Annotated in this window: 111 protein-coding genes and 2 tRNA genes (2 of these 113 only partly in view); 65 read left to right on the forward strand and 48 right to left on the reverse strand. The window is 61.1% G+C overall.

Features of this window, described 5'->3' with window-relative positions; genetic code table 11:
* Both GQB03_RS08310 and GQB03_RS08315 read left to right on the forward strand, forming a co-directional pair.
* Positions 1 to 62, forward strand: a tRNA-Arg gene (locus tag GQB03_RS08310) (it extends 15 nt beyond the left edge of the window).
* 42 nt (positions 63 to 104) lie between these two features.
* A tRNA-His gene (locus GQB03_RS08315) sits at positions 105 to 180 on the forward strand.
* Between the two features lie 93 nt (positions 181 to 273).
* On the opposite strand, the gene GQB03_RS22940 is transcribed toward GQB03_RS08315, so the two are convergent.
* From GQB03_RS22940 to GQB03_RS08335, 5 genes are read right to left on the reverse strand one after another with little or no spacing between them, the layout of a single operon-like run.
* On the reverse strand, positions 274 to 441 hold the full coding sequence (locus GQB03_RS22940) for a site-specific integrase (protein ID WP_200832150.1): 168 nt from the start codon (positions 439 to 441) through the stop codon (positions 274 to 276).
* A gap of 24 nt (positions 442 to 465) precedes the next feature.
* Positions 466 to 756 carry a tyrosine-type recombinase/integrase gene (locus GQB03_RS22945; RefSeq protein WP_327516808.1) on the reverse strand — a complete coding sequence of 97 codons (291 nt, stop codon included), beginning with the start codon at positions 754 to 756 and terminating at the stop codon, positions 466 to 468.
* 42 nt (positions 757 to 798) lie between these two features.
* Positions 799 to 2109, reverse strand: a complete 1311-nt coding sequence (locus tag GQB03_RS08325) for a ferredoxin reductase family protein (RefSeq protein ID WP_159687328.1) — start codon at positions 2107 to 2109, stop codon at positions 799 to 801.
* A 22-nt stretch (positions 2110 to 2131) separates the two neighbouring features.
* On the reverse strand, positions 2132 to 2626 hold the full coding sequence (locus GQB03_RS08330; protein ID WP_159687331.1) for a diheme cytochrome c: 495 nt from the start codon (positions 2624 to 2626) through the stop codon (positions 2132 to 2134).
* A gap of 27 nt (positions 2627 to 2653) precedes the next feature.
* Entirely contained in the window at positions 2654 to 3214 is a 561-nt protein-coding gene (locus GQB03_RS08335; protein ID WP_235026988.1) for a DUF1924 domain-containing protein, read from the reverse strand.
* Positions 3215 to 3245: 31 nt separating this feature from the next.
* On the opposite strand from GQB03_RS08335, the gene GQB03_RS08340 reads away from it, so the two are divergent.
* The 7 genes from GQB03_RS08340 (at position 3246) to pstB (ending at position 9598) form a co-directional block, all read left to right on the forward strand.
* Complete coding sequence (locus tag GQB03_RS08340) at positions 3246 to 3590, forward strand: PepSY domain-containing protein (RefSeq protein WP_159687334.1); 345 nt, start codon at positions 3246 to 3248, stop codon at positions 3588 to 3590.
* Positions 3587 to 4249, forward strand: coding sequence for a response regulator transcription factor (locus tag GQB03_RS08345; RefSeq protein WP_159687337.1), 663 nt, complete (start codon positions 3587 to 3589; stop codon positions 4247 to 4249). The genes GQB03_RS08340 and GQB03_RS08345 overlap by 4 nt, the downstream gene beginning before the upstream one ends.
* Positions 4246 to 5613 carry an ATP-binding protein gene (locus GQB03_RS08350; RefSeq protein WP_159687340.1) on the forward strand — a complete coding sequence of 456 codons (1368 nt, stop codon included), beginning with the start codon at positions 4246 to 4248 and terminating at the stop codon, positions 5611 to 5613. The genes GQB03_RS08345 and GQB03_RS08350 overlap by 4 nt, the downstream gene beginning before the upstream one ends.
* Positions 5614 to 5860: 247 nt before the next feature.
* A complete protein-coding gene (gene pstS / locus GQB03_RS08355; RefSeq protein ID WP_200832152.1) occupies positions 5861 to 6898 on the forward strand; it encodes a phosphate ABC transporter substrate-binding protein PstS in 1038 nt (345 codons plus the stop codon).
* A 109-nt stretch (positions 6899 to 7007) separates the two neighbouring features.
* The gene (gene pstC, locus GQB03_RS08360) at positions 7008 to 7958 is read left to right on the forward strand and encodes a phosphate ABC transporter permease PstC (RefSeq protein WP_200832153.1); all 951 of its coding nucleotides are present in this window, start codon (positions 7008 to 7010) and stop codon (positions 7956 to 7958) included.
* Positions 7959 to 7960: 2 nt separating this feature from the next.
* Positions 7961 to 8803, forward strand: a complete 843-nt coding sequence (pstA, locus tag GQB03_RS08365; RefSeq protein WP_159687346.1) for a phosphate ABC transporter permease PstA — start codon at positions 7961 to 7963, stop codon at positions 8801 to 8803.
* 12 nt (positions 8804 to 8815) lie between these two features.
* Entirely contained in the window at positions 8816 to 9598 is a 783-nt protein-coding gene (gene pstB, locus GQB03_RS08370; protein WP_159687354.1) for a phosphate ABC transporter ATP-binding protein PstB, read from the forward strand.
* 132 nt (positions 9599 to 9730) lie between these two features.
* Here pstB and tnpC read toward each other — a convergent pair whose 3' ends face one another.
* The 11 genes from tnpC to GQB03_RS08425 all read right to left on the reverse strand — a co-directional run bounded on the left by tnpC (position 9731) and on the right by GQB03_RS08425 (position 18794).
* The gene (gene tnpC / locus GQB03_RS08375) at positions 9731 to 11245 is read right to left on the reverse strand and encodes an IS66 family transposase (protein WP_159687357.1); all 1515 of its coding nucleotides are present in this window, start codon (positions 11243 to 11245) and stop codon (positions 9731 to 9733) included.
* Positions 11246 to 11309: 64 nt separating this feature from the next.
* Positions 11310 to 11645 carry an IS66 family insertion sequence element accessory protein TnpB gene (gene tnpB, locus GQB03_RS08380; protein ID WP_159687360.1) on the reverse strand — a complete coding sequence of 112 codons (336 nt, stop codon included), beginning with the start codon at positions 11643 to 11645 and terminating at the stop codon, positions 11310 to 11312.
* Positions 11642 to 12028, reverse strand: coding sequence for an IS66-like element accessory protein TnpA (gene tnpA / locus GQB03_RS08385; RefSeq protein ID WP_159687363.1), 387 nt, complete (start codon positions 12026 to 12028; stop codon positions 11642 to 11644). Before tnpA ends, tnpB begins: the two co-directional genes overlap by 4 nt.
* A 271-nt stretch (positions 12029 to 12299) precedes the next feature.
* Positions 12300 to 12695, reverse strand: a complete 396-nt coding sequence (locus GQB03_RS08390; protein WP_159687367.1) for a CBS domain-containing protein — start codon at positions 12693 to 12695, stop codon at positions 12300 to 12302.
* 2 nt (positions 12696 to 12697) lie between these two features.
* Positions 12698 to 12898, reverse strand: coding sequence for a (Na+)-NQR maturation NqrM (nqrM, locus tag GQB03_RS08395; RefSeq protein WP_159687370.1), 201 nt, complete (start codon positions 12896 to 12898; stop codon positions 12698 to 12700).
* Positions 12899 to 12927: 29 nt separating this feature from the next.
* Positions 12928 to 14154: an NADH:ubiquinone reductase (Na(+)-transporting) subunit F gene (gene nqrF / locus GQB03_RS08400; RefSeq protein ID WP_159687373.1), complete on the reverse strand. Its 1227-nt coding sequence runs from the start codon at positions 14152 to 14154 to the stop codon at positions 12928 to 12930.
* A 15-nt stretch (positions 14155 to 14169) separates the two neighbouring features.
* Positions 14170 to 14778, reverse strand: coding sequence for an NADH:ubiquinone reductase (Na(+)-transporting) subunit E (gene nqrE, locus GQB03_RS08405; protein ID WP_159687376.1), 609 nt, complete (start codon positions 14776 to 14778; stop codon positions 14170 to 14172).
* A gap of 1 nt (position 14779) precedes the next feature.
* The gene (locus tag GQB03_RS08410; protein WP_159687379.1) at positions 14780 to 15448 is read right to left on the reverse strand and encodes an NADH:ubiquinone reductase (Na(+)-transporting) subunit D; all 669 of its coding nucleotides are present in this window, start codon (positions 15446 to 15448) and stop codon (positions 14780 to 14782) included.
* Position 15449: 1 nt separating this feature from the next.
* Positions 15450 to 16235 (reverse strand): Na(+)-translocating NADH-quinone reductase subunit C, encoded by a 786-nt coding sequence (locus GQB03_RS08415; RefSeq protein WP_159687382.1) that lies wholly within the window; start codon positions 16233 to 16235, stop codon positions 15450 to 15452.
* Positions 16228 to 17439 carry an NADH:ubiquinone reductase (Na(+)-transporting) subunit B gene (locus GQB03_RS08420; RefSeq protein ID WP_159687384.1) on the reverse strand — a complete coding sequence of 404 codons (1212 nt, stop codon included), beginning with the start codon at positions 17437 to 17439 and terminating at the stop codon, positions 16228 to 16230. Before GQB03_RS08420 ends, GQB03_RS08415 begins: the two co-directional genes overlap by 8 nt.
* 2 nt (positions 17440 to 17441) lie before the next feature.
* Positions 17442 to 18794: a Na(+)-translocating NADH-quinone reductase subunit A gene (locus GQB03_RS08425; RefSeq protein ID WP_159687387.1), complete on the reverse strand. Its 1353-nt coding sequence runs from the start codon at positions 18792 to 18794 to the stop codon at positions 17442 to 17444.
* A gap of 343 nt (positions 18795 to 19137) precedes the next feature.
* Here GQB03_RS08425 and GQB03_RS08430 point away from each other — a divergent pair, with 343 nt between their 5' ends.
* Both GQB03_RS08430 and GQB03_RS08435 read left to right on the forward strand, forming a co-directional pair.
* The gene (locus tag GQB03_RS08430; protein ID WP_159687389.1) at positions 19138 to 20043 is read left to right on the forward strand and encodes a recombination-associated protein RdgC; all 906 of its coding nucleotides are present in this window, start codon (positions 19138 to 19140) and stop codon (positions 20041 to 20043) included.
* A 235-nt stretch (positions 20044 to 20278) separates the two neighbouring features.
* A complete protein-coding gene (locus tag GQB03_RS08435; protein WP_159687391.1) occupies positions 20279 to 20554 on the forward strand; it encodes an HU family DNA-binding protein in 276 nt (91 codons plus the stop codon).
* A 172-nt stretch (positions 20555 to 20726) separates the two neighbouring features.
* Here the strand turns inward: GQB03_RS08435 and GQB03_RS08440 are convergent, their stop codons facing one another.
* Both GQB03_RS08440 and GQB03_RS08445 read right to left on the reverse strand, forming a co-directional pair.
* Positions 20727 to 21557 (reverse strand): UDP-2,3-diacylglucosamine diphosphatase, encoded by an 831-nt coding sequence (locus GQB03_RS08440; protein WP_159687394.1) that lies wholly within the window; start codon positions 21555 to 21557, stop codon positions 20727 to 20729.
* Between the two features lie 138 nt (positions 21558 to 21695).
* The gene (locus GQB03_RS08445; RefSeq protein ID WP_159687397.1) at positions 21696 to 22898 is read right to left on the reverse strand and encodes a BaiN/RdsA family NAD(P)/FAD-dependent oxidoreductase; all 1203 of its coding nucleotides are present in this window, start codon (positions 22896 to 22898) and stop codon (positions 21696 to 21698) included.
* Between the two features lie 139 nt (positions 22899 to 23037).
* Here GQB03_RS08445 and GQB03_RS08450 point away from each other — a divergent pair, with 139 nt between their 5' ends.
* The 4 genes from GQB03_RS08450 to GQB03_RS08465 all read left to right on the forward strand — a co-directional run bounded on the left by GQB03_RS08450 (position 23038) and on the right by GQB03_RS08465 (position 28582).
* On the forward strand, positions 23038 to 26613 hold the full coding sequence (locus tag GQB03_RS08450; protein WP_159687401.1) for a DUF748 domain-containing protein: 3576 nt from the start codon (positions 23038 to 23040) through the stop codon (positions 26611 to 26613).
* A gap of 58 nt (positions 26614 to 26671) precedes the next feature.
* On the forward strand, positions 26672 to 26959 hold the full coding sequence (locus GQB03_RS08455; protein ID WP_159687402.1) for a 4a-hydroxytetrahydrobiopterin dehydratase: 288 nt from the start codon (positions 26672 to 26674) through the stop codon (positions 26957 to 26959).
* Positions 26960 to 27039: 80 nt separating this feature from the next.
* The gene (locus tag GQB03_RS08460) at positions 27040 to 27687 is read left to right on the forward strand and encodes a TetR/AcrR family transcriptional regulator (protein ID WP_159687405.1); all 648 of its coding nucleotides are present in this window, start codon (positions 27040 to 27042) and stop codon (positions 27685 to 27687) included.
* A 40-nt stretch (positions 27688 to 27727) separates the two neighbouring features.
* Positions 27728 to 28582, forward strand: coding sequence for a tetratricopeptide repeat protein (locus GQB03_RS08465; RefSeq protein WP_159687408.1), 855 nt, complete (start codon positions 27728 to 27730; stop codon positions 28580 to 28582).
* Positions 28583 to 28594: 12 nt separating this feature from the next.
* Here GQB03_RS08465 and cobA read toward each other — a convergent pair whose 3' ends face one another.
* Positions 28595 to 29497: a uroporphyrinogen-III C-methyltransferase gene (gene cobA, locus GQB03_RS08470; RefSeq protein ID WP_159687409.1), complete on the reverse strand. Its 903-nt coding sequence runs from the start codon at positions 29495 to 29497 to the stop codon at positions 28595 to 28597.
* A gap of 155 nt (positions 29498 to 29652) precedes the next feature.
* Here cobA and GQB03_RS08475 point away from each other — a divergent pair, with 155 nt between their 5' ends.
* The 6 genes from GQB03_RS08475 to ahbB (GQB03_RS08500) all read left to right on the forward strand — a co-directional run bounded on the left by GQB03_RS08475 (position 29653) and on the right by ahbB (GQB03_RS08500) (position 35142).
* Complete coding sequence (locus tag GQB03_RS08475) at positions 29653 to 31392, forward strand: cytochrome D1 domain-containing protein (RefSeq protein WP_159687412.1); 1740 nt, start codon at positions 29653 to 29655, stop codon at positions 31390 to 31392.
* Positions 31393 to 31575: 183 nt separating this feature from the next.
* Entirely contained in the window at positions 31576 to 31956 is a 381-nt protein-coding gene (locus tag GQB03_RS08480; RefSeq protein ID WP_159687415.1) for a c-type cytochrome, read from the forward strand.
* Complete coding sequence (locus GQB03_RS08485; protein WP_327516784.1) at positions 31956 to 33146, forward strand: cytochrome D1 domain-containing protein; 1191 nt, start codon at positions 31956 to 31958, stop codon at positions 33144 to 33146. Before GQB03_RS08480 ends, GQB03_RS08485 begins: the two co-directional genes overlap by 1 nt.
* Before the next feature lie 9 nt (positions 33147 to 33155).
* Positions 33156 to 34175 (forward strand): siroheme decarboxylase subunit beta, encoded by a 1020-nt coding sequence (gene ahbB, locus GQB03_RS08490; protein ID WP_159687417.1) that lies wholly within the window; start codon positions 33156 to 33158, stop codon positions 34173 to 34175.
* The gene (locus GQB03_RS08495; RefSeq protein WP_159687420.1) at positions 34172 to 34645 is read left to right on the forward strand and encodes an Lrp/AsnC family transcriptional regulator; all 474 of its coding nucleotides are present in this window, start codon (positions 34172 to 34174) and stop codon (positions 34643 to 34645) included. Before ahbB (GQB03_RS08490) ends, GQB03_RS08495 begins: the two co-directional genes overlap by 4 nt.
* Positions 34642 to 35142 (forward strand): siroheme decarboxylase subunit beta, encoded by a 501-nt coding sequence (gene ahbB / locus GQB03_RS08500; RefSeq protein WP_159687422.1) that lies wholly within the window; start codon positions 34642 to 34644, stop codon positions 35140 to 35142. Before GQB03_RS08495 ends, ahbB (GQB03_RS08500) begins: the two co-directional genes overlap by 4 nt.
* A gap of 19 nt (positions 35143 to 35161) precedes the next feature.
* On the opposite strand, the gene GQB03_RS08505 is transcribed toward ahbB (GQB03_RS08500), so the two are convergent.
* A complete protein-coding gene (locus tag GQB03_RS08505; protein ID WP_235026990.1) occupies positions 35162 to 36328 on the reverse strand; it encodes an HD-GYP domain-containing protein in 1167 nt (388 codons plus the stop codon).
* A 152-nt stretch (positions 36329 to 36480) separates the two neighbouring features.
* Here GQB03_RS08505 and nirJ point away from each other — a divergent pair, with 152 nt between their 5' ends.
* Both nirJ and GQB03_RS08515 read left to right on the forward strand, forming a co-directional pair.
* The gene (gene nirJ / locus GQB03_RS08510) at positions 36481 to 37677 is read left to right on the forward strand and encodes a heme d1 biosynthesis radical SAM protein NirJ (protein WP_159687425.1); all 1197 of its coding nucleotides are present in this window, start codon (positions 36481 to 36483) and stop codon (positions 37675 to 37677) included.
* Positions 37678 to 37679: 2 nt separating this feature from the next.
* Complete coding sequence (locus GQB03_RS08515; protein WP_407644534.1) at positions 37680 to 39263, forward strand: cytochrome D1 domain-containing protein; 1584 nt, start codon at positions 37680 to 37682, stop codon at positions 39261 to 39263.
* A gap of 24 nt (positions 39264 to 39287) precedes the next feature.
* On the opposite strand, the gene GQB03_RS08520 is transcribed toward GQB03_RS08515, so the two are convergent.
* The gene (locus GQB03_RS08520; RefSeq protein ID WP_159687428.1) at positions 39288 to 40763 is read right to left on the reverse strand and encodes a transglycosylase SLT domain-containing protein; all 1476 of its coding nucleotides are present in this window, start codon (positions 40761 to 40763) and stop codon (positions 39288 to 39290) included.
* 215 nt (positions 40764 to 40978) lie between these two features.
* Between GQB03_RS08520 and GQB03_RS08525 the strand changes: the two genes are divergently transcribed.
* Positions 40979 to 41956 carry a GGDEF domain-containing response regulator gene (locus GQB03_RS08525; RefSeq protein ID WP_159687430.1) on the forward strand — a complete coding sequence of 326 codons (978 nt, stop codon included), beginning with the start codon at positions 40979 to 40981 and terminating at the stop codon, positions 41954 to 41956.
* On the opposite strand, the gene gloB is transcribed toward GQB03_RS08525, so the two are convergent.
* A complete protein-coding gene (gene gloB / locus GQB03_RS08530; protein WP_159687433.1) occupies positions 41953 to 42714 on the reverse strand; it encodes a hydroxyacylglutathione hydrolase in 762 nt (253 codons plus the stop codon). The genes GQB03_RS08525 and gloB overlap by 4 nt on opposite strands.
* A gap of 28 nt (positions 42715 to 42742) precedes the next feature.
* On the opposite strand from gloB, the gene GQB03_RS08535 reads away from it, so the two are divergent.
* From GQB03_RS08535 to dnaQ, 3 genes are read left to right on the forward strand one after another with little or no spacing between them, the layout of a single operon-like run.
* Positions 42743 to 43480, forward strand: coding sequence for a class I SAM-dependent methyltransferase (locus GQB03_RS08535; RefSeq protein ID WP_159687435.1), 738 nt, complete (start codon positions 42743 to 42745; stop codon positions 43478 to 43480).
* Entirely contained in the window at positions 43473 to 43940 is a 468-nt protein-coding gene (gene rnhA, locus GQB03_RS08540) for a ribonuclease HI (RefSeq protein ID WP_200832155.1), read from the forward strand. The genes GQB03_RS08535 and rnhA overlap by 8 nt, the downstream gene beginning before the upstream one ends.
* 14 nt (positions 43941 to 43954) lie before the next feature.
* Positions 43955 to 44677, forward strand: coding sequence for a DNA polymerase III subunit epsilon (dnaQ, locus tag GQB03_RS08545; protein ID WP_159687750.1), 723 nt, complete (start codon positions 43955 to 43957; stop codon positions 44675 to 44677).
* Between the two features lie 4 nt (positions 44678 to 44681).
* Here the strand turns inward: dnaQ and GQB03_RS08550 are convergent, their stop codons facing one another.
* Genes GQB03_RS08550 through GQB03_RS08570 form a run of 5 tightly spaced genes read right to left on the reverse strand, consistent with a single transcriptional unit; the run spans position 44682 to position 50943 of the window.
* Positions 44682 to 45791, reverse strand: coding sequence for an NAD(P)/FAD-dependent oxidoreductase (locus tag GQB03_RS08550; RefSeq protein WP_159687438.1), 1110 nt, complete (start codon positions 45789 to 45791; stop codon positions 44682 to 44684).
* Entirely contained in the window at positions 45788 to 46540 is a 753-nt protein-coding gene (locus GQB03_RS08555) for a fused MFS/spermidine synthase (protein WP_159687441.1), read from the reverse strand. Before GQB03_RS08555 ends, GQB03_RS08550 begins: the two co-directional genes overlap by 4 nt.
* The gene (locus GQB03_RS08560) at positions 46537 to 47520 is read right to left on the reverse strand and encodes a metallophosphoesterase (RefSeq protein ID WP_159687443.1); all 984 of its coding nucleotides are present in this window, start codon (positions 47518 to 47520) and stop codon (positions 46537 to 46539) included. Before GQB03_RS08560 ends, GQB03_RS08555 begins: the two co-directional genes overlap by 4 nt.
* Positions 47517 to 50093: a DNA mismatch repair protein MutS gene (gene mutS, locus GQB03_RS08565; RefSeq protein WP_235026991.1), complete on the reverse strand. Its 2577-nt coding sequence runs from the start codon at positions 50091 to 50093 to the stop codon at positions 47517 to 47519. The genes GQB03_RS08560 and mutS overlap by 4 nt, the downstream gene beginning before the upstream one ends.
* Before the next feature lie 49 nt (positions 50094 to 50142).
* Entirely contained in the window at positions 50143 to 50943 is an 801-nt protein-coding gene (locus GQB03_RS08570) for an inositol monophosphatase family protein (protein WP_159687450.1), read from the reverse strand.
* Positions 50944 to 51012: 69 nt separating this feature from the next.
* Here GQB03_RS08570 and GQB03_RS08575 point away from each other — a divergent pair, with 69 nt between their 5' ends.
* From GQB03_RS08575 to iscX, 11 genes are all read left to right on the forward strand, one after another.
* Positions 51013 to 51741 carry an RNA methyltransferase gene (locus GQB03_RS08575; RefSeq protein WP_159687455.1) on the forward strand — a complete coding sequence of 243 codons (729 nt, stop codon included), beginning with the start codon at positions 51013 to 51015 and terminating at the stop codon, positions 51739 to 51741.
* A 59-nt stretch (positions 51742 to 51800) separates the two neighbouring features.
* On the forward strand, positions 51801 to 52556 hold the full coding sequence (gene cysE / locus GQB03_RS08580) for a serine O-acetyltransferase (RefSeq protein ID WP_159687460.1): 756 nt from the start codon (positions 51801 to 51803) through the stop codon (positions 52554 to 52556).
* 68 nt (positions 52557 to 52624) lie between these two features.
* Positions 52625 to 53107: a Fe-S cluster assembly transcriptional regulator IscR gene (iscR, locus tag GQB03_RS08585; RefSeq protein WP_159687463.1), complete on the forward strand. Its 483-nt coding sequence runs from the start codon at positions 52625 to 52627 to the stop codon at positions 53105 to 53107.
* A 13-nt stretch (positions 53108 to 53120) separates the two neighbouring features.
* Complete coding sequence (locus GQB03_RS08590) at positions 53121 to 54269, forward strand: cysteine desulfurase family protein (RefSeq protein WP_159687466.1); 1149 nt, start codon at positions 53121 to 53123, stop codon at positions 54267 to 54269.
* A gap of 39 nt (positions 54270 to 54308) precedes the next feature.
* Positions 54309 to 55520 (forward strand): IscS subfamily cysteine desulfurase, encoded by a 1212-nt coding sequence (locus GQB03_RS08595; RefSeq protein WP_159687468.1) that lies wholly within the window; start codon positions 54309 to 54311, stop codon positions 55518 to 55520.
* A 19-nt stretch (positions 55521 to 55539) separates the two neighbouring features.
* Complete coding sequence (iscU, locus tag GQB03_RS08600; protein WP_159687471.1) at positions 55540 to 55923, forward strand: Fe-S cluster assembly scaffold IscU; 384 nt, start codon at positions 55540 to 55542, stop codon at positions 55921 to 55923.
* An 11-nt stretch (positions 55924 to 55934) separates the two neighbouring features.
* Positions 55935 to 56258: an iron-sulfur cluster assembly protein IscA gene (gene iscA, locus GQB03_RS08605; protein WP_159687472.1), complete on the forward strand. Its 324-nt coding sequence runs from the start codon at positions 55935 to 55937 to the stop codon at positions 56256 to 56258.
* A 28-nt stretch (positions 56259 to 56286) separates the two neighbouring features.
* Positions 56287 to 56820, forward strand: a complete 534-nt coding sequence (gene hscB / locus GQB03_RS08610; protein ID WP_159687475.1) for a Fe-S protein assembly co-chaperone HscB — start codon at positions 56287 to 56289, stop codon at positions 56818 to 56820.
* Positions 56820 to 58685, forward strand: a complete 1866-nt coding sequence (gene hscA / locus GQB03_RS08615; protein ID WP_159687478.1) for a Fe-S protein assembly chaperone HscA — start codon at positions 56820 to 56822, stop codon at positions 58683 to 58685. The genes hscB and hscA overlap by 1 nt, the downstream gene beginning before the upstream one ends.
* A 6-nt stretch (positions 58686 to 58691) precedes the next feature.
* Positions 58692 to 59033 (forward strand): ISC system 2Fe-2S type ferredoxin, encoded by a 342-nt coding sequence (gene fdx, locus GQB03_RS08620; protein WP_159687481.1) that lies wholly within the window; start codon positions 58692 to 58694, stop codon positions 59031 to 59033.
* Positions 59033 to 59227, forward strand: a complete 195-nt coding sequence (gene iscX / locus GQB03_RS08625) for a Fe-S cluster assembly protein IscX (RefSeq protein WP_159687483.1) — start codon at positions 59033 to 59035, stop codon at positions 59225 to 59227. The genes fdx and iscX overlap by 1 nt, the downstream gene beginning before the upstream one ends.
* A gap of 55 nt (positions 59228 to 59282) precedes the next feature.
* On the opposite strand, the gene GQB03_RS08630 is transcribed toward iscX, so the two are convergent.
* The 6 genes from GQB03_RS08630 to dapC all read right to left on the reverse strand — a co-directional run bounded on the left by GQB03_RS08630 (position 59283) and on the right by dapC (position 65312).
* Positions 59283 to 59735: a response regulator gene (locus GQB03_RS08630; RefSeq protein WP_159687486.1), complete on the reverse strand. Its 453-nt coding sequence runs from the start codon at positions 59733 to 59735 to the stop codon at positions 59283 to 59285.
* Between the two features lie 154 nt (positions 59736 to 59889).
* Entirely contained in the window at positions 59890 to 60834 is a 945-nt protein-coding gene (gene prmB, locus GQB03_RS08635) for a 50S ribosomal protein L3 N(5)-glutamine methyltransferase (protein WP_159687488.1), read from the reverse strand.
* Between the two features lie 7 nt (positions 60835 to 60841).
* Positions 60842 to 62011, reverse strand: a complete 1170-nt coding sequence (dapE, locus tag GQB03_RS08640) for a succinyl-diaminopimelate desuccinylase (protein ID WP_159687491.1) — start codon at positions 62009 to 62011, stop codon at positions 60842 to 60844.
* A 21-nt stretch (positions 62012 to 62032) separates the two neighbouring features.
* Positions 62033 to 63217, reverse strand: coding sequence for a PilT/PilU family type 4a pilus ATPase (locus GQB03_RS08645; protein WP_159687494.1), 1185 nt, complete (start codon positions 63215 to 63217; stop codon positions 62033 to 62035).
* Between the two features lie 68 nt (positions 63218 to 63285).
* Positions 63286 to 64104, reverse strand: coding sequence for a 2,3,4,5-tetrahydropyridine-2,6-dicarboxylate N-succinyltransferase (dapD, locus tag GQB03_RS08650; RefSeq protein WP_159687497.1), 819 nt, complete (start codon positions 64102 to 64104; stop codon positions 63286 to 63288).
* A gap of 14 nt (positions 64105 to 64118) precedes the next feature.
* Positions 64119 to 65312 (reverse strand): succinyldiaminopimelate transaminase, encoded by a 1194-nt coding sequence (gene dapC, locus GQB03_RS08655; RefSeq protein ID WP_159687499.1) that lies wholly within the window; start codon positions 65310 to 65312, stop codon positions 64119 to 64121.
* A 170-nt stretch (positions 65313 to 65482) separates the two neighbouring features.
* Between dapC and smc the strand changes: the two genes are divergently transcribed.
* From smc to galU, 4 genes are read left to right on the forward strand one after another with little or no spacing between them, the layout of a single operon-like run.
* On the forward strand, positions 65483 to 69010 hold the full coding sequence (gene smc, locus GQB03_RS08660; RefSeq protein ID WP_235026992.1) for a chromosome segregation protein SMC: 3528 nt from the start codon (positions 65483 to 65485) through the stop codon (positions 69008 to 69010).
* Positions 69011 to 69046: 36 nt separating this feature from the next.
* On the forward strand, positions 69047 to 70117 hold the full coding sequence (locus GQB03_RS08665; protein ID WP_235026993.1) for a cell division protein ZipA C-terminal FtsZ-binding domain-containing protein: 1071 nt from the start codon (positions 69047 to 69049) through the stop codon (positions 70115 to 70117).
* A complete protein-coding gene (ligA, locus tag GQB03_RS08670; RefSeq protein ID WP_159687508.1) occupies positions 70114 to 72195 on the forward strand; it encodes an NAD-dependent DNA ligase LigA in 2082 nt (693 codons plus the stop codon). Before GQB03_RS08665 ends, ligA begins: the two co-directional genes overlap by 4 nt.
* On the forward strand, positions 72192 to 73073 hold the full coding sequence (gene galU, locus GQB03_RS08675) for a UTP--glucose-1-phosphate uridylyltransferase GalU (protein ID WP_159687511.1): 882 nt from the start codon (positions 72192 to 72194) through the stop codon (positions 73071 to 73073). Before ligA ends, galU begins: the two co-directional genes overlap by 4 nt.
* Positions 73074 to 73148: 75 nt before the next feature.
* Here galU and typA read toward each other — a convergent pair whose 3' ends face one another.
* Entirely contained in the window at positions 73149 to 74960 is a 1812-nt protein-coding gene (typA, locus tag GQB03_RS08680) for a translational GTPase TypA (RefSeq protein WP_159687514.1), read from the reverse strand.
* Between the two features lie 123 nt (positions 74961 to 75083).
* On the opposite strand from typA, the gene GQB03_RS08685 reads away from it, so the two are divergent.
* The gene (locus tag GQB03_RS08685; protein WP_159687516.1) at positions 75084 to 75821 is read left to right on the forward strand and encodes an S-methyl-5'-thioinosine phosphorylase; all 738 of its coding nucleotides are present in this window, start codon (positions 75084 to 75086) and stop codon (positions 75819 to 75821) included.
* Complete coding sequence (gene def / locus GQB03_RS08690) at positions 75818 to 76351, forward strand: peptide deformylase (protein ID WP_159687519.1); 534 nt, start codon at positions 75818 to 75820, stop codon at positions 76349 to 76351. Before GQB03_RS08685 ends, def begins: the two co-directional genes overlap by 4 nt.
* A 36-nt stretch (positions 76352 to 76387) precedes the next feature.
* Here the strand turns inward: def and GQB03_RS08695 are convergent, their stop codons facing one another.
* Both GQB03_RS08695 and map read right to left on the reverse strand, forming a co-directional pair.
* On the reverse strand, positions 76388 to 78970 hold the full coding sequence (locus GQB03_RS08695; RefSeq protein WP_159687522.1) for a [protein-PII] uridylyltransferase: 2583 nt from the start codon (positions 78968 to 78970) through the stop codon (positions 76388 to 76390).
* Positions 78971 to 78986: 16 nt separating this feature from the next.
* Positions 78987 to 79802, reverse strand: coding sequence for a type I methionyl aminopeptidase (gene map, locus GQB03_RS08700; RefSeq protein WP_159687524.1), 816 nt, complete (start codon positions 79800 to 79802; stop codon positions 78987 to 78989).
* 252 nt (positions 79803 to 80054) lie between these two features.
* On the opposite strand from map, the gene rpsB reads away from it, so the two are divergent.
* The 17 genes from rpsB (at position 80055) to GQB03_RS08785 (ending at position 95435) form a co-directional block, all read left to right on the forward strand.
* On the forward strand, positions 80055 to 80810 hold the full coding sequence (gene rpsB, locus GQB03_RS08705; protein WP_159687527.1) for a 30S ribosomal protein S2: 756 nt from the start codon (positions 80055 to 80057) through the stop codon (positions 80808 to 80810).
* A gap of 50 nt (positions 80811 to 80860) precedes the next feature.
* Positions 80861 to 81754, forward strand: a complete 894-nt coding sequence (gene tsf / locus GQB03_RS08710; RefSeq protein ID WP_159687530.1) for a translation elongation factor Ts — start codon at positions 80861 to 80863, stop codon at positions 81752 to 81754.
* 16 nt (positions 81755 to 81770) lie between these two features.
* Positions 81771 to 82484 (forward strand): UMP kinase, encoded by a 714-nt coding sequence (pyrH, locus tag GQB03_RS08715; protein WP_159687533.1) that lies wholly within the window; start codon positions 81771 to 81773, stop codon positions 82482 to 82484.
* 10 nt (positions 82485 to 82494) lie between these two features.
* The gene (gene frr / locus GQB03_RS08720) at positions 82495 to 83052 is read left to right on the forward strand and encodes a ribosome recycling factor (protein ID WP_159687753.1); all 558 of its coding nucleotides are present in this window, start codon (positions 82495 to 82497) and stop codon (positions 83050 to 83052) included.
* 33 nt (positions 83053 to 83085) lie between these two features.
* Positions 83086 to 83868: a polyprenyl diphosphate synthase gene (gene uppS, locus GQB03_RS08725; RefSeq protein ID WP_159687535.1), complete on the forward strand. Its 783-nt coding sequence runs from the start codon at positions 83086 to 83088 to the stop codon at positions 83866 to 83868.
* On the forward strand, positions 83861 to 84682 hold the full coding sequence (locus GQB03_RS08730) for a phosphatidate cytidylyltransferase (protein ID WP_159687537.1): 822 nt from the start codon (positions 83861 to 83863) through the stop codon (positions 84680 to 84682). The genes uppS and GQB03_RS08730 overlap by 8 nt, the downstream gene beginning before the upstream one ends.
* A gap of 76 nt (positions 84683 to 84758) precedes the next feature.
* Positions 84759 to 85931 (forward strand): 1-deoxy-D-xylulose-5-phosphate reductoisomerase, encoded by a 1173-nt coding sequence (ispC, locus tag GQB03_RS08735; RefSeq protein WP_159687539.1) that lies wholly within the window; start codon positions 84759 to 84761, stop codon positions 85929 to 85931.
* Positions 85932 to 85943: 12 nt separating this feature from the next.
* Positions 85944 to 87311, forward strand: a complete 1368-nt coding sequence (gene rseP / locus GQB03_RS08740) for an RIP metalloprotease RseP (protein ID WP_159687541.1) — start codon at positions 85944 to 85946, stop codon at positions 87309 to 87311.
* A gap of 7 nt (positions 87312 to 87318) precedes the next feature.
* Positions 87319 to 89646, forward strand: a complete 2328-nt coding sequence (gene bamA, locus GQB03_RS08745; RefSeq protein ID WP_159687543.1) for an outer membrane protein assembly factor BamA — start codon at positions 87319 to 87321, stop codon at positions 89644 to 89646.
* 50 nt (positions 89647 to 89696) lie between these two features.
* Complete coding sequence (locus GQB03_RS08750; protein ID WP_235027000.1) at positions 89697 to 90197, forward strand: OmpH family outer membrane protein; 501 nt, start codon at positions 89697 to 89699, stop codon at positions 90195 to 90197.
* 1 nt (position 90198) lies between these two features.
* A complete protein-coding gene (lpxD, locus tag GQB03_RS08755) occupies positions 90199 to 91239 on the forward strand; it encodes a UDP-3-O-(3-hydroxymyristoyl)glucosamine N-acyltransferase (protein WP_159687758.1) in 1041 nt (346 codons plus the stop codon).
* Positions 91240 to 91244: 5 nt separating this feature from the next.
* Complete coding sequence (fabZ, locus tag GQB03_RS08760; RefSeq protein ID WP_159687757.1) at positions 91245 to 91682, forward strand: 3-hydroxyacyl-ACP dehydratase FabZ; 438 nt, start codon at positions 91245 to 91247, stop codon at positions 91680 to 91682.
* Positions 91679 to 92449: an acyl-ACP--UDP-N-acetylglucosamine O-acyltransferase gene (lpxA, locus tag GQB03_RS08765; protein WP_159687545.1), complete on the forward strand. Its 771-nt coding sequence runs from the start codon at positions 91679 to 91681 to the stop codon at positions 92447 to 92449. Before fabZ ends, lpxA begins: the two co-directional genes overlap by 4 nt.
* A 4-nt stretch (positions 92450 to 92453) precedes the next feature.
* Complete coding sequence (lpxB, locus tag GQB03_RS08770) at positions 92454 to 93605, forward strand: lipid-A-disaccharide synthase (RefSeq protein WP_159687547.1); 1152 nt, start codon at positions 92454 to 92456, stop codon at positions 93603 to 93605.
* Positions 93602 to 94189, forward strand: a complete 588-nt coding sequence (rnhB, locus tag GQB03_RS08775; protein WP_159687549.1) for a ribonuclease HII — start codon at positions 93602 to 93604, stop codon at positions 94187 to 94189. Before lpxB ends, rnhB begins: the two co-directional genes overlap by 4 nt.
* Positions 94189 to 94653, forward strand: a complete 465-nt coding sequence (locus GQB03_RS08780; protein ID WP_159687551.1) for a CopD family protein — start codon at positions 94189 to 94191, stop codon at positions 94651 to 94653. Before rnhB ends, GQB03_RS08780 begins: the two co-directional genes overlap by 1 nt.
* Positions 94653 to 95435, forward strand: coding sequence for a TrmH family RNA methyltransferase (locus GQB03_RS08785; RefSeq protein ID WP_159687553.1), 783 nt, complete (start codon positions 94653 to 94655; stop codon positions 95433 to 95435). Before GQB03_RS08780 ends, GQB03_RS08785 begins: the two co-directional genes overlap by 1 nt.
* Before the next feature lie 80 nt (positions 95436 to 95515).
* Here GQB03_RS08785 and GQB03_RS08790 read toward each other — a convergent pair whose 3' ends face one another.
* Entirely contained in the window at positions 95516 to 95797 is a 282-nt protein-coding gene (locus GQB03_RS08790; protein ID WP_159687555.1) for a hypothetical protein, read from the reverse strand.
* A gap of 192 nt (positions 95798 to 95989) precedes the next feature.
* Between GQB03_RS08790 and gcvA the strand changes: the two genes are divergently transcribed.
* Complete coding sequence (gcvA, locus tag GQB03_RS08795; protein ID WP_159687557.1) at positions 95990 to 96970, forward strand: transcriptional regulator GcvA; 981 nt, start codon at positions 95990 to 95992, stop codon at positions 96968 to 96970.
* Positions 96971 to 97296: 326 nt separating this feature from the next.
* Here the strand turns inward: gcvA and bioD are convergent, their stop codons facing one another.
* Genes bioD through bioA form a run of 5 tightly spaced genes read right to left on the reverse strand, consistent with a single transcriptional unit; the run spans position 97297 to position 101996 of the window.
* Complete coding sequence (gene bioD / locus GQB03_RS08800) at positions 97297 to 97980, reverse strand: dethiobiotin synthase (RefSeq protein ID WP_327516805.1); 684 nt, start codon at positions 97978 to 97980, stop codon at positions 97297 to 97299.
* Positions 97981 to 97985: 5 nt separating this feature from the next.
* Positions 97986 to 98774, reverse strand: coding sequence for a methyltransferase domain-containing protein (locus tag GQB03_RS08805; RefSeq protein ID WP_159687561.1), 789 nt, complete (start codon positions 98772 to 98774; stop codon positions 97986 to 97988).
* Positions 98767 to 99504, reverse strand: coding sequence for an alpha/beta fold hydrolase (locus tag GQB03_RS08810; RefSeq protein ID WP_159687563.1), 738 nt, complete (start codon positions 99502 to 99504; stop codon positions 98767 to 98769). Before GQB03_RS08810 ends, GQB03_RS08805 begins: the two co-directional genes overlap by 8 nt.
* On the reverse strand, positions 99504 to 100658 hold the full coding sequence (gene bioF / locus GQB03_RS08815; RefSeq protein ID WP_159687565.1) for an 8-amino-7-oxononanoate synthase: 1155 nt from the start codon (positions 100656 to 100658) through the stop codon (positions 99504 to 99506). Before bioF ends, GQB03_RS08810 begins: the two co-directional genes overlap by 1 nt.
* Before the next feature lie 6 nt (positions 100659 to 100664).
* On the reverse strand, positions 100665 to 101996 hold the full coding sequence (bioA, locus tag GQB03_RS08820; protein WP_159687567.1) for an adenosylmethionine--8-amino-7-oxononanoate transaminase: 1332 nt from the start codon (positions 101994 to 101996) through the stop codon (positions 100665 to 100667).
* Positions 101997 to 102179: 183 nt separating this feature from the next.
* On the opposite strand from bioA, the gene yaaA reads away from it, so the two are divergent.
* Positions 102180 to 102965, forward strand: coding sequence for a peroxide stress protein YaaA (gene yaaA / locus GQB03_RS08825; protein ID WP_159687569.1), 786 nt, complete (start codon positions 102180 to 102182; stop codon positions 102963 to 102965).
* A gap of 14 nt (positions 102966 to 102979) precedes the next feature.
* Positions 102980 to 104110, forward strand: a complete 1131-nt coding sequence (locus GQB03_RS08830; protein ID WP_159687572.1) for a M14 family metallopeptidase — start codon at positions 102980 to 102982, stop codon at positions 104108 to 104110.
* Between the two features lie 10 nt (positions 104111 to 104120).
* Here GQB03_RS08830 and serB read toward each other — a convergent pair whose 3' ends face one another.
* The 3 genes from serB to GQB03_RS08845 form a co-directional block, all read right to left on the reverse strand.
* Positions 104121 to 104951, reverse strand: coding sequence for a phosphoserine phosphatase SerB (gene serB, locus GQB03_RS08835; RefSeq protein WP_159687575.1), 831 nt, complete (start codon positions 104949 to 104951; stop codon positions 104121 to 104123).
* Entirely contained in the window at positions 104948 to 106027 is a 1080-nt protein-coding gene (locus tag GQB03_RS08840; protein ID WP_159687578.1) for a 3-deoxy-7-phosphoheptulonate synthase, read from the reverse strand. The genes serB and GQB03_RS08840 overlap by 4 nt, the downstream gene beginning before the upstream one ends.
* Before the next feature lie 152 nt (positions 106028 to 106179).
* Positions 106180 to 106716 carry a peroxiredoxin-like family protein gene (locus GQB03_RS08845; protein ID WP_159687581.1) on the reverse strand — a complete coding sequence of 179 codons (537 nt, stop codon included), beginning with the start codon at positions 106714 to 106716 and terminating at the stop codon, positions 106180 to 106182.
* A gap of 96 nt (positions 106717 to 106812) precedes the next feature.
* Here GQB03_RS08845 and GQB03_RS08850 point away from each other — a divergent pair, with 96 nt between their 5' ends.
* Positions 106813 to 107661 carry an AraC family transcriptional regulator gene (locus GQB03_RS08850; protein WP_159687584.1) on the forward strand — a complete coding sequence of 283 codons (849 nt, stop codon included), beginning with the start codon at positions 106813 to 106815 and terminating at the stop codon, positions 107659 to 107661.
* Here GQB03_RS08850 and mfd read toward each other — a convergent pair.
* The 3 genes from mfd to GQB03_RS08865 all read right to left on the reverse strand — a co-directional run.
* Entirely contained in the window at positions 107624 to 111064 is a 3441-nt protein-coding gene (gene mfd / locus GQB03_RS08855; protein ID WP_159687587.1) for a transcription-repair coupling factor, read from the reverse strand. The two genes, GQB03_RS08850 and mfd, sit on opposite strands and share 38 nt — an antisense overlap.
* A gap of 67 nt (positions 111065 to 111131) precedes the next feature.
* A complete protein-coding gene (locus tag GQB03_RS08860; protein WP_235026994.1) occupies positions 111132 to 111563 on the reverse strand; it encodes a putative metalloprotease CJM1_0395 family protein in 432 nt (143 codons plus the stop codon).
* Positions 111564 to 111736: 173 nt separating this feature from the next.
* A protein-coding gene (locus tag GQB03_RS08865; protein WP_159687591.1) for a dienelactone hydrolase family protein crosses the window boundary here: on the reverse strand, positions 111737 to 111738 show a 2-nt sliver of it. The gene runs 706 nt beyond the window's last position; only 2 of the gene's 708 nt are visible here; its start codon lies off the right edge, out of view — the gene reads right to left on this strand; only part of the stop codon is in view: it crosses the right edge, with 2 bases visible at positions 111737 to 111738.

Consider the following 111738-nt stretch of genomic DNA (forward strand, 5'->3'; position numbering starts at 1 on the left):
CTGGATAGAGCACCGGCCTTCTAAGCCGGGGGTTACAGGTTCGATTCCTGTCGGGCAGGCCAAGTTTTTTTAGGGCTCCGGCTTTCCGGAGCCTAGTAGTAGTGGCGGCATTAGCTCAGTTGGTAGAGCACTGGATTGTGGCTCCAGTTGTCACCGGTTCGATCCCGGTATGTCGCCCCAAATATTCAAGCACTTATGTGCTTGTGCGAATATAGGCTGTTCTACAATTCGCAATCTGTTCTACAAAATGGCCAGCTATCTCGCTGGCCATTTTCATTTCACTGGCTGGACTTTCTCGCCGCGGCGCTTCCGGACGTAGTGCTCTGTCATGTCGCGCTTGGTGTGCCCGAGGAGCTTCTGAGCTTTCTCGGGAGCCTCGATATCGGTCGCGGCTTTGGCCCGTAAATCCCGAAACTGGATCGTCCGGAGCTTCTCGGCCATCGCTTTGTTCGATGCAGCCGCGGCCTAGCGCGCCTTCTCGAAGCGGTAGCGTAGGGCGCTCTTGCCGATCGGCTGGCCCGCCTCGTTGCATATGAGCGAGAGGGACCGCACGCCCTTGATCGACGACTTCCTCGCCCAGATGCGGTCGATCAGTGCGGCGAGGGCTCCAACGATCTCGACACGGAGCTTGGCGCCGGTTTTTTCCTGTTCGAGCAGGATGCAGCCATCACGGATGTCTGTCTCGCTGATCTGCCTCAGGTCCCCCGGCCGCCGCCCGGTCAAGTATGCAACTTCGATCGCTTCCGCGCGCCGCAGTTGGCTTTTTGCGCCCCTGTTTCAATCGAAATGTCTCGCTGTTCAGCGCATTTCGAAGGCCTCCTGGTGAAACTGTCCTTTAAATCCGATTGCCTGCCGCTCCGCCTTCAGGGTCTTTGCAAGGGCTTGCGGGCCGCAGAACCAGATGTCGGCCTGTGCCGGATTATGTGTTGCAAGCATTGCGGCATCTAGCGGGGTATCGCGGTCGCTGCTGATGACGCTCAGGGATAGGCCATGTATCCGCTGATGGGCAGCCTCAAGCCGGGGGACGAAGGGATCGGTGTCGCGATTGCTGACGCAATAGTACAGATGCGCCTTGATCGAATTCTCCGGGCCATTTACGAGTTCATCGAGCCAGGCTAGAAACGGTGTAATGCCGATTCCGCCGGCGATCCAGATTTGTGCCCGATCGGACCGTGGCCGAGGGCGTTCGAAGCATCCGTAAGGCCCCTCGATCAGAACGGGTTGACCCAGTCGCAGCCTCTTGGCAAGCCCGGTCGTATAGTCGCCGAGCCCCTTGATCTGAAAGGTCAAAGATCGTTCCGGGCCCGCCGCATTGGCGATTGTGAATGGGTGGGCCCCCTCGTTCGGGCTGAACGTGACGAAGGCGAATTGCCCGGCACGGTGCGGTGGCCATGTGGCGTCAAGGGTACAGATAACTTCGGTGATTTCGGGCGAGATTGCGGTCACCTCGGCTATCCGTCCGACATGCCGTCGCGTGCGCCCAACCCGTCCGGCGAGTATGTGCACGCTGGCGATCGTTCCGGCCGAAATAAGAAGCGCGACGAGTACTCCCACGGGCTGTGACCAGTAGTCGAATGGCATCAAGACTGCCGCGTGAAAGGCGAGAGTCAGATAGACGATTGGCATCAGCTTGTGCAACGTACGCCAGGCGTTGAAGGGGAAGCGTTTCCACAGCGTGATGGCGAGCATCGCGATTGCAACGTAGATTGCCCATTCGCCAAGATCTTTGGCGAAGTCTCTCGCAATTTCAAGGAAACCGTCCGCGTGCTCCTTGGGGAGCCGGCCAGTGCGTCCGATCAGGGTCTTGATCGGATCGCTTGCCATTTCGACGAGCCAATGTGCCACGGCAAAGGCAATTGCGAGGATACCTGCCCGTTTGTGGTTTCGATAGATCTTGTCCATGCCGTTGAAGGCGCGTTCGAGGCAGGTTGGCCGCGTCGCGAGAATCATTGCCAGCGACATCAACGAGATCGACCAGAGGCCGGTAAGATTGAGCGCGTCCTGGCGCAGGGCCCAAAGTGTGTATGGCGCGTCGACCGGGTTTGCACTGGGGGCGATGCCCCAGCACAGCGCGACCAAAGCGGTGAAGGCAGCAAGGAAGGGGGTCATTCGTGTCTATCCTTCGGATTGCTCAGTCGTCCTCGAAATATCCTTTCGAGGCGTCGATATGGCAGGCCGTGCAGTTGGCCTTGGAAGCGACGTCCTTGCGCCTCCATTCCCGTGGCGAAATCTCACGGTGCTCGGATATCCATTTGGGGAGCTCCGTGATTCGCATTGGTGCATTTGTCGTATCGACGCCTCGCATCATTTTCCGGGTGTGGCGGGTACCGGCCGCATCGGCTGCGTTATCGACCAGATAACGGGTGATGTGCGAGGTAGATGCTGGATCGAGGCTCGCATCGTCGCCGAAATGCTGCTCCAGGCCTGACATGATCTTTCGCCACGAGCTTCCCGGCAGAAGGGCTGCAGGGTAGGCCATGTGGCAACTGCCGCATTCGTCCTGCGTGAGCTTGTCGGCGACAGGTGGATAATAGTTTCCGCTGCCCGCTTGGGCCCGTTCGAGCAGCGCTGAAGAAAAGAAGATCACGAAGAGCGCGGTGGCAACAGGGCGAATTGAGATATTCATGGAGGTTCTTCCCGAAGATTGGATCGTTTATTGCGAGATCATGTAGGTCAGCCAGTCACCCTTCTCGCGCGGAGTACATGCGCGGCCCAGAACCTCGGTGCAGTTTCGACGGAACCATTTCTCCACCTTTGCTGCATCGGTGTAACGGGATTGACTGACCGAGACGGCCATCGGATCGATCGATTTGCCCGTCTTGGTTTGACCCGGGCGGCGCGGGTCGTCGCCATGACACGCCGTGCAGCTTGGCGTATCGGGCTTCCCGGTGGCATGGCGCGCGATATGTAGCGCCTCTCCGCTTCGCGAGGAGAATGCCGAAAATGCTGCCTCGCTCGCTTTTGCTTCACGCGCATAGCGATCGAGAAGCTCTTCGCGGGGGCCGGCCTGCACGGCAGAGGCGATGATGGCGCCGCTGATCACGATGAAAATGCGGGAGAGTGCTTTCACGAGCGAATCCTTGTCGGGTGTTCCGTTTTTCGGTTGCCAGGGTTGTATGCTGGCGTCGTTGAGCGTGGCCGGATGATGGGGCAGCGCGACTGAATCGGATCTGAAGACACTGTTCATCGCGCGTTCAGCTTGATCGCGATACAAGGGATTCCGTTGCCCGCTTGATGAGGACCGCATGCTCCGAAAACTGCTGATCTGTGTGCTCGCATTGTCCGCGTCAGCCTTGCCTGCGCCGGCTGCGGCCGATGACGAAGACCATGACCGAGCGCGCAAGGCACTCGAGGCTGGCGAAATCCTGCCGTTGGCGAAAATTCTGGATCGGTTGCGAGCCGTTTATCCGGGTGATGCACTCGAAGTCGAACTTGAGCGGGACGACAACCGCTGGCTCTATGAAGTCAAGCTCCTGCGATCGGACGGAAAGCTGCTCAAGCTGAAAGTTGATGCTAGGGATGGCGAGGTGATCGGAGCCAAGGATCGCTCGAGATCGGACGAACACTCACAGGGCCGGAAGACGAGATGAGAGTATTGGTGGTCGAGGACGAGCCTACCCTCGCGAGACAACTATTCGATGCGTTGAGCGAAGCTGGTTATGCGGTCGATACGGTGGACAACGGGCGGGATGCATTGCATCTGGGCGAGGAAGAGTCGTTTGATGTGGTCGTGCTGGATCTGGGGCTTCCGGTCATGGATGGACTGACCGTGCTCGGCAGGTGGCGATCTGCCGGCCGTAAGATGCCGGTGCTGGTTCTCACGGCGCGCGATGCATGGCACCAGAAGGTGACGGGGATCGACGCCGGAGCGGACGATTACCTGACCAAACCCTTTCATATGGAAGAGCTCCTCGCTCGCGTCAGGGCACTGATCCGGCGCGCAGGGGGACACGCGAGTGCATTGCTCGAATGCGGGCCGCTGGTGCTCGATAGCCGGACAGGGCGCCTCAGTGTGGATGGCCTCACCATACCGCTCACCAGCCACGAGCTTCGGGTCCTCGGTTATCTCATGCACCATCAGGGCAAGGTCGTCTCACGGACCGAACTGACCGAGCATATTTATGCGCAGGATTTCGATCGCGATTCAAACACGATCGAGGTGTTCATCGCGCGTCTGCGCAAGAAGCTGCCTGAAGGCCTCATCGAGACGGTGCGCGGGCTCGGCTATCGCCTCAACGCACACGCATGAGGGGATCATCGATCGGCGGTGGGTCGTTGCGGCTGCGCCTTCTGGCTGGAAGCCTGCTGTGGCTGCTTGTTGCCTTGTGGTCAGCCGGACTAGTGCTCACCGATTTGTTTCGGGATCACGTCACGCGCCGCTTCGAGGCGGAACTCGATGCGCACCTCAACCAGCTTGCCGCAGTGTTCGAGATGCAATCCGGCGGGGCGGGAAAGCTTGCAATGCCACTGAGCGACCCGCGTTTCCAGAAGCCGTACTCGGGTCTTTACTGGCAGGTTGATGCCGCCGGGGCGGCGAAAGCCGGCCTGCTGCGCTCTCGCTCCCTGTGGGACAGTGTACTTATCGTGCCGAAGGACACGCCCGCGGACGGCGAGCTTCACATGCATCGGGTCCGTGGGCCCGACGGGGCGACGCTGTTGATGCTGGAGCGACTGATTCGCCTCGATGACCCTGTCGCTGCCGGCTTTCGACTCATCGTAGCCGCTGATGTGCGGGGTATGAGTGAGCCGGTTCTGGCCTTTTCGAGAATGCTGACCATTGCGCTGGTGGTGATCGGTGTGGGGCTTGCGGCGGGTGCCCTAATGCAGGTGTGGGTCGGACTGGCGCCATTGAGGAGCATGCGCAGCGCGCTGACCGCGGTGCGCGAGGGCGGGGCCAGACGAGTTGTCGGCCGTTTTCCTGTCGAGGTCCAGCCGCTCGTCGATGAACTCAATACCGTTCTCGCGCATGACGAGGAGCGTGTAGCCCGGGCTCGGACGCAGGCCGGAAATCTGGCGCATGCAGTGAAGACGCCGCTTACCGTATTGGCAAATGCCGCGTCGCGTCAGGAAGGGGCGCTGGCCTTGCTGGTCATGGAGCAGGTGTCGGATGCACGTCGACAGGTCGATTATCATCTGGCGCGTACGCGCGCCGCGGTGGCAGCGAAGACCGGCAGTGCGCATACGCGCGTGCGGCCGGCCCTCGAAGGCCTGGTCCGCGTTCTGATCCGCGCTCATGCGGATCGTGAGGTGTCGATCGATGTGAGCGGTGTGTCTCCCGCACTGGTTTTCCGTGGCGAAGAGCAGGATTTTCAGGAGATGCTGGGGAACCTGCTGGACAATGCTTGCAAATGGGCAAGGCGGAATGTCCGTGTTACTGCCTCCCGTTCGCACCGGCGTCTCATCCTGGTGATCGAAGACGATGGTCCCGGTGTTCGTCCCGACATCCGTGACCACGTGCTCAATCGAGGGGCGAGAGCGGACGAGAAGGTGCCCGGATCCGGACTGGGGCTTTCGATCGTATCGGATCTGGCCGAATTGTATGGCGGTGATCTGCAGCTCGGCGAGGCTGCGATTGGAGGGCTCAAGGTGAGCCTCGAGTTGCCCGGCGAATGAGTTCCCTCGATGGTGCCGATAGAGCGAGATGAGGATCGCTCTGCGGCTTGGGGCCGGTCGGCACACCACACTGTTTGCTTCCGATGTCCGGCCTGCGCTGTATGCACGCTCGTGGCAGGTGGGGGCGAATTGTTGCAGTTCGGGGTCGGTTGTCACATTACTGTCACGGACGCGCTTTAAGCTTCGGGCTTCTCGAATCGGCACCGTCGCCGCCTCGATTCTCATCTCTAAGATTCAGGAGAAATCAATGCTGAAAGCCGTGAGTCGCTCCATTTTCGCCGTGACGGCGGGTGTAGCCCTGGCCACTACCGCCTACGCTGCCGACATTACCGGTGCAGGTGCTTCCTTCCCGGCCCCGGTCTACGCCAAATGGGCGGATGCCTATCAGAAGGCGACCGGTAACAAGCTGAACTATCAGTCGATCGGTTCGGGCGGCGGTATCAAGCAGATCACCGCCAAGACCGTGGACTTCGGAGCATCCGACAAGCCGCTCAAGCCGGAAGATCTCGAAAAGGGCGGTATGGTGCAGTTCCCGACCGTGATCGGCGGTGTCGTGCCGGTGGTGAACGTCGAGGGCATCAAGCCGGGCCAGCTGAAACTGACCGGTGACGTCCTTGCCAACATCTATCTCGGCAAGATCAACAAATGGAACGATCCCGCCATCGTGGCCCTGAACCCGGGTCTCAAGCTTCCTGAACAGGACATCGGCGTGGTTCGTCGTGCCGACGGCTCCGGTACCACCTTCATTTTCACCAACTATCTTTCCAAGGTGAGCGGTGAGTGGAAGGAAAAAGTCGGTGAAGGTTCGTCGGTGCAGTGGCCGTTGGGCCTCGGTGGCAAGGGTAACGAAGGCGTGTCCGCTTTCGTTCAGCGCCTGCCGGGTTCGATCGGCTATGTCGAATATTCCTACGCGCTGCAGAACAAGCTGCCGCACACCCAACTGAAGAACAAGGACGGCGTCTTCGTCCAGCCCGATCAGGCCGCGTTCAAGGCCGCCGCTGCTGGCGCTGACTGGTCCCACAGCTTCTACGAAATCATCACCGAGCAGCCGGGCAAGGCTACGTGGCCGATCAGTGGCGCGACCTTCATCCTGATGCACAAGGTGCAGGACAAGCCCACCCAGGGTACCGAAGTCCTCAAGTTCTTCGACTGGGCCTATGCGAACGGCGACGAGATGGCTTCCAAGCTGGACTACGTGCCGCTGCCCAAGGCTACCGTCGATCTGATCAAGGCCTCCTGGGCGCAGATCAAGGACGCTTCGGGCAAGTCGGTCTACGCAAAATAATTCTGCCCGGTTGCATCGCAGGGGCCGGGGCTGACCCCGGCCTTTTTATGTTACATAGAGGCTGACTCCAATGACTGTCGAGGCTACTGCAGCTCACACCCGGGAACCGATGCCAGCTAAGTCGAAACCAAGCCGCAAACTGGGGAGCCTGCTGTTCGAAGGTACCTCCACCGGTTTTGCCATACTTGCCCTGGTGCTTCTTGCCGGCATCATCGTCGCCCTGACGATCGCATCCTGGCCCAGCATTCGTGCCTTCGGGTTCGATTTCCTGACATCGTCGGAATGGAATCCCCCGGCAGAGCGATTCGGCGCCTTGATCCCGATATACGGCACCGTCGTCAGCTCGATCATTGCTTTGGTGATTGCGGTTCCGGTGAGCTTCGGGATCGCCTTGTTTCTCACCGAGCTTTCCCCGACCTGGCTGCGCCGCCCGCTTGGTACGGCAATCGAGTTGCTGGCCGCGGTGCCCAGTATCGTATTTGGCATGTGGGGCCTGTTGGTGTTTGCTCCGATCTTTGCCAAGTACATCCAGCCGGCGCTCTCCGCGACGCTTGGAAAACTCCCATTCGTCGGTGCGCTCTTCAGCGGCCCCCCGCTCGGTATCGGCCTGCTCTGCGCAGGTTTCATTCTGGCCATCATGATCATTCCGTACATCGCTTCGGTCATGCGAGATGTGTTCGAGGTGACGCCGGTAATGCTCAAGGAATCTGCATACGGCCTGGGCTGCACCACCTGGGAAGTGATGTACCGGGTCGTTCTGCCCTTTACAAAGACAGGCGTGGTCGGCGGCGTGATGCTTGGTCTGGGGCGTGCGCTCGGCGAGACGATGGCGGTCACCTTCGTGATCGGCAACAGCAACTTTCTGTCGTCTCCCTCGCTGTTCATGCCGGGTAACAGCATCACGTCGGCGCTCGCCAACGAGTTTGCCGAAGCAGGACCTGGAATGCATACCTCGGCGCTGATGGAACTCGGTCTGGTTCTGTTCGTGATTACGCTGATCGTGCTGGCCTGCTCGAAGCTGCTTCTGGCCAAGCTGTCCAGCCATGAAGGAGGGCGCTGACCGTGGATCTCAAGACAAAACGGAAATTCACCAACAAGGTGGCGCTGACGCTCTCGGTGGGCACCATGGTGTTCGGGCTGTTCTGGCTGGCGTGGATTCTCTGGACGGTACTGGAGCTAGGTGTCGGGGGGCTCAGTCTCAGCTTGTTTACCGAGATGACGCCGCCGCCGGGCGCAGAACACGGTGGTCTGCTGAACGCCATAGTCGGGAGCCTGATTCTGGTCGGCATGGGTACCCTCATCGGCGCTCCGATCGGTGTTCTTGCTGGGGTCTATCTGGCCGAATACGGCCGTACGACCTTGTTCGGCAAGGTGACCCGATTCGTGAACGATCTGCTGTTGTCCGCGCCATCGATCGTCATCGGCCTGTTCGTTTACGCCCTGATCGTTGCCAACACCGGGAAGTTCTCGGCCTTTTCAGGTGCAGTTGCATTGGCTTTGCTGGTTATCCCGATCGTGATCAGGACCACCGAGAACATGCTGATGCTCGTGCCCGGCACCCTGCGGGAAGCTGCGTTCGCATTGGGCGCTCCCAAGCATGTGGTCATTACGAGGGTGACCTTGCGTGCGGCGCGTTCCGGGGTGGTAACAGGCGTGCTGCTTGCCGTTGCCCGGATTGCGGGTGAAACCGCTCCGCTGTTGTTTACCTCGCTGTCGAACCAGTTCTGGAGCGTGTCGATGAGTGAGCCGATCGCCAGTCTGCCGGTCACGATCTTCCAGTTCGCGATGAGCCCGTTCGAAGACTGGCAGCGCCTGGCATGGGCCGGTGTCCTGTTGATCACGCTTGGAGTCCTCGGCTTGAACATCATCGCCCGCGTTGCGTTGCGTGCAGAAAAACTCAGTTAATACGAGTCCGTCATGGAAAATACCGACAAAGTCATCAGTGGTCCCGCCCAGATCGCATTTCGCAATTTCAACTTCTACTACGGGAATTTTCATGCCCTCAAGAATGTGAATTTCGAAATGGAGAAGCACAAGGTCACCGCCTTCATCGGGCCATCCGGTTGTGGCAAATCGACCTTGCTGAGGACCATCAACAGAATGTACGACCTCTATCCGCACCAGCGGGCGGAGGGCGAAATCCTGCTGAACGGCGAGAATCTGCTCGATCCCAAGGTCGACGTGACCAGTTTGCGCGCACGGGTTGGCATGGTCTTCCAGAAGCCGACTCCTTTCCCCATGTCGATCTACGACAACATCGCATTTGGTGTTGGTCTGCACGAAAAGCTCAACCGTACGGAAATGGACGAACGGGTCGAGTGGGCACTGCGAAAGGCGGCGCTTTGGGGCGAGGTCAAGGACAAACTCAGCCAAAGCGGCATGAGCCTGTCCGGCGGGCAGCAGCAGCGGCTTTGTATCGCCCGTGGCATTGCGGTCAAGCCCGAGGTGGTGTTGCTTGACGAGCCGACCTCTGCGCTTGATCCGATCTCGACCGCCCGGATCGAGGAGCTGATCGATGAGCTGAAAGAAGATTTCACCATCGTCATCGTCACTCACAACATGCAGCAGGCGGCCAGGATTTCTGACTACACTGCGTACATGTACCTTGGCGAGCTGATCGAATTCGGCAATACCGACCAGATCTTCATGAAGCCCAAACAGAAGGCGACCGAAGAGTACATTACCGGCCGGTTTGGCTGAGTTAATGCGTTTGTTTGTTGTCGCACGCCGCCCTCTCGGGCGGTTTTCTCATTGGGGCGATGGAATCAGAGTAAGCGTCCGGCGAATCCATCTTGACCATTACGCCGCGACGGTGGGCCGATCGTCAGACGTTCAGACAGTGGGTTCGAGCTTCCAGTTGTGCGGCAGCAATTCGCCGATGCGGCTGGCGGGCTGGGTCGGCAGCCGGGTGAGGACATCCTTCAGGTATGCGAGCGGGTCGTGGCCGTTGAGCCGTGCCGATTGGATCAGGCTCATCACGGCGGCGGCGCGTTGTCCGGCGCGCAAGCTACCGGCAAATAGCCAGTTCGATCGGCCGATGGCAATCGGCCGGATTCGGTTCTCCACCCAGTTGTTGTCCGCGGGGACGGCCGGATCATCGATGTAGCGCGTCAGTGCCGCCCACCGGTTGAGGCTGTAGTCGATGGCCTTCGCGGTTGCACTGCCGTCGGGCACCTGGCCGCGCCGGGCGATCAGCCAGCGATGCAGCACGTCGGCCGCCGGTCGAGCTTTGTGCCGCCGTAGCCTCAACCGCTCTTCGCGGCTCAGTTCCCGTGCTTCGCGCTCCACCTCGTAGAGCGCGCCAAACAGTTCCAGCGCCTCGCCGGCGATCTGGCTCTTGTGATTGGCCCACAGCGCGTGAAACTTGCGTCTGGCGTGAGCGAGACAGCCCGCTTCGGTGATGCCTGAGGCAAGGAGCGCCTTGTAGCCGCTGTAATCGTCGCAGACCAGCGTGCCGCGCCATGCCCCAAGGAAGGCGGCGGCATGACGTCCGGCGCAGCTCTCGGCAAAGTCGAACACGACCGCCGGGATCATTGAGTACGGTGTCGTGCAGTAGCTCCACAGATAGGCCCGATGCGTCTTGCCATTGCCGGGCTTCAACATCGCCACCGGGGTTTCGTCGGCGTGCAGCACGGCCCGATCGAGCATCTGCGCTTTGAGCGCATCGACCAGCGGCTGCAACTGCACGCCACAGGCGCCAACCCACTGTGCCAGCGTCGAGCGCGGCAGTGCCAGGCCCGCCCGCTCGAAGATCCCTTCCTGGCGATACAGCGGCAGGTGATCGGCGTACTTCGCCACGAGCACCTGGGCGAGCAATCCGGTCGTGTACAGTCCCTTGTCGATGATGTGGGCCGGCACCGGCGCCTGGGTGAGCGTCTCGCAGTGCTTGCACACCCACTTGCCGCGCACATGGCGCTCGACCGTGAATACGCCCGGCGTGTAGTCGAGCTTCTCGGCCACATCTTCGCCGATGCGTTTCATCTGGCAGCCGCAACTGCACTGGGTGTCTTGTGGTTCGTGGTGGATTTCGCGGCGCGCCAGCCCAGGCGGCAAGGGCGTGCGCCTGGGCTTCGCCTTCGCTGCCGACTTCTCCCCGGGGGATGCGAGTTGCTCGAGCTCTTCGGCGATCGCCTCCAGGTCTTCTTCGAGGCTCTCTTCGAGCAGGCTGCGTTGCTCGCCCTGGAAGCGCTCCTGGCGGGCGGCGAACTTCAGGCGCTTGAGCACCGCCATCTCGTGCGTGAGCTTGTCAATGGTGGCCTGCTTGTGGCGCACCTCGGCGAGCAGCCGCTGCGCGAGGGCGCGCACTTCGGTGTCGCTGAGGTGGTCCAACGGGCTGTCGTCGAGCATCACTTGATCATGCCCAATGCCGCCGCATACTGCCATCCGCAGATGCCCGGATTGCTTGTGCTCGCTATACCAGTGTGATCACCGCCGCCTCCCCCAATCGCTGCCAGGGCAGGCCCAGCACGAGGGCGTCGAACTGCGTGCGACTGAGCAGCAACTCGCGCTCCTCGCTCATCGCTGCCCAGGCGAAACGCCCCTGGTGTAGCCGGCGCATCGACAGCCACAGCCCGAGTCCGTCGTGCACGAGCACCTTCACGCGGTTGGCCCGCCGGTTGGTGAAGCAGTAGGCGTGGTGCGGATGCACCGCACCGAAGACTTCGACCACCCGCGCCATCAGGCTGTCCATGCCGGCACGCATGTCCACCGGGGCGACCGCCATCCACACCGCTTCGACGCGAATCATTCAAGCAATGCGCGCAGCCACCGGGCGCAATCATCCGAGCCACTGAGCGGCCAGCGCACTTCGACGCTCAGCGCCCGGCCCTGCAGCGCGATGCGAATATCTGCGTGAGCGTCGCTATCCGCGGCAATGCGCACGGGAACAAACTCGCCCTCAGTGGTGCGCGAGGACGTACGTTGGCTCGTCACCGCCGTGCCCGAACCGGAACCTTGCTCGCGCTCGACGACCCAGCGTCGCAGCAGGTTGGCATTCAGGCCGTTGGCAAGGGCAACGCCGGCGATCGAGACGCCGGGTTGACGGCACTGCGCGACCACCCGTGCCTTGAAGTCGTCGCTGTGACGTCGTCGGCGACGACGTCCGGGTACCGCCTCGGGCAAAGTGTCCATGTGTCCACCAAAAAATAAGTGGACGCGATCCTCTCGCCTGATGACGCCTCAGGGAAGATGAGATGGCCGGACGGTTACGAATCAGAGTCGGTCGCGCGGCGTGGTTGCAGGGCTGCGTTGCTGATTGGCGCCGGGGCGTTCTGTTCCTACGCGGAGCGAATGGCGAAACGTGTGATGAGCCAGTCCGTCGAGGTACTGCCGGAAACAGAAACGCCAGCTTCCGATAGCGGATGCTGGCGTTCTCGTCCCGAATGAAAAGATTCTGCAGCGACTACCAGAGGCGTTCAAGCGCCCGCAGCGCGTCGCGACGAGACAGCTGCCCCACGAGGCGACCTTCCGCAACGACGGGGTAGCACCTGTACGGTGTCCCCAGGAAGAGTTCGATCGCGTCGGTCAATGGGGAACTCGCCTTGATGGTCTTGACGTTCCGGCTCATGAACTGGCTGACCGGGCCTCCCCGCTCTTCATAGTAGGACGCGTTCAGGGCGACCTTGAGGCAATCCTTCTCAGACAGGAAGCCAACCACCGTGCCGGCATCGTCGATGACCGGCGCGCCGCTCAGATGGTGCTCGAACAGTTTGTGTACCGCATCGAGAACCTCGGTGTCCGGTTTGAACGCGAGCGGGTCGCGGGTCATGTAGTCCTTGACCACAAGAGATTGCAACATGCTTACTCCTTTGCCTCGGCTGCGGCCTGCATGCGGGCAAGGCGTTTCGGACAGGGCTTGTCGCAGCCCGCTTCGCATTCAAGGCCCACGGCCCCAAGACCACCGCAACTGCCGCCGATGGGCTTTCGGCCGGCGATGACACCAATGGCCATGCCGAGTACGACGAGGCCGAAAACGGCAAACGTTATCAGAAAGGTACTCACGTCGATCCTCCCAGGGAATGCGCGTGTGTTCAGCCGCCGAAGTCGTCCAGCAGGATGTTCTCCCGCTCGACACCAAGGTCCAGGAGCATGTTGATCACCGCTGAGTTCATCATCGGTGGTCCGCACATGTAGAACTCGCAGTCCTCGGGCGCCGGATGGTCCTTGAGGTAGTTCTCGTAGAGAACGTTGTGGATGAAGCCGGTATAGCCAGTCCAGTTGTCCTCGGGGAGCGGATCGGAGAGCGCCAGGTGCCACTTGAAGTTCGGGTTCTCTGCCTGAAGCTTGTCGTATTCGTCGACATAGAAGGCCTCGCGCATCGAACGGGCGCCGTACCAGAAGCTGATCTTGCGCTTGCTGTGGAGGCGCTTGAGCTGGTCGAAGATGTGCGAACGCATCGGGGCCATGCCGGCGCCGCCACCGATGAAGACCATTTCGGCATCGGTATCACGCGCGAAGAATTCGCCAAACGGCCCGTAGACCGTAACCTTGTCACCCGGCTTGAGATTGAAGACCCAGGAAGACATCTTGCCGGCCGGAATGTCGTCGCGCGAGGGTGGTGGCGAGGCAATCCGGATGTTGAATTTGACAATGCCTTCCTCTTCGGGATAGTTGGCCATCGAGTAGGCACGGATCACCGTCTCGTCGACCTTGGAAACGAAACGCCACATGTTGAACTTGTCCCAGTCCCCATGGAACTTGGGATCGATCTCGAAATCCTTGTAGTTCACAACGTGCGGCGGGCATTCGAGCTGGACATAGCCGCCGGCCCGGAAATCGACCGACTCGCCCTCCGGCAGGCGCAGCGTGAGTTCCTTGATGAAGGTCGCGACATTGGGATTCGATTCGACCGTGCATTCCCATTTGCGAACACCGAAGACCTCCTCCGGGACTTCGATCTTCATGTCCTGTTTCACCGGCGTCTGACACGAGAGGCGCCAGCCCTGCCGTGCCTGCCGTTTGGTGAAATGTGATTCCTCGGTGGGCAGCATCTCTCCGCCGCCGGACTCGACGACGCATTTGCACTGGGCGCAGGTGCCACCGCCGCCGCAGGCCGAGGACAGGAATATGTCGTTGGCAGCCAGCGTTTGCAGCAGCTTGCCACCGGCAGGAACGGTGATGTTCCGTTCATTGTTGATATTGATCGTAACGTCGCCACTCGAGACGAGACGGGCGCGGGCCATGAGGATGAATACCACCAGTGAAAGCACGATGGCGGTGAACATGCCGATGGCGAGGATGATTTCCTGACTGTTCATGTTCGTTTTCCGTCCTTAGAGCTGGACGCCCGAGAAGGACATGAAGCCCAGCGACATCAGCCCGATGGTGATGAAGGTGATGCCCAGGCCCTGAAGACCCTCGGGCACGTCACTGTATTTGAGCTTTTCGCGAATGCCCGCAAGCAAAGCGATCGCGAGCGCCCAGGAAGCGCCCGAGCCAATGCCGTAGACCGTGCTTTCTGCAAGGTTGTAGTCGCGTTCGACCATGAAAAGCGATCCGGCCATGATCGCGCAGTTCACCGTGATGAGCGGCAGGAACACGCCTAGCGCGTTGTAGAGGCTTGGGACGAACTTGTCGAGCAGCATCTCGAGGATCTGTACGATGGCGGCAATGACGCCGATGTACGAAAGCAGCCCGAGGAACGACAGGTCGACATCCGGCAAACCCGCCCAGGCGAGCGCGCCGTCGCGCAGCAGCCAGGTGTAGATCAGGTTGTTTGCCGGTACGGTAATGGTCTGCACGACGATCACTGCGATGCCGAGGCCGATCGCAGTCTCTACCTTCTTCGAGATGGCGATGAAGGTGCACATGCCCAGGAAAAATGCCAGCGCCATGTTCTCGATGAACACGGAGCGGACGAAGAGGCTGATGTAGTGTTCCATGTCAGTAGGCCTCTTGCTCGGAAACCTGCGGCGCCATTTTGAAGGCAGGCTCTTCGACCTGCTCGGTACGCCAGCTGCGCAGCCCCCATATGATCAGGCCGATCAGGAAGAATGCGGACGGCGGCAGCAGCAGCAGGCCATTCGGGACATACCAGCCGCCGTCTTTCGCGAGTTGAAAGATTTCGATGCCAAAGAGCTTGCCGGCACCGAAGAGTTCGCGAATCACGCCAAGAGTCAGCAGCATCGCACTGTAGCCCAGGCCGTTTCCGATGCCGTCGAAGAAGGACAGCATGGGCGGGTTCTGCATTGCGAAGGCTTCCGCGCGTCCCATCACGATGCAGTTGGTGATGATGAGACCGACGAAGACCGATAGCTGTTTGGCCAGTGTGAAGGCATAGGCCTTGAGGATCTGGTCCACCACGATCACCAGCGAGGCGATGATCACCATCTGCACGATCATGCGGATCGAGCTCGGGATCTGATGACGGATCATCGAAATGAAGAGATTCGAGCAGGCCGTCACCAGGGTGAGGGCAATCGACATCACGACCGCCGTCTTGAGGTTGGACGTCACCGCAAGGGCCGAGCAGATGCCGAGGATTTGCAGGCCGATCGGATTGTTCTTGAAGACCGGGTTGAAAAGGACTTCTTTCACTGTGGGCGCGGACATGTCAGACCCCCTGTGTACGTAGTTTCGCGAGATAGTGGCCGAAGCCCTGTTCGCCGAGCCAGAACTGCACGAGGCGGTCGACACCCTTGCTGGTCAGGGTGGCGCCGGCGAGCGCGTCCACCTGATGGATGGCTGATGGGCTGGCTGGATCGACACCGCCTTTGACAATGTGGATCGCGGGTTTGCCGTTGTCATCGAAGAGGGTCTTGCCCGGCCACTGAGCCTTCCACTTCGGGTTATCGACTTCGCCACCGAGGCCGGGGGTCTCGGCATGCTGGTAGAACCCGAGGCCCACCACGGTGTTCAGGTCGCTCTTGATGGCGATGAATCCATGCAGCGTCGACCATAATCCGTAGCCACGGATCGGCAGGATCAGCGAATCGAGTTTGCCGTCCTTCTCAACGGTATAGACCGTGGTGTAACGCTCGCGGCGCTTTATCAGCGCCGGATCCTCTTCACCCGGCAGGGCCTCGGAAAGTTTGGGGTCCTTGGAGGCCTTCAGCGGATCGAAGGTGGCCGGGTTGAATTTGTCGGTGTATTCGCCAGTGTCAAGATCGACGACCTTGGCGGAGATGCGCGAGGCAAAGAGCTCCTTGACCTCGCGCGCGCTCAGCTGGCCGCTGCCAAGGCCGGCAATCGAGAGGATGCTGCGTTGCTTGTCGAGCTGGCGGTTCTCGATCTGTACGGGCTTGAGCGAGACTGCCGCGCCGGCAACGAATACCGAGCTGACAAGGCTGACCGTCAAGGCGACGAGGAGCGTCCGCGTGGTTGATTCCTTCTTAGACATTTCTTGCCAGCCTCCGCTTGATGTTTGCCTGCACCACGAAGTGGTCGATCAGGGGCGCACAGAGGTTGCCGAACAGGATTGCCAGCATCATGCCTTCCGGGAACGCTGGGTTAACGACCCGGATCAGCACGACCATGATTCCAATGAAGGCACCGAATATCCATTTCCCGGTATTTGTCATCGACGCGGAAACCGGGTCGGTGGCCATGAACATCATGCCGAAGGCGAAGCCGCCGACTACCAGGTGCCAGTACCAGGGCATGGCGAACATGGGATTGGTGTCGGAGCCGATGGCATTGAAGAGCAGGCTCATCGCGATCATGCCGATCATCACGCCGAGGACGATCCGCCACGACGCGATCTTCATGATGAGCAGGACCCCGCCGCCGATCAGGATCGCCAGTGCGCTGGTTTCGCCAACCGAGCCGTGGATGGTGCCGAGGAAGGCACTCATCCAGCTGACTCCGCCGCTCACGATCTGATCGACGCCACCAGCCGCCGCGTTGGCGAGCGGTGTTGCACCGGTGTAGCCATCCACGGCGGTCCATACTGCGTCACCCGACATTTGCGCAGGGTAGGCGAAGAACATGAACGCGCGTCCGGTAAGGGCCGGATTGAGGAAGTTCTTGCCGGTGCCGCCGAAGACCTCCTTGCCAATCACCACGCCGAAACTGATGCCGAGCGCGACTTGCCAAAGCGGTACCGAAGGAGGGCAGGTCAGCGCGAAGAGCACCGAGGTCACGAAGAAGCCTTCGTTGACCTCGTGGCGTCGTATCGATGCGAAGAGTACTTCCCAGGCACCCCCGACGACAAAAGTCACGAGATAGATCGGTAGAAAGTAGGCCGCGCCGTGTACGAAGTTGTCCCACACGCTCCCCGGATCGAAGCCGGCCAGCATGCCGATCAGGCCGATCTGCCAGTCCTGCTGGGCGGCCATCAGTTCGGAACTGCCGGCGAGAATCGTGTTGGCCTGGTATCCGACATTCCACATGCCGAAGAACATGGCAGGGAAGGTGCACAGCCAGACGGTGATCATCATCCGCTTGAGGTCCAGGCCATCGCGCACGTGGGCGGTGGTTCGGGTGACCAGGCGGGGGCGGTAGAAGAAAGTATCGACGGCCTCGTAGAGGGCATACCACTTTTCGTGCTTGCCGCCCTTTTCGAAATGATGCTCCAGGCTGTCCAGATATGAACGAAGTGTCATGCTCAACCTTCCTTCTCGATGCGGGCCAGGTTTTCCCGCAGGATGGGGCCGTATTCGTACTTGCCGGCACACACGTAGGTGCACAGCGCGAGATCCTCCTCGTCCAGTTCGAGTGCTCCAAGCTTCTGAGCCATCTCGGTGTCGCCGACGATCAGGTAGCGCAGCAACTGCGTAGGCAGGATATCCAGCGGCATGACCTCTTCGTAATTTCCGACAGGCACCATCGCACGAGGGCTGCCGTTGGTGCTGGTCGTGAAATCGAGCAATCGACCCGAAGCGAGTTTCGATGTGAAGATGTTCATGACCGAATGCTTGTTGGCGCCGGCTCGGAGGTAATGCATGAATTCGCGCTCGTCGCCCTCGAGAAGGCAGGAGACCTGAACGTGGTAGCGACCGAGATAGCCGAAGACGTCGCGGGCAGTACGGCCTCCGAAGACCGACCCCGAAATGACTCTGGTGTTGCCCGGTCTGAGCTCACCGTCAGTCAGTTGACCGAGATGCGCCCCGACACGTGTGCGGATCAGCCTGGGTTTCACGACCTGGGGGCCAGCCAGTGAAATCACGCGTTCGGTCCACAATTTTCCGGTGGTGAACAGCTTGCCGATCGCGATGACGTCCTGGCTGTTGAGGTACCAGACCTGTCGATGCGCGCCGACCGGTTCGAGAAAGTGAATATGGGTGCCTGCCAGCCCAGCGGGGTGGGGGCCGTCGAACTGCGCATGTGCAATACGCGCATCCGCCGCATCCGACGGCAGGTTTACGCCCGGGCGGCTGCATACCCAGACCTTCCCTTCGGTCAGTCTCGACAGAACGGTGAGGCCGTGACCGAAATCGCTCGGGTGTTCTGCGACCAGGATGGTGGGGTCCGCTGCTAGCGGATTCGTGTCGACCGCGGTGACAAAGATGGCGGATGGCCGTACTTGCGGATCCGGCAGCTTGCTGAAGGGCCGGGTCCGTAGCGCGGTCCACATGCCGGACAGACAAAGCTGTTCAATGACCTTCTCGGTGGACAGGGATTTCAACGTCGCCGGATCATGGGCCTCGAACTGCTCGGCCTCCTCGGTTTCGTCAAGTCGAATGACAACCGACTGAAGGACTCGGCGTGCCCCTCTGTTTATTGCGACGATCTCCCCGGCCCCGGGCGCAGTGACCGTAACGCCCGGCAATTTCTTGTGCTCGAAGAGCGCCTGACCGAGTCGGACCCGGTCGCCTTCGGCAACACGCATCGTCGGTTTCAGGTCTATGTAGTCCACCCCCATGACGGCAACATGCTGTACGGACGGCGCATCATGAATGCGCTGTTCCGGCATGCCGTTGATGGGTAGATCGAGTCCTTTCTTAAGCTTTATTAGCATGGAAGCGATGACCTATCCGAACAGACAATCACTCGCGGGAACCCCTTCCGCCTCCCCAGCAGTCGAGTTGATCCCGCGGCAGCGGCGGATTCTACCGGCGAAAGACGTCTGATTCCAGACTTTCCGCACTCGCGGACGCCCGGACGGATGTCTTTTCCGAGCCAGCCGGACCGCGTTTCGCCTGAGCGGGCGCGCAGATGACGCGGCGTTCCCGATCCGGAAAGATGACGGATCGATCGACGCGGCGGTGTGCTTGATGACTTCGTTTCATGCCGATCACGGCTGCTTGCGCATGATGAAGTCCTGAGCGGTATACTCGCGCCCTTTTTTCGGAGTCGGGGTCATGTGGTTCAAGAATCTTCTGGTTTATCGGCTCCCGGCGCCATGGTCGGCAGATCCGGATGCCGTTTCGGAAAGGCTCGCCAGATTCCCCCTGCAGCGCTGTGGTGGAGGGGATCGTGAAACCCGCGGCTGGGTATCGCCGCGAAATGACGAACGCTTGCTCTACACCGTCAATGGACAGTGGTTGCTCGCACTCGGACAAGAGCAGAAGCTGTTGCCGTCATCCGTGGTTAACGAGTTCGTAAAGGATCGAGCAGCCGAGATCGAAGAGCAGCAGGGTTACAAGCCGGGCCGCAAGCAGATGAAGGAACTCAAGGAGCGCGTGACCGAAGAGTTGCTCCCGCGGGCGTTCGTGCGCAGGCGTATCGCCTGGCTGTGGATCGACCCGGTCAATGGCTGGCTCGTCGTCGATGCATCGTCGCCCGGCCGTGCCGACGAGGTACTGGAGTTGCTTCGCGAGACGCTGGACGAGCTGCCCGTTCGTCATCTCGATACCGAGACGTCTGTCGGGGGGGCGATGACCGAGTGGGTTTTGTCCGGTGAGGCACCATCCGGTTTCACGGTTGACCGTGATCTGGAGCTGCGGGCCCCCGACGAAGAAAAGGCGACCGTCCGTTATGTCCGGCACGCGCTTGAAGGCGACGAGGTGGGCGCGCACATTGCGGCGGGAAAGCGTGCGACCCGACTGGCCTTGACCTGGGCGGATCGGATTTCGTTCGTGCTGACCGATACGCTGCAGATCAAGCGACTGGCTTTTCTCGATGTGCTAAAGGAACAGCTTGACCAGGTCGTAGATGGGCCGGACGCTGAGTTTGACGCCTCGTTTGCCTTGATGACCGGCGAGTTGGCAAGACTGTTGCCCGAGCTGGTTGAAGCATTGGGTGGAGAGCGCGCTCCAGTCGTATGAGCGCGTTGTTCCGCGCAGTTTTTTCGCGGCTCTGGTACGCTTCACGAGAATTGCACGGACAGCGTCTGGGGATGCGCGTTGCATCTTTGTAGCGGATGCTGCCGGGACGATTTCTGGTTGCGCCGCACAATGGAAAAAATTGGTATTTCTTGACTTCGTCTCCGGATTCGTTTGGTGCTTAGGTGCTAGAATCCGCCGCTTTGAATCACCAACCACACTGCAAAGGAAGAACTAAATGAACAAGGGCGAATTCGTTGACGCGCTGGCCGAACGTCTGGATGTTTCTCGTGCCCAGGCGGAGCGCTCCCTCGGTGCTGTACTCGAGATCATCGAATCCGAACTGGCCGCTGGCGGCAAAGTCGCACTGACCGGTTTCGGGTCGTTTGAAGTTGCCGAGCGAGCCGAGCGTACCGGTCGCAATCCTCAGACCGGTGCAACCATCAAGATTGCTGCCAGCCGTGCTCCGAAATTCAGCGCCGGTGCTGCGCTCAAGGCTGCGATCAACAAGTAATGCACTGCAGTCAGCCGGCTTGCGAGTCGGCACACGGTGAGAAAGGCCCGTAATCGATGGTTACGGGCCTTTTCCGTTTACCGGATGCGGCGCGGTGCTCGTGCCACCTTGAGCGCATTTTTCGGGCGAGGGGAGCGGGACGCCTGCCGCGCCAGGAGATTTTTCGAGCGGACTAGTCTGCCGAATGCGTGCGCGCCACCGCCGGATCGGGGGGGCATGGATTCACCGGCAGAGGCATTTGCGGGGGAGCGATTGCGACGAGCTTCACGGCAACTCCCCAATCGATGAGTTCGAGGCGACCGTCGACATGCTCGACGATGCCGGTGCAGCTGTCGACCCAGTCGCCGCAATTGATGTAGGTGAGCCCATCCACCTGTTTCATTGCAGCAGCGTGGATATGCCCGCAGATCACGCCGTCGACACCACGTTCGCGAACCGCGCGGATCACCGAATCCTCGAAATCGTAGATGAAGCTCACGGCGGATTTGACCTTGCGTTTCGCATAACCCGCCAACGACCAGTAGCCCGGGCGACCCAGATGGCGGCGTACGAACGATAGCCAGGTATTGATTCTTACGAGGGCGTTGTAGGCGACGTCACCGAGCACTGCCACCCAACGGTGATAGCGCGTCACTTGGTCGAATTCGTCACCGTGAATCAACAGAAACCTGCGACCGTCCGCAGTCGTGTGGACATGATCGTAGCTGAGTTCGATGTCACCGAACGCGGTACCGACATATTCGCGGAGCGCTTCATCGTGATTGCCGGGCACGAAAACGACGCGAGTGCCTTTGCGGGCGGCCCTGAGCACCTTCTGGACGACCGTGTTCTGGGTGGGCGTCCAGTGGATGCCGCGGTTCATCGCCCAGAAATCGATGATGTCTCCTACCAGGAAGAGGTTGTCGGTCTCATAGTGACGGAGGAAATCAAGCAGCCTCTGGGCCTGGCAGCCGCGGGTACCGAGATGGATATCGGAGATGAAGATCGAACGGACCTGCTCCATGTGGTGGCCGGATCATGATGATGGCCGAGAGCCTAGCGCCTTCCTGTGACAGTCCAATGAATCGCCCGCAGCTCCGTTCGTGGATAATCCGTCAGTGCCCGGATCGGCAAGTCGGGCGTTCGACGGGCGCCGCAGGATCTAGGCAAAGCTCCCCGCAGCATGGCCGGACGACCATGCCCACTGGAAGTTGTGGCCGCCGAGGTGGCCGGTGACATCGACGACCTCGCCGATGAAGTAGAGTCCGGGCACGTCGCGCGCCTCCATCGTCTTTGACGACAGCGCACGGGTATCGACGCCGCCGAGGGTAACCTCCGCCTTTGCATAGCCCTGGGTACCAGAGGGGTGAAGCGGCCAGACCTTGAGAAGGGTTGCAATACGCTCGACGGCCTTGGTCGAGAGTTGATTGATCGGCATGTTGCTGGCGTGAAGCTCGCACCAGGCCTGCGCGAAGCGTCGCGGCAGCCATTCCGCGAGGACGTTCGAAAGGAGGCTGCGGCTCTGGCGGTTGGCTTCCAGCACCGCGCGTGCATCGAGTTCCGGCAACAGATCGAGGCTGACAGGTTCGCGATCGCCCGACGCCTCTGCCTGTTGCTGCCAGTAGCTCGACACCTGCAGGATGGCAGGGCCCGATAGCCCGCGGTGAGTCACCAGCGCCATCTCGCGGAACTTGCCGCCAGCGCAGCTCGCGATCGTTTCGAACGATGCACCGGCGAGCGGGGCGAGGCGGGAGAGGGTTTCAGGCGGCAGGGTCAGCGGAACGAGCGCGGGACGCGGCGCCACCACCGGAATGGAAAACTGCTCGGCCAGCCTGTAGCCCAGCGGCGTCGCCCCGATCTTCGGGATTGACAGGCCACCGCAGGCAATTACCAGGCTCTCGGTGACGAATGTGCCGCGATCGGTGTGCAATACGAAGCCGCCCGCTCCGCCTCGGCTGACCCTGTCGAGATGACAAGGCATCGCCCAATCCACCGAGCCTGCATCGCACTCGGCTCGCAACATGTCGATGATCTGCTGCGAGCTGTCGTCACAGAAGAGTTGACCGAGGGTCTTCTCGTGATAGGCAATACCGTGGCGCTCGACCTGCTCAATGAAGTCGCGCGAGCCATAGCGTGACAGCGCCGAACGGCAGAAATGCGGGTTGGACGAAAGGAAGTTCGCGGGGCTGACATCCAGGTTGGTGAAGTTGCATCGTCCTCCACCCGAGATTCGGATCTTTTCCGCGAGTTTTTCGGTGTGATCGAGTAGCAGGACCCGTCGCCCGCGCTGGCCGGCAACGGCTGCACACATCATTCCGGCAGCGCCGGCGCCGATGACGATCACCTCGTAGTCACGCTCGGTCATGGGGCGAGCCTTGCAAAAAATGATGGAGGATAGACGTGCACCACGCCTGCGGCAATCAGGCATGCGAACGGCGTGCCATACTTCAAGCCTGTTCCGTTCGAATGGGTTCGCCATGGTGGATGAAGATCAGGCTGCGCCAATGCCTGCAACGAAGGCAGGCGGATCGGTCTGGAAGCGACGGCTGATCATTGCCCTCGGCTGTGTGATCGCCTACGCTTTGCTGGGCTTCCTTGCAGCGCCCGCACTGCTGCGCTGGCAGGGCGAGATCCGCCTCGGTGAGCTGCTTCAGCGAGAGGTGAAGATCGAATCGGTGGCGATCAATCCGTTCTTGTTGACGCTTGACGTAGGCGGTTTCAGCGTGCGCCCCACTGGGGCTGATGGGGACGATGCCGGGTTCGAGCAGCTGCATGCGGATCTCGAGCTCGAGTCGATCATCCGCGGCGGCCCGGTCCTGAGGGAGCTGAGACTGACAAAGCCGCTGGTGCGCGTGGCGCTGCTGGACGACGAGCGGAACAACTGGTCCGATGTGATCGAGCGGCTGGCCTCCAAGCCGGATGAACCGAGCGGCGAAACCCGTTTCGCGGTGAACAATATCCGCCTCGATGATGGGCGTGTCGAACTGGAGGATAAGCCGCGGGGTACCACCCACACCATCGACAAGCTCTCGATCGGCCTGCCGTTCATCTCGAACCTGCCTTCGAAGGTAAGCATCTTCGTGGAGCCGATGTTGTCTGCCGTAGTCGATGGCGCACTCCTGGAAATGACGGGGCGCTCGGTTCCGTTCAGCGAGACCCGCGAGACGCAGCTCGATTTCAAGTTCCAGGACCTGGAGCTTGCCCAGTACATGCCCTACCTGCCATTCGAGCCGCGCTTCAAGATGAAGGCAGGCAAACTTGGTTCGACGCTCGAGATAAGTTTCTCGCAACCGGTCTCGGGGGCCCCACAGTTGAGCATCTCCGGCGGGCTGACGGTAACCGGCCTCGATGTCCAGGCGCTCGACGGCCGTTCCCTGATCGCGGCAGGGGGCATTGCGGTCGACGTCGAAGATGTCTCGCCGCTGCAAAGGCGTTTCGTCCTGCGCTCGCTTACCGTTGATGAACCGGTGGTGGCGGCAAGTCGCGATTCGGCCGGACGGATCGATCTTCAGGATCTTCTGCCTCCGGCGGAGCCCGCAGGCGTTGCCAATGCGGAGGTGGCAGAGACGGCGGCGCCCGCGCAGGCCGAAGGCGTACCGGTCGATTTCAGACTCGGCGAACTGCGCGTGCAAAAGGGGGCAATTGCCTTCAGTGACCGGGTGCCGGCCAAACCCTTTGATATCCGATTGACCGATGTGACTCTCGAGGCTACGGGCTTGAGTCTGGCAAAGGGCTCGGCCTCGCCGCTCAAGCTTTCGGCCAACAGCGATCTCGGCCTGAAACTCGGCGCAGAAGGTCAGTTCACCCCGAGCGATGGCGGTCTCGATCTGCAGGCGACGATCGACGGCGCCCGACTCGCCGCATTTGCGCCGTATTACGGCGGCGCGATTCACGGCGGCGCAGTGGACAAGGGTGTGGTCGATGCGGCGGTTCATCTGTCGATCCCCGAAGGGGATGCCACACGTCTGACAGTCAGCGATGGACGGATCGCGATAAAGGACTTCGCGCTGCAGGCTGCCGGGGCCAAGCGGCCGCCGATCGCGGTTGGTGTGCTCGAGGCCGCGGGAATCTCGATCGACATGTCGGCCAGAAAAGCCTCGATTGCCCGTATCTCTTCGAGCGGCGCGCGAATCGAGGCGGTGCGTCTGGCCGATGGCAGTTTCGATCTGCCAAAGTTGTTCTCCGATGGCGATGGGGCCGGGAAAACGGCGGCCAAGCCGGAACCTGCCCAGCAGTGGCTCTTCGAGTCAACGCGAGTGGAATTGAAGGATTGGACCTTGCGGCTGGATGATCGGACCAGCACACCGCACAGTCAGATTCTTGCCAGCAAGCTCGAACTTGGCATCGATGGACTTTCGAGCAGGCCGGGTAGCGCCTTGAAACTGTCGCTCAACAGCCGCATCAACCGAAGGGGACAACTGCAGGCCAGCGGTACCGTGGTTGCAGCGCCTTTCGCGACGGACCTCAAATTGAAGCTCAAAGGGCTCGATCTGCTTCCGCTGCAGCAATACGTGACCGAGAAAGTCAACGTGATCATCAGCGGCGGCTCGCTCTCGGCCAATGGTCGGCTGAAATTGGCGAGCGCCAGGGATGGCAGTGTGCGAGGCGGCTACACGGGCGATGCTGCGGTCAACGGTTTTGCCTCGGTCGACAAGCTCAATTCGACCGATTTCGTGCGCTGGGGCGAATTCGGGTTTGACAAGATCGATCTGGCACTTGCGCCATTTGCACTCTCTGTCGGAGAGGTTCGTCTCAAGGACTTCTATTCGCGACTCATCCTGGACGCTTCGGGCAAACTAAATCTGCGCGAAATCGCAGGCGAAGACACCGGCGCGACGCCGCAGGAGAATGGGCAGAAGGGCCAGGCGGACCCGGGCAAATCGCCGCCGATCAGGATCGACAGAATCGTGTTCGAAGGCGGTAATGTGGCTTTCAGCGATCATTTCATCCGTCCGAATTACGATGCCAACCTGACCGGCTTGGCGGGCGCGCTCGAAGGTTTGTCGTCTGACTCCGCGAGCCTTGCGCGACTTGATCTAAAGGGAAGGGTCGACGGTGCCGCCCCGGTTTCGATTTCAGGGGTGCTGAATCCCTTCCGCGAGGATCGGGCGCTCGACATCAAGGCCGAAGTGAAGTCGTTCGATCTTTCGGCGGTGTCGGCGTACTCGGGGAAATATGTTGGTTACGGCATTCGCAAGGGCAAGTTGTCGGCGAAGCTCAATTACAAGATCGAGGATCGGAAGCTGTCGGCGACGAACAACATCTTTCTCGACCAGCTCACTTTCGGTGAACCGGTCGAGAGCCCGGATGCCATCAAGGCGCCGGTGTTGCTCGCGGTGGCATTGCTCAAGAACGGAAGAGGCGAGATCGATCTCGATCTACCGATCAGTGGCACGCTCGACGATCCGCAGTTCAGTATCGGAGGGCTGGTTTTCCGGGCGATCATGAACCTGCTGGGCAAGGCGATAACGGCACCATTTGCACTGCTAGGGTCGATGTTCGGCGGTGGAGGAGAAGAGCTCGCCTGGCTGGCATTCGAGCCTGGAAGGGCGGTAATCACCGAGAAAGGTACTGCAAAACTGGAGACCTTGGCCAAGGCACTGAAGAACAGGCCGGCCTTGAAGCTCGAGATCTCGTCGCATGTTGATCCACAGCAGGATCCGGACGGACTGCGCAAGGCTGCGCTTGAGCGTGAACTGAAGGCGGTCAAGCTGAAGCGTCTGGTACGCGAGGGCAAGGATGCGCCGAGTCTTGAAGGAATGGTCATAAATCCGGCCGAATACGGCGATCTGCTTACCGCGGTGTACAAGGACGCAAAATTCGACCGACCACGCAATTTTGTCGGCCTGCTCAAGGATCAGCCGGTGCCCGAAATGGAGCGGATGCTGCTTGAACACATCAAACCGGGTGAGGAGGGGCTGCGGCAGTTGGCCCAGCGGCGGGTGAACGCCGTCCGACAGTGGCTGATCGAGACCGGTGAGGTTGAGCCGGAGCGCCTGTTCGAAGTGGCAGGCGCGGCGGGCCGAGACGGTGAGCTCGAGGATGCGCCCGCTGCCCGTGTCGATTTTTCGCTCAAATGATGCCGGCCACCGTTGGTGGATGGCTCGCGCAGTTTGAACCGTAAGGGGAGAGGACAGGATGGAGCGTCTATCTTTGCAACGCCGCGAGGAGGCAATGAAGCGGCTGGTGGGCTGGACAGCGGTCGAAGGGCGCGATGCGATCACCCGATCGCTGCGCTTCAAGGATTTCAATGCGGCCTTCGGTTTCATGAGTCGCGTTGCCTTGGCGGCAGAGAAACTGGATCATCATCCCGAGTGGAGCAACGTCTACAACCGGGTAGATATCATCTTGTCAACGCACGATGCCGGTGGTCTGACAGAGCGCGATGTGATGCTTGCCGAGATGATTGATCGCTTTGCCGAGTGAGGGCTGAACGGGCGACGTCAGGCTGTGTCCATGGCTGTTGCGATGCTATGCTGCGCGGTGGATCAAGGATCGGGCAGCAGATGTCAGCGACACCGAAGCGTCGAACACGGGAACGCATTGTCGAGGCCGGACTGCGGCTCTTCAATGATTTCGGCGAGCCGAACGTCACGACCGGTCTGATCGCTTCCGAGCTGGGGATCAGTCCGGGCAATCTCTACTATCACTTTCGCAACAAGGAAGAAATCGTCACCGATTTGTTTGCGGAATTCGAGAAAGAGATGGCTGGCCTTCTTCTCGCACCGCGGCATGGGAGGCCCGGCGTTGAAGAGGTGTGGCAGCAGATTCATGCGTTGTTCGAACTGATTCGGCGTTACCAGTTCCTGTACCGTGATTTGAACGATATCCTTAGCCGCAATCGGACTGTCGAGCTTCAATTCAAACGGATTCTGCAGTTGTCCGTACAGGCCTCGATGGCTGCGTGCAACGGACTGATCGCAGCCGGAGAGATGCAGGCTTCACGACTGGAGCGTCAGGCACTGGCTGATAATCTTGTGATCGTTGCCACTTACTGGATGTCTTACGAATACGTTCGAAACCCTCGCGAGCCTCTGGGTGAGGCGGCGGTGCAGCGTGGTGCCTTTCAGGTGCTTGCGCTCGCGGCCCCTCACCTCAGGGGAAGATCGAGGGAGTTGTTTGAAAAACTCGCAAAAAAGTACCTCGCTGAGTAATCAGACGGGAATAAGACGAGATAACTGTCAGGAGAACAGCATGCCCCAGTGGAAACCATTTCCATATGGTGACCGGGCCTATCGCTACGCGGGAGAAGCCCTCGAGGCGGCGTGGCCGCGACTGCACCGAACCGACCATGAGCCGTTTCCTTCGATACAGGCTGTCGAGGTGAGGCTGCATTGTTCTTCAGGGCTGCCAGATCCGGGTCTCGGGACGCGCCGCCTTGCGGAATGCCTGCAGCAGGCGTGGCGCTCGTTCCACGCTGGCGATTTCTGTGCTGCGGTTGAGCAGGGACTTGCAGTGGGGCCGATCGGTCAGGTCGTGGCGGCTCGCGCAGCGATAATTCATGCGATGTTCCTGGAGCCGGACGTGGAGGCGCGTCTGGACATACTTCAGGATGTTGTGCTTCGCAGCGAGGCCGTATGCCGGATGGCGCCGGAATGGCCGAATGCCTGGTATGTACATGCGGTCGCGCTGGGACGTTATGCACAGGGCGTTTCGGTCGTGAAATCGCTCGCTTCGGGGATGGGGTCGAAGGTTCGGCAAAGTCTTGAGCATGTGCTCGCCCGTGAGCCGCAGCACGCCGATGCGCACATTGCGCTAGGCCTCTTCCAGGCTGAATTGGTCAACAAGCTCGGCAGCGTGGCCGCCGGGCTTGCGCACGGTGCCAAGAAGGAAACCGCTCTCGCTCATTTCGAAACGGCAATACGTCTGGCACCGGAGTCGGCGATCGCCCGTATCGAATACGCCAACGCACTCTTGCTGCTGAGCGACAAGGGTGCCGCCGTCGAGGCGATGCGCCTGGTGGAACAGGCTGCCGCTTGCCCGAGCATGGACGCGAGGCAACGCCTTGAAGTGGAACTGGCGCGAAGCGAGCTGTTGTCGGAGGCCTGAAGAGGCTCGGGCCTAGGCCCAAGCCTCGATCCTGCGTTCGAACCAGTCGAGCCGGCTGCGCAGTGAAACGACCTCGCCCACGATGAGCAGGGCCGGAGGCGTGATGCCCGCGGTCTTCGCGGCCTCGGGCAGATCGGCCAGAGTCGCTTCCAGGGTGTGCTGTGCCCGGGTGGTGCCGTTTTGTATCAGGGCGGCTGGCGTGTCGGGCGACAGTCCGTGGTTGATCAATTCGCCGCAGATACCGGGAAGCGCACCTACGCCCATGTAGATCACGATGGTCTGTCGCGGACGTGCAAGCGCAGCCCAGTCGAGCTGGGTGCCACCGTCCTTGAAGTGACCAGTGGCGAACACCACGGACTGAGCGTGATCGCGGTGGGTCAACGGGATGCCCGCGTATGCGGAAATGCCGCATGCTGCAGTGATGCCTGGCACGACTTCGAATTCGACGCCGGCGTCCACCAGTTCTTCGAGTTCCTCGCCGCCACGCCCGAATACGAACGGGTCTCCTCCCTTGAGGCGTACCACCTGCTTTCCGTCCTTTGCCAGCGATATCAGCAGCTGATTGATCTCACCTTGCGGGAGTGTGTGGTTGCCTGCCTCCTTGCCGACGTAGATGCGCTGGGCATCCGGGCGCGCGAGCGACACGATGTCTGCCGAAACCAGATGGTCATAGACCAGTGCGTCCGCGGTGCCGATGAGCCTTACCGCGCGAACGGTAAGCAGTTCAGGGTCGCCGGGGCCTGCGCCGACCAGAGCGACGGAACCGCGCCGGTGCGGCGCGCCGCGGGTGTCCGACAGGGGACCCGAGGTCCGCAGCGGTGTGACAAGGTGGAGCAGATCCCGAATGCGGGCAAGCAGGCCCGGTGAGCCGCGGTCGATGGCGGCCGGATGCGAACCTGCGGCTGAGTGTGGCATGTCGGATCCCCGTTGATTGCTTGGGGCCGACTGTAGCCGATGATCGAGCCGGAAAAGATTGATGGCAGTCAAGGAACCCTACAGGGCTTGGGGACATTCTGCCAACCCAGCGGAAACATCCCCGCTATCGGGAATTTCTTAAAGGGAGACCGACCATGAGTATTCGTAAACGTTGGCTGACCGGTGCATTCGTACTGGCCGGCTTGCCGCTGGCGATCAGCCAGGCCTACGCTGCAGAACCGGAGCCGCAGCACAAGGACATTCCGGCTGCCGAGATCAAGTACCAGGCAGGAGGCTCGCCGCTGGGTGATGTCGAGATGTACCAGGACATCAACCCCAAGGCGCCGGCAATGTCCAAGGCCGAGTTCGACCAGGCACGCAAGATCTACTTCCAGCGCTGCGCGGGTTGCCACGGTGTGCTGCGCAAGGGCGCGACCGGCAAACCGCTGACGCCCGAGAAAACCTTGCCGAACGGTACCGACTATCTCAAGGTCTTCATCAAGTACGGCTCGCCCGCGGGTATGCCGAACTGGGGCACCTCGGGTGAGCTCACCGACGCCGAAGTCGACCTCATGGCCCGCTACATCCAGCAGACGCCTCCGCAGCCGCCCGAATTCGGCATGGCGCAGATGAAGGAAACCTGGAACGTCATCATTCCGCCGGAGAAGCGTCCGACGAAGAAGATGAACGACTACAACATCACCAACATCTTCTCCACCACGCTGCGCGATACCGGCGAAGTGGCGTTGATCGACGGCGACACCAAGAAGATCATCAACGTCGTCAAGACTGGCTATGCGGTGCATATCTCGCGCACCTCGGCCTCGGGTCGCTACCTGTTCGTGATCGGCCGTGACGCCAAGATCAACATGATCGACCTGTGGATGGAAAAACCCGACAACGTCGCCGAGATCCGTATCGGCCTGGAAGCGCGTTCGGTCGATACCTCCAAGTACAAGGGCTACGAGGACAAACTGGCGATCGCCGGTGCCTACTGGCCGCCCCAGTACGTGATCATGAATGGCGACACGCTCGAACCGCTCAAGATCATGGCGACCCGTGGCATGACGGTGGGCGACCAGGAATATCACCCCGAGCCGCGCGTCGCCTCGATCGTGGCCTCGCACTTCAAGCCCGAGTTCGTGGTGAACGTGAAGGAGACCGGCAAGACCCTGATGGTCGATTATTCGGATATCAACGCCATTTCGGTGAAGGAGATCCCGGTCGCGAAGTTCCTCCACGATGGCGGTTTCGACAGCACCAAGCGCTACTTCATGGTCGCGGCCAACCAGTCCAACCAGATCGGCGCCATCGACGTGAAGGAAGGCAAGCTTGCCGGCCTGATCGACGTGGGCAAGATCCCGCATCCGGGACGCGGTGCCAACTTTGTGCATCCGAAGTATGGTCCGGTGTGGGCGACCGGCCACCTTGGTGACGATTCGATCGCGATGATCGGCACCGATCCGGTCAAGCACAAGCAGTATGCATGGAAAATGGTGGATACCCTGAAGAGCCAGGGCGGCGGCTCGCTGTTCATCAAGACGCATCCGAAATCCAAGCATCTGTATGTGGATAACCCGCTCAACCCGGATCCGAAGGTCAGCCAGTCGGTCGCGGTTTATGACATTTCCAATCTGCAGGCGGGCTACAAGGTGTTGCCGATCGCCGAATGGGCGGGCCTGAAGGATGATGGCGCCAAGCGCGTCGTTCAGCCGGAATACAACAAGGCAGGCGATGAGGTCTGGATCTCGGTCTGGTCGGCCAAGGACAAGGAGTCGGCGATCGTGGTTGTCGACGACAAGACTCTTGAGCTCAAGAACGTGATCAAGGATCCACGTATCATCACGCCGACCGGTCACTTCAACGTCTACAACACCCAGCACGACGTTTATTGACGTTTCAGGCAGGAATCAATGATCTGCACGGCCATCCTCCGGGGTGGCCGTTTTTTGTCGACCTGAATCGATTTGCTGCGGGGTGCCTTGATTCTGGATCTCGCCGCAGATTGACGGCTATCAAGGTTCCCCCGGTTCGTGGCAACTACCTTGGCGGCATCGTGGTTTTTGTGGAGCATGGCAATGAAACGCCACTCGCCAATCGTCGTTCACGTGCTGGTTCTGCTGGGTGTCACGATGCTTGCGCTCGGCACGGCCCAAGCGGGCGAATACGGAGCACCGGCGCCGGAGCGGCAAGCCGAACTGGTCAGGATGGTGCGGCAGGACTGCGGATCGTGTCATGGCATGAGTTTCAAGGGCGGTCTCGGGCCTGCGTTGCTGCCCGATGATTTGCGCGACAAGCCGTTTGAGTCGCTTGTCGCCACGGTACTGGACGGACGCCCGGGTACCCCGATGCCGGGCTGGAGACCGTTCATGACCGAGGATGAAGCGAACTGGATCGTGGAGCGGTTGATGCACGGCTTTCCGTCGGTGCACATCGAAATCGGACAGGGGGATCGGTGATGTCGTTCATGGGTGTCGCGGCGCGTAAAGGATTGTTGCTGTTGTTTGCGGTGCTGCTGGTCGGGGGCTGTGCCTATCGCGGGGACGTGCGAGGTACCGCGGATCTCGGCGTGGTGGTAGAACGGGCCAGCGGGACGGTGGCGGTGGTGAACACTTCCAACCAGAGCGTGCTTGGGGAGGTCGCCGGGCTGGGCGATCTCTCGCATGCTCACGTGACGTATTCCCGGGATGGGCGCTATGCCTTCGTGTTTGGTCGGGACGGCGGGCTCACCAAGGTTGACCTGCTGACCAGAACGATCGCCCGCAGGGTGATCCAGGCAGGAAACTCCATTGGAGGCTCGATTTCGCAGGATGGTCGCCTGGTGGTCGCCCAGAATTACGAACCGGGTGGTATCAAGGCCTTTGATGCGGAGACGCTGGAGTTGGTGTCCGAGGTTCCGGCCGAATATGCGCCGGGCAAGTTTTCTCGAGTGGTCGGGCTTGCCGACGTGCCGGGCAGGAAGTTCGTATACGCGCTCTTTGATGCCGGCGAGATATGGGTGACCGATTTCTCCGATCCGCGCAAACCGGCGACTCGGCGCTATCGGGCCGGCAAGCAACCCTACGACGGTCTGGTCACGCCGGATGGACGGTATTTCCTGGCGGGGCTGTTCGGTGAGGATGGGATCGCTCTGCTGGATCTGTGGCAGCCGGAAAAGGGGGTGCGCCGGATTCTCGACGGTTACGGTCGTGGCGAGGAAAAGCTCCCCGTATACAAGATGCCGCATCTGCGCGGATGGGCGATTGCAGGTGACAAGGCCTATCTTCCCGCGGTCGGTCACCATGAAGTCCTCGTGGTCGATACGCGCAGCTGGAAGGAGGTGAATCGGATTCCCGTGAAGGGGCAGCCGGTGTTTGTCATGGCACGACCGGACGGCAGGCAGGTGTGGGTGAATTTTGCCTTTCCCGACAACGGCTGGGTGAATGTGATCGACACGCTGGATGAGAAAGTGGTCAAGACGCTTGCCCCCGGAAAGGCCGTGCTGCATATGGAGTTCACGCCGCGCGGTGACGCAGTGTGGCTTTCGGCGCGTGACGACAACCGGGTGCGAATCATCGATCCTGAGAACTTCGGTACTATCAAGGATCTGACCTTGCCGGCCCCTTCGGGTATCTTCTTTACCAACCGCGCACAGCGCATCGGCTTCTGAGACGTGCCCATGGCTCACTTGTCCGCGCCCCAACTCATCCTCGACGCCGGCAGCATCGACTTTCGTCTGCTCAATGCTTACCAGCGCGATTTTCCATTGACCGCACGTCCGTATGCCGAGATTGGACGGCGTGAAGGGTGCTCGTCGGCGGCGGTCATCGAGCGGTTGGAGCGCCTTCGGGGCCAAGGTGCGGTCAGCCGCATCGGCGCGGTATTCGCGCCGCGCCGGATAGGCGCCAGCACGCTGGCCGCGCTGGCTGTTCCGGCGGGGCGTCTCGAGCAGGTTGCGGAACTGGTGAATGCGCGCAGCGAGGTGAATCACAACTATCTGCGTGAGAACGAATGGAACATGTGGTTCGTGGCGAGTGCGGCGAACGAGACTGCGCTCGCGCGATTGCTCGCCGAGCTCTCGAGTCGGACCGATTGTCCATTCATCTCGTTGCCACTGCTCGAAGAGTTTCACATCGATCTAGGCTTCGATCTGCAGGATGGCAGCAAGGCCGACTCCACCCATCGCAATGTGGAAGCCGAACGCGCGATCGTACTCAGCAGGGCGGAGCAGGACCTGGTTGCGGCGCTGGCACCCGGTTTGCCCCTTGTCGAGCGACCTTTCGAGCAGGTCGGTGAACGATGCGGCCAGTCTGCGGATGAGGTCCTCGCGCGAATCGACGGCTGGCTCGCCAGCGGCCTCATCAAGCGCATGGGCGTGGTGGTACGTCATCATGAGCTCGGGTACCGTGCGAATGCGATGTGCGTGTGGGATGTACCGGACGATGTGGTGTCCGAGCTCGGTCGGGCGCTTGCGGCGGCGGATGGTGTAACGCTCTGCTATCGGCGCAAGCGGTCATTACCCGAATGGCCTTTCAATCTGTTCTGCATGATCCACGGGCGCTCTCGCGATGAAGTCGAAGTCCGCATCGGCCAACTGTCGCGCAGATACGGACTCGATCGATATGCCCACACCTGCCTTTTCTCGACTCGGCGCTTCAAGCAGTGCGGCGCGCGATACGCGAGCGGATCGAACGCATGAGCAAGGAACGTCAGGCACCGGTTGAGCTCGATGAACTTGACCGGCGCATCATCAACGCACTGCAGGGCGAGTTTCCGCTTTGCGAAGAGCCTTATCGGGAAGTTGCGGCAAGCCTTGCCGTGGACGAGGCGACCTTGCTCGCAAGACTGTCGCACATGCTCGAGCAACGTGTCCTGACCCGCTTCGGGCCGATGTTCCAGATCGAGCGGATGGGCGGACGCTTCGTCCTCGCCGCGCTGGCGGTGCCGGATGATCGTTTCGAAGAGGTTGCCGCGTTGGTTAACGGCTTTGCCGAAGTGGCGCACAACTATCGACGCGAACACCGGCTCAACATGTGGTTCGTGCTTGCCACCGAACGCCCGGAGGATATGGAGCGGGTATGCAGGGAGATCGAGATGGTGACGGGATTGCCGGTGTTCGCGTTTCCGAAGGAGAAGGAATACTTTGTCGAGATGAGGTTGCGGGCATGACCGATCACGCGGATGCAGCACTTCTGGATGAACTGGACAGGCGCCTAGTGCTCGCAACGCAGAAGGGTCTCCCACTGGTGTCCCGGCCTTACGAATTGCTGGCGACCCAACTCGGAATATCTTCGGAGCTGGTCAGAGCCAGGCTTGCCTCGATGCTGAGCCGCGGCGCGATTCGACGCATCGGTGCGGTGCCCAACCATTACGCGATCGGCTACACCGCAAACGGTATGTCGGTGTGGGATGTAGACGATGCGCGAATCGACGTACTGGGTGAAAAGGTGGGCGCCCTGAGTTTCGTTACCCACTGCTACCGTCGCCCGCGACATCTTCCCGACTGGCGGTATAACCTATTCGCGATGGTTCATGGCAGCGATCGCGCGACGGTGCTGGAGCAGGTCGAGAAGATTCGCGACATGCTGGGCGACAGCTGCAGCGGTCACGATGTGTTGTTTTCAACACGGATTCTCAAGAAAACCGGTCTGCGGATACGCGAATGAGCGGTTGTCGCCAGAACCTTCAGGGATGTCGTTCTGCCGGCAGTTCGAAGTGATCGTGAATTGCCTCGACCTCGTCCCGACAGCGGAGCAGGGCGTCGACGCATTGAGGGTCCAGGCGCGTCCCGGACATTCGCGAGACTTCGGCAAGTGCGTCCCGCATCGGCCAGGCTTTCTTGTAGCTGCGCGTGCAGCACAGCGCGTCGAGAACGTCCGCAGCCGCGACGATCCTGGCTTCGAGCGGAATTGAGGCGGCGCCCAAGCCGTTCGGGTAGCCGCTGCCGTCTAGATACTCGTGATGATGTGCAACGATGTTGCGCAGCAGGGCGAGTTGGGGCAAGCGGCCGAGGCCAAAGTCACGGATCATGCGGTCGACCATGTCGACGCCAAGTGCCACATGGCCGTCCATGATCCGTCTTTCCCCATCCGAGAGCTTCCCCGGTTTGAGCAGTATGCAGTCAGGAATGCCGACCTTGCCGACATCGTGCAGCGGCGCGAACAGGAAGACGTGTTCGACGAAGTCGTTGTCGAAGCCGTTCGGGCCGGCGATCTCCCGGGCGATCAAACGTGCATAGTGCGACATGCGGTCAAGGTGCGCACCGGTTTCGATATCGCGAAGATGTGCAAGATTGCGAGCGAGCCGTAAGCCGCCGACCATCATCTGCACGGAGGTCAGTTCCTGAGAAACGATCGTCGCAAGCAGGTGCGCATAGATACCCAGATCCTCGACGGTTCGTGTGTCGAATACATCCGGGGTGCGCGAATCGAAGAGCAGCAGACCGAGTAATTTGTCGTCGACGGTGACCGGATGGGCCAGACTGGACCGATAGCCTGCCCAGAGCCGCGATGCCTCGTGATCGACCGCCCCGATCGCGGGCGCGTCCAGAAGATGCGTCTTTCCATCGTCCGCCAGCGCCGCGAGTGCTCGGAGATCCGCGACCGGATAGCCTGCGCCGAGCGATTGCAGTTTGGCGTGGTCAGGGTCGATGAGCGTCGTCAGTCTGCCGCTGTCCGGATCGTGCAGCGCAAGCGCGATACGATCGACGAAGCCATGTCGCCTGCGTACCTGGGTACGCAGCTCGGCGAGCCTGGTCGAGAGGGACGCAAGGTGTAGCGTGCCGGCCTGACGTGATACGGTGTCGGCCAAAGCGTTCCAGTGGGTGTCTGCCGGTAGACGAGGTGCGTCCAAGGTGTTTCTTCGGTGTGATGCTGCGAGGCCGCATCATCGCCCGGATCGACCAGCTGTGCCAAGGGTTCTTCACCCTTGACGGTCATCAATGCGGGGGCTGACGGTGCCGCACAGAATGCCCCCAACCCAGAAGGCAGTGAGCGAGGTTCAAGGTGTTCCGTATATCCCAGTACATGCAGGAAATTGCCAATCCGACGCCGCTAGGGCCGTCGCGCAAGCCGCCCGGACCGGTGGTCATCTGGAATCTGATCCGTCGCTGCAATCTGACCTGCAAGCATTGCTATTCGATCTCCGCCGACAAGGATTTTGCCGGCGAACTCACGACCAGCGAAGTGTTCTCGGTCATGGATGATCTGAAGCAGTTTCGCGTGCCGGTACTGATCCTTTCCGGCGGCGAGCCACTCCTGCGACCCGACATCTTCGAGATTGCCAAGCGCGCGAAACAGCAGGGTTTCTATGTCGGCCTGTCGAGCAACGGTACCTTGATCACGCGCGAGAACATCGACCGCATCGCCGAAGTGGACTTCAACTACGTGGGCATCAGTCTCGACGGAATCCGTGAAACCCACGATCGCTTCCGGCGCATGGAAGGTGCTTTCGAGAAATCGCTCGAGGGGATGCGGCTGTGTCGCGAGCTCGGTCTCAAGATCGGTGCCCGGTTCACCATGACCCAGGAGAATGCCCACGATCTTCCGGCTCTGCTCAGGCTGGTGGAGGACGAAGGCATCGACCGTTTCTATTTTTCGCACCTCAACTACGCCGGGCGCGGCAACAAGAACCGCAAGACAGATGCGCGTCATCAGCTTACCCGCGACGCCATGGATCTGCTCTTCGATACCTGCTGGGACTATCAGCAGCGCGGGCTCCACAAGGAATTTACGACGGGAAACAACGATGCTGACGGTGTCTATTTCCTGTTCTGGGTCCGGCGTCGCTTTCCCGAACTGGCAGACCACATAGCGGCCAAGCTGGCACAGTGGGGTGGTAACTCGAGCGGTGTGAACGTCGCGAATATCGACAACCTCGGGAATGTGCACCCCGATACGATGTGGTGGCACCACAACCTCGGTAACGTACGGGAGCGGCGTTTCTCCGAAATCTGGCAGGATCGCAGTGATCCCTTGATGGACGGTCTCAAGCGGCACCCGCGTAGTGTCGGCGGCCGCTGCGGAGAGTGTCGTTATTTCGCGATCTGCAACGGCAACACGCGGGTTCGCGCGCAGCAGCTTACCGGTGATCCTTGGCAGGAAGATCCGGGTTGCTACCTTCACGACGATGAAATCGGAGCAAGCGGTGCGGTAGCGAGGATCGAAGTCACCCCGTGGATTCGTGTCCAACGGAGTGCCTGATGATGCGACCGAATGATCGTTCAAGCAGGGAGTTCCAGCGGGTTCTGCTGCATTGCCTGGTGCTGATTATGCTTGTCGGCCTCGCTTCGTTTGCCAGTGCAACCGAAGCACCGGCGCTGTTCCAGCAGCACTGCGCGACTTGCCATGGCGCCAATCGTGTCGGTGCCATGGGGCCGGCCTTGCTGCCGGAGAGCCTTTCGCGGCTGCGCAAGGCCGAGGCCAGACAGGTGATTGCCGAAGGGCGAGAAGCGACGCAGATGCCATCGTTCTCAGGGGTTCTTGCTGCGGCTGAGATAGATGCGCTGGCGGACTGGATCTATACGCCGGTGCGGCCGGCGCCGTCCTGGACTATTGACGATATCCGCGCTTCACGGATAGAGCAGCATGCCCCCGGCACGTTGCCCGATAAACCCGTTTTTGATGCAGATCCGATGAATCTCTTTCTGGTCGTCGAGGCGGGCGATCATCATGTGAGCGTCCTCGACGGCGATCGCATGGAGCGGATTCATCGCTTTCCGTCGCGCTTTGCCTTGCACGGCGGGCCCAAGTTTTCGCCGGACGGGCGTTATGTGTTCTTCGGCTCGCGGGACGGCTGGGTGACCAAGTACGACCTCTGGAATCTTGAGGTGGTCAGTGAGGTCAGGGCGGGCATCAATACGCGCAACGTGGCGGTTTCGTCGGATGGCAAAGTCGTGGCGGTGGCGAATTACCTTCCGCAGACGCTCGTGTTGTTTGACGCCGATCTGCAGCTCATCAAGGTAATCTCAGCCACCAACCTGAAAGGCGATGTGCCGTCCCGGGTCTCGGCAGTCTACGATGCTGCTCCGCGCAAGAGTTTCGTCGCGGCGATGAAGGATATTCCGGAGATCTGGGAGATTTCGTACGACAAGGACGCAAAACCCATCTTCGATGGTTATGTGCATGACTACAAGATGGGAGAGGGAATCGCCCAGGAGGGCTATCTCAATCCGCGCCGCACCGTACTCGAGGCGCCGCTCGACGACTTCTTCTTCAACCAGAAGTACGACACCGTGATGGGAGCGTCGCGGGAGGGCAAAGGGCAGGTCGTGAATCTCGACGTCCGCCGCAAGATCGCGGATCTGGACATCCCCGGCATGCCGCATCTCGGTTCGGGGATCACCTGGGACTGGCACGGTCACCGCGTTCTGGGTACGCCGAATCTCCGCGAGGGTGTCATCAGCATCATTGATCTCGAAACCTGGAAGACGATCAAGACGATTCCCACGCTCGGTCCGGGCTTCTTCATGCGCAGCCACGAGGACAGCCCCTACGCGTGGACCGATTCGATGATGAGTCCGACCGGCAAGGACACACTGCAGGTGATCGACAAGCAGACGCTCGAGGTCGTCGCCCGGCTGCGGCCCGAGCCGGGCAAGACGTTGGCGCACGTCGAGTTCGATCGCTACGGCCGGTATGCGATTGCGAGTCTGTGGGAAAAGGATGGTGCGCTGATTTTCTACGATGCAAAAACACTGAAGGAAATCAAGCGGCTCCCGGCATCGAAACCGGTTGGCAAGTACAACCTCTACAACAAGATCAATCGCTCGGAAGGGACCAGCCACTGAGCCCGTGGTCGTTGCGTGTCGAGTTCATCGCTTTTTTGGGCTGCTCTTCGACTTCGCGGCCGCTTTCTGCTTCTGTGGAGATTTAACCCTGGCTTTCGGTTTTGCTCCACTCGAAGCCTTGCGGTTGCCTGCCTTGGTGGATTTTCCGGCATGCGCATCGCGGGCTCTGGCGGATGCCTTGGTCGACGGTTTGACCGTCGTATAGATGACCTTCTTGCGGCCGTGCTTGTCCCGCACGACAACACGTTTCTTGATGACCGGCGCCGGGGCGGCCGCCGTACTGGACAAGGCCGTATCGGGCAACAGGCGCGCTGCAGCGAGTGCCCCGTCGGGATCGCCCGCGACGGGCACGAGGACGGCCTGACCCTCGACCAGCCTGGCACCCGCCGGCAGTCCGTTGACTTCGCGCAGCTGGCCAGAGCTCAGGCCAAATCGTTCGGCAACCCGTTCGACGGTATCACTTGCCTCGACGTGGTAGGTGCGCCATTTTGCTGCGTCGTCGGCCTGCATCGCGAGGTTGCTGCGGAATACATCGGCCTTTTCCGCAGGAAGCACCAGCGGCTGTGTGCCGGCAGGGATTACCGGGCGCTTGTAGCCCGGATTGAGTGCGACGAATTCGTCGAGCGGTGTTTCCGCAAGCTTCGCTGCAGTTGCAAGATCGAGCCCCGCAGGACCTTCCACTGTAGCGAAGTAGGGGCGGTTGGCGACGTAGGGGAGTGTGACGTTGAAGAGTTCGGGTTGGGCGACGATGTTCTTGAGTGCCTGAAGCTTGGGGACATAGTTGCGCGTTTCGGCCGGCATTTGCAGATAGGCGTATTCGGTCGGCAAACCGGCTGCACGGTTCTTTTCGATTGCCCGTGCAACCGAGCCTTCACCCCAGTTGTACGAAGCCAGTGCGAGCTGCCAATCACCATGCATTTCGTAGATTGTCTGCAGGTAGTCCAGGGCTGCTGCAGTCGACGCGACGACATCGCGCCGTTCATCGACCCACCAGTTCTGCTCCAGATTGAAATGCTTGCCGGTCGACGGGATGAATTGCCAGAGTCCCGACGCATGTGCGCGGGAGTAGGCCATTGGATTGAAGGCACTTTCCACCATCGGCAAGAGGGCGAGCTCGGTCGGCATGCCACGGCGCTCGAGCTCGTTCACGATATGGAAGAGATACCGGCGCCCTCGTTCGAAAACCCGCTTCAGATAGGCCGGGCGGTTCAGGTAAAAGACTTGTTGTTCAGTGACCAGTTCCGAGTTCAAATCCGGCATGCCGAAGCCACGGCGAATACGGTCCCACACATCGATGGCATCGTATGTGAGGTCTACCGTCGCGATTCGCGAAGGAGGGTTGGGCAGATCGAGCTGAGCGGGGGACGGAACCGTCAGACCCGCTCCGCTCTCGAACGAGGCGTTCAATCCCTCGGCGCGGACGGGGTGCGCGACCAATCCTGGAAGCAGCAGCCCGATCACGAGATAGAACAGTTTCCGCCAAGGCTGCGTTACAGACATTTATTCACGCCGACTTAAACCACGGATTCTATCGATGGCTCTGCAGACCGGTCAAACGACTGCAGTTTGTAGAGCACGTCGGTTTCCCCATGGCGGCGAAATTCGCGACTTGTCCGACGCAAGTGCGGACTTCGTGCCAAATATGCCGACAGTTTGGGTTACTCTCCCGAACTGCCGAATCAAGGGCCTGTGCGCCCCCGCATACATCCGGAACCATGAAAGCGCTCGTAATCGAAGACACCGTCACCAGTGCCACGCTTGTATGCCACCAATTGCGCAAGATGGGTCTGGAGCCAACGCACGCCAAGGACGGCAGCCTTGGCATTGAGGCCTTCAAGGCCAGCCGGCCGGATCTCATCCTCCTTGACATCATCATGCCGGGCATGGATGGATTCGAAGTGGCCCGACGCATTCGTCAGCTCGAGCGCGACGGCGAATGGACGCCGATCATTTTCTTGACTGCTCGCACGTCGGACGAGGATCTGCAAAGAGGTATCGAAGTCGGTGGTGATGATTACCTGGCAAAGCCGGTCTCCGAGGCTGTTCTCGGTGCAAAGGTGAGGGCAATGCAGCGTATTGCGCAGATGCGCTATTCGTTGCTGGTCCTTACCCGCAAGCTTGACGATGCCAATAGCGAGTTGCGGCGGTTGTCCTCGGTGGATGGTTTGACCGGTATCGCCAACCGTCGCGAATTCGACGAAACCCTCCTGCGCGAATGGCGGAGGGGAATTCGCTCCGGTCGTCCGCTCAGTCTTCTGGTTGCAGATGTCGATTACTTCAAGCAGTTCAATGATGGCTACGGTCACCAAGTGGGCGATGAGTGTCTCAAGGCTGTGGCGCGAAGCATGCAGAGTGAACTCAAGCGGCCCTCGGATCTGCTCGCACGCTTTGGGGGCGAGGAGTTTGTGGTCGTATTGCCGGAAACCGATATCCAGGGTGCGGCTGCAGTTTCGGAAAGCATGCGCAGGGCGGTGGAGGCAATGGGAATCACTCATCGGCATGCACCGGTACCGGGTGTCGTGACCGTCAGCGTCGGTGTCGCGAGCCTCGTTCCCGATCGCGAACGTCGCCCCGAAGCGTTGATCGAGGCTGCCGACAAGGCACTCTACGAAGCAAAAAGGGGTGGAAGAAACCGGGTGACGATCAAGATGCCCGGAATTGGATCAGCGCCCCTTCCCTCCAAAGCTGACTAGAAGTGGTTTTTCCACTCCCTGAGCACCGCGAAGACGGCGGCTGGTTCCGGCAGGGGCCGGCCAGCCTGCTTGATGGCGGAATTGCGGACGCCCGGCTCGTCGCAACGGAGAAACGGGTTGATGTCGAGTTCCCGTCCGATGGTGCTGGGAAGCGTTGGTTTCCCATCTGCGCGTAGGCGCTCGCATTCGGCCAAGAAAGCATCGCGCAGGGGGTTGTCCGGTTCGGCTGCTGCCGCGAAGCGCAGATTCGACAGCGTATATTCGTGCGTGCAGTACACCCGTGTTTCGGTCGGAAGTGCGGCGAGCCGTTGGAGAGAGGCATTGAGTTGATCTGGCGTGCCTTCGAAGATCCGTCCGCAGCCTGCGCAGAAAAGAGTGTCGCCACAGAACAGGTGGTCGCGAGTGTAGTAGGCGATGTGACCGCGTGTATGGCCGGGAACGTCGATTATTTCGAACTCCAGCCCAATCTCCGGCACGCTGATGCGATCGTGGTCGTCGAGCGGAAAATTGACACCGGGGATGGCTTCGCGGCGCGGACCATACACCGGGAGTTCGCGGCCTGAGACGAGGGTATCGAGGCCGCCGACGTGATCGGCGTGATGGTGAGTGACAAGTATGGCGGCCAGCTCGAGTCGGTTACGCTCGAGGTAGTCCAGGACCGGTGCCGCATCGCCCGGGTCGACGACAACTGCGTGGCGACCTTCACGAATGAGCCAGATGTAGTTATCGGAAAAGGCGGGAAGGGGGATAATCTGCATCCTTGGAATTCTCGACGATCTGAGTTTGATGTCAATGCCCGGGATCGAAGCGTGGCTGCAAAGTCCATCAGGCCGGTACCTGTTTGAGTGGGAATGTGCCCGGATGGACCTCGTTGTTTCCGACATCTTCGGATTCAACGCGGTGCAGGTCGGGCTGTCGGATTTTGATTTTCTGCGTAACAACCGGATGCCATCGCGCATCCGTTGCGATCTGCCCGGCTCGGCGAACGTCGGTCTCTTCTGTGACGCATGGGCGCTACCGTTCGCGACGGCAAGTATCGACCTTGTGGTGTTACCGCATGTGCTGGAGTTCTCGCCGCACCCGCACCAGGTCCTCCGTGAAGTGGAACGGGTGTTGATGCCCGAAGGCAGTGTCGTCGTGTCCGGTTTGAATCCTTTCAGCTTGTGGGGTCTGCGCAGGTACGCGGCCAGAAAGGGCGGCGACCTGCCGTGGAAGGGCCAATATCTGTCGGTCAGGCGGCTCAAGGATTGGCTCGCGCTGCTCGGAATGGAAATACAGGCGGGGGTTTTCGGTTGCCACGCGCCGCCGATGAAGGATGAAAAATGGTTGCGCCGCTTTGCTTTCGTGGACAGGGCAGGGGCACGCTGGTGGCCCTTTGCCGGCGGTGCTTACGTGATTCAGGCAGTAAAACGGGTGCAGGGAATGCGGCTCATCACCCCGAACTGGCGGGACCGGCGCGCCACGGCGAAGGCCTTGTCACCGGTTGTACAGAAACATCATAAGGAAAGTGGAAAGCGTGAGTGAGCAGCAAAGTGTGGATATCTATACCGACGGGGCGTGCAGCGGAAACCCCGGGCCGGGCGGATGGGGTGCGATCCTGCGTTCAGGCGGTCAAGAGAAGGAAATCTGGGGTGGGGAACCTTCTACCACCAACAACCGCATGGAAATGATGGCCGTCATCAAGGCGTTGTCGCTGCTCAAGAGACCGGTGCGGGTGCGGGTGTTCACCGATAGCCAGTATGTGCAGAAAGGCATTTCGGAGTGGATCAAGGGCTGGAAGGCGCGCGGCTGGATGACTGCCGGCAAGACGCCGGTCAAGAACGCCGATCTCTGGAAGGCGCTCGACAACGTAGTGCAGTCGCACCAGATCGAATGGCTCTGGGTCAAGGGACATGCCGGTCATCCCGAGAACGAGCGTGCCGACGAGCTGGCGCGCCGCGGCGTTGATGCGGCCCGCAGCGCCGGAAAGACTGTGGAGGCCTGAAGAATATGTCGGAGATGCGACAGATCGTGCTCGATACCGAGACCACCGGGCTCGAATGGCGAACGGGAGACCGGGTCATCGAGATTGGCTGTGTCGAATTGCTCAATCGCGGCCTCACCGGGCGGCATTACCACGTCTTCATCAACCCTGAGCGTGAGGTCGATCCGGGCGCCATGGCGGTGCACGGCATCACCAACGAGTTTCTCGCCGACAAGCCGCGTTTTCGCGAGGTGGCCGACGAGTTCGAGGATTTCGTGCGCGGGGCCGAACTGGTGATCCACAACGCGAACTTCGACGTCGGCTTTCTCAACAATGAACTTTCGTTGATCGGGCGTCAGCCGATCAGCGTGCTCTGCGAAGGTGTCATCGATACCCTGCGCATGGCCAAGGAGCAGAACCCCGGCAAGAAAGCATCGCTCGATGCGCTGTGCGACCGTTACGAGATCAACAACAAGCACCGTACCCTGCACGGTGCCTTGCTCGACGCCGAACTGCTTGCGGACGTCTACCTGGCAATGACCCGTGGTCAGGAGAGCCTCATGATGGCACTCGACGACGAGCCGGTAGAGGCAGGCGACGAGGGCGAGGGCTCCGAGTTCGTCGAGCGGCCGGCGCTGCGCGTCATTCGTGCAAGTGAAGCGGAGCTGGCCGGGCACGCCGACGTGCTCGAGGAGATCGCGAAGGCATCGAAGGGAAACTGCCTGTGGTTGCCACCGGAGCCCGCCGAAGCCCGGTGAGGCCTCAGCGTGCGAGACGATGGGCGATTTCCTCGGCGATGGCAAGCGAGGCGGTGAGCCCCGGTGATTCGATACCGAGCAGGTTGATCCAGCCTTCAATGCCATGGACCTCGGGGCCGTCGATGCGAAAGTCCGCTGCGGCCTCGCCCGGGCCGCTTATCTTCGGTCTGACGCCCGCGTAGCCGGGTGAGAGGCGTCCCTCAGGCAGCTCCGGCCAGTAGCGACGGATGGAGGTCTCGAAGGCGGCGATGCGTGCTTCGCTTACCTGATAGCCCGGCTCTGTGACCCATTCGACGTCGGGACCGAAGCGTGCCTGGCCGGCGAGATCGAGGGTCAGGTGAACGCCAAGTCCGCCGGGTTCAGGCAGCGGGTAGACCAGGTGCGAAAATGGCGCCCGGCCCTGGAGAACGAAGTAACTGCCCTTCGCGAAATATGCGCGAGGCAGCGCCGAAGCCGGAAAACCACGCATGCGCCCGGCAAGTGCCACCGCACCCAGCCCCGCTGCATTGATCACTGTCCTCGCCCTGATTGCGCAAGGCTCCGCCCCGCCCAGTTCCAGGTGCAGGAGTGCGCCTTCGATGCTGCCGCCGATCACCGGCGTTCGCAGGGCCAGGAGGGCGCCGGCCGCTTCGGCATCGGCGAGCAACGCGAGCATCAGGCCATGACTGTCGACGATGCCGGTCGACGGCGAATGCAGCGCCGCTACACCGCGAAGCGCGGGTTCGAGCGTGGCAAGCGCTTCGGCGTCGAGCTGTTCGAGCACGTCGAGCCCGCAGCTTCGAGCATTGCCCTCGATCGCGCGAAGCTGCGCCGCCTCGGCGAGGCTGCTGGCGATGATGAGCTTGCCGCAACGACTGTGCGGCACCGCACGCGCCGAGCAGTATCGGTAGAGCAGTTCCTTGCCGCGCAGGCACAGGCGGGCCTTGAGTGAGCCAGGCGGGTAATAGAGTCCGGCGTGGATGACTTCGCTGTTGCGACTGCTGACGCCCTCGCCGAAGCGGTCCGCCTCTTCGAGGATCAGCACTTCGCGGCCTTGATCGGCCAACTGTGCAGCGCATGCGAGTCCCACGACGCCGGCGCCGATCACCACGCAATCGACGGTTTCCGTGCTCATAGCATCAATACGTTCCGATTCAGTGTGCCTGCCTGTTCCACCCGTGAAAGCGTGCTGTGCAGATCGAGACCGGTGCGCTCGCACAGATCGGCAGCACGCTGGCGCAGGATCTCGAGGCTGAGCTCGATGGATTCGCCTTTGGCGGCGAATGCGACCACGTTGCCGCTGTCGCACGATGGAAAGGCGAGCGCACGGCCTTCGAATGCTTTCGAGATGCGCTCGAAACTGGCGTCGAAACCGCGGCTACGACCGAACAGATTGACACTCAAAAGCCCCCGCGCACTTAGACGTGACCAGCATGCCTGGTAGAAGGGCAGGGTGTCGAGCGGGCCCGCGCGAGCATGTTCGTCGTAGCCGTCGAGCAGGATGAGGTCAAAGTTGCGTGTGCCCTCGACGATGTAGTCGGTCGCATCGGCAATCACGATCCGCAGGCGTTCGTCTTCCGCCGGGAGTCGGAAGAACTGGCTCGCCGCAGCGAGCACCTTGGGGTCGATTTCGACCACTACGCTTCGGCTCTTCGGCAGATTGCGGTGCACGAACTTGGTCAGCGATCCGGCACCCAAGCCGACGAGCAGGACTGATCGCGGCCAGGTTTCGCTGTCGTGAAAGAGCAGGGCCGACATCATTTCGCGCGTGTAGGCGAGTTCCAGCGCATAGGGTTGGCGGATCCGCATGGCGCCCTGTACCCATTCCGAGCCGAAGTGCAGGTAACGGACCCCGGACTTTTCACTGATGTCGATGCTGCTCATGGAAAGATGGTCCGCAAGGCGTTCGGGGCGTAGGCATGTGCCTTGAAGCCCAGTGCCGGAGCGTGGGCATCGCCGGCCCCATTGCCGACCGATACCTGCACCCAGCCGATGAAGGGGTGGCCGTAGCTTTCGATGCGGGTCAGGCGGCCGAGGCGTGAAGAGGGGCGGGGCGTCGATGGCGGCAGATCGATGCGTTGGGCGTGAGTGTCGCCGTGAACCAGCACGGTGCGCCCATCGAAGCGGCCGGATTCCGCATCGAGCTGTCGCAGGAAACGCGTGTAGCCGTTTTCGACGTCACCGTCGCGAAATGCTTCGAGCCGCGGATTGCCGTGGATGAAGACGAAGACGACACCGAGCCGCTCTGCGCGCGCCTGCTCGAAGGCCTGAGCCAGCCAGGCCTGGTTTGCCTCTGCACGTGCGCGGTATGCGGCGCCAGCTGCAGTCCCCCTGGAGTGTAGGCGGTCGTTGTCACCGCCGATGATGTGCAGCGTCACGAACAGCGCCGGTCCGAGCCGCCAGCGTTGGTTTTCGACAAAGTCGCCAAAGCCCGCGTTGCTCTGGCGCGCCAGCGGGAGCGGTTCGGACCCAAGCGAAGTCGACGTGGCGAAGAAAAGCTTGCGCAGATGTTCGAGGCGCTCCAGCGGCCGGTAAGCGCCGGCTGCCTTGCGGCGGCAGTCGGCCCAGTCGTTGTCGCCCGGCAGATATATGAGCGGAAGCGGTGAAGCCGCGAGCAGATCGAAGGCGTTGCCGAGGGCCTGATCTGTACAGGGCGCGCTGCCTTGCTTGATGTCACCTACATGAACGACGAATCGATTGCCGGCCTCGTGGATCTCGTCGAGTAGCCCGGGAAGGTGTTCACGCTCGAATGCGTCGTAGGGGAGATCGCCGATGATCGCGAAATCGTACGGCTCGGTCTGGGCTGCAGCGGCGGGCGCAAGCGCAAGCGCAGCCAGCAGCCCGAGGAGTCGGCGGCGCTTCATCCCTGGAGACGTTTTAGCGCGTAGAGCTGTTCGAGCGCTTCTCGCGGGCTCAGGGCATCCGGATCGATCGCGCGCAGCGCCGATACCGCGGGATGCGGTGGAAGCTCGGTCTCTTCCTCGGGCAGCCCGACGAAGAAGTCGGCCTGAGGGCCAGCATTCACTTCGCGGTCCTCGAGCGCGCGTAAGCGGCGCTTGGCGTCGCGCACGACGTTCGCGGGGATGCCAGCGAGCGCCGCCACCTCGATGCCGTAGCTCTGGCTTGCCGGCCCGTCTTCGACCGCGTGCAGGAAAACGATTCGATGACCGTGCTCGACCGCATCGAGATGCACGTTCGCGCACTCCGGGTAGTCCACGTTCAAGCGCGTGAGCTCGAAGTAGTGGGTGGCGAAGAGGGTGTGACAGCGATTTTTCTCGAGAAGCTGCCTCGCGATCGCGAAGGCCAGTGCAAGGCCGTCGAAGGTGGACGTGCCGCGACCGATTTCGTCCATCAGTACCAGACTGTCCGGCGTCGCACCATGCAGGATGGCCGCGGCCTCGGTCATCTCGACCATGAAAGTCGAACGGCCCGAGGCGAGATCGTCGGAAGCGCCGATGCGGGTGAATATGGCATCCATTGGTCCCATCCGGGCGGCGTCGGCGGGCACGAAGCTGCCGGCGTGCGCGAGCAGTGCGATCAGCGCAATTTGCCGCATAAAGGTCGATTTCCCGCCCATGTTCGGGCCGGTGATCAGCAGCATGCGGCGGGTCGGTCCGAGGATGCAATCGTTGGCGATGAAGTCCTCGACCTGCCGTTCGACCACCGGGTGTCGCCCACGGAGGATCTCCATGCCCGGCTGGTCCGAGAAACTCGGTTGGCAATAGTTGAAGCGCAGGGCGACGTCGGCCAGCGCTGCGAGTGCATCGAGTTGGGCGAGCGCGCGGGCGACGCTTTGCAGCGTCGGGATATGTTCGCCAAGGCGCTCCAGCAGCACTTCGAAGAGGAGCTTTTCGCGTGCCAGCGAGCGCTCCTGCGCCGACAAGGCCTTGTCTTCAAAGGCCTTGAGTTCGGGGGTGATATAACGCTCTGCGTTCTTGAGGGTCTGCCGCCGGCGGTAATCGTCCGGCACGCGCGCGCTGTTGGCGATGCTGACCTCGATATAGAAGCCATGCACCTTGTTGAACTCGACCTTGAGATTGGCGATGCCGCTGCGCTCGCGTTCGCGGGTCTCGAGCTCGAGCAGGAAGGCACCGCAGTTGCGCTGGATGCCACGGAGCTCGTCGAGCTCCACATCGAAGCCATCGGCAATCACACCCCCATCACGCACCGCGTTGGCGGGCTCTTCGGCCACTGCGGCGACGAGCAGCTCGATGAGCTCGTCAGGCACCTCGAGCGCGCCGAGCAGTTCCACGAGCAGCGGACTGGCCGGCGCATCGACGAGGGCGCGGAGTTCGGGCAGCCGTATGAGGCTGTCACGCAAGGCCGAGAGGTCGCGCGGTCGCGCGTTGCGCAGCGCCACGCGGGCACTGATGCGCTCGACGTCGGCAATGCCTCGCATGGCGCGCTGTAGCGATTCGCCCGCACCGTCACCGGCGGCGCCGATGAGTTCGGCGATCACGCCATGGCGGGCCGCGGCTGCCTGTCGGTCACGCAGCGGATGATGCAGTGCATGCCGCAGCCAGCGCGAACCCATGCTGGTCGCACAACGGTCGAGCAGTGAGAAGAGGGTGGGCGAGGGCTCTCCACGCAGCGTCTCCGAGAGCTCGAGGTTGCGGCGGGTGGCGGCATCGAGCCTGACGAACTGTTCCTCTCGCTCGACCCGGATCGAGGTGATGTGAGCGAGGCTCTGGCGCTGGGTGGAGCTGGCGTAGTCGTAGAGTGCGGCGGCGGCCGAGAGCGCAACCGGCATGCCCTCGACACCGAACCCGGCGAGATCGCGAGTGGAGAGGTGGCTGGTGAGGAGCTTCTCTCCGTTGTCCGCGTCGAACTGCCAGTCCGCCAGGCGTCGTGCGCCGCGGGCGAGTTGGTCGAGCAGTGGCACCTTGAGGCTTTCGGGCAGGAGCACCTCGGCCGGGCGCAGTCGCTCGAACTGGCTGGCGAGCTGCTCCGGCTGGGTTTCCATCAGGCGCAGGTCACCGTTGGCAAGATTGAGCCAGGCAAGACCCAGCACGCCACGATGCAGATTGGCGGCGAGCAGCAGCGCGTCGCGTCGCTCATCGAGGAGCGCGCTGTCGGTCAGGGTTCCCGGCGTGACGATGCGACTGACTGCTCGCTCGACAGGCCCCTTGCTCGTTGCCGGATCGCCGACCTGCTCCGCAATCACCACCGACTCGCCCATTTTCACGAGACGCGCGAGATACTGCTCGACCGCATGGAAAGGCACGCCGGCCATCTTGATCGGCTGACCGGCGGACTGCCCTCGCGTGGTGAGGGTGATGTCGAGCAGGCGCGCAGCGCGCTCGGCGTCCTCGAAGAACAGCTCGTAGAAATCGCCCATCCTGTAGAACAGCAGCAGGTCGGGATAGTCGGCCTTGATGCCCAGATACTGCTGCATCATGGGCGTGTGCTTTTCAAGTTCGTGCGCGGCGAGACTCATCGGCTGCTGGGTTCTTGGGGACAGCCTTGCTGCCCGGGTTTCAAGCCGATCAGGCCGGGATGCTCGCGGGGAGGTGGCTGCGGATGACCGGCAGGACCTGAGTGAAGATCTTGGGTGTGCCCGCGACGAGGTTTCCGGTGGTGAGGAAGTCGGATTCGCCGGCAAGATCGGATACCAGTCCGCCTGCCTCGGTGACCAGCAGCGTTCCGGCCGCGATATCCCACGGTGCGAGACCCAGCTCCCAGAAGGCGTCATACCGTCCGGCGGCGAGATAGGCCAGATCGAGCGCGGCCGAACCGGGACGGCGAATGCCTGCGGTCTTCTGGGTCAACTCGCGGAACATGCCGATGTAGGCTTCGACGTTGTCCATCTGGCGGAACGGGAAGCCAGTGCCAAGCAACGCCTCGTTGAGACGGGTGCGGCGCGAAACGCGGATGCGTCGGTCGTTGAGGAAGGCGCCGCGGCCCTTGCTGGCGGTGAACAGCTCGTTTCGGACGACGTCATAGACTACCGCCTGCTCGACGACACCGCCCTTTGCGAGGGCGATCGAAACCGCGTACTGGGGAAACCCATGAATGAAGTTGGTGGTACCGTCGAGCGGGTCGATGATCCATTGATACTCGCTCTCCGGGCCGGTTTCGCCGCTCTCTTCTGCTAGAATCCCGTGCCCCGGATAGGCTTCCCGCAGTACCTCGCAGATTGCCGCTTCCGCAGCCCGGTCTACCTCGGTGACAAAATCGTTGGGGCTCTTGGTCTCGACCCTGATGAGATCGAGTTCGAGCGACGCCCGGTTGATGATGTTGGCGGCCCGGCGAGCGGCCTTGATGGCGATATTGAGCGTCGGATGCATTGATTTCGATCTCGGATAGGGGCAGTACGGACGACTGCCCGAAGAATACGTAGAACTCGGCATTTTAATATGAACAAGGCGCCAACGCTCGACCGAATAAGGATCGTCCTGTCACGCACCAGCCATCCGGGCAATATCGGCGCCGCCGCGCGGGCGATGAAGACCATGGGACTCGGGCAGTTGGTGCTCGTCGATCCACGACATTTTCCAGATCCGGTGGCCGATGCGCGTGCTTCTGGCGCGGGCGATGTTCTCGAGCGGGCGGTCGTCGTAGGTTCGTTGCGCGAAGCGCTGTCGGGGACAATCTTTGCGGCAGCGCTGACGGCGCGTCGACGCGAACTCGCGCTCCCCATGGCGACCGCGAGGGATGCTGCGGACGTGGTCGCCTCGTATGCTCAGCATGGCGACGTGGCGCTGGTTTTCGGCAATGAAACGAGTGGTCTGTCAAACGACGATGTCGCGCTTTGTCAGATGCCGGTCATGATTCCGACGAATCCTGAATATTCGTCCCTCAATCTCGCAGCGGCTGTGCAGATCCTGTGCTACGAGCTGCGCATGCGGTGTGAATCGGGACAGCGGATCGACGCTCCGGAGGCACTGCCCGCAAGCTTTGAAGAAGTCGAGCGCTTTCACGAGCATCTCGAGACCGTCATGGCCAGTACGGGTTTCTTCGATCCGCAAAATCCGAAGCGTCTGCTACAGCGCGTTCGACGACTTTTCGGACGAATCCGACTGGAGAAGGAAGAGGTCGGCATCCTGCGGGGTTTCCTCTCGGCAGTGGAGCAAAAACCTGATTAAAATAGTCGGAATTGCCTGGTGATGTGGCCCAGGGCAGAGACCGATTCTTCGGAGAAAAGATGTTCGACCGCCTGCGTGAAGACATGGCAAGTGTTCTCGAGCGTGATCCTGCTGCGCGTTCCTCGCTTGAGGTGTTGACCTGCTACCCCGGGGTGCATGCCCTGCTGATTCATCGACTGGCGCACTGCGCCTGGCGGAATGGCTTTCACTGGCTTGGCCGGTTTCTGAGCCATCTCGGCCGATTCCTTACCGGTATCGAAATTCATCCCGGAGCAACGATCGGCAGACGTGTATTCATAGATCATGGAATGGGCGTCGTGATCGGAGAAACCGCCGAAATCGGGGACGACTGCACGATTTATCAGGGCGTAACGCTTGGCGGGACTTCGCTTTACCGGGGAACCAAACGCCATCCAACGCTTGGGAAAGGGGTGGTCATCGGTGCCGGGGCACAGGTGCTCGGCGGCTTTGAGGTCGGCGATGGCGCCAAGGTCGGATCGAATGCCGTAGTGGTGAAACCTGTCCCGGCCGGGGCCACTGCGGTGGGAAATCCGGCGAGGATCCTTGAGAGCGGCCGCGATGATGCACGCCAGCAAAAAGCCGAGCAGATGGGCTTTTCCGCCTACGGTGTTACGCGCGATAACGACGATCCGCTGGCCAAGACCTTGCATGCGCTGCTCGATCATGCCGTCGATACTGACAACCGCCTTGAAATTCTTGTTAATCGTCTGGAGGCGGCGGGGATCAAGATCGAAGAGATACCTCACGAAGATGCAAAGTTCGATCCGCAGAAGCTCAGCAAGTTGGTTGATTGAATAGTTGATCGTTTTTGTCGGGTTCTGTATAGTTGAGCGAATTGATAGGGTATTCGACGGGGGCCCAGATGCGATTGACGACCAAGGGACGATTTGCGGTTACCGCGATGATCGATCTTGCAATGCATGCAGGCGATGGTCCGGTGACATTGGCTGGAATCGCTGAACGGCAACACATTTCGCTATCCTATCTGGAGCAGCTCTTCGGAAAGCTGCGCCGGCATGAACTGGTGTCGAGCGTACGTGGGCCGGGGGGCGGATACTGTCTTGCCAAGCCTCTCCAGGAGGTCACCGTGGCGGACATAATCGTTGCGGTCGACGAACCTCTTGATGCAACCCAATGCGGTGGCAAGCAGAATTGCCATGACAAGCATCGTTGCATGACGCACGATCTGTGGACCAATCTCAACAACAAGATGTATGAGTATCTGCACTCCGTGAGTTTGGGCGATCTGGTGAAGCAGCAGGAACAGAAAAGCGACGAGCACGTGGTGATCGATCGCAGGGGCTCGATGGTGGTGGGCGACGGGCGGCCAGCCGTAACTGCCTGACGGAACGGGTTCGATGTTTGCGCCGGTTTATCTCGACAATAATGCGACCACGCGGCCTGATCCGCTGGTGATCGAGGCCATGCTACCGTTCCTTAATGAGCGGTTCGGCAATGCATCAAGCCGACACGAGTATGGGCGACTGTCGCGTCAGGCGATAGACGAGGCACGACAGCGTGTTGCCGAGGCGGTCAACGCGCATCCTACCGAGGTCGTATTTACTGGCGGCGGATCGGAAGCGAACAATCTCTTCGTCAAGGGGGCCGCGGCGGCAAGGCGGCCGGGATTGGTCGGAATCAGTGCCATCGAGCATCCCTGCGTGCGTGCGCCTGCCGTGCAGTTGCGTAGGCTGGGTTGGGAGGTCAGGGTGCTGGATGTCGATTCGGAGGGAGTGCTGGACGTGGCATCGTTCGAGCGCTGCGTCGCTGATCGGCCCGCCTTCGCGTCAGTGATGCTGGCAAACAACGAAAGTGGCGTGATACAGCAGGTGGCTGCGCTTGCGCCGCTGCTCAGGCGAGCGGGGGCGTGGCTGCACACCGACGCGGTTCAGGCCTTCGGCAAGATTGGCGTTGATTTCAGGGCCCTCGGGGTCAATGCAATGACGCTCTCGTCGCACAAGATTCACGGTCCGATCGGCGCGGGAGCGCTGATCGTCGACAAGCGGGTGGAACTCGAGCCGCTGATTGCCGGTGGGGGGCAGGAGCGTGGCCTGCGCTCGGGGACGGAAAACGTGGCCGCCATCGTGGGCTTCGGGCGTGCCTGTGAACTCGCAGTTCAAAGAATGTCGGATGACGCCCGGCGTATTTCGATGTTGCGGACGAGGCTCGAGGCTGGCCTCGCCGGCTGCGGAGTGAGGTTTTTCTCGGCGGGTGCTGAGCGGCTCCCGGGTACCAGTTTCTTTTCGGTTCCGGGAATCGACGGTGAGACTCTTGTCGGCAAGCTTGATCGCGCAGGTTTCGCGGTGGCGAGCGGATCGGCCTGCTCGAGTGCGAATCCGGAACCATCGCGGACGCTCGTCGCAATAGGTGTCGATGAAAGAACCGCACGCAGTGCGATACGGGTGAGTATCGGACGCGCCAATACCGAACAAGAGGTTGATGACTTTCTGACCGCGTTTGGCCGTATCGTCGATCAACTGGGAAAGCTTGCGGCCGTATCGGCCTGACGATCGAATCGAACGAAGAATTAGCGACGGAGAATGCAGATGTTGAAGTTCCCGATTTATCTTGACTACTCGGCGACGACTCCGGTCGATCCGCGCGTGGCAGAAAAGATGATCCCCTACCTGTGCGAGCATTTCGGAAACCCCGCCTCGCGCAGCCACGCGTACGGCTGGGAGGCGGAGAAGGCGGTGGAAGAGGCGCGGGCCGAAGTGGCTGCGCTCGTGAATGCCGACCCGAAGGAAATCATCTGGACTTCGGGGGCAACCGAATCGAACAATCTGGCGATCAAGGGTGCAGCCCATTTTTACAAGGGCAAGGGCAAGCACGTGATTACCCTCAAGACCGAGCACAAGGCGGTTCTGGACACTGTACGCGAGCTTGAACGGCAGGGTTTCGATGCCACCTACCTTGATGTGAAGGAGGACGGACTGGTCGACCTTGATGCTCTGAAAGCCGCGATTCGGCCAGATACGGTTGTCGTTTCGATCATGTTTGTGAATAACGAAATTGGCGTGATTCAGCCGATATCCGAGATCGGTGAGATCTGCCGTGAGCGCGGCGTTGTCTTTCACGTCGACGCAGCCCAGGCAACCGGCAAGGTGGAGATCGATCTGCAGAAGCTGAAAGTTGATTTGATGTCTTTTTCGGCCCACAAGACATATGGCCCCAAGGGGATTGGTGCACTTTACGTCCGCCGGAAACCGCGTGTGCGGCTCGAGGCGCAGATGCATGGCGGCGGCCACGAACGTGGTCTGCGTTCCGGAACACTGGCAACTCACCAGATCGTCGGCATGGGGGAGGCCTTCCGTCTTGCGCGTGAAGAAATGGCTGCCGAGAACGAGCGGGTTCGCCAACTGCGGGACCGCCTCGCCGACGGCTTCAAGGATATGGAGGCGGTGTATGTGAATGGCGACGTTGAGCGGCGTGTGCCCCACAACCTCAACATTTCCTTCGCCTACGTCGAGGGCGAGTCCCTGATCATGGCAATCAAGGATGTGGCTGTATCGTCTGGTTCGGCATGTACTTCGGCTTCGCTTGAGCCATCCTATGTGCTGCGCGCCTTGGGGCGAAATGACGAGCTCGCGCACAGCTCCATCCGTTTCTCGATCGGGCGGTTTACTACCGAGGAAGAAATCGACTACACAATTGATCTGCTGCGCCGGAAAATCGACAAGCTGCGCGAGCTTTCGCCGCTTTGGGAAATGGTTCAGGAAGGCGTTGATCTGAATACGGTGCAGTGGGCTGCCCACTGATTTCGAGCAGGAGAAGAAAATGGCTTATAGCGAAAAGGTCTTGGACCACTACGAGAATCCCCGCAACGTGGGCGGTTTCGGCAAGGAAGAAGAAGGCGTGGGTACGGGCATGGTTGGCGCGCCTGCCTGTGGGGACGTCATGAAGCTGCAGATCAAGGTCGGCAAGGACGGCGTCATCGAAGACGCCAAATTCAAGACCTACGGGTGTGGTTCCGCCATCGCATCGAGCTCGCTGGTGACCGAATGGGTCAAGGGCAAGACGGTTGACCAGGCCCTGGATATCAAGAATACCCAGATTGCCGAAGAGCTTGCGCTTCCGCCGGTGAAGATCCATTGCTCCATCCTTGCGGAAGACGCGATCAAGGCGGCAGTAGCCGACTACAAGAAGAAGCACACGGATTAAAGGATAGGACGATGGCTGTCACTCTCAGCGAGCGTGCTGCAAAGCACGTGTCGAATTTCATCAGCAAGCGCGGCAAGGGCGTGGGCATCCGCCTTGGCGTAAGGACCTCGGGATGCTCCGGCATGGCCTACAAGCTCGAGTTTGCAGACGAAGCACTGGACGAGGATCTGGTGTTCGAGAGTCATGGCGTGAAGGTGCTCGTCGACCCCAAGAGTCTGCCTTACCTTGATGGTACCGAGCTCGATTTCGTGCGCGAAGGTTTGAACGAGGGTTTCCAGTTCAACAACCCGAACGTGAAGGATGCTTGCGGCTGCGGCGAAAGCTTCAACGTCTGAGAATGGTTCGTTCGGACCGGAGACGGGCATGCCGGTAGATCTTCAGCACGATTTCTTCACGTTGTTCGGTCTCGAGACGGGCTATTCGATCGATCAGGCGCGGCTCGAGCACGCGTATCTCGAGTTGCAGTCCGAGGTGCACCCGGATCGCTTCGCGCATCTGTCTGACGCCGAAAAGCGCCTGTCGATGCAATGGGCGACCCGGGTGAATGAGGCGTATCGTACGCTCCGCAAGCCGCTGACGCGTGCTCAATACCTTCTGGAACTGCGTGGTGTCGATGCTGGCCTCGAGACGAACACCGCCATGTCGCCCGCTTTCCTGATGGAGCAGATGGAATGGCGCGAGGCGGTCGAAGAGGCGCGTGATGCCAGCGACGCAGATGCGCTCGATGATCTCTTGCGGCGCTTGCGAATACAGACGTCGGAGATTCATGGTGTTCTCGCAGGGCAACTCTCCGACGGTGGCGATCTGCAGGCGGCTGCAGAGACAGTGCGCAGGCTCATGTTCATCGGAAAGCTTGAAAACGAAATAGACGATGCCCTCGAGGCACTGGACCCCTGATGGCTCTGCTTCAAATCTCGGAACCCGGGATGTCGACCCAACCTCACCAGCATCGCCTGGCAGTGGGCATCGACCTCGGTACCACCAATTCTCTGGTTGCGACCGTCCGCAACAGCATTGCGGTCTGCCTGAATGACGAAACCGGCTCGGCGATGCTTCCGTCGGTGGTTCGCTATCTTGCCGATGGCAGTGTCGAGATCGGCTCTCGGGCGCAGGCCGCACAGACCCGCGATCCGCGCAATACGATTGTCTCGGTGAAGCGTTTCATGGGGCGGGGCGTGGGAGATGTGGCTCACGTCGAGTCGATGCCCTACGATTTCGTCGATGCGCCAGGCATGGTACGACTGCGAACGGTGCAGGGCACAAAGAGCCCGGTGGAGATCTCGGCAGAGATCCTGCGCGCACTGCGTTTGCGAGCAGATGCCAGTCTGGGTGGCGCGCTGACCGGGGCTGTGATTACGGTTCCGGCATATTTTGACGATGCCCAGCGTCAGGCCACCAAGGACGCTGCCGAACTGGCCGGGCTCAACGTTCTGCGCCTGCTCAACGAACCGACTGCAGCGGCGATTGCCTACGGTCTGGAAAACGCTTCCGAAGGTGTTTATGCGGTTTACGATCTCGGCGGCGGAACTTTCGATATTTCCATTCTGAAGCTCACCCGTGGTGTTTTCGAGGTGCTTTCAACCAGCGGGGATGCGGCACTCGGCGGCGACGATTTCGATCAGCGTCTGTATTGCTGGGTGATCGATCGTGCTCACATCGCACCGCCGTGTGATGAGGACGTAAGGCGGTTGCTGATGAAAGCCCGTGAGGCAAAAGAGGTCCTCTCGCGCTATGATGAGGCCCCCATCGTGGCGAAGCTTTCAAGTGGCGAGCAGGTCGATCTCACGATAAGCCGGGCGGAGTTTGATCAGATTACCCGGCCACTTGTCTCCAAGACGCTGGCACCAGTACGCAAGGCGCTGCGCGATGCCGAGCTGAAACCCGAGGACATAAAGGGCGTCGTGATGGTTGGCGGTGCAACCCGCATGCCGCAAGTACAGCGGGCGGTGGGCGAATATTTCGGCCAGGAACCGCTGACCAATCTCGACCCCGACAAGGTGGTGGCACTGGGCGCCGCGATGCAGGCCAACGTGCTCGCAGGGAACCGGTCCGCGGACGACTGGCTTCTCCTCGACGTCATTCCGCTGTCTCTTGGCCTGGAGACCATGGGAGGGCTTGTCGAAAAGGTCATTCTGCGCAATTCCACGATACCGGTCGCGCGTGGGCAGGAGTTCACCACTTTCAAGGATGGCCAGACCGCCATGGCCTTTCACGTGTTGCAGGGCGAGCGGGAACTGGTCAGCGACTGCCGTTCGCTGGCGCGCTTCGAGTTGCGCGGAATCCCGCCGATGGTGGCGGGTGCCGCGCGAATCCGCGTGACCTTCCAGGTCGATGCGGATGGCTTGCTGTCGGTCTCTGCGCGAGAGCTTTCTTCGGGCGTGGAGGCCAGTGTCATCGTCAAGCCCTCTTATGGCTTGAGTGACCAGGAGGTCGCAGAAATGCTCAAGTCGGGTTTCGAGCATGCTTCGGACGATATGAAACGCCGGGCGTTGCGCGAGCAGCAGGTCGAAGCGGAACGTCTTCTGGAAGCCACGGAGCAAGCGCTCGCTGCCGATGGTGAGTTGCTTGATCACGCGGCGACGGGACGGATCGAGCGTGCGGTAACTGAACTTGCGCGGCTCGTGAAAGACGGCTCGCTCGATGAGTTGAAGCAGGCAGTCGGTTCACTCTCGCGCGCCACCGAAGATTTCGCTGCGGCGCGAATGAACAAGGGAATTCGTTCGGCGCTGGCCGGACAGAAAATCGATCAGCTTGAGGTTTGAGTGCGGATGACGCAGATTATCGTATTACCACATGAAGAACTATGTCCGGAAGGTGCCTTGTTCGAGGCCCAGCCCGGAACATCGATCTGCGACAGCCTTCTTGCTAACGGAATCGACATTGAGCATGCGTGTGAAAAATCCTGCGCCTGCACGACTTGTCACGTGATTGTGCGGGAGGGGTTCGATTCGCTCGGTGAGGCAGACGAACTGGAAGAGGACCTGCTCGACAAGGCCTGGGGATTGGAACCGTACTCGAGGCTATCCTGCCAGGCTAAGGTTTCCGGTGTTCCGTTGGTCGTCGAAATACCTAAGTACACAATCAACATGGTCAGCGAGGGCAAGCATTGATGAAATGGACAGAAGTGCAGGAAATCGCCATTCAGCTTGCCGATGCGCATCCGGATGTCGATCCGATGCGGGTGAATTTTGTCGATCTGATGAACTGGGTAATGGCGTTGCCCGAGTTCGATGATGACCCGGCACGGTGTGGTGAGCGGATTCTGGAGGGAATCCAGCAGGCCTGGATTGATGAGAGCGAATAATGCGCCATGCGCCCGACAGGCTTGAGTCCGGCGCCGGAACCTGATCGACTATGCGTCAGCTCCCGGATGTGGGCTCGGCAGGTTCGTTGAGCGACAGCCAGTACAGTCCAAGCTGACCTACCGCATGGATGAATCGCTCGAAATCAACAGGTTTGCGGATATAGCTGTTGGCCCCGAGTCGGTACGCCTCGCTGATATCCTGGTGCTCTTTCGATGTGGTCAGCACAACCACGGGGAGCAGTGCAGTCTTCTCTGAGGCACGGATCCTGCGGAGTACCTCCAGTCCATCAATTCTGGGAAGTTTCAGGTCAAGCAGGATCACGGCGGGCATCGAAGCGGGGTCCCGGTCAGCGAATCCACCCGTGCAGAACAGGTAATCCAGGGCTTCGACACCGTCTCGCGCCACGACTACTGGATTAGTGATCTTGTTCTTGCTGAAAGCCCTCAGGGTGAGGGCTTCGTCGTCGGGATTGTCCTCGACCAACAAGATCGGCCGTTCGTGAGGCATTTAGGGTCTCCATCTTCGCGGCACCCACCGTGTCGCGTTGCTATCACGCCGACCAGTCCGCTACCGATCGCGCCAATAGAACATTAGCGGTAATTTTCTCACGGGCTTGAATGCGTCAACGGGTACTTCCGCACACAGGCGGCCGAACACTGCATCACGAACCCACAAGTTGCTCACGGGTCACGAGAAAAATCCGGTCATCTCCGTCCCGGGTTGAGAGCCACGTCAGTTCGAGGTCCGGGAACGCTGCTTCCACGTAATGCCGGTTGTGACCGACCTCGACAGCCAGCACGCCTCCTGGCGTCAGGTGGACCGGTGCTTGTGCGATCAGCCTGCGTACCACGTCGAGACCGTCCTCGCCCGCACCAAGCGCCATCGATGGTTCGTGCCGATATTCTTCCGGCAGTGCAGCCATTGCATCGGCAGTCACGTAAGGGGGGTTGCTGATGATCAGGTCGAACCGTTGATTCGGGATCGCATCGAAAAGGTCGCTTTCGACGAGTTCGATCTGATCTTCTAGCCGATAATCCGCCACGTTCTCGGTGGCGATTTCGAGCGCATCGACGGAGAGGTCGATTGCGGTGACCCGGGCCGAGGGAAAGACATGGGCCATGATGATGGCAAGACATCCCGATCCTGTGCACATGTCGAGCACGCTGCCGACTGAGTCCGGATCGTCGATCCATGGGGCGAAACCGTTCTCCAGCAACTCCGCAAAATAGGAGCGCGGAATGATGACCCGGGGATCGACCCTGAAGCGGAAATCGCCAAGCCAGGCTTCGCCCGTCAGGTACGCGGCCGGGGTCCGTTCGTCCGCGCGTCGCTCTACGATTGAAAGCAGTGCTTCGCGCTCTTCGGTGGTGATGCAGGCGTCAAGAAAGGGCTCGAGGCGATCTATCGGAAGTGACAGGGTATGAAGAAGGAGGTAGGCGGCCTCGTCGTAGCTGTCGATGAGGCCGTGGCCGCAGAAAATACCGGCGCGATTGAAACGGGTGACGGCAAAGCGAAGCCAGTCCCGCAAGGTTACGAGTTCGGCGAGCGGGCCGGCTTCGTGTTCATGATGGTCGTCGTCACCGCTGGTGTCGTGCTCGTGGCTCATGCTGCGCTTAGTCCGCCCTTAATAGATTTTGGAGTGTGGCTTGATAGATCGCGGCGAGCGGCTCGACAGCGTCGAGGGCCACGTGCTCATCGATCTTGTGTATCGACGCGTTTACCGGACCGAACTCGACGACCTCATTGCAGATCGCTGCGATGAAGCGGCCGTCCGATGTGCCGCCGGTCGTGGAAAGCTCGGGATCGATTGCGGTGACGCCGCGAATAGCTTCCGAAACCGCATTGACAAGCGTACCGCGTGGCGTGATGAACGGGTTCCCGGAGAGATTCCAGACAAGATCGTATTCCACCCCATGTCGGTCCAGAACCTCTTGAACCTTCTGCTTCAGGCTGTCGACCGTGTGTACCGGAGCGAAACGGAAATTGAACATCAACTCGACTGAGCCGGGAATCACGTTGCTCGCTCCCGTGCCAGCATGAATATTCGAAACTTGCCAGCTCGTGGGAGGGAAATATTCGTTGCCTTCGTCCCAGCGCGTAGCGGTCAGCTCGGCCAGGGCTGGCGCCAGAACGTGGATCGGATTGCGGGCGAGGTGCGGATAGGCGATATGACCCTGAACGCCGCGGACCGTCAGCCTGCCAGAGAGGCTGCCACGGCGCCCGTTCTTGATCATGTCGCCGAGCCGGCTGACGGATGTGGGCTCGCCAACCACACAGTAGTCCAGCCGCTCATCGCGCGAGGCGAGGGTCTCGACGACCTTGATCGTGCCATCCCGTGCGTCGCCTTCCTCGTCCGAAGTCAGAAGCAGGGCGATCGAACCTCGGTGGTCGGGATGTTCCGCGAGGAAGGCTTCTATCGCGGTCACGAACGCCGCCAGCGAGGTTTTCATGTCCGCCGCACCGCGACCGTACATCAGCCCGTCACGTTCGACGGGTTCGAATGGATCCGAATGCCATTGATCAAGCGGTCCCGTGGGCACCACGTCGGTGTGTCCGGCAAAGCAGAAAACGGGGCTCCCGGATCCACGGCGCGCCCAAAGATTGCAGGTTTCGCCATGATCCATGCGCTCTAGGGAGAAACCGAGTGGAGCAAGCCTCGTGGCGATCAGATCGAGACAGCCGGCATCGTTCGGTGTCACCGACCGGCGAGTGATGAGTGCCCGGGCGAGTGTGAGAGTCGGGTTCGCGTCATGAGCGCGGTCCCTGGGTGGAGAAAGTGACATTTCAGTTCCGGAGGTGTCGGGTCAGCGGTCCTGCTCGTCCATGTGGAGGGTGAACTCCCTGAATGAAGCGCCGTCTGGCTGGGTCGACTCGAAATCAACGATCGGTGACGTTTTTCGCCGATCTTCATGGGGTGCAGACGAGGACGTGATCTGGGAATTGTTGATGAGCCAGGAGAGGTTGGTCGGCGAGTCGGAATTGGCGAGCGCTTCGTCGAGCGTAATCGTGCCCTCCCGATAGAGGCGGAAAAGGTCCTGCTCAAAGGTTTGCGAGCCCGGAGCCAGGCTTTGCTCCATTGCCTCCTTGATGGCGTTGAGTTCTCCGCGTTCGACGAGTTCCGCAACGTGCCGGGTGTTCATCAGAATCTCGACCGTCGGGGCACGTTGGCCGTCCGGTTTGCGTACAAGGCGTTGGGAAATGATGCTGCGCAGGGCCACCGCGAGGTCGAGATAGAGCAGCGGTCGATTCTCGAGGGGAAAGAAGTTTACGATGCGGTTCAGCGCGTGATAGGCGTTGTTGGCGTGCAGTGTCGCGAGGCAGAGGTGGCCGGTTTGCGCGTAGGCAAGTGCGGCCTGCATTGTTTCGCGATCGCGGATTTCTCCGATGACGATGCAATCGGGTGCCTGTCGCATCGCATTGCGCAGCGCCTCGTGCCACCCGTGGGTGTCCATCCCGATCTCGCGCTGGTTGATGACCGATTTTTTGTGGCGGAAGAGATATTCGATCGGGTCTTCGACCGTCAGGATGTGTCCGGTCCGGTTGCCGTTACGATGATCAATCATCGAGGCGATCGTGGTTGATTTGCCGGAACCGGTGGCCCCCACCACCAGGATCAGCCCTCTCTTCTCCATGACGATATCCGCCAGGGGAGCGGGTAGCCCCAGGGAGTCCAGCGCAGGAATGTCTCCCTGGATGAAACGCACCACGATGGCGACGCTGTTTCGTTGCCAGAACAGGTTCACCCGGAAATTGCCCAGATCTCGACGCCCGAACGAGAGGTTCATCTCCTTGGTGCTCTCGAACAGCCGGATCTGCTCCGGATTCATGAGCTCGTAGCCCATTCGCTGGATCATCGCGGGTTCCATGACCTGCTGGTTGATCGGCAGCGTGGTGCCCTGGATCTTGATGTGAATCGGTGCGCCGGCGCTGATGAACAGATCGGAGGCCTGCTTTTCGGCCATCAGCTGGAACAGTTTGTCGAAGATCATGTTCGGCGGTCCGGGCTGGCGGTGGAAATGCCGGGGCGGATGTCAGGCCGCCCTGGGCAATTTGTGAGTCAGGTGCGAAGCAATTCGTTGATGCCGGTCTTTGCACGTGTTTTGGCATCGACCTTCTTGACGATGACCGCGCAGTAAAGGCTGTACTTCCCGTCGGGCGATGGCAGGTTGCCGGACACCACGACCGAACCTGCCGGCACGCGACCATAGTGGACCTCACCGGTTTCACGGTCGTAGATCTTGGTGCTCTGTCCGATATACACGCCCATGGAAATAACTGAGTTTTCCTCGATCACGACGCCTTCGACGACTTCCGAGCGTGCGCCGATGAAACAGTTGTCTTCGATGATCACCGGGCCGGCCTGGACCGGTTCCAGTACGCCACCGATGCCGACGCCACCCGATAGGTGCACATTCTTGCCGATCTGGGCACAGGAGCCGACGGTGGCCCATGTGTCGACCATGGTGCCTTCGTCGACGTAGGCACCAATGTTTACATAGGAAGGCATGAGCACGACATTCTTGCCGATGAAGCTGCCCTTGCGGGCGACAGCCGGCGGAACCACGCGGAAACCGCCTTGCTGGAACTGCTCGCTGGTGTAGTCACCGAACTTGGTCGCGACCTTGTCGAAGTAGTTGGTGGAACCACCGGACATCAGCTGATTGTCCTGGAGGCGGAAGGAAATCAGCACGGCCTTCTTGATCCACTGGTTGGTGATCCAGGTACCGTCACGCTTCTCTGCGACGCGCAGACGTCCGGCGTCGAGCCCGGCGATGACTTCGGCTACGGCTTCGCGAATCTGTGCAGGGGCATGGGTGGGGGAGAGGCTTGCACGGTTCTCAAAGGCCTCATCGATGATTTTCTGGATATCTTGCATGGGGGGTCCCGTTATCAGAGTTTTTGACAGAATTCCTGGATGCGGCGGGCCGCTTCGAGGCATTCGGAGGTTTCGGCGACAAGTGCGATCCGAACGAAGCCGGCGCCTGGGTTGATGCCCGCTTCTTCACGTCCCAGGTAGCTCCCGGGCAAAACCGTCACATTATATTCACCCTGCAGCCTGCGGGCGAAGTCGGTGTCCGGAATCGGTGTGCGGGCCCACAGATAAAAGCCGGCGTCCGGCAACTCGATACCCATGTGGGGGTCGAGCATCGGTGCCACCAAGTCGAACTTCTCGCGGTAAAGCCTGCGGTTTTCGGCGACGTGGGCCTCGTCGTTCCAGGCCGCGATCGACGCGGCCTGTACGGCGGGACTCATGGCGCAGCCGTGATAGGTGCGGTAAAGCAGAAAGCGGCCCAGAATGCCGGAGTCGCCCGCCACGAAGCCGGAACGCATGCCGGGCACGTTGGAACGCTTGGACAGGCTCGAGAACATCACTACGTTGCGGAAATCGGTACGACCCAGCCGATGGCAGGCCTCGAGCGCGCCAAGCGGCGGGTGATCCTCGTCGAAGTAGATCTCCGAATAACACTCGTCGGCCGCGATCACGAAGCCATGCTGATCCGACAATTCGAAGAGCATGCGCCATTCCTCGAGATTGAGGACCTTGCCCGTGGGGTTGCCCGGAGAGCAGACGTAGACCAGTTGGATGTCTTTCCAGGTGCTTACGGGAATCGACGCAAAATCGCTGCTGAAACCTTGCTCGGGCAACTGATTCAGGAACAGAGGGCGGGCACCGGCAAGGTAGGCCGCGCCTTCGTAGATCTGATAGAAGGGGTTTGGGCTTACCACCAGCGGGTTGGGCTGACTGCGGTCAACCACGCACTGCGCGATGGCGAACAAGGCTTCGCGTGAGCCGTTGACCGGGATGATCTGGCTGGCTGGATCGATAGTTGCGAGGCCGAAACGTCGCGTGAGCCACGCCGCGATCGACTCGCGCAGCGCCTCACTCCCTAGCGTCGTAGGGTAGACGGCGAGGCCCGCCAGGTTTTCGGCGAGCGCGGACGAGATCAATTCGGGCGTTGGATGTCTCGGCTCTCCGATCGAAAGGCGGATCGGGGTCAGATCTGTTGCCGGAGTAAGGCCCTGAAACAGTGCTCGGAGTTTTTCGAATGGGTAGGGGTGGAGCTTTTGCAGATCGGGGTTCACGGCTGGTCCTCTGACGAGCAGGTCGGCACGGCTGGCGTGCAGGGCAAAAATGCTATCATAGCGGGCTATTGGAAGGCGCCCGGATGGCGTCCCGAGCCCCCGGAAAATGCGTGCAAGCGGCATGGCCGGGAGAAACCCACGAGAGCCAAGATCGCCCCGAACCGACGACCGTGCGCCTAGCAAAACTCAAACTCGCGGGATTCAAGACCTTTGTCGATCCAACCACGGTGCTTACGCCTGGTAACCTGGTCGGCGTTGTCGGTCCGAATGGTTGCGGAAAATCGAACATCATCGATGCGGTGCGCTGGGTGTTGGGGGAAACCCGAGCTTCGGCCTTGCGCGGTGAGTCGATGCAGGATGTCATTTTCAACGGATCGACGACGCGAAAGCCGGTGTCGCGAGCAAGCGTCGAACTGGTGTTTGAGAATGCAGAGGGAAAGGCTGCGGGGCAATGGTCGCAGTATGCCGAGATTGCGGTAAAGCGGGTTCTGGACCGTAGTGGCGAGTCGACCTATTACATCAACAATGTCCATGTTCGCCGCAAGGACGTGATCGATCTGTTTCTTGGTACGGGCCTCGGGCCACGTGCGTACGCGATCATCGAGCAAGGCATGATTTCGCGCATCATCGAGGCGAAACCCGAGGAAATTCGCCACTTTCTCGAGGAGGCCGCGGGGGTCACCAAGTATCGGGAAAGAAGAAGGGAAACCGAGGGCCGGCTTTCGGACGCGCGGGACAATCTGGCGCGACTCGATGATATCCGTGCAGAACTTGGCGATCGGATCGGACACCTCGAGGGACAGGCCGAGATCGCCGAGCGTTATCGGACCCTTCAGGCAGCCCACACCGAGCGACAGAACCTGCTGTGGCTGATCAAGCGCAATGAAGCGCGTGACGAGCGCGAGCGGATCTCTGAAGCGCTCAATCAGGCGACCCGCCAGATCGAAAGCGATAGCGCCCGTCTGCACGAGCTCGAGCAAGCGGTTGAGCTGGCGCGCGAGGGACACTTCGCCGCATCTGAAACCGTACATGTCGCGCAGAGCGATCTTTTCTCGGTCGCCGCGGAAGTCAGCAGGCTCGAGGCCGAGCGCCAACACCTGCAGGAGACGCGAAAGCGGCTTGAGGCACGGCTCGCCCAGCTTGAAACCGAACAGGCGCACTGGGCCTCGCGTGGGGCTCATCTGCGCGAGGAGGCCGAGCGCTGGGCGGACCTGCAGGAGCACGCGGGTATTCGCATGGCCCAGGCAGAGGCCCGCCACGAGGAGGCCGCGGGGCGATTGCCGGAACTGGAAGAGGCGCTCCGCTCGGCCGAGTCCAATGCTGCCTCGGCGCGGCGCGAGCTGGCGCAGACCGAGCAGCAGCAGCGTGTGGAGGAGACACGCTGCAGCAGCGCGCGACGCTCTCTGGAGGCGTTTTCAGCCCGTCGGGCACGTCTCGAGCAGGAGGCGGTTTCGATCAATGGGCCCGATCCGGCGCAACTGGCCGAACGCGAGGCGCGACTTGCCTCCGTCGAGGAGCTGGTCGAGACCCTGGCCACGCGGCAGCACGATCTCCAGTCGGCCTTTCCGCTTGCGCAGCAGACGCTCAAGCAGGCAGTCGATGAGGAGCGTGGGCTGCAGCGTGAGGCTACCGAGCTGCGCGCCAGGCGGGATGCGCTGGTTCAGTTGCAGAATCGGGTTCACAATCAGGGGCAGCTCGGGGAGTGGCTCAAGCGTCACGGGCTCGATGCCTTGGCGCCGCTGTGGCGCAGCCTGTCGGTGGAGCCGGGCTGGGAGCTGGCGGTCGAAGCGGTGCTGCGCGAGCGGCTTGCAGCCGTGCGGACCGATGATCTGCAGGCGCTGCTCGACGCACTCGAAGATCCGGCGCCTGCCTCGTTTGCGTTCATCCTGGATACCGCGGGAGAGACAGGCTCGGAAGTGCAGTTGCCGGCCGGCGCACGCCCGCTATCGGATTTCGTCCGTGCAGAAGATGCGTCATTGGCGGGATCGATCGGTCAGTGGTTGTGCGGCGTAGCGGCGGTCGATGAAATCGCAGCGTGGCTGCCCGGGCGAGGAAACCTCGGACACGGTGTCCTGGTGGTGTCGCGCAAGGGCCAGTTGCTGACGAGGGATACGCTGACCCAGTTCGCGCCGGATGCACGCACACACGGCGTCATGGAGCGGCAGCGCGAGATCGAAGCGCTGTCGGAGGGGCTCGACGAGCGTAGCCTTGCCGCGGAGCAGGCCCACGAGCGCGTGGCCGAGGCTGAACGCGCAGCCACGCTGATTCAGGAGCAGCTTGCCGAATTGCGTCGCGAGCAGCAGGCCCGCCAGCAGGAGCTCCACGGCGAGCAGGTTGAGGTGCTCAAGCTCGGTCAGGCATTGCAGCGCGCAAGCGAACGGCGAAGCCAGCTTGACCACGACCTCGCCGACCTTCAGCGCAGCGAGGAGGCCGAGCGCGAACTGCTCGCACGGGCCGAGCTCGAACTCGAGCGATGTGCCGAACTCGGCGAGCTTCAGCGCGGGCACCTCGATGCGGCGCTGGAACTTGCGCGAGAGAGCGAGCAACGGCTTCGCGAGGCGCGCTCCGTGGAGAGCGCCCTCGCACGCGAGTCGCAGGAAGCCGGTTTTTCAGAGCGCGAATGCGTTGGCAAGCTGGAAGACATTGCGCGCAACCGGACGCTTGCGGAAGAGCAGGTGCTGAAGCTGCGCGAGGAGTCCCTTGCCCGTCAGGCCGAGCTTGAGGCCAGCGACGATCGCGCGAGTCACGAGGCGTTGCAGCAGGCACTTGGATTGCGTGAGACGCGCGAATTGGCGCTGGCTGCCCGGCGCGATGCACTGGCGGTGGCTGCCGAGCATCTCAAGGAGCAGGAGGCGCTGCGGCTGCGGACCGAGCAGGCAGTGGTACCGATGCGCGAGCGGGTCGCCGATCTCAGGCTCAAGCAGCAAGCGGCGGAACTCGCTCAGGCGCAGTTCCAGGAGCGCCTCGATGAGGCTGCGGCCGATGAGACAGTGCTGACGCCGCTGGTCACGTCCGAGTTGAAGGAAACCAGCCTGCAGCGGGAGGTCGCGCGCCTTTCGCGGGAAATCGCCGAACTCGGCCCGGTCAATCTCGCGGCCCTCGACGAACTGAAATCTGCCGAGGAGCGCAAGGGCTACCTCGACGCGCAATACGACGATCTGATGCAGGCGATCGAGACGCTCGAGGATGCAATCCGTCGTATCGATCGCGAGACCCGGGAGCAGCTACAGGAAACCTATGACACGGTTAATCGCCAGTTTGGCAGTCTCTTCCCTCAGCTGTTCGGAGGGGGGGAGGCCAAACTTGTGCTGACCGGCGACGAGATCCTGGATGCCGGCGTGCAGATCGTTGCGCAGCCGCCCGGCAAGAAAAACAGCAGCATCCATCTGTTGTCCGGCGGCGAGAAAGCGCTGACCGCGATCGCGCTGGTATTCTCCATGTTCCAGCTGAATCCGGCCCCGTTCTGCATGCTTGACGAGGTTGATGCACCTCTGGACGATACCAACACCGAACGCTACGGATCGATGGTCAAGCGCATGTCCCTGCAGACCCAGTTCATTTTCATCAGTCACAGCAAGATCACCATGGAGATAGCCCAACAACTGGTTGGGGTGACCATGCAGGAGCAGGGCGTTTCACGAGTGGTCGAAGTCGATATCGACGAGGCAATGCGGCTTGCGGAGCCGGTTGCTGCATAGGTACAAAGGAAGACAATGGCAATCAGTGAGTTGCAGATGAGCCTTATCGGCGCCGGTGTAGCCGGTGTGATCGGCGTGGTGCTTTACAACAAGTGGCAAGAGGGCCGTCACAGACGGCAGGCCGAAAAGGCCTTTCGTTCGGAACATCCGGACGTGCTGCTCGAGCCGGGGCTCGGTGAGCGTCATGCGCGGGAAGACGATTCCCAGCCCGACGCGACCGAATTGCGCGAGCTCCGCGCAGTCAGCGAATCAGCCGGGCCACGGAACCTGCCGCTCGATACCGATCAATTGGCGTCGCCTGCTGATTGTATGGTGCGTATCGAGTGCATCGAACCGCTTCCGGCGGCAAGACTCTGGGAGGCCCAGGGCCGGCATCTCGGGAGCATCGCCAAACCGTTGCGCTGGTTTGGTTTTGACGACGAGCGCAACCAGTGGCTTCCGCTCGACAGCCATTCAGCAGGCAGCCATCACTGGTTCGCGGCGGTCATGCAGCTTGTGGATCGGCGCGGGCCGATCGCGGCTGCCGATCTCGACCGCTTTCTCGATGGGGTGCAAAAGATTTCCGACGAGTTCATGTCTGTGCCGGCAAGTATGCCGGCGCGTGTCGAGACGCTTACCCGGGCCGCGGAGCTGGACGCCTTCTGCGCGGGTGTCGATATCCAGATCGGACTCAATGTCGTTGCCGGCGAGGAGCCCTTCCCGGGGACCAAGTTGCGCGGGCTTGCCGAGGCGCAAGGTTGGCTGCTCCGTGAGGATGGTGCCTACCACGCCGAAGATCCCGATGGCGACACGATGTTCACCATGACGAATCTGGAAGCTTCGGCCTTTGTTGCGTCGGAACTCAAGGATCTGCAGACGCGTGGCGTTACGCTGCTTCTCGACGTTCCCCGTACACCATTCGGCCCGCAGACTTTCGACCGCATGCTCGTTTCGGCGCGCAAGATAGCCGAAGCGCTGCGTGGAGAGGTAGTTGATGACAATCGAACCGCGTTTGGCGAGACACAGGCACGGTTGGTGCGCGGACAGATCGAGCAGTTTCAGCAACGTATGGCCGAGAGCGGAATCCCGGCCGGTGGCGAACTCGCCCGACGCCTGTTCTCGGCATGAGCCCGGCTGAAGCGGCGGAAAAGGTGGCCGCGCTGCGTGCCGAGCTCACCCGCCACGAGCATGCCTACTATGTACTCGATGATCCGACGGTGCCCGATGCCGAGTACGATCGGCTGTTCGAGGCACTGCGGCGGCTTGAAGCAGCGTATCCGGAGCTGCAGACCGAAGATTCACCGACCCAACGGGTGGGTGGGGCGCCACGCCCCGAACTTGCGGCAGTGCGGCACGAAGTGCCGATGCTCTCGATCTACACCGAGACCGACAAGAGCGAACAGGGTGCGCGTGCGTTCGATAACCGGGTTCGCAAGGGGCTTGGCCTGGCGGCGGAGGACGGCCCGGTTGAGTATGCTGCCGAACTCAAGTTCGACGGTCTTGCCATCAGCCTGCGATACGAAAAGGGGGTGCTTGTTCGCGCCGCGACCAGGGGAGACGGAGAAACTGGCGAGGACGTCACCCACAACGTCCGGACGATTCGTCAGGTTCCACTGCGCCTGAACGGTGTGGCTCCGGCTGTGCTCGAAGTGCGCGGGGAAATCTACATGCGCCGCGATGATTTCGAAAGCTTGAACCTGGCGCAGCGGGAAGCCGGTGAGAAGAGTTTCGTCAATCCGCGCAATACCGCCGCGGGTGCAGTACGCCAGCTCGACCCGGCGATTGCCGCGCGTCGCCCACTGTCTTTTTTTGCCTATGGGCTGGGAGACCGCGGCGACTGGATCGTGCCCCCGCGCCACAGCGAAGTGCTCGACGCCCTCGAGGCTTTCGGCTTTCCGGTGTGCAGCCATCGCAGGGTGGCGCTCGGCGCGGAGGCGCTGATCGCTTTTCATGCGGAAATTGAAGCCCTGCGCGACACGCTTCCCTACGATATCGACGGCGTCGTATACAAGGTCAATTCGCTCGCCCTGCAGGATCAGCTCGGGTTCGTTAGCCGTGAGCCGCGCTGGGCCGTGGCCCACAAGTATCCGGCCCAGGAAGAGATCACGCGGCTGACCGGTATCGACGTGCAGGTTGGGCGTACTGGCGCGCTCACGCCAGTTGCTCGACTCGAGCCGGTGTTTGTCGGCGGGGTCACGGTCACCAATGCGACGCTGCACAACCAGGGGGAGATCGATCGCAAGGATGTGCGGATCGGAGACTGGGTGATCGTGCGCCGCGCGGGCGACGTGATCCCGGAGATCGTGGGGCCGGTGCTGGCGCGGCGCGAACAGGATCTGCCCCGATTCAATCTGCTCGAAAGTTATCCTACCTGTCCGAAGTGTGGTTCGCATGTTGTGCGCGGCGAGGACGAGGCGGTTGCGCGCTGTACAGGCGGCTTGTTCTGTCCGGCGCAGCGCAAGCAGGCCTTGCTGCATTTTGCCGGGCGACGCGCGCTCGATATCGAGGGGCTGGGGGACAAGGTGGTAGACCAACTTGTCGACGGAGCGATCGTCAAGACACCGGCCGATCTTTACAAACTCGGGGTGTTGGCACTGGCGAATCTCGAGCGAATGGGTGACAAGTCCGCCAACAAGCTCCTTGCCGCAATCGAAGCAAGCCGGGAGACTACGCTCGCTCGCTTCATATATGCGCTGGGGATCCGCAATGTCGGTGAAACGACCGCAAAGGACCTGGCCCGGCATTTCGGTGAGCTCGACAGGCTGATCGAGGCTGATCGGGAAGCACTCATGCAGGTAGCCGATGTCGGGCCAGTGGTGGCCGACTGCATCCGCCAGTTCTTTGCCGAGCCCCACAATGTCGAGGTGGTTGAGCAGCTTCGTGCCGCGGGTGTGCATTGGCCGGAGGGACCGCCGCTTGCACTACCCTCGGGTCCGTTTGCAGGGCGTACGGTTGTCCTTACGGGAACCTTGCCGAGCCTCGCCCGCGAGCAGGCCAAGGCGCTGATCGAAGCTGCCGGCGGGAAAGTCTCCGGATCGGTGTCAAAGAAGACCGATTTCGTGGTGGCCGGCGCCGAGGCGGGATCCAAACTCGAAAAGGCGCAACAACTCGGGCTGACCATTCTCGATGAAGCGGGGCTACTCGCGCTGCTCGACGTTGCAGCTGTGTCGACGGCACAACAAACACAGTCAGGGATGGACGAATGAAGAAAGTGACCAAGGCGGTGTTTCCGGTTGCAGGCATGGGCAGCCGGTTTCTTCCGGCGACCAAGGCGAGTCCGAAGGAAATGATGCCGATCGTCGACAAACCGCTGATCCAGTATGCCGTGGAAGAGGCGGTGGCGGCAGGTGTGACCGACCTGGTGTTCATCACCGGGCGCTCCAAGCGCGCAATCGAGGATCACTTCGACAAAGCCTACGAACTTGAGACCGAACTGGAGGCGCGTGGCAAGCATGCGCTTCTGCAGATCGTCAGGGATACGGTGCCAAGCGGCGTGAACTGCATCTACATTCGCCAGTCGGAGGCTCTTGGCCTTGGTCATGCGGTACTGTGCGCAGCATCTGTCATTGGTGACGATCCGTTCGCAGTGCTCCTTGCCGACGACCTGCTCGACGGTGAGGGGGCGGGGTCGGTCATGAAACAGATGGTCGACGTCTATAACTACAATCGCTGCTCCGTACTTGGCGTCATGGAGGTGCCTCGCGAAGAGACGAGGCAGTACGGCATCGTGAGCAGCGAGCGAAACGAAGGCGACGTACGCCGGGTTACCGCGATCGTCGAGAAGCCCGACCCAGCTGCGGCACCCTCGACACTTGCCGTGGTCGGTCGTTACATATTGACCGGCCGGATATTCGACCACCTGCGGAATCTCAAGCCTGGTGCCGGCGGCGAACTGCAGCTTACCGATGCGATCGCCTCACTTCTCCAGGAAGAAGCGGTATTGTCCTATCAGTTCAAGGGTACGCGATACGATTGCGGATCCAAGCTCGGCTACCTCAAGGCGACGGTCGAACTGGGGTTGCGCCATCCGGAAACCGGTGCGGAGTTTGAGGCATATCTGTCCGCCCGCCATGGCCGGATTTGAACCGGCCGCACCATAAAAGAGAAGGGAGCTCGGCGCTGCTGCGCAACGAGCTCCCTTCTTCTTTCCGAGCTTCCCTTATTCGGCGCGCGCCGCCCGCTTGCGCTCGTGCTCCTTGAGATAGCGCTTGCGCAGTCGAATGCTTTTTGGCGTGATCTCGACCAGCTCGTCATCCGCGATGAATTCGATGGCCGACTCCAGCGTGAGCTGGATCGGCGGCACCAGGCGAACCGCTTCGTCGGTGCCCGAGGCCCTGACGTTGGTGAGCTGCTTGCCCTTGATCGGATTCACTACCAGATCATTGTCACGGGTGTGAATGCCGATCACCATGCCTTCGTACAGGGCATCTCCCGGGTTCACGAACATGCGGCCGCGGTCCTGCAGCTTCCACAGGGCATAAGCCACGGCCGCGCCGTCATCCTGGGAGATCAGGACACCGTTGCGGCGCTCGGCCATCTGGCCGGCCATCGGGCCGTAATCATCGAAAACGTGACTGGCAAGACCGGTACCGCGCGTCAGCGTCAGGAATTCGCCCTGAAAGCCGATCAGACCTCGCGCCGGAATCCGATATTCGAGGCGGCTGCGCCCCTTGCCGTCAGACTGCATGTCTTGCAGCTCGCCACGACGACGCCCCAGTTCTTCCATGACGCCGCCCTGATGATCTTCCTCGACGTCCACGGTGAGCATTTCGTACGGCTCGCACTTGACACCGTCGATTTCCTTGAAGACGACCCGCGGACGACCGACTGCGAGTTCGAAGCCTTCCCGGCGCATGTTCTCGATGAGGATGGTGAGATGGAGTTCGCCACGACCGGACACTTCGAAAACGTCTGAATCGCCCGTGTAGTTAACCCGTAACGCGACGTTCTTGAGCAACTCCTTTTCGAGGCGTTCCCGGATCTGGCGGCTGGTGACGAACTTGCCTTCACGACCGGCGAGCGGTGAGGTATTGACCATGAAGTTCATCGTCAGTGTCGGCTCATCCACGGCGATCGGCTTCATGCCTTCGGGACGCTCGGGATCGCAGATCGTCACCCCGATGCCGACCTGGTCGATACCGGCGATCAACACGATGTCACCGGCCTCGGCCGAATCGGCAGCCGAGCGTTCCAGACCCTTGAAGGTCAGGACCTGGCTGACCTTGGATTTGCCACGGTTCTCGTCACCGTACATCACCACCACTTCCTGGTTGGGCCTGATGCGACCGCGGGTGATACGACCGATACCGAGCTGGCCGATGTAGGTTGAGTAATCGAGCGAGCAGACCTGGACTTTCAGCGGGCCGTCCGAGTCCACTTCCGGCTGCGGTACATGCTTGAGGACCGCTTCGTAAAGCGGCCCCATGTCGGTACCGGGCTTGTCGGCTTCGAGCATCGCAAAGCCGTTCAGTGCGGATGCATAGACGACCGGAAAATCGAGCTGTTCGTCGGTGGCTCCGAGTTTGTCGAAGAGGTCGAAGGTATGGTTGATCACCCAGTCGGGGCGGGAGCCGGGGCGATCGATCTTGTTGATCACGACAATCGGCTTGAGGCCGAGCGCCAGCGCCTTGCGGGTCACGAAGCGGGTCTGCGGCATCGGGCCTTCCACCGCGTCAACCAGCAACAGGACCCCATCGACCATGGACAGGACCCGCTCGACCTCGCCACCGAAATCGGCATGCCCCGGGGTGTCCACGATATTGATGTGGGTCCCTTTGTAGTCGATGGCGCAGTTCTTTGAGAGGATGGTGATCCCGCGCTCTTTCTCGAGATCGTTTGAATCCATCACGCGCTCGGTTACCTGCTGGTTCTCGCGGAAGGTGCCGGATTGGCGCAGCAGTTGGTCAACCAGCGTGGTTTTGCCATGGTCGACGTGCGCGATGATGGCGATGTTTCGGATTTGGCGGGACATGGGGTCGGGAAGTGCTTGAAAAACCGCAGATACTAGCATGTTGTGCGGTGCCGCAGGCGCAAGCTTCGATGATCGGCTGGCAACGCGTGATAATATCCCCGCCTGATTCAAGGGGGCGTTCGAATGCTTGCAGTGATCGGCGGTAGCGGTCTTACCGAACTGGACAACCTGACCATTACCCACCGAGAGGTTGTACGCACCCCCTACGGGGAGCCCTCGGGGGCGCTTACGTTTGGCCAACTGTGCGGAATGTCGGTCGTGTTTCTGGCCCGCCATGGATATGGCCACACAATCGCTCCGCATCGGGTGAATTACGCTGCGAACCTGTGGGCGCTAAAACACGCAGGGGTAGACAGCATCGTAGCGGTGGCATCGGTCGGCGGTATTCGTGCAGATCTCGGTCCGGGCGTATTACTCCTTCCGGACCAGATCATCGACTATACGTGGGGGCGCAAGAGCACCTATTTCGAAGGTGCCGAAGAGCTGGTCAAGCACGTCGATTTCACCGAGCCCTTCGACGCCTCGTTACGGATCCGCCTACTCGCCGCCGCCAACACTGCAGGGGTTCAAGTTCACGACGGCGGCGTCTACGCGACGACCCAAGGTCCGCGGCTGGAGACCGCGGCCGAAATCAACCGCATCGAGCGTGACGGTGGTGATGTGGTCGGCATGACCGCGATGCCGGAAGCGGCGCTCGCACGGGAGCTTGGAATCGCCTATGCGGCGATCAACGTTGTCGCAAACCATGCTGCCGGCAGGGGCAGCAGCGAGAAAGCAATAAGTTTCGAGCAGATCGAAGCCGTGCTGCATGAATCAATGGTGCGGGTGAGGCGCGTGCTCGGGGGGTTCTGCGGCGCATGATCAGACAGGTTCTCCGTGCGGGAAATCCGAAGTTGATGCGCCCCGCACGTGCAGTGGTCGACTTTGACACCCCCGCGCTGCATGCCCTTATCGAAGACATGATCGATACGATGCAGGCGCTCGACGGTGCTGGTCTGGCTGCACCGCAGATCGGTATCGATCTGCGTGTCGTGATTTTTGGTTTCACGTCGAATGAGCGCTATCCGAATGCCGAGCCGGTGCCATTCACGGTATTGGTAAATCCCTGTATCGAACCGCTCGACGACGAACTCACCCTTGGCTGGGAAGGGTGCCTTTCGCTTCCGGGGTTGCGCGGCGAAGTGCCGCGCTACCAACGCGTCCGTTATTCCGGCCGTGATCCGGAGGGTGGTTTGATCGACCGTACCGTGGACGGATTTCATGCCCGCGTGGTACAGCACGAATGCGATCACCTCGATGGTGTGCTGTATCCAATGCGCATGGGGGACCTCGCCCGTTTCGGTTTCTGTGAAGAGATCCAGAGCGCGGGCCTGACAGTCGCGCGCGCTTGAGTCGGGAGGGTCGGTCTGGAGACCCGCCCGATGTATTTAAAGCTGCAGCTTTTCTTGCAATTGCTGCTTCACTTTCAGCACGATCGAATCGGTCGATAGGCCCCCACCCGAGACCAGGAACGTATCCTCGACCCGTTCGCCCAAAGTGGCGATCTTCGCCGAATGAAGGGAAATGCCGTGCGCTCCAAGCAATTCCGCGACGTCGTACAGAAGATAGGGGCGATCGACCGCCGATATTGAAATGATGAAGTTGCGCCCGCCCTCGTCCGCCCGGATGTCGACTCGTGGCGTGATCGGAAAGTGGCGTAGCTTGCGTGAAAGGCGGCCTGCGGACGGTCGCTCGGTGCCGCGCGGATTGACGAGTCGGTCGGCCAGTTCGTGCTCGATCAGGCTGATCACGTCACGATAGTGAGTGGCATCCTCCGGGTTCTGCACCATGAAGCTGTCGAGTGCGTAACCGTGCCGGGTGGTATGGATCTTTGCGTCGAGAATCGTGAACCCGAGCCGCGCGATGCTGCCACAGATCCGCTTGAAGAGATCGGGCACGTCTGGGGTGTACACCATGACCTGAATCGCGTCGCCGCTTTCGACCAGACGTGCTTTCACGACGGGGGCGGGTGGATCGGGGCGATGATAGAGTTGGCGCGTATGCCATGCTATTTCATCGGGCGAGTGGCGAAGGAAGTAGAGCTGATCGAGGTTCTTCCAGAACGGTTTCTCGATGTCTGCCCGGAGACCGTGGTAACGCAGCTGACGGCGCGCTTCGTCGACCCGGTCGTCCACTCCCAGTGCCTGCTGCGGCGTGGCGCCACGCAGCAGTCGGCGGGTCGCATGGAAAAGGTCTTCCAGCAGTTTTGCCTTCCAGCCGTTCCAGACCTTGGGGCTGGTGCCCCTGATATCGGCGTGGGACAGCAGATAGAGCGCAGTGAGGTGACGTTCATCAACCACGACTGCGGCAAAACGGCTGATCACCTCAGGGTCGCCGATGTCCTGCTTCTGGGCGACATGTGACATTGTCAGATGCTGGCCAACGAGCCATACCACGAGGTCAGAATCCTCCCGGTCAAACTCGTGGTTCACGCAGAACTGCTGGGCATCGATCATGCCGAGGCGCGAGTGGTCGCCGCCACGCCCCTTGGCAATGTCGTGAAAGAGCGCGGCGACATAGAGCAGCCAGTGGCGGTCCATCCCGAACATCAGCCGGGTCATCAAGGGATATTCGTGCGCATGCTCCGCCATGGTGAAGCGTCGCAGGTTTCGCAGCACCATCAGGGAGTGCTGGTCGACCGTGTATACATGGAACAGATCATGCTGCATCTGGCAGAGAATCTTGTTCCAGGGGGGAAGATAGCGGCTCAGGATCCCGTACTGATTCATTCGCCGGAATTCAGAGACGATACCCCGGCGTTGTTGCAGGAGCTCAACGAAGAGAGCCCGATTCTCCGGGTTCGCCCTGAACTCAGCATTGATTCGATTGCGGTTTTGCCAAAGCGCGCGCAGTGTGCGCGCGGTCATGCCCTTCAGCTCGGAGCGTTGCTGCATGACGAGGAAGCAGCGCAGGAGGGAAGAGGGGTTCTCGGCGAAGACCCGGTCGTGGCGGATGTCCAGAAGCTCCCTTACCGCCTGGAAATCATCGTCGATCACGACCGCCGGAAGTTGGCGGTCATCAAGGAATTCTTCGGCGAAATTGAGCAGCAGTACCGTATTGAGTTGTGTAACCTTTTTGGCGTTGATGTAGTACTGCTGCATGAATACTTCGGATGCGCGCTTGCCCGCCTGAGCGCTGTATCCGAGTGCGGCGGCAAGTGACTCCTGGTAGTCGAACAGCAGCCGATCTTCCCTCCTGCCGGCGAGCAGATGCAGGCGAATCCGCACATGCTGAAGAAAACGTTCGACCTCCCGGAGCTCGCGTGCTTCTCCCGGGTTGATCAACTTGTGCCGGACCAATTCCCGCCAGCCGTGGCCAAGCCCCGCTGCAATGCTGATCCAGACAAGCATCTGCAGGTCGCGTAGTCCACCCGGGCTTTCCTTGCTGTTGGGCTCGAGCGAATAAGGGGTGTCTTCGTAGCGGGCGTAGCGCTGTTCCTGCTCCGCACGTTTCGCTTTGAAGAAACGGGGAACCGACAGATTGGCGAGAAGGACCGAACGAAAGTGGTCGTACAACGCGACAGGGCCCGCGAGGCGGCGAGATTCGAGCATGTTCGTCTGCACGGTGATGTCTTGTGCCGACTCTTCGATGCATTCCTCCACCGTGCGCACGCTGTGGCCGATTTCCAGGCCGATGTCCCACAGCGCGGTGATCAGTCCGCTGATCTTGCCTCTGAGCTCCAGATCCTCCTCTTCGGGGAGCAGAATGAGAATATCGACGTCCGAGTGAGGGTATAGCTCGTTGCGACCGTAACCGCCGGCGGCCATCAGAACCGCCGATGCGGGCATCCCGAAAGACTGCCACAGCGTTTGGAGCACGCCGTCCACGAGTTCGGCGCGGCCCTTGAGCATCGGCCCCGTCAAGGGCTTTTCATGATAGGCGTGGACGAGCCTTTCGAAGCCCTTGTTGAGGGTTTCGCGACATGTCGCAACGCTTGATGCAATTTTCGCATCGAGGCCGGGAGCGGACATCTCGTTCATCCCTGCATTACCCCTGCCGTGTGGAAAAACCGGCGGGCGCTGCCGGCGAGCCCGCGGACAGGGTGAGGACTTCGACGCCATCGTTCGTGACGAGGACCGTATGTTCCCACTGCGCCGAAAGACTGCGGTCCTTGGTCACGATGGTCCAGCCATCGGGCAACTCGGAGATGGCGGCCTTTCCAGCGTTGATCATGGGCTCGATCGTGAAGATCATGCCGGGTTTGAGTTCGATGCCGGATCCGGCGCGCCCGTAGTGCAGGACCTGGGGTTCCTCGTGGAATTTTCGTCCGATTCCGTGACCGCAGAACTCGCGCACGACGGAGAAGCCGTTGCCCTCTGCATATTTCTGGATTGCTGCGCCGATGTCGCCCAGATGTGCCCCCGGACGTACCTGCTCGATGCCTATCCAGAGACACTCGAAAGTGACCTGGCACAGCCGTTTTGCGAGGATGGAGGCGTCGGATCCGACGACGAACATGCGGCTCGTGTCACCATGGTAGCCGTCGGCGATCACCGTGATGTCGAGATTCACGATGTCACCGCGCTTGAGCGCCTTGTTGCCGGGAATGCCGTGGCAAACCTGATGGTTCACGGACGTGCAGATCGATTTTGGGTAGGGCGAATAGCCCGGAGGCGCATAGTTCAAGGGGGCAGGAACCGTCCCCTGGACATCGACCATGTAGTCGTGACAGAGCTTGTCCAGCTGTTCGGTGGTGACACCGGGCTTGACGTGCGGCTCAATGAAATCGAGAACCTCCGATGCGAGCCGGCAGGCGACACGCATCTTCTCGATGTCTTCCTGGGTTTTGATGGTGACGCTCATAGATTTGCTTTCGGCAGGGCCAAAGGCTCAAAGCGTAGCCGATGAGCAGGCGTGCGGCAAACCTCTGCCAATATTCCGGCTACAGAAGACCTTGAGGCTCGTAGCATTCCGAAGCTATAATCGCCGGCTTGTCTGCAATCGATGCGGACAAATCCACACGCCCGGCGCAGCATTTGCGAGGGTCCGGACCAGCCAGGAGCTGGACGGCTATTGCCGGGCGGAGGCTCAACCCTTTGTATATTGGAGATATTCATGTCTGTAACAATGCGCCAGATGCTTGAAGCGGGCGTCCACTTCGGTCACCAGACCCGCTTCTGGAATCCCCGCATGGCCCCGTACATCTTTGGCCAGCGCAACAAGATCCACATCGTCAACCTCGAAAAGACGATGGTCAAGTACCAAGAGGCGATGGAGTACATCCGCAAGCTGGCCGCCAATCGTGGCAATGTGCTCTTCGTTGGCACCAAGCGCCAGGCACGCGAGATCCTTGCCGAAGAGGCCCAGCGCGCCGGCATGCCCTACGTTGACGAGCGTTGGCTCGGCGGCATGCTGACCAACTTCAAGACCGTCAAGCAGTCGATCAAGCGTCTCAAGGAAATGGAGACCATGGTCGAGGACGGCTCGATGGAGCGCCTCTCGAAGAAGGAGGCCCTGATGGCTTCCCGCGAAATGGAGAAGCTGCAGAAGAGTATCGGCGGCATCAAGGACATGGGTGGTCTGCCGGACGCATTGTTCGTCATTGATGTTGGCTATCACAAGATCGCGGTCACGGAAGCCAAGAAACTGGGGATTCCCGTCGTAGCGGTGGTGGATACCAACCATTCCCCGGAAGGTCTCGACTATGTGATTCCCGGTAACGACGACTCGAGCCGCGCGATTCGCCTCTATGCCCGCGGCGTCGCGGACGCTGTGCTGGCTGGCCGTAACCAGGTCGTGCAGGAAATCGTGGCGGCAGGTGGCGACGAGTTCGTCGAGGTCGAAGAGCGTAGCGTGGAAGGCGAAGCCTGAGCGGCACTCGTTTTTCGCAGATTACCTATCAAGATTCAGCAGGAGTAAGCATGGCGGAAATTACCGCAGGCATGGTCAAAGAGCTGCGTGAAAAGACTGACGCGCCGATGATGGAGTGCAAGAAGGCGCTGACCGAAGCGGCTGGCGACATGGACAAGGCGGAGGAGATCCTTCGCGTCAAGCTGGGCAACAAGGCGAGCAAGGCGGCCTCGCGCGTGACGGCTGAAGGTATTGTTGGCATCTACCTTTCCCAGGACGGCAAGCAGGCGGCGATGGTCGAACTCAACTGTGAGACCGATTTCGTTGCCAAGAACGATGATTTCATCAATCTGGCTCAATCCGTTGCCGAGCTGGTTGCCACGGCCAAGCCAGCAGATGTGGCCGCACTCTCCGCGGCCAGCCTCGGTGACAAGACGGTTGAAGAAGTCCGTGCGGCGCTGGTGGGCAAGGTCGGCGAGAACATGAGCATTCGCCGGTTCGAATTCGTCGAGGCCAAGGGGCGGGTGTCGAGCTACGTTCACGCAGGGTCGAAGATCGGTGTGCTGGTCGATCTCGTCGGCGGTGACGAGGCGCTGGCCAAGGACCTTGCCATGCACATTGCTGCCAGCAAGCCGAAGTCGCTCGACGCCAGCGGCGTCTCGAGCGATCTTCTTGATACCGAGCGTCGCATCGCAATCGAGAAGGCGCGTGAGGCGGGCAAACCGGAAGCGATGCTCGAAAAGATCGCGGAAGGCACGGTCCAGAAGTTTCTCAAGGACGTAACGCTGCTTGGCCAGGTATTCGTGAAGGCCGAGGATGGCAAGCAGACCGTCGAGGCGCTGCTCAAATCCCGTGGTGCCAGCGTTGCCGGCTTCACCCTTTATGTGGTGGGCGAGGGCATCGAGAAGAAGGTTGCCGATTTTGCTGCCGAAGTGGCTGCCCAGGCAGCTGCTGCGCAAAAGTAAGCAGGAGTATTAAGCAGTGGCTGCCGCCTATAAGCGCATTCTTCTGAAGCTCTCCGGTGAAGCCCTGATGGGCGACGACGCGTTTGGAATCAACCGAGAGGTTGTCGGGCGTATCGTCGCCGAGATTGGCGAGATCTCCCGCCTGGGCGTTCAGGTGGGAGTGGTTATAGGTGGCGGCAACATCTTCCGTGGCATGGCTGGTGCGGCTTCTGGTATGGACCGTGCGACCGCAGACTACATGGGCATGCTGGCGACGGTGATGAATGCCATGGCCTTGTCGGATGCGATGCGCCTTCAGGGGATCAACAGCCGGGTGCAGTCGGCCCTGGTGATGGATCAGGTCGTGGAACCGTATATCCGTGGCAAAGCGATCCGCTATCTCGATGACGGGAAGGTGGTGATCTTTGCTGCAGGTACGGGCAACCCTTTCTTTACAACCGATACTGCCGCCGCCTTGCGTGGCTCCGAAATCGGTGCGGAGATTGTGCTCAAGGCAACGAAGGTGGATGGGATCTATACCGCGGATCCGAAGAAGGACGCGTCCGCCTCGAGATACCAGCGCCTGAGTTTCGATGAGGCAATCAGCCGGAACCTGCAGGTCATGGATGCGACGGCGTTCGCCTTGTGCCGAGACCAGCGATTGCCCGTGAACGTTTTCAGCATCTTCAAGCCCGATGCGCTCAAGCGCGTCATTTGCGGCGAGGACGAAGGTACGCTGGTCTACTGCTGAGGAGTTGATTGTGATCCCCGAACTAAAGAAAACGATCGAGCAGAAAATGCAGAAATCGATCGAGGTTCTCAAGACCGATCTCGCCAAGGTTCGCACCGGCCGTGCGCATACCGGCCTGCTGGACCACGTGCAGGTCGAGTACTATGGCAGCATGGTTCCAGTCAATCAGGTTGCAAACGTCACGTTGATAGACGCGCGTACGATCGGCGTGCAGGCTTGGGAAAAACCGATGATGCAAAAGGTCGAAAAGGCTATTCGCGATTCGGACCTCGGCCTGAACCCGTCGAATCAGGGCGAGATCATTCGCGTCCCGATGCCCGCGCTGACCGAGGAACGTCGGCGTGATCTGATCAAGGTCGTGAAGCACGAGGGTGAAAGTGCGAAGGTCGCAATCCGCAACCTGCGTCGTGATGCCAACGGTTCGCTCAAGGATGCCGCGAAGGACAAAGAAATTTCCGAGGACGAAGAGCGCCGTGCTCAGGATGACGTGCAGAAGTTGACGGATCGGTATATCGCCGAGGTCGACAAACTCCTGGCACACAAAGAGCAGGAACTGCTTCAGATCTGAGCCGACCCGGCTCCAACCAGCTCGGGGGTGAGGATGGCCAATCTGCCGTTCAGTAGTTCAACCACGGAAATACCGCAGGTCGGCGATACGCCCCGGCATGTCGCCATCATCATGGACGGCAATGGTCGCTGGGCTCGAAAGCGATTGATGCCCCGTGTTGCCGGGCATAGCCGTGGGGTTGAAGCGGTGCGAGGCACGATCCGAGCGTGTATCGACCGTGGCATTCCTTACCTCACGTTGTTTGCATTCAGTTCCGAGAACTGGCGCAGACCCGCGGATGAAGTCTCGTTTCTCATGCAGCTCTTTCTGCGCTCCTTGCAGAAGGAAATCGAACGGATGCATGCGAACAATATTCGCTTCCGTGTCGTTGGTGACCTTTCCCGGTTCGAAGGTGCGCTGGTCAGACTGATTCGCGATGCCGAGGCATTGACCGCCGGGAACTCGGCGCTCGTTGTCACGATTGCGGCGAACTACGGCGGGCGCTGGGATATCCTTCAGGCGGTTGACAAGATGCTCGCGGCGGAGCCCGAGAAGCGGTCTGGTTTTTCTGAAGAGAACCTTGCAGAGCACCTTGCCCTTGCGTACGGCCCCGAACCCGACCTTTTCATTCGCACGGGCGGCGAACAGCGAATCAGCAATTTCCTGCTCTGGCAGCTCGCCTACTCCGAGCTGTATTTCACCGATACCCTCTGGCCTGATTTCGACGATGGCGAACTGCAGAAGGCGATTGCCTGGTATCGGGGGCGGGAGAGGCGGTTCGGCCGCACAAGTGAGCAGTTGAGCGACAAGACGCAGAAGAGTTCGGGCAATGCTTAAGACGCGGATTATTACCGCGGTCGTCCTGGTCACTTTTTTTGCAGGTCTGTTGTTTTTTGCTTCCCCGTTTCAATGGATGCTGTTCGCCGCCGCAGTGGCGGCGATTGGTGCGTGGGAATGGGGGGCGCTGATTCGCGCAGCCACGGCCTTCAGATATGCCTACGCGTTCGGCATCGCGCTGATAGTGCTTTTTCTCGCACCCTCGGGTCTCTCGGGTTTGGGGGAAGTGGTGGCGCGGACGTCGTTCGTCGTTAGCGGTAGTTTCTGGCTGCTCGTGGTACCGTTTTGGCTGCGAAACCGGTGGCGGTTCGATTCGGTGTTGGTCGGCGCAGGGGTGGGTGTCATCCTGCTCGTACCAACTGCTCTGGCGCTGATTTTGTTGCGGCAGTCGGGGGCGTGGATTCTACTGGCGGTTATGGCAGCCGTGTGGGTTGCAGATATCGGGGCATTTTTTGTGGGTCGGCGTTTTGGCCGGATCAAGCTTGCTCCGATGATCAGCCCGGGCAAAAGCCGCGAAGGCGCCTATGGGGCGATCATGGCGGTATGGATCTATGGTGCGCTCGTACTTGTAATGGGTTTCCGAGTCGCGCTCGGTCCTGTCGAATGGCTCGCGTTTCTGGCGGTTCTTGCGGTGCTGACCGTGGTGAGCATCATGGGTGATCTTTTTGAATCGCTCGCGAAACGGCAGGCGGGGGTCAAGGACAGCGGCACGATTCTTCCGGGCCATGGAGGCGTACTCGACCGGATCGACAGCCTCACCTCGGCGCTTCCGTTCTCAGCGCTCCTGCTTGCGGCTTCAGTCCCGTTCCACTGACCAGGCTTTGCCCTGCGAACCTCGGGCTCGCCTACACTACGCAGAATCCTCCCGAGAGCATACCAACTCAGAAAAAATGCAGTCCATTACAGTCCTTGGTTCGACCGGCTCAATCGGGGTGAGCACCCTTGACGTCATTGCGCGCCATCCTGATCGATATCGGATTTTTGCGCTGACAGCCCACCGCCAGATCGATAAGTTGCTCGTCCAGATCCGGGCGCATTCACCGCGCATCGCCGTGGTTGGCACGGCTGCCGATGCCGCCAGCTTGCGAGCTACTTTGCGGGACGAGGGTTTGTCGACCGAAGTGATGAGCGGGCCTGATGCGCTGGAACTGGTTTCGTCGGCGGTTGACGTCGACACGGTCATGGCCGCGATAGTCGGCGCTGCCGGGCTCAGGCCGACGCTTGCGGCGGCTCGTGCGGGAAAGCGGATTCTGCTGGCAAACAAGGAAGCCCTGGTGATGTCGGGCCAGGTGTTCATGAGCGCCGTCAGGGAAGGCGGTGCGAGCCTCCTTCCCATCGATAGCGAGCACAATGCGATTTTCCAGGCTTTGCCCGATCATTACGCTCGAGATCCCGAGGTGCATGGCGTAAACCGGATCTTGCTGACCGCTTCCGGCGGGCCGTTCCGCAAGTTTGAGCCGGCCGCCTTGGCTCGCGTGACACCGGAACAAGCCTGCAATCATCCAAATTGGGTGATGGGACGGAAAATCTCGGTCGACTCGGCCACCATGATGAACAAGGGGCTCGAGGTAATTGAAGCCCACTGGCTCTTCGGTGCTCCGGCAGAGATGATCCAGGTGGTCGTGCATCCGCAAAGTGTCATCCATTCGATGGTCCAGTACATCGATGGGTCCGTTGTCGCCCAGCTGGGTAATCCGGATATGCGAACCCCCATCGCTCACGCGCTTGCTTTCCCGTGGCGGATCGAATCGGGGGTGGCGTCCCTGGACCTGTTTTCTATCGCAAAGCTCGAGTTCGAACCCCCCGATTTTGATCGCTTTCCGTGCCTTGCATTGGCCTATCAGGCCTTGAGAAGTGGTGGCACCGCGCCAGCAGTATTGAATGCTGCCAACGAGGAAGCCGTTTCCGCATTTCTTGATGGTCAAATCGATTTTTTGCGAATTCCACGCCTCATAGCCGCCGCGCTGGAACAGATCCCGGCATCGGCTGTCTCTTCCCTGGATGATGTCCTGGCGGCCGATCTCATGGCCCGCGAATTCGTTACAAAACAGATTTCCGCCTGAAGGTCGCGCTGCATGAGCTTGATCGATTACCTCGTCCCGTTTGTCGGCGCACTTGCGATTCTGATCGTGATCCACGAACTTGGGCATTTTCTCGTGGCCCGATGGTGCGGCGTCAAGGTGCTGCGTTTTTCGCTGGGGTTCGGCAAGGTGTTGGCAAGTGTCAGAGCCGGACGGGATGGCACGGAGTGGAGCGTCAGCGCCTTTCCGCTCGGCGGATACGTGAAAATGCTCGATGAGCGCGAAGGGCCGGTTGCCGAGCACGAAAGAGCGCGCGCTTTCAACAGGCAAACGGTGGGCAAGCGCTTTGCGATCGTGGCGGCTGGGCCGGTTGCGAATCTCTTGCTCGCAGTAGTGCTCTACTGGGGGCTGTTTTCAACCGGTAGCGACGAGTTGCGACCGAAGATTGCTGCCCCTCTTGCGGCATCGCCTGCCTCGGTTGCCGGACTGATTGCGGGTGACAGCATCGAGCTGATTGACGGCGACCCGGTGCGCAGCTGGCAAGAGCTGCGTTGGCGTCTGCTTACCCATGCGATTGATGGCAACACGATCAATCTCGGGGTGCGTAGCGAGGGCTCGCAAGCGCTTGCAGAAAGAACGATCTCGCTCGGAGGGCTTTCGATAGACGAGTCCGGCGAGGATCTGGTAAAGCAGATCGGATTGGTACCTTACCGCCCAAAAATACCGGCCGAGATCGGCCGTGTTGCGGAAGGAAGTCCGGCTGAACGAGCAGGAATGAAGCCCGGCGACCTCGTTATCGCGATCGATGAGCGTCCATTGACGGACTGGGGGGATTTGGTCCACGTCGTGAAAGCGTCGGCGGGCAAGCCTTTGGTGTTCACGATTGAACGGGGAGAGAAGCGCGAGAAACTGGCGGTAACGCCTGAAGCCGAAATGGTGGATGGACAACCGGTGGCGAGAATCGGCGTGGCGGTGAAGGATCGCCCGGAGTTGCGCGAAGCGATGTTTGTCACCATCCGGTACGGAATTCTCGAGGCATTCGCGAAAGCGGTCCGGCAAACCTGGGAGACGAGCACCCTCTCGGTATCGGTGATTGGCAAGATGCTGTTTGGTGACGTCTCCTGGAAAAACCTCAGTGGCCCGGTGACCATTGCCGACTACGCTGGCCAGTCCGCACAGCTTGGGCTCGCCCAGTATCTTAAATTTCTGGCCCTGATCAGCATCAGCCTCGGCGTGCTGAACCTGCTTCCCATCCCGGTGCTGGACGGTGGACACTTGCTGTATTATACGATCGAGATCATAAAGGGCAGCCCGATTCCGGAGCGCTTCATGGAGATCGGCCAACAGGTGGGCATGGCGGTCCTGCTCATGCTGATGGGCTTTGCCTTCTACAACGACATCAATCGCCTTATTTCCGGCTGAACAATTCATGAAACGTAAGCTTCTTTCAGGGCTTGTAGCGGCCCTTTTCGCCGTAGCTTTGCCCGCGGCAGCCTTCGATCCCTTTGTTATCAAGGATATACGTGTCGAAGGCATTCAGCGTACCGAAGCAGGGACGATCTTCAATTATCTGCCGGTCAAGGTGGGTGACCGTTTCACCGAGGAGCAGGCGTCCGAGTCGATCCGCGCATTGTTTGCGACAGGTTTCTTCAAGGATGTCCGGATCGAAACCGACGGCGGCGTGCTGGTCGTCGTGGTCGACGAGCGCCCGGCGATCGCCCAGATCACCTTCGACGGTGTCAAGGAGTTCGACAAAGAAGCGCTCAAGAAGGGTTTGCGCGAAGTAGGGCTAGCCGAATCGAGAATCTTTGACCGTGCGTTGCTCGAGCAGGCAGAGCAGGAGCTCAAGCGACAATACCTTTCCCGGGGCCTGTATGCCGCACAGATCACGACGACCACGACACCGCTCGAGCGCAATCGCGTGGCTGTCAACTTCAAGGTTGTCGAGGGCGATGTAGCTAAGATCCGTCAGATCAAGATCGTTGGTGCAAAAGCCTTTAAGGAAAAGGAGCTGATCGACCTCTTTCAGCTCACGACGCCGACCTGGTTTACCTGGTATTCCAAGAACGATCAATATTCGAAGCAGAAGCTCTCTGCCGATCTCGAAAGCCTGCGCTCGTTTTATCTGAACCAGGGTTATCTCGATTTCAACGTCGATGCAACCCAGGTTTCCATCACGCCCGACAAGAAAGACATCTACATAACGATCAATCTGAGCGAGGGTGAAAAGTACACTGTGTCGGGCGTCCGTCTTACCGGCGATCTGATTCTCCCGGAGGCAGAGTACGCGAAACTGGTGACAATACGTCCTGGAGAGGTGTTTTCGCGTGAGCGCCTGACTGAAACGAACAAGGCGATCACCGATCGGCTCGGAAATGAAGGCTATGCATTCGCGAACGTGAATGCGGCCCCCGAGCTGGACAAGGAGAAACGCACTGTCGCATTTACGATTTTCGTAGATCCGGGCCGTCGGGTATACGTACGTCGCATCAATGTTGGCGGCAATACCAAGACGCGTGATGAGGTGGTGCGGCGCGAGATGCGGCAGCTCGAGGGTGCGTGGTACGACGGCGAAAAGATCAATCGGTCCCGGACGCGGATCGAGCGGTTGGGTTACTTCGACGAGGTTAACGTCGAGACGCCGGCGGTGACTGGCACCACGGATCAGGTTGATCTGAACTTCACGGTAAAGGAGCGGCCCACTGGCAATCTGACGCTTGGTGCGGGTTTCTCCAGTTCCGAGAATCTGGTGCTTTCCGCGTCGATCGCTCAGCAGAACCTGTTCGGATCAGGAAACTCTGCGTCATTGCAGGTGAATACCAGCAGCACGAACCGGACAATTGCGCTGTCGTTCACCAACCCTTACTACACGCCGGATGGTCTGAGTCTCGGTTGGGACATCTATCAGCGCAATATCGATCCTACCTCGACGACAATCGCACCGTACAAGACATCATCGGTAGGCGGTGGGGTCAGGGTAGGAGTGCCGATCGCCGAGGATGATTCGATATCTTTTGGGTTGGCAGTCGATCAGACGACGATCACGACCTTCAGTGGCGATCCGGATTATGGCGACAGTCCGCAGCAGTATTATGACTTCTGCGATGAGTATGGAAATCGGGCCAAATGTACGGTTTCCAGTCTTGTCGGCACCGTCGGCTGGGCGCGCGACAAACGGGACAGTTTCCTTTACCCCCGGGCAGGAACTTATCAGCGCTTCGCTGTAGAGGCTGCCTTGCCGGTCGGTGATCTTCGCTACGGCAAGCTCTCATACCAGCACCAGCACTGGATTCCGATCGGGACGCGTGACTATGCGCTGATGCTGAACGGAGAAGTCGGCTGGGCCCACGGCTATGGTGGCCGTACGCTACCGTTTTACAAGAACTTCTTCGTTGGTGGCATTGGCTCGGTCAGGGGCTTCGAGCAAAGCTCGCTGGGGCCGACGATCACTCAAACCGATGGGTCTGTCGACAGCCTCGGCGGCAACCGCAAGCTCGTTGGTAATGCCGAGTTTTATTTCCCGATTCCGGGCACCGGCAAGGAGCGGGCATTCCGCATGTCGGCTTTCCTCGATGGCGGACAGGTCTGGGGGCAGGACGAGAAGTTCAGCCTCTCAGACTTGCGCTACAGTACGGGTTTGGCATTCTCCTGGAGTTCTCCGATCGGACCGCTCAAGTTCAGCCTTGGTTGGCCGCTCAAGTCGGAGAAGGGTGACAAGACGCAGAAATTCCAGTTCCAGCTGGGTTCGGTGTTTTGAGCGAAGCAGTATTTTGTGAGGAGGTTTGTGTGAAGAAACTCGTAACCAGCCTGGCAGTCGGCACTGCGCTCGTGGCGTTCTCCCTATCGGCATTTGCCGAAACCAAGATTGGTTTTGTCAATTCCGATCGGGTGATGCGTGATGCCGGGCCTGCAGTAAAGGCACAGAAGAAGCTGGAGAAGGAATTCGAGAAGCGCGACCGTGACCTGCAGGAGGCAAGCAAGCAGCTGAGAACGCTCCAGGATACGCTCGAAAGGAACGGTGTCACCATGGCCGAGTCCGATCGCCGAGCCAAGGAGCGGGAGTTCAATGATCTGAACCGTGAATTCCAGCGCAAGCAGCGAGAGTTTCGGGAAGACCTGAATCAGCGACGCAATGAGGAACTGGCTTCCGTCCTTGAGCGCGCCAACAAGGCGATCAAGCAGATTGCCGAAAGTGAGAATTACGACATCATCTTCCAGGAAGCGGTATACGCGAATCCCAGGATCGACATTACGGACAAGGTATTGAAAGCGCTTGCCGATAACGGAAAAGCGGCCGACGGAAAATAGAATGCCCGGTAAGGAGCGCGCGTTTCGACTGTCGGAGATCGTTTCGGCTCTTGGCGGGGAGCAAATGGGGACAGGTGATCCGTTGATCGTGCGGATTGCCACGCTGGAAAATGCGGGGGACGGGGAGATCGCCTTCTTTTCGAATCCTCGTTATCGTTCGCAGCTCAACGATTGTTCTGCGTCCGCGCTAATTCTTTCGCCTGATGCGGCTGGGTTGTGGGCTCGTCCCGCGATTCTGGCCGCCGACCCCTATCTTTACTTCGCGGAAGTCGCCACTCTCTTCACTCCTCCTCGCGGTGCGTGCCCCGGAATCCACCAGTCAGCGGTTGTCGAATCCACCCTGAGCGATGAAGTTGAGGTGGCGGCCGGAGCCTGGATCGGGCCGGATGTCGCCATCGGCGACGGATCGGTAATTGGCGCAGGATGCCGGATCGGCGATGGCGTGACGCTGGGCGCCGGTGTCCGCCTGATGCCCGGAGTCACGATTTATCCGGGTTGCATCCTCGGAAATCGTGTGCTCGTACATTCCGGGGCGGTCATCGGCTCAGACGGATTCGGGTTCGCGCGAAAGAAGGACGCGAGCTGGTACAAAATTCCTCAGACCGGCAGGGTGGTGATTGGGGACGACGTCGAGGTCGGGGCCAATACGACGATCGACAGAGGTGCGCTGGACGATACCGTTATCGGCGACGGGGTCAAGCTCGACAACCAGATCCAGATCGGCCACAACGTACGCATCGGCGCGCATACGGCAATCGCCGGATGTGTAGGGATCGCAGGCAGTACACGGATTGGCGAGCGCTGTATGGTCGGCGGCCAGGCCGGTATCATCGGACACCTTGAGATCGCCAGTGATGTGGTGATTTCGGCAGGTACCTTGGTGACCAAATCGATCAGCCGAAAAGGCGTCTATACCGGCAACCTGCCGGTTCAGGCGCACGCCGAATGGGTCAAGAACTTTGCCCACCTTCGCCATCTGGATGCAATGGCGGATAGAATACGCGCCCTCGAACATCGACTGGCTGAACTGGAGAAATCGTGAGCACAATCGAGATCCACGAGATCCTTGAGTATCTTCCCCACCGTTACCCCTTCCTGTTGGTGGATCGGGTGCTCGAACTGGAAGAAGGGAAGCGCGTTCTTGCTGTCAAGAACGTGACCATGAATGAGCCATTCTTCCAGGGGCATTTCCCGAACAATCCGGTCATGCCCGGCGTTCTCATCATCGAAGCGATGGCCCAGGCGGCTGCTGTGCTTTCGTTCAAGACGATGGATACGAAGCCCGATGCCGATTCGGTTGTGTACTTCGCCGGAATCGACGCAGTACGCTTCAAGCGTCCGGTCGTTCCGGGAGACCAACTGATGATGGAAGTCCATATCGTGCGGAACATGCGCAACATATGGAAATATCAGGGCGTGGCGAAGGTCGATGGCGAGGTCGCGGCCGAAGCCGAACTGATGTGCGCCCTCAAGAGCCGCAAATGATTCATCCCACAGCCATCGTCCATCCGGATGCGCGTATCGGCGATGGTGTCGAGATCGGCCCCTACTCGATCATCGGCGCCAATGTCGAGATCGGTGATGAATGTCGTATCGGCCCTCACGTTGTGATCGAGGGCAACACGCGGATCGGCCGGGAAAACAGGATTTTTCAGTTCTGTTCGATCGGCGCCGCACCGCAGGACAAGAAGTACGACGACGAGCCGACGCGACTCGAGATCGGTGATCGCAATACCATTCGGGAGTTTTGTTCGTTCAATGTCGGCACTGCGCAAGACGCGGGTGTAACAATTGTCGGCAATGACAACTGGATCATGGCCTACGTGCATGTGGCGCACGACTGTGTGGTCGGAAATAACACGATTTTCGCCAACAATGCCACCCTCGCCGGGCATGTGCAGGTCGGCGACTGGGCAATCCTGGGTGGCTTCACTGGCGTTCATCAGTTCGGCCGCGTTGGTGCCCATTCCTTTTGTGGCGTCGGGACAGTCCTCACCCAGGATCTTCCGCCCTACGTCACGGTCTCCGGAAATCCTGCGGCGCCACATGGCATCAATAGCGAAGGGCTCAAGCGACGCGGATTCTCGGCTGATGACATCGCGGCAATCAAGCGGGCGTACCGTACGCTATACCGTTCCGGGCTTGCGCTCGGAGAGGCAAGGCTCAGGATTGCCGAGAGTGCCGCAGAGTCGGAAGCAGTAAGACTCTTTTCCGATTTTATTGCCGATTCCGGTCGCGGCATCGTCCGTTGAGCCGATGGTCATCCGTATTGCAATGGTCGCTGGCGAAGCGTCTGGCGACCTTCTGGCCAGTCACCTGATTCGCGCCTTGCGGCGCCATCTTCCCGAGGTCGAGTTCTACGGTATCGGCGGTCCCAAGATGCAGCGCGAAGGCTTCAACGCGCATTGGCCCTCTGAGCGACTGGCGGTTCATGGCTATGTTGATGCACTGAAGCGCTATCGTGAGTTGTCCTCGATCCGCCGGGGGCTGCTCGCTGAAATGCTGAAGCATCCACCCGACGCGTTTATTGGCGTCGATGCTCCGGACTTCAACCTCTGGCTCGAGGCGCGGATGAAGAAAGCAGGAGTGCCTGCCATCCATTTCGTCAGCCCTTCGATCTGGGCGTGGAGAGCTGGCCGGCTGGAAAATATTGTTCGCTCGGTCACCCACATGCTGTGCCTGTTTCCGTTCGAGCCGGCGCTTTACGAGGGGCGTGGGATCGACGTTACCTACGTGGGTCATCCATTTGCCGATGAATTGCCGCTTCATCCCGACCGCGAGACGATCCGCGAGCAGCTTGCGCTACCGGTCGAGCAGCCGATCATTGCGCTGTTGCCTGGCAGCCGGCAGTCCGAGGTTCGCAATCTCGGGCCCGTGTTCATCGAGACCGCGAAGCTGATCATCGAGCGGCGACCCGAGGTGCGTTTCATCGTACCGCTTGCCACACGGGAAACGCGACAGCTATTCGAGCAGGCCTTGCATGACGCCGGTGCGAGCGAGTTGCCGATCAGGATGTTGTTCGGCCATGCCGTGGAGGCAATGACCGCAGCCGACGCAGTGCTTGTTGCAAGTGGCACGGCAAGTCTCGAGGCGGCGCTGCTGAAGCGCCCGATGGTGATCTCCTACCGCATGGGAAAGTGGCAATACAGACTCATGAAACGGATGGCCTACCTGCCTTGGGTGGGGTTGCCCAATATCTTGTGTCGCGAATCGGTCGTTCCGGAACTGCTTCAGGATGATGCGACGCCGGAGAAATTGGCCGAGGCACTGGAGTCCTGGCTCGACGACACGGACCGGCGCAGGGCGCTTGAAGAGCGCTTCATGGCCTTGCATCTCGAACTCCGGCAGGGAACAGCCGAGAAGGCCGCTGCGGCGATTCTGCCCTATGTCACAGGTATCCGCGCATGATCTGCGGGGTTGACGAGGCCGGTCGGGGACCCTTGTGCGGGGCGGTCGTTGCCGCGGCCGTGATCCTCGACCCGGCACGACCGATTCCCGGTCTTGCGGATTCGAAGAAACTCTCGGAAAAGCAGCGCGAGCGTCTTGCGCCCTTGATCCGAGAGCATGCGCTCGCGTGGTCGATCGGCGAGGCCAGCGTTGCAGAGATCGACAGCCTCAATATCCTGTACGCCACGATGCTGGCGATGAAACGGGCGGTGGAGCGCCTCTCGATGACGCCCAGCGAGGTTTTGGTCGATGGCAACCGCTGCCCCGAGCTTTCGCTGCCAGTAAGGGCGATCGTCAAGGGCGATTCCCTCGAGCCGGCGATATCGGCCGCGTCGATCCTCGCCAAAACCGTTCGCGACGAGCAGATGCGGGCACTCGATCGGCGCTATCCCCAGTACGGTTTCGCGATTCACAAGGGCTACCCGACAGCCGCACATCTTGCGGCCCTAAAGCGATTCGGAGCTTCCGATGCGCATCGGCGCAGCTTCGGGCCGGTGCGCACGATCCTGTCAAACCCGCCGCTCTGGCCGGAGGATGAGTTCTGATGACGCAACTGCAACCGTTCATGCTCGTTTGCCATCTGCTCGGGGTGATCGTGTGGGTCGGCGGCATGGTCTTCGCATGGCTCTGCCTGCGCCCGGCCGCAGCGGTGCTGGCGCCTGCCGATCGTCTCACCTTGTGGGGCGCCGTGTTTCAGCGCTTCTTTGCCATGGTCTGGATCGCCATTGCCCTGACGCTGGGCTCCGGGCTGGTAATGATGCTCGTCACAGGTTTCGCGCACGCGCCGCCAGCCTGGCACATCATGATGTTGACCGGCGCAGTCATGACCGGTGTGTTCGTTTCGATCTGGATTGGTCCATGGCCAGCGTTGTGCTCGGCGCTCGCGGCGCAGGACTGGGCGGCTGGCGCCAGCGCGCTTGCGAGTATTCGTAAGCGCGTCGGTTTCAATCTCACGCTCGGCCTCATTACCGTCGCAGTCGCGACGCTCGGACCCACGCTTTCGACGTGATGAAGCATATAACCTCGCGCGACAATCCACAGCTAAAGCATCTGCATGGGCTCGCTCGATCCGGGCGGGAAAGGCGAAAATCTGGCGAAACGCTGCTCGACGGTGCACACCTTCTTGCTGCCGCCCTTGACGCTGGCGTGGTACCGACAACCCTGGTCGTCAGTGAAAGCGCGCAGCACAAGGCTGAGAATGCAAATCTGCTCGAACGCGGTGGCGGTGCGAAACTCATCTGTCTTCCCGATGCTCTGTTCGCGCATGTCAGTCCGGTTGACACGCCGTCGGGCCTGCTGGGTGTCATCAGGATGCCCCCGCCGGTCATGCCCGGTGCACTCAGCGGCTCGGTACTGTTGCTCGAGGGGGTGCAGGATGCGGGAAACCTCGGAACGATGCTGCGTACCGCGGCAGCGGCCGGTATCGGCTTTGCGCTGCTGACCGAGGGCTGTGCGCAGGCCTGGTCCCCCAAAGTGTTGCGGGCCGGAATGGGCGCGCACTTCGGCATGGAGATTTTCGAGCACGTGGACGTCGGTGAGATGGTGTCGCGCTTTGCCGGCAAGATCCTTGCGACGAGCCTGGGAGACGGCGCAGGCTTGCTCTACGAGCAAGATCTGAGTGGGCCCGTGATGTGGATGTTCGGTGCGGAAGGGGCCGGGCTATCAGCCGCCGCGCAGGCCCTCGCCACGGTACGGGTAAGGATTCCGATGCCCGGTGAGATGGAGTCGCTCAACGTGGCTGCTGCCGCGGCGATCTGCCTTTTCGAGCAGGTTCGACAACAGAATGGATGAACGCGCCACGGGTCAAAGCGGTTCAAGAAAATGGGCGCCACTGGCGCCCGATTATTCTGGCTGTCCGGAGTTCCGGACGGCTATCGTGACGCTTGACGGCGGGGTGAGGCGAGGGCTTGCAGGGAGCCGCAGATGGCGCGGACACCGTCGATCAGGTAGCTTCCCGAGAGGTGATTGCGCAGGTGCCGGCCCTCAGCCAGGAAGTATTCCATGTCTTGCAGGTTGGGCGAATCGGCAGCACCATCGTATTTCGTTTCGTGATCGGCGGCATCGTTCGCGCCGATCGAAGGTTTGAGATGGGTGGCCAGATTCCAGAGAGCGGCACTGCGCAAGCGGCGGCCTTGCTCGAGATAGGCGGCCATGTCTGCAGTAGCGCTTCGCGATCCGGCGAGTCGGCCATTCGTGCATTCTTGCATGTGATTTCCTTGTCTCGTGATCGTCCGGGTGGCTTCGGACTTCTTTATTTTCCTTTTGCGAGCAATACTTTAAAGTTGCTGCTGCAACGCAGCAAGACAACTGTTTTTAGACCTGTATAAGTTGAATGAATCAATCCGATGGCGCGCTCGCTTCCTCCCCTGCTTTCGCTGCGTGTCTTTGAATCCTGTGCACGGCTGCGCAGTTTCAAAAGGGCTGCGGAAGAATTGCACGTCACGCCGGCGGCGGTCAGTCATCAGATAAAGGCACTGGAAGAGCACTTGGGGGTGGCGTTGTTCAGACGGCTTACCCGGCAGATAGAGTTGACCCCTTCGGCAGAGTTGATGCTGCCAAAGATACGCGAGGGTCTCGACTGCTTCGTCGCGGCCGTCGATGCGGTTCGTCCTGATTCCGATAGCGGTACTTTGACGATCTGTCTGCCTCCCTCGCTCGCGTCACGCTGGCTGATTCATCGACTTCAGGATTTTTCCGAGCGCCATCCCGAAATTCAGCTTCGGGTTGGCACCAACCTCTCGACGATAGACAGCCACGACGGCAGTGCGGGAGAGGATCTCTCGGCTTTGCGCGAAGGGCGGGTGGACCTCGAAGTCCGGTTCGGTTCAGGTGAATATGAAGGGATGGATTCTTCGTTGATGTTCGAGGTCAGCTACCTCGCCGTGTGTGCCCCCGGTTTGCTCAAGGGCAAACGACCGCTCCGGCATCCCCGCGATTTGAGTTATCACACGTTGATTCACGACGATACCGTTCGCGATCGTTCCGAGCGACCGAACTGGGCGGACTGGCTGGCCGCCGCTTGCGAGACTGGTGTGGATGCCAGTCGCGGCCCACATTTCAGCAATTCCAGCCTCGCGCTGGAGGCGGCAATGGACGGCATGGGCGTTGCCCTCGCACTACGCCCGCTTCTGACCCATGACATCGCGGCGGGCAGGCTCGTCGTTCCATTCGACGTGGCTGTTCCGTCTGGGTACGCCTATCACGTTGTCACCACGACAACTGCGTCGGAACGGACGATCGTGCGACGCTTCAAGGAATGGCTGCTCGAAGAGTCACGTCGCCTCCTGAAACGCGCCGACGAGCTTGGCCAGAGCGGGACTGCCTGACGGGCGCGCATTGCAGATAGGCTGATGCAGAGGTTGCCATCCGGGTGTTGTTGCGCTGTTGTCGAAACATCGGTTTGGCTGGACGAGATCGCGATGCCGTGAATGCGATATTGCCCGCACACGGCGATGAAGCCTGACGGGCGATGCTTCTGGGCAAGCGCTGGGCGAGCCGTGAAGACCGTGCCTTCAGCGAATGCGAACACCCGTCGATCTGGCTACACGGCGTCGCGGTCGGTGTCCGCGTGCGTCGGGCGGTTGCCACAGGGTTCTGCCGCCAGGCTGTCTCGAATCGATGCGACCGCTAGCGGCGATTGTGCTGTCTGGCGTCAGAGTCGATCCAACAGGTCACACGTGGGATTCAGCGTGCCCGGCGAGTGACCATCCGCGACATGCGGCAGGGTGGCCAGAAGCGGCGCGCCCAGATGGTGTTGCAGGGCCGAGATGTTTTCGTCGAAGCGGAGCATTCCGGGATCGATACGATTCGCAATCCAACCGGCCAAGGTCAGGCCGCGAGCGCGAATGGCTGCTGCCGTAAGAAGTGCATGATTGATGCACCCGAGTTTCATGCCGACCACCAGGATGATCGGCAGCCCCAGGTCGGCCGCGAGATCGGCGGTGTCGTAGGAGGCGCCCAGCGGAACCCGGAAGCCGCCGACGCCTTCGACGACGACCATATCCGCCAATTCCCGGAGTTGGGCAAAGGCGCGCAGTATCGGCGCCGCGGACAACTCGATGCCTTCTTCCGCGGCGGCAATGTGTGGCGCAATTGGCGCCTTCAGGCCGAACGGATTGACCAGGGCCGGACTGGCAGGAACCGTACTTGCACCCATCAGACGCAGGACGTCTTCGTTGACAAGGTCGCCGTTGTGTTCGATCAGGCCGGCTGCGACGGGCTTCATTCCGACCACTTCAAGGCCACGGGAAGCAAAGTGCGTCAGCAGCGCGCAGCTAAGGAATGTCTTTCCGACCTCGGTATCGGTTCCGGTGACGAAGCAGGCGTATTTTTTCATTGCTGTCATGGTTTTTCGAGGGCCAGAAGAATGACGTCGTAGGTTGCCGGCAAGAGCCCGTCGGCCTGTCGGTAGCCTTCGTAGCTGGCTTCCAGCACCCGCCATTGTTGTCGGAGAAGCGGTTTGCGCGGGCTGTCACCGAGGCTGTGGGCGCCGATCGCACGGATATCGTTCAAGAGCCCGCGCAGGCTCCTGTTCCATGCATGACAGCGCTTTTCGCGTAGTTCCCGCACCCGTAGACCGGCTGTCGAGGCAGCTGCCGTCCAGGCTCCTGGTGCGTGAAAGTCGATGACGTGGCGTGCCTTGTCGACGCACCCGAAGGCGCGGCGCAATTCTTCGAAGGTGCCAGGACCGAGGCTGGCGACCCAGGTACGTCCGCCGGGCTTGAGCACTCTGGCAATCTCGGTGAACGCGCGTTCGGGTGTGCTCCATTGCAAGGCGAGGCTGGACCACACCGCGTCGATGGATGCATCGGGAAGCGGCATTGCTTCCAGGTCGGCGCAAAGCGCCACGACGCCCGGGCCGGCAGGAAGCCGGCGCAGCATTGCCGGCGCGAAGTCAAGTGCGATCCGCGTAGCTGCCGGTGCGTGCTCGCCCAGACAGGTCAGCCCGAAACCAGTGCCGCAGCCGGCGTCGAGCAACAGGCCACCTGTTTCGCGAAGGCCATGAGATGTCGCCAGGTGGGCCAGATGACCGCAGATCTCGCGCTGGACCGAGGCTGCATTGTCGTAGCTCTCGGCGGCGCCATCGAAAGCCTTACGGATGGCGCGCTTGGCCTCAACGCGGTCAGTCATCGAGAAAACTCTCGATCAGGCTTGCACACTCCTGCGGACGGGAGAGCAGGGGGGCGTGACCGCAGCCCTTGAAGACGCTGAGCCGTGCGCCGGCCACATTGTCTGCAAGCCACTCGGCAGCGCCGACTGGCATGAGTGCGTCACTGTCGCCATGGAGAAGCCTCAGCGGGACATCGAGTGCGATGAGGTCGGCCCGCAAGTCGGAATCTGCCAGTACCCGAAGCCCGTCGGCGAGTGCATTGTTGCTGTCGCGGGTGTGCGTCATGCGTGTCGCCTCCAGCTCGCGGCCGACGGTGCGGCGGTGCGCATCGCCCATTACCTGGAGTGCGGCAAACCGGCGCAGCGTTGCCGCGGGATCGTTTTCGAAACCACGGCGGAACTGGTCGACGGTGCTCTGCTCGAGGCCATGCGACCAATCCGCTCCGGCAACGAAGCGCGGGGTCGGAGCAATCAGTATCAGGGCTGCCACGAGCGGGGGGTGATGCACGGCAAGCTGCAGGGCAAGCATCGCTCCGAGCGACCAGCCACAGAGCACGGCGGGGCCATCGAGCCGGCTTGCGAGTGTATCGGCCCAGCAGGTGAGGGTCGCGTTGCTGGCGGCCGGCGTATCACCGAGGCCGGGCAAATCAAGCAAACGCGCGGAACGGCCGGTGCGCAGATGGCCGATCAACGGCGCCCACACGGATGCCTTTGAACCCCAGCCGGGAATGAAGGTGAGGGGAGCGGTCATCAAGGCGCCAGTCGGTTCAGTGTGTCGGTCAGACGCAGGACGTCTTCATGCGTATGGGCCGCCGTCAACGAGATGCGCAGGCGTGCGCTTCCCACCGGGACCGTAGGGGGGCGGATCGCGGGAACCCAGATGCTTTCCTGTTGAAGTCTGGCAGCGACGTCCAGGGTGCGCTGATTGTCGCCAATCACGATCGGCTGGATCGGGGTCCGGGATGACAGGAGGTGCCAGCGTTGCAGATCGAGGTGCCCGGTCAAGGTGGCAATCAGGGCCTGCAGATGATTCCGTCGCGACGTACCGTCTTCGATGAGCCTCAGGCTGCACAGCAGTGCATGGCTCAGCGCAGGCGGAGGTGCCGTGGTAAAGACATAGCTGCGCGCCTTCTGCATCAGCCACTCGATTACATCGGCGTTTCCCGCCACGAAGGCACCGGCTGCGCCGGCGGCCTTGCCCAGCGTGCCCATGTAGATCAGACGCCATGACGAGAGTCCGAAATGTGCCACGCTGCCGCGCCCGCCCGGGCCGAGGACGCCGAAGCCATGGGCGTCGTCCACCACCAGCCAGGCATCGTGGCGCTCGGCGAGCTCGAGCAAGGCGGGCAGCGGTGCGATGTCACCGTCCATGCTGAACACTGCGTCGCTGACGATCAGTTTACGACGCGCCGTCGAATGCGCGAGTGCGTGTTCCAGCCTGTCAAGGTCGCAATGCGGGTAGCGGGTGAGGGTGGCGCGCGCAAGCAAGGCCGCATCGACCAGCGATGCGTGATTGAGGCGGTCCGCGAAAATTTCGTCGCCGCGTCCGCTGAAAGCCGGAAGGATTCCGAGGTTCGCCAGATACCCGGTGCCGAAGGCGAGCGCACGTTCGGTGCCGCAAAACCCGGCAAGCGCCTGTTCCAGCTCGTCGACAACCGCGTAATGGCCGCTCACCAGCGCCGAAGCGCCCGACCCGCTGCCCCACAGGCGGGCCCCTTCGGCAAGTGCCTCGGCGAGCAGCGGTTCGCTGGCGAGGCCGAGGTAATCGTTGCTGCAAAAGGCGAGCATCGGACGCCCGTCGATTACCGCGCGTGGGCTGCACTGCGTCTCCAGGCTTCTGCGTCGGCGCCGCAGGGCCCGGATGTCGAGGTCGGCAAGGCCGGCGCGCAGATCGTCGATCAGCACCGCGGATCAGCCCAGTGCCACCGCTAGCGCTGCGTCGGCACCCGCCAGCATTTGCTCGGTCAACGCCTGATCCAACACGTACGGCGGCATGAAGTAGACGGTATTGCCGATCGGCCGGAGCAGCACGCCGGCTTCCAGCGCAGCGGTAAAGAAACGCTGGGCAAAATCCGGCGCCGCATCCACGACGTCAAAAGCGAGAATCATGCCTTGCTGGCGCAGGTTCGCGATCCTTGGGTGATTGGCCCAGCGTACTCGGGCACCTTCGCTGAGCCATCCGGCCCGCAGGCGGTTGGCCGTGAGGACGTCATCCTCCCCGAAAATGTCCAGGGTCGCGAGCGCGGCGCGGCAGGCCAGTGGATTGCCGGTGTAGGAGTGCGAGTGAAGGAAGCCGCGGCGGGGATCGTCATGGTAGAAGGCGGCGTAGATTTCATCACTGCTCAGCACCAGCGAGAGCGGCAGATAACCGCCCGAAATACCCTTGGAAAGGCAGATGAAGTCGGGCCAGTCCGATGGTGCCGCGATGGCGTGCTCGAATGCGAAGAAGGTGCCGGTCCTGCCGCAGCCGACCGCGATTTCGTCGGCGACCAGATGCACCGAATAAGTGGTGCACAGCTGCCGGGCGAGGCGCAGATATTCTGGGTCGTACATCACCATGCCGGACGCGCCTTGTACCAGCGGCTCGACGATCAGCGCCGCGGTCTGCGCATGATGCGCCCGCAACCAGTGCTCCAGCTCAGCGGCGGCACGTCGCGCCACGTCGGCTGACGATTCGCCTGTGCATGCGAGCCTCGCATCGGGACTCGCTACAGTGGCGGCCTGCCGCACCAGCGGCGCATAGGCATCGCGGAAGATCGCCACATCGGTCACGGCAAGCGCGCCGGCGGTTTCACCGTGGTAGCTGCCCGCCAGGCTTACGAAGCCGTTCTTTTCCGGTTTGCCGTGGTTTCGCCAGTAGTGGACGCTCATCTTCAGCGCAATCTCGGTCGCCGAGGCGCCGTCGGAAGCATAGAAAGCATGGCCGAGCCGGTTTCCGGTAAGCGCCGAGAGGCGCTCGGAGAGCTCGACCACCGGCTCGTGGGTAAAGCCTGCCAGCATGACGTGATCAAGCGTTTCGAGCTGGTCGCAGAGCGCGCGATTGATGCGCGGATTGCAGTGGCCGAAAAGGTTGGTCCACCATGAACTGATACCGTCGAGCAGGCGTCGCCCCTGCTCGTCGATCAACCAGGGGCCTTGTGCACGGACGATGGGCAGCAGCGGCAGCTTTTCATGGTGCTTCATCTGCGTGCAGGGGTGCCAGACGGCTGCAAGCGAACGGTCAAGCAGGGAAGGTTGGGGCATGGGCCTGAAACATTCGGCAAAAAACGCCGCGAATGGTGCGCGTGACGGGAAGAGGTGTCAATTGCGCGCGGATCCGGCACGCGCAGCAGGGCGGATGGATTTGCTAACATCGGCCCTTGCGTCGTCCCGCCCCGCGCGATCATGCCTCGGTAGCGGGTCTCACCTCATCGCTCACGGATTCCCATGCTGATTGTTCTTTCTCCCGCAAAGGCGCTCGATTACGACACTCCGCCGACAACCGAAACGTTCACCCAACCGGCATTTCTGGAGCAGTCGCAACAGCTGATCGAGATCCTGCGCGAATGCAGCCCGGCCGAGATCGCGCGGTTGATGAGCCTGTCGGACCAGCTTGCTGCGCTCAATGTGGCCCGTTACGAGCAGTGGCACCCCGCGTTCTCTCCAGCCAATGCCAAGCAAGCGGTGCTCGCCTTCAACGGTGATGTCTATGAGGGGCTGGCAGCGCCCGCGCTGGACCAGGCATCGCTCGAGTGGGCCCAGGCGCATCTGCGTATCCTTTCGGGGCTCTATGGCGTGCTGAGGCCGCTCGATCTGATGCAGCCCTATCGACTCGAGATGGGTACCCGGCTCGAAACCGGGCGTGGCAAGACGCTCTACGCATTCTGGGGCGAGCGGATTACCGACGAGATCAATCGCTTGCTCGACGAGCAACGGGCCGCGGGCGAGCAGGCGGTTCTGGTCAATCTCGCATCGACCGAGTACTTCAAATCGGTCCGGCGGAACAAGCTGCGGGGTCGGCTGGTGACGCCGGTGTTCGAAGACTGGAAGGGCGGGCGCTACAAGATCATCAGCTTCTTCGCCAAGCGTGCGCGTGGGCTGATGAGCCGCTACGCCATCGATCACCGCGTCGACGACGTCGAATCGCTCAAGGATTTCGATTCGGAAGACTACCGCTTCGCGGCGGAGGCATCCGATGCCGACACCTGGGTGTTCCGCCGGCGCGTGGCCTGATTTCGGGAGCAAGCATGCGTATCAGTTCGAGTTTCGATTCGGGAGCCATCGAGGTCGTTTCGGTGGTCGATGCGGAGCACATCCGCCTGCGGTTGCGGGCGGATAACGCGGCGGATTTTCGCCAGTGGTTTCATTTCCGGCTGCAGGGTGCCGCCGGAAAGCACGTCGTGATGTACATCGAGAACGCGGCTGAGGCCGCATACCCGGGCGGGTGGCCCGGGTATCGGGCGGTGGCGAGCCATGATCGTCGCGAATGGTTCCGGGTGCCGGGCACACGCTACGAGAACGGTCAGCTCGTCATCGAGCACAGCCCCGAGCGCGACAGTGTTTACTACGCCTATTTCGAGCCGTATTCGCACGAGCGGCACCTCGACCTGCTCGGCAGGGTCGAGCTGTCCCCGTTTGCGGAAGTGCGTAACCTCGGCGCCACGGTGGAAGGCAGGGACATCGATGTGGTGGTGGTTGGACGGCCCCGGCCCGAACGTCAACCGGTGTGGATCACCGCAAGGCAGCACCCCGGTGAAACGATGGCGGAGTGGTTCATCGAGGGGCTGCTGGAGCGGCTGCTGGACGGCGCCGATCCGGTAGCACGACGGATTCGCGAACTCGCCTCACTGTATATCGTGCCGAACATGAACCCCGACGGTGCGGTGCGTGGCAACCTACGGACCAACGCAGCCGGCGCCAACCTGAACCGCGAATGGATGAACCCGAGCATCGAGCGCAGCCCCGAGGTGATGCTGGTGCGCGCCGAGATGGAGCGTACCGGGGTGGCGCTGTTTCTCGATATACACGGCGATGAAGAACTGCCCTACGTGTTTTTCTCGACGGCCGAGGAGGTTCCGGGCTTCAGCGCAGCGTCGCTCGCCCGGCAAGAGAAGCTGATTTCGGCCTTCAAGCTTGCCAGCCCGGATTTTCAGACCGAGCACGGCTATAAGGTGGGACGTTTCGGCGAGGAGCTGCTGACGCTTGCATCGAAGTGGGTCGCCCACCGCTTCGGCTGCGTTTCACTGACCCTGGAGATGCCGTTCAAGGACAACGCGAACCTGCCGGACGGCCTGTCGGGCTGGAGTGCTGCGCGCAGCAGGAATCTCGGCGCCGCCTCGCTGGTGGCGATTCTCGCGCACCTGGAGGCAGTGGGCTGAGATCGCGAGCTCAGCCGAAGAGGTTGAGGATCCCGTCCAGTCCTGTGTACGAAATTGCATAGCTCGCCTGCGCCCGCACTACCGGCTTGGCGTGATAAGCCACGCCGATAGCGGCTGCCTCCAGCATCTCGAGGTCGTTTGCGCCGTCGCCAGTGGCGATCGTCTGGGTGTTGAGCAGGCCGATTTCGTCGCGGACCGATTCGAGCACCTTGCGCTTTGCCGCGGCATCCACGATGTCACCGACGATCCTTCCGGTGAGCTTGCCGTTTTCCACTTCCAGCCTGTTGGCGAAGGCGTGATCGAAGCCAAGGCGGTCCTTGAGGCGGTCGGTGAAGTAGGTGAATCCGCCCGACACCAGCACGGTGCGGAGACCAGCCTGGCGCAGTCCGCGCATGAGCTGCTCGGCGCCGGGGTTGAGCGTCAGGCGTTCTTCATAGACTCGCGCGAGCGCGCCTTCGTCGAGGCCCTTGAGCAGGCTGACCCGTCTGGTGAGGCTCTCGCCGAAGGCGATCTCGCCGCGCATTGCCGCTTCGGTGATTGCGGCCACTTCGGCCTTGAGGCCTTGCATGTCGGCGATCTCGTCGATGCACTCAATGCCGATCAGGGTCGAATCCATGTCCGTCACGAACAAGCCATAATCGCGCAGGCGCCGGCTATCCGGAACGTAGGCGTAATCGAGTTGCCTATCTTCACAGTAGGCCGAGACCTCCGCGAGCTGGGCTGCTTCGAGCAAGCGAAAGGCCGTACCGGTGACGCGCTGTATGCCCTGTGCCCCGGTCAGCCTGGCCAGTTCCTTGAGGGCGCGGGTTTCGATTTCAACGCCCTGGATCACCAGGTTCATGCAGCGCGGCTCCGGCCCGGCAGGACCTCGCGCAGGACGTCGTGTGCGTTGCGAATCATGGTGGCGGTGTCGTCCCAGCCGATGCAGGCATCGGTCACAGAGCAACCGTACTTGAGCTGCGTGAGATCCTTGGGTATCGATTGATTGCCCGGTTCGATATTGCTTTCGATCATCGTCCCGACCACCGAGCGGTTGCCCTCGCGGATCTGGTTGACCACATCCTTCATCACCAGCGGCTGGAACTCGGGCTTCTTCCAGGAGTTGGCGTGCGAACAATCGACCACGACATTGACTGGCAGCCCGGCCTTGGCGAGCGCCTGCTCGGCGAGCGAGATGGAAACCGAATCGTAGTTGGGGCGGCCGCCGCCGCCGCGCAGCACGGCGTGCCCGTAACGGTTGCCGCCGGTACGCAGAATGGCCGACTGACCCTTGCCGCTGATGCCCAGGAAACTGTGCGGGCGGGAGGCCGAGAGGATCGCGTTGATTGCCACGTCGAGGTCGCCATCGGTCGCATTCTTGAAACCGACCGGCGTCGACAACCCGGAGGACATCTCGCGGTGAGTCTGCGACTCTGAGGTACGTGCGCCGATCGCCGTCCAGCTGATCAGATCGCCGTAGTACTGCGGTGCGATCGGATCGAGTGCCTCGGTGCCGGTCGGCAGGCCGAGTTCGCAGACGTCCAGCAGGAACTGGCGCGCCATGGCCATGCCCTCGTCGATGCGGAACGAGTCGTCCATGTAGGGGTCGTTGATGAAGCCTTTCCAGCCGGTCGAGGTCCGCGGCTTCTCGAAATAGACCCGCATCACCAGCAGCATCGTCTCCGCAACCTCTTCGGACAGCCCCTTGAGGCGGCGAGCGTAATCGATGCCGGCAACCGGGTCATGGATTGAGCACGGCCCCACCACGACGAACAACCGGTTGTCCTCGCCATCGAGAATTCGCTGCAAGGCGCGACGTCCCTCGAGGACGGTCGCAGCCGCCTTGTCGGTGATCGGTACGCGCGCCTTGATCTCCTCGGGGGAGGGCATGTGATCGACGGCAACGATGTTGAGGTTTTCGGTCTGGGCGACGGTCATGACGGGCTCCGGGGCGCGGCGGGGACCGGAATTGTAACGCAAGCCATCATTTAACCGGCGCGCCGCGTCGCTATTGTCACGATAGGGCTGGCGCGCCGTGTCACGTCGTCGGGAGGTCGGTCGCCATCTGGCCTCTCGACGACGGCAATTGCTCAGACCGGTCCGCTGTATTCGCCGCGGGCGGGGTAGTTGCTAGGGATTGCGAAATCGAGGCCTCCCAGCAGGTCGTTGAAATTGGGGCGAGCGAAGGGCATCGTCTGAACTGCGCCGTAGAAGAGCGTGCCATCGGGCCGCACCAGGAAGACACCCGGCTCCGCAAAGAGTGCCGGTTCCTCGATGCCGATCGAGGTGAGCCCCCGGCTGGACGAGATGTAGAGACCCCATTCCTTCGCGCTGGACAGGGCAACGCCATAGCCGAAGCGCAGATGGGTGGCGCCGACCTTGCGCGCCATTGCGGCGGCACGCTCTGCATCGTCCGAGGACAGTGCGATGACCGATACGCCACGTTTTTCGAATTCCGGCACGAGGCGCTCGAGCTCGAGCAGGTACTTCGCGCACAGCGGGCAGTGCAGACCGCGATAGAAAACCACGAGGGTGAAATTCTCGGTTGTTTCGGTGGAGAGGTCGAAGGCGCCGTGCGCTACGGTATCGACAGCGAGGGCGGGGACGGGAAGTCGGGGCAACAGCATGGGGAGTCTCCTTGTGCATTCGTCAGAGTGTTGACGCTTGCCATCATGTCGAATTTAATGCAACAAATTGTTCAGCAATGATTGCAGATCGTACACATGGGTACACCGCACACGCATCTGGATAGACTTTCCGCGCTGATCGACGGCGCAGTGCCGCGCATCAGTGTCTACCACGCCGGCGCTTTGTGCCGGAGTCATGATTTTTCCGACGATGCCGGCGATGGTCTGCATCTGCACCTGTTGCTGCAGGGGCAGATCTCCATTGCCTGGGCAAATACCGAAGCGGTTCTTGAAGGTCCGGCGATCGCGGTTTTCCGGGACGATTGTGCGCACCGGCTCGAGCCGCTGGCGGCGGCACACGAGGTGCGGCTCTGGTGCGCGCAGGCACGATTCGAAGGGCCCGCTTCGCCGCTGCTGCTCGCGGCCTTCGCGTCGCCGCAGCTGGTCGACCTGCGTGACGGCGCGCAAGAACTCCGGCACGTGGTGCCGTTGATCGCCGCCGAGATCGACCAGCCGCGTTGCGGGCAACCGGCCCTGCTCGAGCGCGCGGGCGGCATCCTCTTCATCGGCCTGATGCGGTTCCTGATCGCCCATGGGGAAACCTCGTCGGGCCTGTTTGCGGGCCTTGGCGATCCGCGGCTTGCGCGAGCACTGGTTGCGATGCACCGCAGCCCGGCGACGCCGTGGTCGCTCGAGCGTCTTGCCGAGGAGGCCGGCCTCTCGCGTACTGCGTTTGCCACGAGTTTTCGCAACAGCGTCGGGGTCAGCCCCGGCGCCTATCTGAGTGCGCTGCGTCTCGGTATCGCCGAACGTGCGGTCGAAGCCGGGGAGGGGCTCAAGCGGGCCGCCCGGGCTTCGGGTTACGCGAGCACCGCGGCGCTGTCGCGCGCCCTGTCGCGCAAACGCTTCAAGTCACCGCCTTCAGCAGATCCCGCACGGCGGTAACCCGCTGCTTGAGAGCCGGCACGCTGACCTTCCGGACCAGCCGGTCCGGTCCCGCCATGCGGGTGTTCCGGTCCTTCTGGATGAGCTCGATGACCTTCACCGGATTGATTGGTGGATTGGCGCCGAACTGGATCGAGATCTGTGCCTCTGAGGCGTCAACTTTCTGCACTTCGAAAGGCTTGAGCACGATGCGCAGCCGGTGCGTCTCGATGAGCGCCTGGGTCTGCACCGGCATCTCGCCGAAACGATCGATGAGTTCTTCCTGAAGCTCACGCAGCTCGTCGTCGGCATCGCAGTTGGCTAGACGCTTGTAGAGCGTGAGCCGCTCCTGCACATCGCTGCAGTAGTCGTTCGGCAGCAGGGCGGGCGTGTGCAGGTTGATCTCCGATACGACTTCCAGCGGCTGCGATAGATCTGGCTCCTTGCCGGCCTGCAGATCCTTGACTGCGCGCTTGAGCATCTCGCTGTAGAGGCTGAAGCCGATCTGCTGAATCTCGCCGCTTTGGTTCTCGCCCAGCACCTCGCCGGCGCCGCGGATCTCGAGATCGTGCATGGCCAGGAAGAAGCCCGAGCCGAGCTCTTCCATCATGGTGATCGCCTCGAGCCGCTTTTGCGCGTTGGCAGTCGGCTTGGCGTTCGCGTCGGTCAGCAGGTAGGCGTAGGCCTGATGGTGCGAGCGCCCGACCCGGCCGCGCAGCTGGTGCAACTGCGCAAGGCCGAAGCGGTCGGCGCGGTTGATGATGATGGTGTTGGCGGTCGGGATGTTGATACCGGTTTCGATGATCGTGGTGCACAACAGGAAGTTGGCCCGCTGGGTGGTGAAGTCGCGCATCACGCGTTCGAGCTCGCGCTCCGGCAGCTGACCGTGGCCGACCACGATGCGCGCCTCGGGCAGCAGTTCGGCGAGCTGATTGCGCACGTTCTCGATGGTCTCCACCTCGTTGTGCAGGAAATACACTTGCCCGCCGCGCTTGAACTCGCGCAGGACCGCCTCGCGGATGATGCCTTTGCTGTAGCGCTGGACGAAGGTCTTGATGGCGAGGCGCTTCTGTGGCGCGGTGGCGATGATCGAGAATTCGCGCATCCCTTCCAGCGCCAGCCCCAGGGTACGCGGGATCGGCGTGGCGGTGAGGGTCAGGATGTCGACTTCGCTGCGCAGTGCCTTGAGCGCCTCTTTCTGACGCACCCCGAAGCGGTGCTCCTCGTCGATGATGACCAGGCCGAGGCGCTTGAAGACCACGTCCTTCTGCAGCAGCCGGTGGGTGCCGATGATGATGTCGACCTTGCCCTCGTCGAGCTCCTTGAGCGCCTGCGCCTGCTCCTTGGCACTCCTGAAGCGCGACAGCTCGGCGATGCGGATCGGCCAGTCGGCAAAGCGGTCGGCAAAGGTCTGGTAGTGCTGTTCGGCGAGCAGGGTGGTCGGGCACAGCACCACTACCTGCTTGCCGTCCGACACGGCGATGAAGGCGGCGCGCAGGGCGACCTCGGTCTTACCGAAGCCGACGTCGCCGCACACCAGGCGATCCATCGGTCGACCGGACTTCATGTCGCTCACCACGGCCTCGATGGCGGCCTGCTGGTCTGGGGTTTCCTCGAACCCGAAGCCGTCGGCAAAGGCCTCGAGGTCGTGCTGGCGGAAATCGAAGCGGTGTCCGGCACGCGCGGCACGCTGGGCATACAGCGACAGCAGTTCGGCCGCAGTGTCGCGCACCTGTTGGGCCGCCTTGCGCTTGGTCTTTTCCCACTGGCCCGAGCCGAGGCGGTGCAGCTCGACCGCTTCGGGGTCGGCGCCGGCGTAGCGGGTGATCAGATGAAGCTGCGAGACCGGCACGTAGAGCTTGTCCGCACCCGAGTATTCGAGGTGCAGGAACTCGGTGTCGCCCTCGCCGAGGTCCATGTGCACCAGACCGAGATAGCGACCGATACCATGGCTCGAATGCACCACCGGGTCGCCCGGCCGAAGCTCCGACAGATCGCGCAGCCAGCCTTCGGCTGTGGCCTTGCGACCGGCGTCGCGTCGAGTTCGGGTGCGGGCGGTGGAGGCGTAAAGCTCGGTCTCGGTGATGATCGCGATGCGGGCCTCGGGCAACACGAAGCCGTTGGCGAGCGGGCCGACGCTCAACGCGAAGCGTTCGCCCGCGGACAGAAAGCCGGCGAAGTCGGTAACCGCCGCTGGCTTGAGACCGTACTCGGCGAAGTATTCGGCCACGGTCTCGCGCCGGCCAGCGGATTCTGCAAGCACCAGCACACGCCCGTCGAAGCTGTCGAGCACCCCCTTGAGCTGCTGCAGCGGGTCGCTCGCCTTGCGCTCGACAGCGAGCGTGGGCAGCGGCCGGGCCGCCATGTCGCTGGCGATGCCGCGCCCGATCTGCAGGCGCGGTCGCGATTTCAGCGCGACGAAGAAAGCCTCGTCGGTGAGGAAGAGTTCGGTCGGCGGGAGTATCGGGCGGGTGCGATCGCCGCCAAGGAGTTCGTGGCGCGAACGGGTGTCACGCCAGAAATCGGCCAGTGCCGCCGGCACGTCCTGGTGCAGTACCACCGCGACGTCCGCGGGCAGATAGTCGAAGAGCGTGGCTGTCTGGTCGAAGAAAAGCGGCAGGTAGTACTCGATGCCGGCAGGCACGATCCCGTTCGAAACGTCCTTGTAAATCGCCGCGCGTGACGGATCGCCCTCGAATATCTCGCGGAAGCGCTTGCGAAAACGTGTCCGTGCCGCTTCGTCGATCGGAAACTCGCGGGCCGGCAGCAGGCGTATTTCGGGTACCGGGTAAATGGTGCGCTGGGTGTCGGGATCGAAGGTCTTGATCGATTCGATCTCGTCGTCGAACAGATCGAGACGGTAGGGCAGTGTCGAGCCCATCGGAAACAGATCGATGAGACCACCACGCACGCTGTACTCGCCAGGCCTGACCACCTGTGTGACGTGGTCGTAGCCGGCGAGGGTCATCTGCTCCCTGAATTTTTCGGCATCGAGCTTGCCTCCTTGCTTCAGGAAAAAGGTGTAGGCAGCAAGATAGGCCGGCGGAGCAAGACGATACAGGGCCGTTGTGGCGGGTACCAGAATGATCTGCGGTTCGCCGCCGACGATGGCGTGCAACGTGGCGAGGCGCTCGGAAACCAGGTCCTGGTGAGGCGAGAAGCTATCGTAGGGTAGCGTTTCCCAGTCCGGTAAAAGATGGACTTTCAGCGTCGGATCGAACCAGACGATCTCGTCCTGGAGGCGCAAAGCATCGAGCGGGTTCGCCGTGACCACCGCCAGTCGATGTCCTTCGGCGGCAAGCCTGGCCAGCGCCAACGCATCGGCCGAGCCCGCGACGGCAGGCAAATCGCGGGTTGTTCCCGGTCTGGGCAAGGACAGTCGTTCGAAGGCGGGAAGCAGTGAAACCAGACTCTGGTGGGGCATGCGGCGTATCGCGCGGGAGGATCGAAGAGCCGGGGATTATAGGGCGAAGGGCGGGCTCGCGCAGCGCTCAGGCAAAGGCATCGATCGTCGTGCCGACAGATGACGTCGGATCGTTTTGGTAGCTGGTGGCCTGGCGGCTGGCCAGTTCGGCCCGTGCCTCTGCCGCCATGACGACCGCGTTGGCGGCAACCTGCATATCCTGAGCGGACGGGTCGGCCGGCGCCAGTGCGGCGGCGCGGATCTGGATCGCCTTGGCGAGCGTCTCTTCAGGCGTCGCACCGGGTGAAATGTCGATCGAGACTTCGCCGCCGATCGCATAACGGATCCCGTCCGGACCTGCCTGGTAGGTATAGCTGGCTGCGCCTCGCACCAGTCTGCCACCGACAGCCTGATGGGCTGCCTCGTGGGCTCTGACTTCGCGGTCCCGTGCCTTGAGTTCGGCGAGTTGGCGGGCTTCGCTGCTCAGTGTGACCGCATCGGAATCGTCCCCTCCCGGCACTGAGGAAGCCCTCCGGAGCGAGGACGCATCCCGCGCAGGCGAGACGGAAGGAGGAGCGGAAGCACTCGTGGCAGAAATCATGGGCATGTCTCTACCCGCAGGCTAGGTCATGCGGCGATTCCGCGAAAGGGTCAGAACGGCTTGCAGGTGTGCCGGGAAATGCGCGTCCCGAACT

Source organism: Cognatazoarcus halotolerans, assembly GCF_009800965.1.
GTDB lineage: Bacteria > Pseudomonadota > Gammaproteobacteria > Burkholderiales > Rhodocyclaceae > Cognatazoarcus > Cognatazoarcus halotolerans.

Bases quoted from the DNA above. Each gene is read 5' to 3' on its own strand.
- GQB03_RS08465 (WP_159687408.1), top strand. From the start codon at position 27,728: ATGCCCCAGTGGAAACCATTTCCATATGGTGACCGGGCCTATCGCTAC.
- GQB03_RS08330 (WP_159687331.1), bottom strand. From the start codon at position 2,626: ATGAATATCTCAATTCGCCCTGTTGCCACCGCGCTCTTCGTGATCTTC.
- GQB03_RS08345 (WP_159687337.1), top strand. From the start codon at position 3,587: ATGAGAGTATTGGTGGTCGAGGACGAGCCTACCCTCGCGAGACAACTA.
- GQB03_RS08830 (WP_159687572.1), top strand. From the start codon at position 102,980: ATGCGTATCAGTTCGAGTTTCGATTCGGGAGCCATCGAGGTCGTTTCG.
- pstB (WP_159687354.1), top strand. From the start codon at position 8,816: ATGGAAAATACCGACAAAGTCATCAGTGGTCCCGCCCAGATCGCATTT.
- GQB03_RS08785 (WP_159687553.1), top strand. From the start codon at position 94,653: ATGAAGCATATAACCTCGCGCGACAATCCACAGCTAAAGCATCTGCAT.
- iscU (WP_159687471.1), top strand. From the start codon at position 55,540: ATGGCTTATAGCGAAAAGGTCTTGGACCACTACGAGAATCCCCGCAAC.
- tnpC (WP_159687357.1), bottom strand. From the start codon at position 11,245: ATGCTCGACGACAGCCCGTTGGACCACCTCAGCGACACCGAAGTGCGC.
- cysE (WP_159687460.1), top strand. From the start codon at position 51,801: ATGTTCGACCGCCTGCGTGAAGACATGGCAAGTGTTCTCGAGCGTGAT.
- cobA (WP_159687409.1), bottom strand. From the start codon at position 29,497: ATGCCACACTCAGCCGCAGGTTCGCATCCGGCCGCCATCGACCGCGGC.
- map (WP_159687524.1), bottom strand. From the start codon at position 79,802: ATGAGCGTCACCATCAAAACCCAGGAAGACATCGAGAAGATGCGTGTC.
- ligA (WP_159687508.1), top strand. From the start codon at position 70,114: ATGAGCCCGGCTGAAGCGGCGGAAAAGGTGGCCGCGCTGCGTGCCGAG.
- rseP (WP_159687541.1), top strand. From the start codon at position 85,944: ATGAGCTTGATCGATTACCTCGTCCCGTTTGTCGGCGCACTTGCGATT.
- GQB03_RS08665 (WP_235026993.1), top strand. From the start codon at position 69,047: ATGAGCCTTATCGGCGCCGGTGTAGCCGGTGTGATCGGCGTGGTGCTT.
- GQB03_RS08475 (WP_159687412.1), top strand. From the start codon at position 29,653: ATGAGTATTCGTAAACGTTGGCTGACCGGTGCATTCGTACTGGCCGGC.
- GQB03_RS08695 (WP_159687522.1), bottom strand. From the start codon at position 78,970: ATGTCCGCTCCCGGCCTCGATGCGAAAATTGCATCAAGCGTTGCGACA.
- GQB03_RS08350 (WP_159687340.1), top strand. From the start codon at position 4,246: ATGAGGGGATCATCGATCGGCGGTGGGTCGTTGCGGCTGCGCCTTCTG.
- GQB03_RS08420 (WP_159687384.1), bottom strand. From the start codon at position 17,439: ATGACACTTCGTTCATATCTGGACAGCCTGGAGCATCATTTCGAAAAG.
- bioD (WP_327516805.1), bottom strand. From the start codon at position 97,980: ATGAAAAAATACGCCTGCTTCGTCACCGGAACCGATACCGAGGTCGGA.
- bamA (WP_159687543.1), top strand. From the start codon at position 87,319: ATGAAACGTAAGCTTCTTTCAGGGCTTGTAGCGGCCCTTTTCGCCGTA.
- GQB03_RS08390 (WP_159687367.1), bottom strand. From the start codon at position 12,695: ATGTTGCAATCTCTTGTGGTCAAGGACTACATGACCCGCGACCCGCTC.
- nqrE (WP_159687376.1), bottom strand. From the start codon at position 14,778: ATGGAACACTACATCAGCCTCTTCGTCCGCTCCGTGTTCATCGAGAAC.
- lpxD (WP_159687758.1), top strand. From the start codon at position 90,199: ATGCCCGGTAAGGAGCGCGCGTTTCGACTGTCGGAGATCGTTTCGGCT.
- iscR (WP_159687463.1), top strand. From the start codon at position 52,625: ATGCGATTGACGACCAAGGGACGATTTGCGGTTACCGCGATGATCGAT.
- mutS (WP_235026991.1), bottom strand. From the start codon at position 50,093: ATGAGTCTCGCCGCGCACGAACTTGAAAAGCACACGCCCATGATGCAG.
- lpxA (WP_159687545.1), top strand. From the start codon at position 91,679: ATGATTCATCCCACAGCCATCGTCCATCCGGATGCGCGTATCGGCGAT.
- GQB03_RS08575 (WP_159687455.1), top strand. From the start codon at position 51,013: ATGAACAAGGCGCCAACGCTCGACCGAATAAGGATCGTCCTGTCACGC.
- ispC (WP_159687539.1), top strand. From the start codon at position 84,759: ATGCAGTCCATTACAGTCCTTGGTTCGACCGGCTCAATCGGGGTGAGC.
- GQB03_RS08425 (WP_159687387.1), bottom strand. From the start codon at position 18,794: ATGCTAATAAAGCTTAAGAAAGGACTCGATCTACCCATCAACGGCATG.
- GQB03_RS08435 (WP_159687391.1), top strand. From the start codon at position 20,279: ATGAACAAGGGCGAATTCGTTGACGCGCTGGCCGAACGTCTGGATGTT.
- typA (WP_159687514.1), bottom strand. From the start codon at position 74,960: ATGTCCCGCCAAATCCGAAACATCGCCATCATCGCGCACGTCGACCAT.
- GQB03_RS08570 (WP_159687450.1), bottom strand. From the start codon at position 50,943: ATGCATCCGACGCTCAATATCGCCATCAAGGCCGCTCGCCGGGCCGCC.
- GQB03_RS08560 (WP_159687443.1), bottom strand. From the start codon at position 47,520: ATGAAGCGCCGCCGACTCCTCGGGCTGCTGGCTGCGCTTGCGCTTGCG.
- GQB03_RS08410 (WP_159687379.1), bottom strand. From the start codon at position 15,448: ATGTCCGCGCCCACAGTGAAAGAAGTCCTTTTCAACCCGGTCTTCAAG.
- rnhB (WP_159687549.1), top strand. From the start codon at position 93,602: ATGATCTGCGGGGTTGACGAGGCCGGTCGGGGACCCTTGTGCGGGGCG.
- GQB03_RS08850 (WP_159687584.1), top strand. From the start codon at position 106,813: ATGGGTACACCGCACACGCATCTGGATAGACTTTCCGCGCTGATCGAC.
- iscA (WP_159687472.1), top strand. From the start codon at position 55,935: ATGGCTGTCACTCTCAGCGAGCGTGCTGCAAAGCACGTGTCGAATTTC.
- GQB03_RS08460 (WP_159687405.1), top strand. From the start codon at position 27,040: ATGTCAGCGACACCGAAGCGTCGAACACGGGAACGCATTGTCGAGGCC.
- tnpB (WP_159687360.1), bottom strand. From the start codon at position 11,645: ATGATTCGCGTCGAAGCGGTGTGGATGGCGGTCGCCCCGGTGGACATG.
- GQB03_RS08535 (WP_159687435.1), top strand. From the start codon at position 42,743: ATGTCAATGCCCGGGATCGAAGCGTGGCTGCAAAGTCCATCAGGCCGG.
- GQB03_RS08455 (WP_159687402.1), top strand. From the start codon at position 26,672: ATGGAGCGTCTATCTTTGCAACGCCGCGAGGAGGCAATGAAGCGGCTG.
- GQB03_RS08730 (WP_159687537.1), top strand. From the start codon at position 83,861: ATGCTTAAGACGCGGATTATTACCGCGGTCGTCCTGGTCACTTTTTTT.
- GQB03_RS08480 (WP_159687415.1), top strand. From the start codon at position 31,576: ATGAAACGCCACTCGCCAATCGTCGTTCACGTGCTGGTTCTGCTGGGT.
- GQB03_RS08810 (WP_159687563.1), bottom strand. From the start codon at position 99,504: ATGACCGCTCCCCTCACCTTCATTCCCGGCTGGGGTTCAAAGGCATCC.
- GQB03_RS08550 (WP_159687438.1), bottom strand. From the start codon at position 45,791: ATGAGCACGGAAACCGTCGATTGCGTGGTGATCGGCGCCGGCGTCGTG.
- GQB03_RS08630 (WP_159687486.1), bottom strand. From the start codon at position 59,735: ATGCCTCACGAACGGCCGATCTTGTTGGTCGAGGACAATCCCGACGAC.
- yaaA (WP_159687569.1), top strand. From the start codon at position 102,180: ATGCTGATTGTTCTTTCTCCCGCAAAGGCGCTCGATTACGACACTCCG.
- dapE (WP_159687491.1), bottom strand. From the start codon at position 62,011: ATGTCACTTTCTCCACCCAGGGACCGCGCTCATGACGCGAACCCGACT.
- GQB03_RS08440 (WP_159687394.1), bottom strand. From the start codon at position 21,557: ATGGAGCAGGTCCGTTCGATCTTCATCTCCGATATCCATCTCGGTACC.
- serB (WP_159687575.1), bottom strand. From the start codon at position 104,951: ATGAACCTGGTGATCCAGGGCGTTGAAATCGAAACCCGCGCCCTCAAG.
- pstS (WP_200832152.1), top strand. From the start codon at position 5,861: ATGCTGAAAGCCGTGAGTCGCTCCATTTTCGCCGTGACGGCGGGTGTA.
- GQB03_RS08450 (WP_159687401.1), top strand. From the start codon at position 23,038: ATGCCTGCAACGAAGGCAGGCGGATCGGTCTGGAAGCGACGGCTGATC.
- GQB03_RS08495 (WP_159687420.1), top strand. From the start codon at position 34,172: ATGAGCAAGGAACGTCAGGCACCGGTTGAGCTCGATGAACTTGACCGG.
- bioA (WP_159687567.1), bottom strand. From the start codon at position 101,996: ATGCCCCAACCTTCCCTGCTTGACCGTTCGCTTGCAGCCGTCTGGCAC.
- ahbB (WP_159687422.1), top strand. From the start codon at position 34,642: ATGACCGATCACGCGGATGCAGCACTTCTGGATGAACTGGACAGGCGC.
- GQB03_RS08685 (WP_159687516.1), top strand. From the start codon at position 75,084: ATGCTTGCAGTGATCGGCGGTAGCGGTCTTACCGAACTGGACAACCTG.
- mfd (WP_159687587.1), bottom strand. From the start codon at position 111,064: ATGCCCCACCAGAGTCTGGTTTCACTGCTTCCCGCCTTCGAACGACTG.
- GQB03_RS08325 (WP_159687328.1), bottom strand. From the start codon at position 2,109: ATGACCCCCTTCCTTGCTGCCTTCACCGCTTTGGTCGCGCTGTGCTGG.
- GQB03_RS08515 (WP_407644534.1), top strand. From the start codon at position 37,680: ATGCGACCGAATGATCGTTCAAGCAGGGAGTTCCAGCGGGTTCTGCTG.
- GQB03_RS08555 (WP_159687441.1), bottom strand. From the start codon at position 46,540: ATGAGCAGCATCGACATCAGTGAAAAGTCCGGGGTCCGTTACCTGCAC.
- iscX (WP_159687483.1), top strand. From the start codon at position 59,033: ATGAAATGGACAGAAGTGCAGGAAATCGCCATTCAGCTTGCCGATGCG.
- GQB03_RS08805 (WP_159687561.1), bottom strand. From the start codon at position 98,774: ATGACTGACCGCGTTGAGGCCAAGCGCGCCATCCGTAAGGCTTTCGAT.
- dapD (WP_159687497.1), bottom strand. From the start codon at position 64,104: ATGCAAGATATCCAGAAAATCATCGATGAGGCCTTTGAGAACCGTGCA.
- prmB (WP_159687488.1), bottom strand. From the start codon at position 60,834: ATGAGCCACGAGCACGACACCAGCGGTGACGACGACCATCATGAACAC.
- GQB03_RS08840 (WP_159687578.1), bottom strand. From the start codon at position 106,027: ATGACCGTCGCCCAGACCGAAAACCTCAACATCGTTGCCGTCGATCAC.
- hscA (WP_159687478.1), top strand. From the start codon at position 56,820: ATGGCTCTGCTTCAAATCTCGGAACCCGGGATGTCGACCCAACCTCAC.
- ahbB (WP_159687417.1), top strand. From the start codon at position 33,156: ATGGCTCACTTGTCCGCGCCCCAACTCATCCTCGACGCCGGCAGCATC.
- pstC (WP_200832153.1), top strand. From the start codon at position 7,008: ATGCCAGCTAAGTCGAAACCAAGCCGCAAACTGGGGAGCCTGCTGTTC.
- GQB03_RS08780 (WP_159687551.1), top strand. From the start codon at position 94,189: ATGACGCAACTGCAACCGTTCATGCTCGTTTGCCATCTGCTCGGGGTG.
- fdx (WP_159687481.1), top strand. From the start codon at position 58,692: ATGACGCAGATTATCGTATTACCACATGAAGAACTATGTCCGGAAGGT.
- dnaQ (WP_159687750.1), top strand. From the start codon at position 43,955: ATGCGACAGATCGTGCTCGATACCGAGACCACCGGGCTCGAATGGCGA.
- GQB03_RS08525 (WP_159687430.1), top strand. From the start codon at position 40,979: ATGAAAGCGCTCGTAATCGAAGACACCGTCACCAGTGCCACGCTTGTA.
- def (WP_159687519.1), top strand. From the start codon at position 75,818: ATGATCAGACAGGTTCTCCGTGCGGGAAATCCGAAGTTGATGCGCCCC.
- gcvA (WP_159687557.1), top strand. From the start codon at position 95,990: ATGGCGCGCTCGCTTCCTCCCCTGCTTTCGCTGCGTGTCTTTGAATCC.
- GQB03_RS08520 (WP_159687428.1), bottom strand. From the start codon at position 40,763: ATGTCTGTAACGCAGCCTTGGCGGAAACTGTTCTATCTCGTGATCGGG.
- galU (WP_159687511.1), top strand. From the start codon at position 72,192: ATGAAGAAAGTGACCAAGGCGGTGTTTCCGGTTGCAGGCATGGGCAGC.
- GQB03_RS08485 (WP_327516784.1), top strand. From the start codon at position 31,956: ATGTCGTTCATGGGTGTCGCGGCGCGTAAAGGATTGTTGCTGTTGTTT.
- GQB03_RS08645 (WP_159687494.1), bottom strand. From the start codon at position 63,217: ATGATCTTCGACAAACTGTTCCAGCTGATGGCCGAAAAGCAGGCCTCC.
- GQB03_RS08595 (WP_159687468.1), top strand. From the start codon at position 54,309: ATGTTGAAGTTCCCGATTTATCTTGACTACTCGGCGACGACTCCGGTC.
- GQB03_RS08430 (WP_159687389.1), top strand. From the start codon at position 19,138: ATGTGGTTCAAGAATCTTCTGGTTTATCGGCTCCCGGCGCCATGGTCG.
- GQB03_RS08340 (WP_159687334.1), top strand. From the start codon at position 3,246: ATGCTCCGAAAACTGCTGATCTGTGTGCTCGCATTGTCCGCGTCAGCC.
- rpsB (WP_159687527.1), top strand. From the start codon at position 80,055: ATGTCTGTAACAATGCGCCAGATGCTTGAAGCGGGCGTCCACTTCGGT.
- GQB03_RS08445 (WP_159687397.1), bottom strand. From the start codon at position 22,898: ATGACCGAGCGTGACTACGAGGTGATCGTCATCGGCGCCGGCGCTGCC.
- GQB03_RS08790 (WP_159687555.1), bottom strand. From the start codon at position 95,797: ATGGCCGCCTATCTCGAGCAAGGCCGCCGCTTGCGCAGTGCCGCTCTC.
- tsf (WP_159687530.1), top strand. From the start codon at position 80,861: ATGGCGGAAATTACCGCAGGCATGGTCAAAGAGCTGCGTGAAAAGACT.
- hscB (WP_159687475.1), top strand. From the start codon at position 56,287: ATGCCGGTAGATCTTCAGCACGATTTCTTCACGTTGTTCGGTCTCGAG.
- lpxB (WP_159687547.1), top strand. From the start codon at position 92,454: ATGGTCATCCGTATTGCAATGGTCGCTGGCGAAGCGTCTGGCGACCTT.
- nqrF (WP_159687373.1), bottom strand. From the start codon at position 14,154: ATGAACAGTCAGGAAATCATCCTCGCCATCGGCATGTTCACCGCCATC.
- GQB03_RS08415 (WP_159687382.1), bottom strand. From the start codon at position 16,235: ATGTCTAAGAAGGAATCAACCACGCGGACGCTCCTCGTCGCCTTGACG.
- GQB03_RS08845 (WP_159687581.1), bottom strand. From the start codon at position 106,716: ATGCTGTTGCCCCGACTTCCCGTCCCCGCCCTCGCTGTCGATACCGTA.
- tnpA (WP_159687363.1), bottom strand. From the start codon at position 12,028: ATGGACACTTTGCCCGAGGCGGTACCCGGACGTCGTCGCCGACGACGT.
- GQB03_RS22940 (WP_200832150.1), bottom strand. From the start codon at position 441: ATGGCCGAGAAGCTCCGGACGATCCAGTTTCGGGATTTACGGGCCAAA.
- gloB (WP_159687433.1), bottom strand. From the start codon at position 42,714: ATGCAGATTATCCCCCTTCCCGCCTTTTCCGATAACTACATCTGGCTC.
- uppS (WP_159687535.1), top strand. From the start codon at position 83,086: ATGGCCAATCTGCCGTTCAGTAGTTCAACCACGGAAATACCGCAGGTC.
- GQB03_RS08590 (WP_159687466.1), top strand. From the start codon at position 53,121: ATGTTTGCGCCGGTTTATCTCGACAATAATGCGACCACGCGGCCTGAT.